The sequence below is a fragment of the Pseudomonas sp. MPR-R2A5 genome (assembly GCF_058793055.1).
Genome location: NZ_JBXAFK010000031.1, coordinates 1 through 90208 on the forward strand (window position 1 = coordinate 1; position 90208 = coordinate 90208).

General features: G+C 60.3%; 94 protein-coding genes, 1 tRNA gene and 5 pseudogenes. 57 read left to right on the forward strand and 43 right to left on the reverse strand.

The genetic code is table 11. The annotated features are described in order from the left end of the window. Positions 1-161 precede the first annotated feature (161 nt). Positions 162-242, forward strand: a pseudogene (locus AC1Q6I_RS21115) (hypothetical protein); the annotation flags it as partial. Next, positions 219-380 (forward strand): annotated as a pseudogene (locus AC1Q6I_RS21120) (amino acid permease); the annotation flags it as partial. The pseudogenes AC1Q6I_RS21115 and AC1Q6I_RS21120, both read left to right, overlap by 24 nt. On the opposite strand, the gene AC1Q6I_RS21125 reads toward AC1Q6I_RS21120, so the two are convergent. Continuing rightward, entirely contained in the window at positions 326-1225 is a 900-nt protein-coding gene (locus AC1Q6I_RS21125; protein WP_024077386.1) for a LysR substrate-binding domain-containing protein, read from the reverse strand. The pseudogene AC1Q6I_RS21120 and the gene AC1Q6I_RS21125 overlap by 55 nt on opposite strands. Before the next feature lie 196 nt (positions 1226-1421). Between AC1Q6I_RS21125 and AC1Q6I_RS21130 the strand changes: the two genes are divergently transcribed. The 5 genes from AC1Q6I_RS21130 to AC1Q6I_RS21150 all read left to right on the forward strand — a co-directional run bounded on the left by AC1Q6I_RS21130 (position 1422) and on the right by AC1Q6I_RS21150 (position 6479). Next, on the forward strand, positions 1422-2186 hold the full coding sequence (locus AC1Q6I_RS21130; protein ID WP_102624116.1) for a sulfite exporter TauE/SafE family protein: 765 nt from the start codon (positions 1422-1424) through the stop codon (positions 2184-2186). Between the two features lie 118 nt (positions 2187-2304). Continuing rightward, complete coding sequence (mdaB, locus tag AC1Q6I_RS21135; RefSeq protein ID WP_024077384.1) at positions 2305-2895, forward strand: NADPH:quinone oxidoreductase MdaB; 591 nt, start codon at positions 2305-2307, stop codon at positions 2893-2895. 30 nt (positions 2896-2925) lie between these two features. Then, on the forward strand, positions 2926-3822 hold the full coding sequence (locus AC1Q6I_RS21140; RefSeq protein ID WP_069077005.1) for a LysR family transcriptional regulator: 897 nt from the start codon (positions 2926-2928) through the stop codon (positions 3820-3822). A 103-nt stretch (positions 3823-3925) separates the two neighbouring features. Then, positions 3926-4819, forward strand: a complete 894-nt coding sequence (locus AC1Q6I_RS21145; protein ID WP_102624117.1) for an NAD-dependent epimerase/dehydratase family protein — start codon at positions 3926-3928, stop codon at positions 4817-4819. A gap of 214 nt (positions 4820-5033) precedes the next feature. After that, complete coding sequence (locus AC1Q6I_RS21150) at positions 5034-6479, forward strand: SulP family inorganic anion transporter (protein WP_024077381.1); 1446 nt, start codon at positions 5034-5036, stop codon at positions 6477-6479. A 126-nt stretch (positions 6480-6605) separates the two neighbouring features. On the opposite strand, the gene AC1Q6I_RS21155 is transcribed toward AC1Q6I_RS21150, so the two are convergent. After that, a complete protein-coding gene (locus AC1Q6I_RS21155; protein ID WP_024077380.1) occupies positions 6606-6986 on the reverse strand; it encodes a lysozyme inhibitor LprI family protein in 381 nt (126 codons plus the stop codon). 191 nt (positions 6987-7177) lie between these two features. On the opposite strand from AC1Q6I_RS21155, the gene AC1Q6I_RS21160 reads away from it, so the two are divergent. From AC1Q6I_RS21160 to AC1Q6I_RS21175, 4 genes are read left to right on the forward strand one after another with little or no spacing between them, the layout of a single operon-like run. Continuing rightward, the gene (locus tag AC1Q6I_RS21160; protein WP_024077379.1) at positions 7178-8581 is read left to right on the forward strand and encodes a GntT/GntP/DsdX family permease; all 1404 of its coding nucleotides are present in this window, start codon (positions 7178-7180) and stop codon (positions 8579-8581) included. Positions 8582-8593: 12 nt separating this feature from the next. Next, entirely contained in the window at positions 8594-9454 is an 861-nt protein-coding gene (locus AC1Q6I_RS21165; RefSeq protein WP_102624118.1) for a MurR/RpiR family transcriptional regulator, read from the forward strand. A gap of 1 nt (position 9455) precedes the next feature. Beyond that, positions 9456-10919, forward strand: coding sequence for an N-acyl-D-amino-acid deacylase family protein (locus AC1Q6I_RS21170; RefSeq protein ID WP_102624119.1), 1464 nt, complete (start codon positions 9456-9458; stop codon positions 10917-10919). Positions 10920-10948: 29 nt separating this feature from the next. After that, complete coding sequence (locus tag AC1Q6I_RS21175; protein WP_041161023.1) at positions 10949-11317, forward strand: glyoxalase superfamily protein; 369 nt, start codon at positions 10949-10951, stop codon at positions 11315-11317. A 604-nt stretch (positions 11318-11921) separates the two neighbouring features. Here the strand turns inward: AC1Q6I_RS21175 and AC1Q6I_RS21180 are convergent. Then, positions 11922-12785 carry a methyl-accepting chemotaxis protein gene (locus AC1Q6I_RS21180; protein WP_371128911.1) on the reverse strand — a complete coding sequence of 288 codons (864 nt, stop codon included), beginning with the start codon at positions 12783-12785 and terminating at the stop codon, positions 11922-11924. Further along, positions 12777-13841, reverse strand: a pseudogene (locus tag AC1Q6I_RS21185) (methyl-accepting chemotaxis protein); the annotation flags it as partial. The gene AC1Q6I_RS21180 and the pseudogene AC1Q6I_RS21185, both read right to left, overlap by 9 nt. A gap of 264 nt (positions 13842-14105) precedes the next feature. Here AC1Q6I_RS21185 and bamJ point away from each other — a divergent pair. Further along, complete coding sequence (gene bamJ, locus AC1Q6I_RS21190) at positions 14106-14723, forward strand: BamJ family beta-barrel-assembly machinery protein (RefSeq protein WP_003176055.1); 618 nt, start codon at positions 14106-14108, stop codon at positions 14721-14723. A gap of 135 nt (positions 14724-14858) precedes the next feature. On the opposite strand, the gene AC1Q6I_RS21195 is transcribed toward bamJ, so the two are convergent. From AC1Q6I_RS21195 to AC1Q6I_RS21205, 3 genes are all read right to left on the reverse strand, one after another. Next, positions 14859-15116: a PA4570 family protein gene (locus AC1Q6I_RS21195; RefSeq protein ID WP_024077374.1), complete on the reverse strand. Its 258-nt coding sequence runs from the start codon at positions 15114-15116 to the stop codon at positions 14859-14861. A 159-nt stretch (positions 15117-15275) separates the two neighbouring features. After that, positions 15276-15617 (reverse strand): zinc ribbon domain-containing protein YjdM, encoded by a 342-nt coding sequence (locus AC1Q6I_RS21200; protein ID WP_024077373.1) that lies wholly within the window; start codon positions 15615-15617, stop codon positions 15276-15278. 145 nt (positions 15618-15762) lie between these two features. After that, positions 15763-16731, reverse strand: coding sequence for a polyprenyl synthetase family protein (locus AC1Q6I_RS21205; RefSeq protein ID WP_024077372.1), 969 nt, complete (start codon positions 16729-16731; stop codon positions 15763-15765). A 239-nt stretch (positions 16732-16970) separates the two neighbouring features. Between AC1Q6I_RS21205 and rplU the strand changes: the two genes are divergently transcribed. The 7 genes from rplU (at position 16971) to AC1Q6I_RS21240 (ending at position 22568) form a co-directional block, all read left to right on the forward strand. Then, positions 16971-17285 carry a 50S ribosomal protein L21 gene (gene rplU / locus AC1Q6I_RS21210; RefSeq protein ID WP_017847748.1) on the forward strand — a complete coding sequence of 105 codons (315 nt, stop codon included), beginning with the start codon at positions 16971-16973 and terminating at the stop codon, positions 17283-17285. Positions 17286-17319: 34 nt separating this feature from the next. Beyond that, positions 17320-17595, forward strand: a complete 276-nt coding sequence (gene rpmA / locus AC1Q6I_RS21215) for a 50S ribosomal protein L27 (RefSeq protein WP_024077370.1) — start codon at positions 17320-17322, stop codon at positions 17593-17595. A 193-nt stretch (positions 17596-17788) separates the two neighbouring features. Beyond that, positions 17789-19012, forward strand: coding sequence for an Obg family GTPase CgtA (gene cgtA / locus AC1Q6I_RS21220; protein WP_024077369.1), 1224 nt, complete (start codon positions 17789-17791; stop codon positions 19010-19012). A 127-nt stretch (positions 19013-19139) separates the two neighbouring features. After that, entirely contained in the window at positions 19140-20258 is a 1119-nt protein-coding gene (proB, locus tag AC1Q6I_RS21225; RefSeq protein ID WP_041161022.1) for a glutamate 5-kinase, read from the forward strand. 16 nt (positions 20259-20274) lie between these two features. Next, the gene (locus AC1Q6I_RS21230; protein ID WP_015885841.1) at positions 20275-20739 is read left to right on the forward strand and encodes a CreA family protein; all 465 of its coding nucleotides are present in this window, start codon (positions 20275-20277) and stop codon (positions 20737-20739) included. A 101-nt stretch (positions 20740-20840) separates the two neighbouring features. Next, positions 20841-21323 (forward strand): glutathione peroxidase, encoded by a 483-nt coding sequence (locus tag AC1Q6I_RS21235; RefSeq protein WP_024077367.1) that lies wholly within the window; start codon positions 20841-20843, stop codon positions 21321-21323. A gap of 141 nt (positions 21324-21464) precedes the next feature. Next, entirely contained in the window at positions 21465-22568 is a 1104-nt protein-coding gene (locus AC1Q6I_RS21240; protein ID WP_024077366.1) for an NADH:flavin oxidoreductase, read from the forward strand. A 184-nt stretch (positions 22569-22752) separates the two neighbouring features. On the opposite strand, the gene AC1Q6I_RS21245 is transcribed toward AC1Q6I_RS21240, so the two are convergent. Together AC1Q6I_RS21245 and cysZ are read right to left on the reverse strand one after the other, a co-directional pair. Further along, entirely contained in the window at positions 22753-23931 is a 1179-nt protein-coding gene (locus AC1Q6I_RS21245; RefSeq protein ID WP_041161021.1) for a glycosyltransferase family 4 protein, read from the reverse strand. Between the two features lie 54 nt (positions 23932-23985). Further along, a complete protein-coding gene (gene cysZ / locus AC1Q6I_RS21250) occupies positions 23986-24750 on the reverse strand; it encodes a sulfate transporter CysZ (protein ID WP_024077364.1) in 765 nt (254 codons plus the stop codon). 294 nt (positions 24751-25044) lie between these two features. Between cysZ and trxB the strand changes: the two genes are divergently transcribed. Continuing rightward, the gene (gene trxB / locus AC1Q6I_RS21255; RefSeq protein ID WP_024077363.1) at positions 25045-26007 is read left to right on the forward strand and encodes a thioredoxin-disulfide reductase; all 963 of its coding nucleotides are present in this window, start codon (positions 25045-25047) and stop codon (positions 26005-26007) included. A 165-nt stretch (positions 26008-26172) separates the two neighbouring features. Here trxB and AC1Q6I_RS21260 read toward each other — a convergent pair whose 3' ends face one another. Genes AC1Q6I_RS21260 through AC1Q6I_RS21285 form a run of 6 tightly spaced genes read right to left on the reverse strand, consistent with a single transcriptional unit; the run spans position 26173 to position 29110 of the window. Beyond that, positions 26173-26514 (reverse strand): HopJ type III effector protein, encoded by a 342-nt coding sequence (locus AC1Q6I_RS21260; protein WP_024077362.1) that lies wholly within the window; start codon positions 26512-26514, stop codon positions 26173-26175. Further along, complete coding sequence (locus AC1Q6I_RS21265; protein WP_102624120.1) at positions 26507-26803, reverse strand: DUF1244 domain-containing protein; 297 nt, start codon at positions 26801-26803, stop codon at positions 26507-26509. Before AC1Q6I_RS21265 ends, AC1Q6I_RS21260 begins: the two co-directional genes overlap by 8 nt. Positions 26804-26826: 23 nt before the next feature. Then, the gene (folX, locus tag AC1Q6I_RS21270) at positions 26827-27198 is read right to left on the reverse strand and encodes a dihydroneopterin triphosphate 2'-epimerase (RefSeq protein ID WP_003194073.1); all 372 of its coding nucleotides are present in this window, start codon (positions 27196-27198) and stop codon (positions 26827-26829) included. A 2-nt stretch (positions 27199-27200) separates the two neighbouring features. Continuing rightward, on the reverse strand, positions 27201-27761 hold the full coding sequence (folE, locus tag AC1Q6I_RS21275) for a GTP cyclohydrolase I FolE (RefSeq protein ID WP_024077360.1): 561 nt from the start codon (positions 27759-27761) through the stop codon (positions 27201-27203). A 20-nt stretch (positions 27762-27781) separates the two neighbouring features. Further along, a complete protein-coding gene (gene folM / locus AC1Q6I_RS21280) occupies positions 27782-28492 on the reverse strand; it encodes a dihydromonapterin reductase (protein ID WP_069076988.1) in 711 nt (236 codons plus the stop codon). 57 nt (positions 28493-28549) lie between these two features. Further along, positions 28550-29110 (reverse strand): antibiotic biosynthesis monooxygenase, encoded by a 561-nt coding sequence (locus tag AC1Q6I_RS21285; protein WP_024077358.1) that lies wholly within the window; start codon positions 29108-29110, stop codon positions 28550-28552. 212 nt (positions 29111-29322) lie between these two features. On the opposite strand from AC1Q6I_RS21285, the gene AC1Q6I_RS21290 reads away from it, so the two are divergent. Beyond that, positions 29323-30282 carry a MerR family transcriptional regulator gene (locus AC1Q6I_RS21290; RefSeq protein WP_024077357.1) on the forward strand — a complete coding sequence of 320 codons (960 nt, stop codon included), beginning with the start codon at positions 29323-29325 and terminating at the stop codon, positions 30280-30282. Between the two features lie 2 nt (positions 30283-30284). Here AC1Q6I_RS21290 and AC1Q6I_RS21295 read toward each other — a convergent pair whose 3' ends face one another. Beyond that, positions 30285-30890 (reverse strand): hypothetical protein, encoded by a 606-nt coding sequence (locus AC1Q6I_RS21295; protein WP_024077356.1) that lies wholly within the window; start codon positions 30888-30890, stop codon positions 30285-30287. Positions 30891-30950: 60 nt separating this feature from the next. After that, positions 30951-31418, reverse strand: coding sequence for a PAS domain-containing protein (locus AC1Q6I_RS21300; protein WP_024077355.1), 468 nt, complete (start codon positions 31416-31418; stop codon positions 30951-30953). A gap of 129 nt (positions 31419-31547) precedes the next feature. Between AC1Q6I_RS21300 and AC1Q6I_RS21305 the strand changes: the two genes are divergently transcribed. Further along, positions 31548-32003 carry a flavodoxin gene (locus AC1Q6I_RS21305; RefSeq protein WP_069076990.1) on the forward strand — a complete coding sequence of 152 codons (456 nt, stop codon included), beginning with the start codon at positions 31548-31550 and terminating at the stop codon, positions 32001-32003. On the opposite strand, the gene AC1Q6I_RS21310 is transcribed toward AC1Q6I_RS21305, so the two are convergent. After that, positions 31984-32880 (reverse strand): LysR family transcriptional regulator, encoded by an 897-nt coding sequence (locus tag AC1Q6I_RS21310; protein WP_024077353.1) that lies wholly within the window; start codon positions 32878-32880, stop codon positions 31984-31986. The genes AC1Q6I_RS21305 and AC1Q6I_RS21310 overlap by 20 nt on opposite strands. 99 nt (positions 32881-32979) lie before the next feature. Between AC1Q6I_RS21310 and AC1Q6I_RS21315 the strand changes: the two genes are divergently transcribed. The 8 genes from AC1Q6I_RS21315 (at position 32980) to AC1Q6I_RS21350 (ending at position 43440) form a co-directional block, all read left to right on the forward strand. Then, the gene (locus AC1Q6I_RS21315; RefSeq protein WP_024077352.1) at positions 32980-33366 is read left to right on the forward strand and encodes a CidA/LrgA family protein; all 387 of its coding nucleotides are present in this window, start codon (positions 32980-32982) and stop codon (positions 33364-33366) included. Continuing rightward, complete coding sequence (locus tag AC1Q6I_RS21320) at positions 33356-34042, forward strand: LrgB family protein (RefSeq protein WP_024077351.1); 687 nt, start codon at positions 33356-33358, stop codon at positions 34040-34042. The genes AC1Q6I_RS21315 and AC1Q6I_RS21320 overlap by 11 nt, the downstream gene beginning before the upstream one ends. Positions 34043-34192: 150 nt before the next feature. Further along, on the forward strand, positions 34193-34975 hold the full coding sequence (locus AC1Q6I_RS21325) for a class II aldolase/adducin family protein (protein WP_024077350.1): 783 nt from the start codon (positions 34193-34195) through the stop codon (positions 34973-34975). Next, on the forward strand, positions 34975-35877 hold the full coding sequence (locus AC1Q6I_RS21330) for an alpha/beta fold hydrolase (RefSeq protein WP_069076991.1): 903 nt from the start codon (positions 34975-34977) through the stop codon (positions 35875-35877). Before AC1Q6I_RS21325 ends, AC1Q6I_RS21330 begins: the two co-directional genes overlap by 1 nt. Positions 35878-36013: 136 nt before the next feature. After that, a complete protein-coding gene (locus AC1Q6I_RS21335; RefSeq protein WP_102624121.1) occupies positions 36014-36925 on the forward strand; it encodes an SDR family oxidoreductase in 912 nt (303 codons plus the stop codon). A gap of 519 nt (positions 36926-37444) precedes the next feature. Continuing rightward, positions 37445-39211, forward strand: coding sequence for a DUF1302 domain-containing protein (locus tag AC1Q6I_RS21340; RefSeq protein WP_024077347.1), 1767 nt, complete (start codon positions 37445-37447; stop codon positions 39209-39211). Between the two features lie 24 nt (positions 39212-39235). Further along, the gene (locus AC1Q6I_RS21345; protein ID WP_024077346.1) at positions 39236-40603 is read left to right on the forward strand and encodes a DUF1329 domain-containing protein; all 1368 of its coding nucleotides are present in this window, start codon (positions 39236-39238) and stop codon (positions 40601-40603) included. Between the two features lie 329 nt (positions 40604-40932). Then, positions 40933-43440 carry a LuxR C-terminal-related transcriptional regulator gene (locus AC1Q6I_RS21350; protein ID WP_102624122.1) on the forward strand — a complete coding sequence of 836 codons (2508 nt, stop codon included), beginning with the start codon at positions 40933-40935 and terminating at the stop codon, positions 43438-43440. On the opposite strand, the gene AC1Q6I_RS21355 is transcribed toward AC1Q6I_RS21350, so the two are convergent. Continuing rightward, the gene (locus tag AC1Q6I_RS21355; protein ID WP_024077344.1) at positions 43437-44312 is read right to left on the reverse strand and encodes a helix-turn-helix domain-containing protein; all 876 of its coding nucleotides are present in this window, start codon (positions 44310-44312) and stop codon (positions 43437-43439) included. The genes AC1Q6I_RS21350 and AC1Q6I_RS21355 overlap by 4 nt on opposite strands. A gap of 138 nt (positions 44313-44450) precedes the next feature. Here AC1Q6I_RS21355 and AC1Q6I_RS21360 point away from each other — a divergent pair, with 138 nt between their 5' ends. Next, positions 44451-45353: a DMT family transporter gene (locus AC1Q6I_RS21360; RefSeq protein WP_102624123.1), complete on the forward strand. Its 903-nt coding sequence runs from the start codon at positions 44451-44453 to the stop codon at positions 45351-45353. Positions 45354-45666: 313 nt separating this feature from the next. Here AC1Q6I_RS21360 and norR read toward each other — a convergent pair whose 3' ends face one another. Next, the gene (norR, locus tag AC1Q6I_RS21365; protein WP_024077342.1) at positions 45667-47211 is read right to left on the reverse strand and encodes a nitric oxide reductase transcriptional regulator NorR; all 1545 of its coding nucleotides are present in this window, start codon (positions 47209-47211) and stop codon (positions 45667-45669) included. A 146-nt stretch (positions 47212-47357) separates the two neighbouring features. Here norR and hmpA point away from each other — a divergent pair, with 146 nt between their 5' ends. The 10 genes from hmpA to AC1Q6I_RS21415 all read left to right on the forward strand — a co-directional run bounded on the left by hmpA (position 47358) and on the right by AC1Q6I_RS21415 (position 56822). After that, entirely contained in the window at positions 47358-48539 is a 1182-nt protein-coding gene (gene hmpA, locus AC1Q6I_RS21370) for an NO-inducible flavohemoprotein (RefSeq protein ID WP_102624124.1), read from the forward strand. 170 nt (positions 48540-48709) lie between these two features. Then, entirely contained in the window at positions 48710-49216 is a 507-nt protein-coding gene (locus AC1Q6I_RS21375; RefSeq protein WP_024077340.1) for a disulfide bond formation protein B, read from the forward strand. A gap of 790 nt (positions 49217-50006) precedes the next feature. Beyond that, positions 50007-50948, forward strand: coding sequence for a ubiquinol oxidase subunit II (gene cyoA, locus AC1Q6I_RS21380; RefSeq protein ID WP_041161019.1), 942 nt, complete (start codon positions 50007-50009; stop codon positions 50946-50948). 3 nt (positions 50949-50951) lie between these two features. Continuing rightward, on the forward strand, positions 50952-52970 hold the full coding sequence (cyoB, locus tag AC1Q6I_RS21385) for a cytochrome o ubiquinol oxidase subunit I (protein WP_024077338.1): 2019 nt from the start codon (positions 50952-50954) through the stop codon (positions 52968-52970). 3 nt (positions 52971-52973) lie between these two features. Continuing rightward, entirely contained in the window at positions 52974-53600 is a 627-nt protein-coding gene (locus AC1Q6I_RS21390; RefSeq protein WP_024077337.1) for a cytochrome o ubiquinol oxidase subunit III, read from the forward strand. Beyond that, entirely contained in the window at positions 53600-53935 is a 336-nt protein-coding gene (gene cyoD, locus AC1Q6I_RS21395) for a cytochrome o ubiquinol oxidase subunit IV (protein ID WP_003176003.1), read from the forward strand. Before AC1Q6I_RS21390 ends, cyoD begins: the two co-directional genes overlap by 1 nt. A gap of 11 nt (positions 53936-53946) precedes the next feature. After that, positions 53947-54834, forward strand: coding sequence for a heme o synthase (gene cyoE / locus AC1Q6I_RS21400; RefSeq protein WP_024077336.1), 888 nt, complete (start codon positions 53947-53949; stop codon positions 54832-54834). Positions 54835-54981: 147 nt separating this feature from the next. Continuing rightward, positions 54982-56073, forward strand: a complete 1092-nt coding sequence (ptaA, locus tag AC1Q6I_RS21405) for a pyoverdine biosynthesis transaminase PtaA (RefSeq protein ID WP_102624125.1) — start codon at positions 54982-54984, stop codon at positions 56071-56073. 93 nt (positions 56074-56166) lie between these two features. Next, positions 56167-56511, forward strand: a complete 345-nt coding sequence (locus AC1Q6I_RS21410; protein WP_024077334.1) for a toxin HigB-2 — start codon at positions 56167-56169, stop codon at positions 56509-56511. Continuing rightward, entirely contained in the window at positions 56508-56822 is a 315-nt protein-coding gene (locus AC1Q6I_RS21415; protein ID WP_024077333.1) for a helix-turn-helix domain-containing protein, read from the forward strand. The genes AC1Q6I_RS21410 and AC1Q6I_RS21415 overlap by 4 nt, the downstream gene beginning before the upstream one ends. A gap of 59 nt (positions 56823-56881) precedes the next feature. On the opposite strand, the gene AC1Q6I_RS21420 is transcribed toward AC1Q6I_RS21415, so the two are convergent. After that, a complete protein-coding gene (locus tag AC1Q6I_RS21420; RefSeq protein WP_102624126.1) occupies positions 56882-57598 on the reverse strand; it encodes a hypothetical protein in 717 nt (238 codons plus the stop codon). Between the two features lie 341 nt (positions 57599-57939). Here AC1Q6I_RS21420 and AC1Q6I_RS21425 point away from each other — a divergent pair. Further along, positions 57940-58104: pseudogene (locus AC1Q6I_RS21425) on the forward strand (hypothetical protein); the annotation flags it as partial. On the opposite strand, the gene AC1Q6I_RS21430 reads toward AC1Q6I_RS21425, so the two are convergent. The 7 genes from AC1Q6I_RS21430 to AC1Q6I_RS21460 form a co-directional block, all read right to left on the reverse strand. Beyond that, positions 58101-59351 carry a 2-aminoadipate transaminase gene (locus AC1Q6I_RS21430; RefSeq protein ID WP_024077330.1) on the reverse strand — a complete coding sequence of 417 codons (1251 nt, stop codon included), beginning with the start codon at positions 59349-59351 and terminating at the stop codon, positions 58101-58103. The pseudogene AC1Q6I_RS21425 and the gene AC1Q6I_RS21430 overlap by 4 nt on opposite strands. Positions 59352-59568: 217 nt before the next feature. Then, positions 59569-60582 carry a sensor domain-containing diguanylate cyclase gene (locus tag AC1Q6I_RS21435; RefSeq protein WP_102624127.1) on the reverse strand — a complete coding sequence of 338 codons (1014 nt, stop codon included), beginning with the start codon at positions 60580-60582 and terminating at the stop codon, positions 59569-59571. A 138-nt stretch (positions 60583-60720) separates the two neighbouring features. Then, on the reverse strand, positions 60721-62616 hold the full coding sequence (locus tag AC1Q6I_RS21440) for an alkaline phosphatase D family protein (RefSeq protein WP_102624128.1): 1896 nt from the start codon (positions 62614-62616) through the stop codon (positions 60721-60723). Positions 62617-62736: 120 nt separating this feature from the next. Further along, a complete protein-coding gene (locus AC1Q6I_RS21445; protein WP_146015748.1) occupies positions 62737-62940 on the reverse strand; it encodes a hypothetical protein in 204 nt (67 codons plus the stop codon). A gap of 193 nt (positions 62941-63133) precedes the next feature. Continuing rightward, a complete protein-coding gene (locus AC1Q6I_RS21450) occupies positions 63134-65377 on the reverse strand; it encodes an ATP-binding protein (protein WP_102624129.1) in 2244 nt (747 codons plus the stop codon). Continuing rightward, a complete protein-coding gene (locus AC1Q6I_RS21455) occupies positions 65374-65988 on the reverse strand; it encodes a biliverdin-producing heme oxygenase (protein ID WP_024077326.1) in 615 nt (204 codons plus the stop codon). The genes AC1Q6I_RS21450 and AC1Q6I_RS21455 overlap by 4 nt, the downstream gene beginning before the upstream one ends. A 195-nt stretch (positions 65989-66183) precedes the next feature. After that, complete coding sequence (locus AC1Q6I_RS21460) at positions 66184-66564, reverse strand: response regulator (protein WP_024077325.1); 381 nt, start codon at positions 66562-66564, stop codon at positions 66184-66186. Positions 66565-66775: 211 nt separating this feature from the next. Here AC1Q6I_RS21460 and AC1Q6I_RS21465 point away from each other — a divergent pair, with 211 nt between their 5' ends. Both AC1Q6I_RS21465 and AC1Q6I_RS21470 read left to right on the forward strand, forming a co-directional pair. After that, a complete protein-coding gene (locus tag AC1Q6I_RS21465; RefSeq protein ID WP_256581228.1) occupies positions 66776-67318 on the forward strand; it encodes a demethoxyubiquinone hydroxylase family protein in 543 nt (180 codons plus the stop codon). A gap of 43 nt (positions 67319-67361) precedes the next feature. Next, positions 67362-67736, forward strand: coding sequence for a c-type cytochrome (locus AC1Q6I_RS21470; protein WP_024077322.1), 375 nt, complete (start codon positions 67362-67364; stop codon positions 67734-67736). Here the strand turns inward: AC1Q6I_RS21470 and AC1Q6I_RS21475 are convergent, their stop codons facing one another. The 5 genes from AC1Q6I_RS21475 to AC1Q6I_RS21495 all read right to left on the reverse strand — a co-directional run bounded on the left by AC1Q6I_RS21475 (position 67737) and on the right by AC1Q6I_RS21495 (position 72539). Further along, entirely contained in the window at positions 67737-69758 is a 2022-nt protein-coding gene (locus AC1Q6I_RS21475; protein WP_102624130.1) for an LTA synthase family protein, read from the reverse strand. Between the two features lie 67 nt (positions 69759-69825). Further along, on the reverse strand, positions 69826-70437 hold the full coding sequence (locus AC1Q6I_RS21480) for a hypothetical protein (RefSeq protein WP_069076976.1): 612 nt from the start codon (positions 70435-70437) through the stop codon (positions 69826-69828). Continuing rightward, positions 70437-71705, reverse strand: coding sequence for a sialidase family protein (locus AC1Q6I_RS21485; protein WP_024077319.1), 1269 nt, complete (start codon positions 71703-71705; stop codon positions 70437-70439). Before AC1Q6I_RS21485 ends, AC1Q6I_RS21480 begins: the two co-directional genes overlap by 1 nt. 22 nt (positions 71706-71727) lie before the next feature. Continuing rightward, positions 71728-72273, reverse strand: coding sequence for a cytochrome b/b6 domain-containing protein (locus AC1Q6I_RS21490; RefSeq protein ID WP_024077318.1), 546 nt, complete (start codon positions 72271-72273; stop codon positions 71728-71730). Continuing rightward, positions 72273-72539, reverse strand: a complete 267-nt coding sequence (locus AC1Q6I_RS21495) for a PepSY domain-containing protein (protein WP_041161018.1) — start codon at positions 72537-72539, stop codon at positions 72273-72275. Before AC1Q6I_RS21495 ends, AC1Q6I_RS21490 begins: the two co-directional genes overlap by 1 nt. A 147-nt stretch (positions 72540-72686) precedes the next feature. On the opposite strand from AC1Q6I_RS21495, the gene AC1Q6I_RS21500 reads away from it, so the two are divergent. The 3 genes from AC1Q6I_RS21500 (at position 72687) to AC1Q6I_RS21510 (ending at position 75470) form a co-directional block, all read left to right on the forward strand. Further along, positions 72687-73349, forward strand: a complete 663-nt coding sequence (locus tag AC1Q6I_RS21500) for a response regulator (protein ID WP_024077316.1) — start codon at positions 72687-72689, stop codon at positions 73347-73349. Continuing rightward, positions 73346-74698, forward strand: a complete 1353-nt coding sequence (locus tag AC1Q6I_RS21505) for a sensor histidine kinase (RefSeq protein WP_024077315.1) — start codon at positions 73346-73348, stop codon at positions 74696-74698. Before AC1Q6I_RS21500 ends, AC1Q6I_RS21505 begins: the two co-directional genes overlap by 4 nt. A gap of 199 nt (positions 74699-74897) precedes the next feature. Beyond that, the gene (locus AC1Q6I_RS21510) at positions 74898-75470 is read left to right on the forward strand and encodes a hypothetical protein (protein WP_024077314.1); all 573 of its coding nucleotides are present in this window, start codon (positions 74898-74900) and stop codon (positions 75468-75470) included. Here the strand turns inward: AC1Q6I_RS21510 and AC1Q6I_RS21515 are convergent. The 4 genes and pseudogenes from AC1Q6I_RS21515 to AC1Q6I_RS21530 all read right to left on the reverse strand — a co-directional run. Then, complete coding sequence (locus AC1Q6I_RS21515; RefSeq protein WP_306661581.1) at positions 75409-75981, reverse strand: hypothetical protein; 573 nt, start codon at positions 75979-75981, stop codon at positions 75409-75411. The two genes, AC1Q6I_RS21510 and AC1Q6I_RS21515, sit on opposite strands and share 62 nt — an antisense overlap. A gap of 4 nt (positions 75982-75985) precedes the next feature. Then, positions 75986-76270, reverse strand: a complete 285-nt coding sequence (locus AC1Q6I_RS21520; RefSeq protein WP_102624131.1) for a colicin E3-like toxin immunity protein — start codon at positions 76268-76270, stop codon at positions 75986-75988. Positions 76271-76284: 14 nt separating this feature from the next. After that, complete coding sequence (locus AC1Q6I_RS21525) at positions 76285-76497, reverse strand: colicin E3/pyocin S6 family cytotoxin (protein WP_102624132.1); 213 nt, start codon at positions 76495-76497, stop codon at positions 76285-76287. Next, a pseudogene (locus AC1Q6I_RS21530) lies at positions 76497-76763 on the reverse strand (detoxification); the annotation flags it as partial. The gene AC1Q6I_RS21525 and the pseudogene AC1Q6I_RS21530, both read right to left, overlap by 1 nt. Positions 76764-77007: 244 nt before the next feature. Here AC1Q6I_RS21530 and AC1Q6I_RS21535 point away from each other — a divergent pair. Next, positions 77008-77526: a hypothetical protein gene (locus AC1Q6I_RS21535; RefSeq protein WP_069076972.1), complete on the forward strand. Its 519-nt coding sequence runs from the start codon at positions 77008-77010 to the stop codon at positions 77524-77526. An 80-nt stretch (positions 77527-77606) separates the two neighbouring features. Here the strand turns inward: AC1Q6I_RS21535 and AC1Q6I_RS21540 are convergent, their stop codons facing one another. Further along, complete coding sequence (locus AC1Q6I_RS21540; protein ID WP_024077309.1) at positions 77607-77978, reverse strand: PH domain-containing protein; 372 nt, start codon at positions 77976-77978, stop codon at positions 77607-77609. A gap of 156 nt (positions 77979-78134) precedes the next feature. Between AC1Q6I_RS21540 and AC1Q6I_RS21545 the strand changes: the two genes are divergently transcribed. After that, positions 78135-78770: a LysE family translocator gene (locus tag AC1Q6I_RS21545; RefSeq protein ID WP_024077308.1), complete on the forward strand. Its 636-nt coding sequence runs from the start codon at positions 78135-78137 to the stop codon at positions 78768-78770. Positions 78771-78778: 8 nt separating this feature from the next. Here AC1Q6I_RS21545 and AC1Q6I_RS21550 read toward each other — a convergent pair whose 3' ends face one another. The 4 genes from AC1Q6I_RS21550 to AC1Q6I_RS21565 all read right to left on the reverse strand — a co-directional run bounded on the left by AC1Q6I_RS21550 (position 78779) and on the right by AC1Q6I_RS21565 (position 81278). Continuing rightward, positions 78779-79108, reverse strand: coding sequence for a hypothetical protein (locus tag AC1Q6I_RS21550; protein WP_102624133.1), 330 nt, complete (start codon positions 79106-79108; stop codon positions 78779-78781). Between the two features lie 36 nt (positions 79109-79144). Continuing rightward, entirely contained in the window at positions 79145-79819 is a 675-nt protein-coding gene (locus tag AC1Q6I_RS21555; RefSeq protein ID WP_024077306.1) for a DUF4276 family protein, read from the reverse strand. After that, positions 79816-80943 (reverse strand): AAA family ATPase, encoded by a 1128-nt coding sequence (locus AC1Q6I_RS21560; RefSeq protein WP_024077305.1) that lies wholly within the window; start codon positions 80941-80943, stop codon positions 79816-79818. The genes AC1Q6I_RS21555 and AC1Q6I_RS21560 overlap by 4 nt, the downstream gene beginning before the upstream one ends. 250 nt (positions 80944-81193) lie before the next feature. Further along, positions 81194-81278, reverse strand: a tRNA-Leu gene (locus AC1Q6I_RS21565). 108 nt (positions 81279-81386) lie between these two features. On the opposite strand from AC1Q6I_RS21565, the gene queA reads away from it, so the two are divergent. The 6 genes from queA to AC1Q6I_RS21595 all read left to right on the forward strand — a co-directional run bounded on the left by queA (position 81387) and on the right by AC1Q6I_RS21595 (position 87461). Further along, the gene (queA, locus tag AC1Q6I_RS21570) at positions 81387-82436 is read left to right on the forward strand and encodes a tRNA preQ1(34) S-adenosylmethionine ribosyltransferase-isomerase QueA (RefSeq protein WP_024077304.1); all 1050 of its coding nucleotides are present in this window, start codon (positions 81387-81389) and stop codon (positions 82434-82436) included. 5 nt (positions 82437-82441) lie between these two features. Beyond that, positions 82442-83557 carry a tRNA guanosine(34) transglycosylase Tgt gene (tgt, locus tag AC1Q6I_RS21575; RefSeq protein WP_003238437.1) on the forward strand — a complete coding sequence of 372 codons (1116 nt, stop codon included), beginning with the start codon at positions 82442-82444 and terminating at the stop codon, positions 83555-83557. Positions 83558-83600: 43 nt separating this feature from the next. After that, positions 83601-83939, forward strand: a complete 339-nt coding sequence (gene yajC / locus AC1Q6I_RS21580; RefSeq protein WP_003175975.1) for a preprotein translocase subunit YajC — start codon at positions 83601-83603, stop codon at positions 83937-83939. Positions 83940-84001: 62 nt separating this feature from the next. Beyond that, positions 84002-85870 (forward strand): protein translocase subunit SecD, encoded by a 1869-nt coding sequence (gene secD / locus AC1Q6I_RS21585; RefSeq protein WP_041161017.1) that lies wholly within the window; start codon positions 84002-84004, stop codon positions 85868-85870. A 9-nt stretch (positions 85871-85879) separates the two neighbouring features. Beyond that, positions 85880-86794, forward strand: a complete 915-nt coding sequence (secF, locus tag AC1Q6I_RS21590; protein ID WP_024077301.1) for a protein translocase subunit SecF — start codon at positions 85880-85882, stop codon at positions 86792-86794. A gap of 124 nt (positions 86795-86918) precedes the next feature. After that, a complete protein-coding gene (locus AC1Q6I_RS21595) occupies positions 86919-87461 on the forward strand; it encodes a glycine zipper 2TM domain-containing protein (RefSeq protein WP_024077300.1) in 543 nt (180 codons plus the stop codon). Positions 87462-87589: 128 nt separating this feature from the next. Here the strand turns inward: AC1Q6I_RS21595 and suhB are convergent, their stop codons facing one another. After that, on the reverse strand, positions 87590-88405 hold the full coding sequence (gene suhB, locus AC1Q6I_RS21600) for a type III secretion system regulator SuhB (protein ID WP_003175971.1): 816 nt from the start codon (positions 88403-88405) through the stop codon (positions 87590-87592). Positions 88406-88550: 145 nt separating this feature from the next. Between suhB and trmJ the strand changes: the two genes are divergently transcribed. Next, a complete protein-coding gene (trmJ, locus tag AC1Q6I_RS21605; protein ID WP_102624134.1) occupies positions 88551-89321 on the forward strand; it encodes a tRNA (cytosine(32)/uridine(32)-2'-O)-methyltransferase TrmJ in 771 nt (256 codons plus the stop codon). Positions 89322-89323: 2 nt separating this feature from the next. After that, positions 89324-90106: a serine O-acetyltransferase gene (gene cysE / locus AC1Q6I_RS21610; protein ID WP_024077298.1), complete on the forward strand. Its 783-nt coding sequence runs from the start codon at positions 89324-89326 to the stop codon at positions 90104-90106. Positions 90107-90208 lie beyond the last annotated feature (102 nt).

The following is a 90208-nucleotide window of genomic DNA, read 5'->3' on the forward strand; positions in this document are numbered from 1 at the left end:
TCAAATGTGTAAACGATGTCCCCGGTTTCAGATGTAAACGATGTCTACGGTTCTACACCCCGATAGCGGTGGATCAGCAAACATCTAAGTGACTGACACACCGTCATCGGGGGCAAGCCCCCTCCCACAGGGGATCTGTGACAACAGTTAGACCGTGCAACGCCGTTGGCTATGCCGGCCCCAGCGTACGGGTGAGCTACGCCATCGGTGCGTTGATCACCTTGCTGCTGATGGGCGCGGTGATGATCACCACCTATTTCACCGGGGCGTTCAAGATGACGTTGGTATTTGGCGTGCCGTTCCTGCTGATCCTGTCGGCGGTGTATTACGGGTTTTTCCGCAAGGGCAGGGCCAAGGCGTCGAACAAGGCCCTGGCGTAACCTGGCAGGTGGTCGAACGAGCGCGCGCATAACAGCAGTGTTCGACAGGCCCAATCTTCTCGCAACGGTTGGGCCTTGAAGCGCTGCTCCAACGGCCAACGGGCCAGCGCCGCCTGGGGCACGATCCCCAGGCCAGCGCCGCGTGCAACCATGCGCATCACCCCGTCAAAGCCCTCGGCACGGATGCGCGTTTGCAAGCGAAACCCCGCGTGCAACGCCTGTTCTTCCAGGTACACCGCCAGTGCGCTGTGGGCGGCCAGGCCCACATAGTCGTAATGCAGGCTGTCGATAAAACTCACCGTACTTGCTGCCGTCAACGGATGCTCCAGCGGCATGATCAGCACCAGTGGATCGTCGCGAAACGCGAGGGTCTGCAAGCCGTGGGCGTCCACGGCGTCGGAGATGATCCCCAGGTCCGCCGTGCCCTGGCGCAAGGCCTGGGTGATGCGCAGGCTTGGCAGTTCCTGCAGGTCGATATCGAGGTTGGGGTGTTCGCGCAGAAAGTCCGCGAGCAGTTCCGGCAGGTATTCGCTGAGCGCGGTGGTGTTGCACAGCAGGCGCACCTGGCCTTTGACGCCGTTGGCGTATTCCGCGAGGTCCTGTTGCAGGTGCTCGGCCTGTTGCAGCAGCAGGCGGGCGTGACGGGCCAAGGCTTTTCCCGCAGGCGTAGGGGTGACGCCTCGACGCCCACGGTCGAGAAACTCGATGCCCAACGAGGCCTCCATCGCCCGGATGCGCGCGCTGGCGGCGGCCAGGGATAAATGACTGCGGGCCGCGCCGGCGGTGATATTGCCGGTGTCGAGGACGTGCAGGTAGAGGCGCAGGTCGATCAGGTCAAAGTGCATGGCTGATTGCTCGGGTGATAGGACTGGCCTCATCGGGAGCAAGTCGACTCCTCGCACCGCCCCTCCCTCATTTGAAATGCAGCCCAAGTGTGGGAGGGAGCTTGCTCCCGATGAGGCCTCAGCCTCATGCAAAACAAGAGGCTGCTTCAGTATATGGCGAATTTCCGAGCTTATCGAAAAGTCGCACAATCGGCCTATGAATACCCTCCTCGCGTTTTACCAAAACCTCGGCCCCGCCCTTACCTTGCTGGTGATCGGCACCTTCCTGCTGGCTGGCACCGTCAAGGGCGTGATCGGCCTCGGCCTGCCCACCGTGGCCATGGGCATGCTCGGCCTGGCTATGTTGCCGGCGCAGGCTGCGGCGTTGCTGATCATCCCTTCGACCGTCACCAACCTGTGGCAATTGGCATTCGGCGGGCACCTGAGTGCTTTGCTCAAGCGCCTGTGGCCGATGTTGCTGCTGATTTTCCTCGGTACCGGGCTGGGCACGGTGTGGCTGGGAATGGACGGCGGGCAATGGGTGGTGCGCGCGTTGGGCGCGGCGTTGCTGGCGTATGCACTGAGCGGACTGTTCCTGCCCACGTTCAAGGTCAACGCCCCCACCGAGCGCTGGCTGGGCCCGCTGTGTGGGCTGATCACCGGCGTGATCACCTCGGCGACGGGCGTATTCGTGATCCCTGCGGTGCCGTACCTGCAAGCGTTGGGGTTGAATCGCGATCAGTTGGTGCAGGCGTTGGGGCTGTCGTTCAGCGTGTCGACCCTCGCGTTGGCCGCGGGATTGGCCTGGCGTGGCACCTTGGGCGGGGGAGAAGTCAGTGCCTCGTTGCTGGCGCTGGTGCCGGCGCTGCTGGGTATGTGGCTGGGCCAGGTGGTGCGCCAGCGCATCAGTGCGCTGTTGTTCAAGCGCGTGTTTTTTATCGGTATGGCCTTGTTGGGCGGGCATCTGCTGATCAGCGGTTAACAATGATTGAGGTATTCGTGATTTCTGGTCAAAAGTATTTTGCTCAGTGGTGGCTTATTCCAAGGGGCCGAGGCCGATAGTCTGCGTCCAGACATTTTCAACCTTCTGGACGCTTCCCATGAAAAAAGTACTCCTGCTCAATGGCGGCAAAAAGTTCGCCCACTCCGATGGCCGCTACAACACCACCCTGCATGACACCGCCTTGGCGGTGTTGGACCGAGGCGGTATCGACGTCAAAGTCACCCATATCGATGCCGGCTACGACGTGGCCGAAGAGGTCGCCAAATTCCTCTGGGCCGACGTGATCATTTACCAGATGCCTGGCTGGTGGATGGGCGCGCCGTGGATCGTCAAGAAGTACATCGACGAAGTCTTCACCGAAGGCCACGGTAGCCTGTACGCCAGCGATGGTCGCACCCGCTCCGACGCCTCGCAGAAATACGGCAGCGGTGGCCTCATCCAGGGCAAGCAATACATGCTGTCGCTGACCTGGAACGCCCCGCAGCAAGCCTTTGACGACCCGACTGACTTCTTCGAAGCCAAGGGCGTGGACGCGGTGTACTTCCCGTTCCACAAAGCCAACGAGTTCCTCGGCATGACCGGCCTGCCGACCTTCCTCTGCGTGGACGTGATGAAACGCCCGGCCATCGAAGCCGATGTGGCGCGCTACGAGCAGCATCTGGCGCAGGTGTTCAACCTCCCGGTGTAAGCTGCGCTGAACCGATAATGAGGACCGCCTGTGAAAGCCCGATCCGATGAGCTACAGATCTTCGTCAGCGTGATTGAGTGCGGCTCGATTTCCGCGGCGGCGGAACAGGTCGGGCAGACGCCGTCAGCGGTCAGCCGCACGCTGTCGCGCCTGGAAGCCAAGCTTGAGACCACGCTGATCAACCGCACCACGCGGCGCATGGACCTGACCGAGGAGGGCAAGTACTTCTTCGAGCAGGCCAAGCTGATCCTGGCGCAGATGGACGAGCTGGAGGAGCGCCTGTCGTCCCGCCAGAAAAATCCGGCCGGGCGCCTGCGTATCAACGCCGCCGTGCCGTTCATGCTGCATGGGATCGTGCCGTACATCGCTGAGTTTCGCAGCCTGTACCCGGACATCCAGCTGGAGCTGAACAGCGATGATTTGATCATCGATCTGCTGGAGCAAAGCACCGACATCGCCATTCGCATTGGCGCCCTGGCCGACTCCACCCTGCATGCGCGTTCCCTCGGCTGGTCGCCGCTGCATATCCTCGCCAGCCCCGCCTACCTCAAGCAGCATGGTGCGCCGACGACGGTTGCCGAACTGGCCGACCACACCTTGCTCGGCTTCACCCAGACCGAAACCCTCAACCATTGGCCCCTGCGCCATGTGGAAGGTGACCGCTGGCTGATCCAGCCCGGCATTGCTGCGTCCAGCGGTGAAACCTTGCGGCAGCTGGCGCTGGAAGGACAGGGCATTTGCTGCCTGTCCAACTTCATGACCGTCGACGACATCAATGCCGGGCGCCTGGTGCCGGTGCTGGAGGCGTTCAACAGTGGCTATCGCCAGCCGATCCATGCGGTGTTCTACCGCAATTCGCAGTTGGCCTTACGCATCCAGTGCTTCCTGGACTTCATCCAAGCCAAGCTGGCGCGGTATGCCTGCTGATTCGTGACCGTCACGCAAGAGTGAATTGGGCGCTGCGGGCTTATTCGGCAGGGATGAGTCCGTAACAATGGACCCATCACTTACCCCGTCAGGAGCACTCTCCATGAACGTATTCATTACCGGCGCAGCCGGTTTTATCGGCGGTTCCATCGCCACTGGCCTGGTCAAGGCCGGCCACACGGTTACCGGTCTGGTACGCAGCGCCGGGCAAGCGGCTGAAATGACCGCCCTGGGCATCAACCCGGTGATCGGTACCCTCGATGACGCCGCCGTATTGACCGCGCAGGCGCACAAAGCCGATGCGGTGATCAATGCCGCGAGCAGCGACCACCGTGCCGCGGTGGAAACCCTGCTGGCTGCGCTGAAACGCTCGAACAAGCCATTCCTGCATACCAGCGGTTCGAGCATTGTGGGCGATGCGTCGGGCGGCAAGGCCAGTGATGTCATCTATTTCGAAGACAACCTGCCGGAGCCGACTGTCGACAAGGCTGCACGCGTGGCCATCGACAACCTGGTCCTGGCGGCTGCCCGCGACGGCGTGAATTCGGCCGTGATCTGCAACACCCTGATCTACGGCCACAGCCTGGGCGTGAAGCGTGACAGCGTGCAATTGCCGCGCTTGCTCAAGCAGGCGCGCAAGAGTGGGGTGGTACGCCATGTGGGGACGGGGCAAAACATTTGGTCCAACGTGCACATTGAAGACGTGGTGGCGCTGTACCTGCTGGCGCTGACGAAGAATGTGCCGGGGACGTTCTACTTTGTGGAAAGCGGCGAGGCCTCGTTTATCGACATGACCACCGCGATCGCCCAAGCCCTGAACCTGGGGGAGCCGCAGGATTGGCCACTGGCCGAGGCTGAAGCCGAATGGGGCTATGAAATGGCCAACTATGGCCTGGGCTCCAACAGCCGCGTGCGCGGCAAGCATGCCCGCGAGTTGCTGGGCTGGGCACCGAAGCGCACGTCGGTGGTGGAGTGGATTCGCCACGAGATGGTCTAGGTTTTCTGCCATTCACTGATGGCAAGCGGATTTGTTGTGGCAGCAGGCTTACTGTGGCAAGCCCGCTCGCCACAGTGACAGTGTTGCTCGTTAACTGACTGGCATTGCAACAAGCCCACTTGCCGCAGGGGGTTGCCTGCCTTAAAAATCTGGTCCCGTCGCGCTCAATTCCGTACCATTCCCCGCCTTATCTCCCGCAATGCCCTGGTACCTCATGAACCTCACCCGACTGCGCGCCGATGCACTGGCCGGCCTCACCACGTCTTTCGCGTTGCTGCCCGAATGCATCGCCTTTGCCTTGGTGGCTCACCTCAACCCGCTGATGGGACTCTACGGCGCTTTCATCATCTGCACCCTCACCGCGTTGTTCGGCGGCCGGCCGGGCATGGTCTCCGGGGCGGCGGGGTCGATGGCGGTGGTGATCGTCGCGCTGGTGGTGCAACACGGCGTGGAGTATTTGCTGGCGACGGTGTTGTTGGGCGGGCTGATCATGGTTGCGTTCGGCCTGCTACGCCTGGGCAAACTGGTGCGCATGGTGCCCTACCCGGTGATGTTGGGGTTCGTCAACGGTTTGGCGATCATCATTGCCTTGGCGCAACTGGAGCATTTCAAGAGCGGTGAACGCTGGCTCAGCGGCACGCCGCTGTATGTGATGACCGGCCTGGTGCTGGTGACCATGGCCATCGTCTACCTGCTGCCGCGCGTCACCCGTGCCGTGCCGCCTGCGCTGGTGGCGATTCTTGGCGTGGGCCTGGCGGTGTACCTGCTGGGCTTGCCAACACGCACGCTGGGCGACATGGCCCACATCGCCGGTGGCCTGCCCACCTTCGCGCTGCCGCAGATACCCTGGTCGCTGGACACCCTCGGCATCATCGCGCCTTACGCGTTCCTGATGGCCATGGTCGGCCTGCTGGAAACCCTGCTGACCCTCAACCTTACCGACGAAATCACCGAGACCCGTGGCTACCCGGACCGCGAAAGCGTGGCCCTGGGCGCGGCGAATATGGTCTCGGGCCTGTTCGGCGGCATGGGCGGTTGCGCGATGATCGGGCAAACCGTGATCAACCTCAGTTCCGGCGGGCGCGGGCGTTTCTCCGGCGTGTTTGCCGGGGTAATGATCCTGTTGTTCATTCTGTTTCTGTCACCGCTGATTGAACGCATCCCGCTGGCGGCGCTGGTGGGCGTGATGTTCGTGGTGTCGCAGCAGACCTTTGCCTGGGCGTCGCTGCGGGTGATCAACAAGGTGCCGCTCAATGATGTGCTGGTGATTCTCGCGGTGACCGTGATCACCGTGTTCACCGACCTGGCCACGGCGGTGCTCTGCGGCATTCTGATCGCAGCGCTGAACTTCGCCTGGCAACAGGCGCGGGAGTTGTATGCGGATGAACACCTGGAAAACGACGGCAGCAAGCTCTACCGCCTGCATGGCACGTTGTTCTTTGCCTCGACCACGCCGTTCCTGAACCAGTTCGACCCCGCCAACGACCCGGCGCACGTGACCCTGGATTGCCGCCACCTGAGCGTTGTCGACTACTCGGCGATTGCCGCGCTGATGACCCTGCGCGAGCGCTACAGCAAGGCCGGCAAGCATCTGCGGGTGCTGCATTTGTCCGAGCGCTGCAAGAAGCTGCTCAAGCGTGCCAGGGTTCACCACGATTGATCACACACACCTGTAGGAGCGAGCTTGCTCGCGAAAAACGTCAACGATAACGCGTGTTTCCTGAATCAACGCGGCGCCTGTGAGTTTTTCGCGAGCAAGCTCGCTCCTACAGAGGTCGGGTGTGTATTACGGCCCGACCAGGTCTTCCAATTCCTGGGCGCGGGTCTGGGTCATGTCCAGCACACAGCCGGAGCCATTGACCTGGTCAATGGTGCCGCCAGTGGCGCTGCCCGCAAAGGCGCAATTGGCGTCGCGGTATTTGATCCACAGGCGCTGCACGTCCTGCAATTGTTGCTTACGCGCGCCTTCCTGGGCGGCGAGGGCGGTCTTGTAGGCGCGGTTCAGGCGCTCATCCTGCACCTTGGCTTCCTTGGCGTTGCAATTGACCATGTCTGCGGTCGTATTGGCGCTGTCCATGCATTTCTTCAGTGCGGCGTTGTCGGCGGCTGAAGCGCTGCCGCACAGGGCGAGAAGCACGGCGCTGGCGGCGAGTGAGGTGCGAATCATGGTCGGTTCCTGGGCATGAGTGAGTGCGCATTCTATGACTCGATGGCGCTTGGTGAGTTTCCGGCGTTGTCTGATCTTCATGTAAGAACACCCCCGAATTTTCATGCACTGGCGCTGGGCATGTCCCAATGCGACGGCGCTTATCCCTGCGCGAAAATTACTTTCATAAAAATTGAAAGTCAGTCCCGGTAATGATTTATGAGTTTCACAACCTATTCGACGTGACCCTTTCCGAGGAGTACCGCATGGCCGCATCACCGGGCTTCGGGCTATTGGCATACGCTGCCATCGCCATCATTGCTTTGATCGTGCTGATAGCACGCTACCGACTCAACCCGTTTATCGTCATCACCCTGGTGTCCATCGGCTTGGCACTGATGGCCGGGATGCCGGCGGATACCATCATGGGGTCCTACGAAGCGGGCGTCGGCAAGACCCTGGGGCATATCGCCCTGGTGGTGGCGCTGGGCACCATGCTCGGCAAGATGATGGCCGAGTCCGGCGGCGCCGAGCAGGTGGCGCGTACGCTGATCAACCGGTTCGGCGAGCGCAATGCGCACTGGGCGATGGTGTGCATTGCCTTCCTGGTGGGGCTGCCCTTGTTTTTCGAGGTCGGTTTTGTGTTGCTGGTGCCGATCGCCTTTACCGTGGCGCGGCGCGTCGGGGTGTCGATCCTGATGGTCGGCTTGCCCATGGTGGCCGGCTTGTCGGTGGTGCATGCGCTGGTGCCGCCGCACCCGGCGGCGATGATGGCGGTGCTGGCGTATAACGCATCGGTCGGGCAGACCGTGCTCTATGCGATCCTGATCGGTATCCCGACGGCGATCATCGCCGGCCCGCTGTACGCCAGGTTCATCGTGCCGCGCATCCACTTACCGGCGGAAAACCCGTTGGAACGCCAGTTTATCGACCGCGAACCGCGCACTCGCTTGCCGAGCTTCGCCCTGACCATGGGCACCATCCTGTTGCCGGTGGTGCTGATGATGATCGGCGGCTGGGCCAACCTGCTGTCCACGCCGGGCACTGCGTTCAACCAGTTCCTGTTGTTTATCGGCAACTCGGTGATCGCCCTGTTGGTGGCGACCCTGGTGAGTTTCTGGACCCTGGGCCTGGCGCAGGGCTTCAACCGCGAGTCGATTCTCAAGTTCACCAATGAATGCCTGGCGCCGACCGCCAGCATCACCTTGCTGGTGGGTGCCGGTGGTGGTTTGAACCGCATCCTGGTGGATGCCGGCGTCACCCATGAGATCCTCGGCCTGGCCAATGCCTTTAACTTGTCGCCGCTGCTGATGGGCTGGTTGTTCGCCGCGCTGATGCGGGTTGCCACGGGCTCGGCCACGGTGGCCATGACCACGGCGTCGGGTGTGGTGGCACCGGTCGCCCTGGGCCTGGGTTATCCACACCCGGAATTGCTGGTGCTGGCCACAGGTGCTGGCTCGGTGATCTTTTCCCACGTCAACGACGGCGGCTTCTGGCTGATCAAGGAATACTTCAATATGACGGTAATCCAGACCTTCAAGACCTGGACCGTGCTGGAGACCCTGATTTCAGTGGTCGCCTTCGGTCTGACGTACGGCCTGTCCTGTATTTTGTAACCCGGAGCCCCCATGGACATCCTCTATCAGATCCGCGCCCGCCAGGCCTCCTTCAGCGCCGGCGAAGGCCGTATCGCCAAGCTGATGCTGGATGACGTGGGCTTCGCTGCATCGGCCAGACTGGAAGCGTTGTCCCAACGGGCCGAGGTCAGCACCGCGACCCTGTCACGGTTTGCCCGCAGTGTCGGCTGTCGGGACTTGCGCGACCTGCGCTTGCAATTGGCCCAGGCCAGCGGTGTCGGCAGCCGCTTCCTGGACCCGGCGGGCTTGCCGGAACAGTCGGCGTTTCACCGCCAGATCCTCGGCGATATCGAGGCGACGTTGCGCCAGCACTTGTCGGGGTTCAATCAAGCCAGCTTTGTCGATGCGGTCAACCTGCTGGGCAAGGTGCGGATGATCCACGCCTTCGGCATGGGCGGCCCCTCAAGCCTGTGCAGCGAGGAGTTGCAGGTACGGTTGGTACGCCTGGGGTATCCGATTGCCACGTGCCATGACCCGGTGATGATGCGCGTCACGGCGGCAACATTGGGGGCCGAACATGCGCTGATCGTCTGTTCGCTCACTGGCCTGACCCCCGAATTGCTCGACGTGGTGACGCTGGCGCGCAGCTACGACGCGCGCATCATCGCCATCACCCTGGCGGATTCACCGTTGGCGCAGTTGGCCGATGTGTTGCTGCCGCTGCAACCGGCCGAAACCAGCTTCATCTACAAACCCACGGCGGCGCGCTACGGCATGCTGTTGGCCATCGACCTGCTCGCCACCGAGCTGGCACTGGCCATGCCGGACGACAACCAGGAGCGCCTGCGCCGCATCAAGCTGGCCCTGGACGATTACCGCGGCGGCCCTGACAGCCTGCCGCTTGGAGACTGATATGAAGTACGACACGCTGATTCGCCAGGCGTTGATCATCGATGGCAGCAACACCCCTGGCTACGTTGCGGATGTGGGGATGCGCGACGGGCGTATTGCGGCGATTGGCGATTTGTCAGCGGCCCATGGCGAGCATGAATTCGATGCCGCCGGCCGCGTATTGGCACCGGGCTTTATTGACGTACACACTCACGATGACACGGTGGTGATCCGTCATCCGCAGATGTTGCCCAAGCTGAGCCAGGGGGTGACCACGGTGATCGTCGGTAACTGTGGGATCAGTGCTTCTCCGGTCAGTTTGCGCGGTGATCCGCCGGACCCGATGAACCTGCTGGGGCAGCGCGAGGCGTTCGCCTATCCGCGTTTCAGCGATTACCGCCGCGCAGTGGAAAACGCCCATCCGGCGGTCAACGTGGCAGCGCTGATCGGTCATACGGCACTGCGCAGCAACCACATGGATGATCTGCATCGCACCGCCACTGCTGGTGAAATCGCCGCGATGCGTGTGCAGTTGAAGGACAGTCTCGACGCCGGTGCACTGGGGTTATCCACCGGCCTGGCCTATGCCAGCGCGTTCAATGCCGAGACCGATGAAGTGCTGCAACTGAGTGAAGAACTGACGGCCTACGGTGCGGTATACACCACCCATCTGCGCAGCGAATTCGAACCGGTGCTGGAGGCGATGGACGAGGCTTTTCTGATCGGCCGGCATGCACGGATACCGGTGATTATTTCCCACCTCAAATGTGCAGGAGCCGGGAACTGGGGACGTAGTCCACAGCTGTTGGCAGCGTTGGAGTCGGCGGCGAAAACCCACCCGGTGGCGTGTGATTGTTATCCCTATGCGGCGAGTTCATCGACCCTGGATCTCAAGCAGGTGACCGATGCGTTCCGTATCACGATTACCTGGTCGACGCCGCACCCTGGCATGGGCGGGCGTGACTTGCAGGACATTGCGGGTGAGTGGGGCGTCTCGCTGATGGACGCGGCGCGGCGCCTGCAACCGGCCGGCGCGGTGTATTACGGCATGGATGAGGCGGATGTGCGGCGGATCTTGGCGCACCCATTGTCGATGGTCGGCTCGGATGGTTTGCCTGAAGATCCGTTCCCGCATCCGCGTTTGTGGGGCGCATTCCCACGGGTGTTGGGACATTTCAGCCGCGATGTCGGCCTGTTCCCGCTGCACACGGCGGTACATAAAATGACCGGGTTGTCGGCGGCGCGATTTGGCTTGTCCGAACGGGGTGAAATACGTGAAGGGCATTGGGCCGACCTGGTGTTGTTCGACCCGCTGCGCATACGCGATATGGCGGACTTCAAGCAACCGCAACGCGCCGCCGAGGGCATTGACGGTGTGTGGGTCAATGGCGTGTTGAGCTACCGCGAGGGGCAGGCGAATGGTCAGCGACCGGGCCGCTTTTTGGCGCGCAGCGGGGATTTGCGGGGTGGGTTTTCGACTCTATAGTGGGCGCTCTTATACACGGAGCGGTTGCCATGCACTTAGGAAAAGTCATTCCCATCCTGCGGATTTTCGATGAGGCCAAGGCGTTAGGATTCTATGTCGATTTCCTCGGGTTCAAGGTCGACTGGCAGCATCGCTTCGAGGCGAATTTTCCGTTGTACCTGCAGGTGTCATTGGGCGAGTGTGTGCTGCATTTGTCCGAGCATCATGGCGATGCTTCGCCGGGCGCGGCGGTGCGGATTCAGGCGCAAGGGGTGGACGCGTACCAGCAGCAGTTGGTGGGCAAGGGCTACCGGTATGCCAAGCCTGGGGTGGAGCAAACGCCTTGGGGCTCGCGGGAGATGAGCATCAAGGATCCGTTTGGGAATCGGCTGGTGTTTGTTGAGGAAGGCGAGGGCTGAGAGGCAAATCGCAGGTAATAAAAAACCGCCTTGGTAGGCGGTTTTTTTTGCAATCCCAGTTTGCGGCTGGGGTTGCTGTCTCACAGGAGCACTGACGTGTTGGAGATACTACTGCTGCTTTAAGGTTTTATACAAGGGCTGACGATAACTGGTTTTGTTGGTTTTTAATTGCAAAGAACAGCAACAACTTTTGAGGGTGATCAACTGTTACTTGCAACACCTTGGCGTAGGTGGCTGAGCTAGCATCACCCCCGTTCTGCGTTCATCGTGAGGAAGGTTGGCTGGGTTCGCGCGCAAATTTTGGACCGACTGCCACGGGCTTGCAATCCGTGCCGGATTAATGCGGGAGGACCATCAACCCAGCCGCCTCACAGGAGCACTGACGTGCATCCAAAGGCTCACGTGTTCCGGTAAGTGTGCTGGAGGTAAGGCCCAACTCACGGAGGGCCGAGTATGTCTAGGTTTGCACGACGTACATGGAACCTCGTAGTGAATGCCGTACGTGTTTATCACGTGTGGACATTCCTGCGGGACAGCTTCGATGACCTGTAAGGTCTGAGAAGTGGAGCCGCTTCGGTTAATACCGAAGCGGCTTTTTGGTTTCTTACACCCGGAAGTGGCTGACCATCTGCTGCAACTGGCTACCCAGGCGCGCCAGTTCCACACTCGACTTGGCCGTTTCTTCGCTCGCGGTGGCGGTCTGTTCCGACACATCACGCACATTGACGATACTGCGGCTGATCTCTTCGGCCACGGCGCTTTGCTGTTCGGCGGCGGCGGCGATCTGCTGGTTCATCGACTGGATGTTCGACACCGTCCGGGTGATGTTTTCCAGCGACACACCGGCCTTGCGGGTCAGTTCGACGCTGCTGTCGGTGAGGCTGCGGCTGTTGTTCATCACGTTGGCCACTTGCTGGGTGCCGTTCTGCAAACCGGCCACCAGGCCTTCGATTTCCTCGGTGGATTTCTGTGTGCGCTGGGCCAGGCCACGTACTTCGTCGGCGACCACGGCAAACCCGCGACCGGCTTCACCGGCACGCGCCGCTTCAATCGCCGCGTTGAGGGCCAGCAGGTTGGTTTGCTCGGCCACGGCCTTGATCACGTCCATCACGCTGCCGATTTTGTTGCTCTCTTGTTGCAGGTGCGCCATGGCGTCGGTGGAGCGCGCCACTTCGGCGGCCAGGCGTTCGATCTGGGCGATGGCCTCGGCCACCACTTTGTCGCCTGCGCGGGCCTGGCCATCGGCATCGGCTGCGGCCAGGGAGGCTTGTTCGGCGTTGCGTGCAACTTCCTGCACGGTGGCGGTCATTTCGTGCATCGCCGTGGCGACCTGATCGGTTTCGATCTTCTGGCTGTTCACACCGGCACTGGTCTGCTCGGTGACGGCTGATAACTCTTCGGCGGCGCTGGCGATCTGGGTTACGCCGTCGCGAATGCCGCTGATCAGCTCACGCAGGGTCGTGCCCATGCGCTGGATGCCTTGTTGCAATACGCCCAGTTCATCGCGGCGGGTGACCTGGATATTGTGGCTCAGGTCGCCGGAAGCAATGCGTTCCACCACGGCCAGGGTTTCCTGGATCGGGCGGGTGATCTGGCGGGTGATAACCAGGGCGGCGATGATGCCCACCAGCAGGGCGAGCAAGGTGCTGATCAATTGCAGGCTGCGGGCCTGGGCGCTTTCAGCGTCACGACGAGCCAGCTGGATGTCGTAGAGCTTGTCGCTGATGGTGACGATATCGGCACCTTGGGTGGTCATTTCAGCGCGTGCCGAGACGATATTGGCATTGGCTGCCTTGTAGTTCTGCACGGCGCTGCGATAGGCACCGAGGGCGCTTTCCAGTGCGCTGAGCGCGCTCTGTTGGCTGGTACCGAACGCCGCGCCAAGGCCCTTGAGGCCGCTGATGGCTTTTTCGATTTGTGCCGCTGCGCGGGCTTCGGTATCGGCGTTGACGTTACCGGTATAGCCGCGCACTTCGTAGCGGGCCAACTGGAACTCTTGCTTGGCATGGGTCACGGCCTGGAACTGAGTGAAACGTTCCGGGCTTTCGGGCATCTGTTGCACGTTGGTGTCCAGTGCGTCGATCTGTGCGTTGGCTATATCGGCCTTATCGCCCATTACCTGGCGTGCGGCGTTGCCGTTGCGGTAGGCCTCGCGCATCTTGTTCAGGGACTGCTGATATGCCGTGATGATAGCCTTTTGCTCGTTGAGCAGCTTGACGTTCTCCGGGCTCTTGAAGCTGTCCAGGAGCTTTTGCTGCTGGGCGGCGAACGCGTCCAGGCTGGTCTGTACGTTTTGTGCAACGGCTTCATCGCCGTTGGCCAGCATGTATTGCAGGCGCACGATGCGCAGCTTGGTCAGGGAGGCGTTGAGCTGGGTGATATCGCTCATCCAGTTGCTACGGTCGATCAGGCTGCCCAGGCTGGTCCAGCCGGTCAGCGCCAGGATCGAGGTGAGGACAAGCACCAGGCCGAAGCCCAGGCCCAGTTTGAGGTTGACGCTGATGTTACCGAACCAGCTGTTCATCTAATGCTCCGCAAAGTTGATGTCTGTCTGCTGGACGGTGTTGTTGTTTGAGCCAGCCAAGGTGTTCAGGCCATATCGGCGGGGGAGCGGGAAACTGAAACGATTAATTTGCAAACCGACGCGTGGAGCCCGGTATAACCGAGCGCCGGCCCCAGGCAGGCATGACGGCGGCTCTCATCCCGCACTCATTTTCTGTGCTAGTCTGCTGGCCCTTTTAGTTCTGGGTAGTACGGGAAACCAGCTGCCCTACAGCGGAGCCTCTTCATGTCCGAAGTTAATCTGTCCACCGACGAAACCCGCGTCAGCTACGGCATCGGCCGTCAGTTGGGCGACCAACTGCGCGACAACCCACCACCCGGTGTAAGCCTTGACGCGATCCTGGCGGGCTTGACCGACGCGTTCGCCGGCAAACCGAGCCGTGTTGACCAAGAGCAAATGGCCGCCAGCTTCAAGGTCATCCGCGAAATCATGCAAGCCGAAGCCGCTGCCAAGGCTGAAGCCGCTGCTGGCGCTGGCCTGGCTTTCCTGGCTGAAAACGCCAAGCGTGATGGCATCACCACTCTGGCTTCCGGCCTGCAATTTGAAGTACTGACTGCCGGTGATGGCGCCAAGCCGACCCGTGAAGACCAGGTGCGTACGCACTACCACGGCACCCTGATCGACGGCACTGTGTTCGACAGCTCCTACGAGCGTGGTCAGCCAGCAGAATTCCCGGTTGGCGGCGTGATTGCCGGTTGGACCGAAGCGCTGCAACTGATGAATGCTGGCAGCAAATGGCGCCTGTACGTGCCGAGCGAGCTGGCTTACGGCGCTCAAGGCGTTGGCAGCATCCCGCCGCACAGCGTTCTGGTATTCGACGTCGAGCTGCTCGACGTTCTGTAAGACCTGCTTTTGATTACCTGTAGGAGCCAGCTTGCTCGCCAAACACGTCAACGATGACGCGGGCATCCTGGATGAACGCGTTGCTTGTGCGTTCTTCGCGAGCACGCTCGCTCCTACAGGATTTTGCAGGGTTGCTCATGGATGAAACTTGCCATTGAGCTCTGTCGTCGGGCGCAATGCCCGGGCGTAGCAGAATAGAAACAGGTTACGCACCACTTCCTTCAGTACACCGGGTTCACTGGAACTCAGGCCATTCACGTCCAGGTCGCCTTGGTCCTGCAGTTCGTTCAACGCTTCCTCCTCCAGCACGGCACAGACTTCTCCGGTTTCCCGATGAAGGATTCGCAGGTAAGGGTGGGGACGGTCCAGCCAGGCATCTATCAAATAAGTCATGGTCGTTCTCCTTGATGGGTTTCAATGAGAATAATTCTTATTCGTGGAATAGCAAGTGCCTATTGGCGGTTTGTGGATTTTTCTGTGTGGGTATTGCGTTCGATCAACGCGGAGGGCGAAACGCCATCCCGCGGCGGGCGCGGGATGGAGGCAACAGGATCAGACTTTGCGAACGAACTCGGACTTGAGTTTCATCGGGCCGATACCGTCGATCTTGCAGTCGATATCGTGGTCGCCGTCGCACAGGCGAATATTCTTGACCTTGGTGCCGACCTTGACCACCAGGGAGGTGCCCTTGACCTTGAGGTCCTTGATCACGGTGATGGTGTCGCCGTCCTGCAGGACGTTGCCCACAGAGTCTTTCTTCACGGTTTCATCGCCGGCCGCTTCGGCCTCGCCTGTGGCGGACCACTCATGGGCGCATTCCGGGCAGATCAGTTGTGCGCCGTCTTCGTAGGTGTATTCGGAATTGCATTTCGGGCAGGGTGGCAACGTGCTCACTAAAGCTCCTTAAAGGTCAGGATGGCTAAAAGTCGCACATTATATAGGGAATTGCAGCGAGGCAGGGCGCGCTCTTGGATGGGGAGTACAAACTAAGTGTGGGAGGGAGCAAGCCTCCTCCCACATTGGCCCGCGTCTGCAGGTGTCAGTGCGTGCGCGCGACCGCAAACTCACTCAGCTCCACCAGGGCGTCCCGGTATTCGCTGGCTGGAAGGGCTTCCAGGCACTTGATCGCACGGGCCACGTAGTCGCGTGCCAGTTGTGCGGTGTATTCCAGCGAGCCCGAGGCTTCCACGGCTGCGCGGATGCTTTCCAGGTCTTCGATCCCGCCTTTCTGGATCGCCTTGCGCACCAGGGCCGCCTGTTCCGGCGTACCTTCGCGCATGGTGTAGATCAGCGGCAAGGTCGGTTTGCCCTCGGCCAGGTCGTCACCGACGTTCTTGCCCAGGGTTTCGGCGTCACCACGGTAGTCGAGCAAGTCGTCCACCAGTTGGAACGCCACGCCCAGGTGGTCGCCAAAGGTACGCAGGGCTTCGGCCTGTTCGGCAGTCGCTTCGCACAGGGCTGCGGCGCTGTGGGTCGATGCTTCGAAGAGCATCGCGGTCTTGCCGCGAATCACTTCCATGTAGGTTTCTTCGGTGGTGCTGGCGTCGCGAACCTTCGACAGCTGCAGCACTTCGCCTTCGGCGATGATGCGCGTGGCCTGTGAAAGAATCTTCATCACCGGCATCGAGCCCAGTTCGACCATCATTTCGAATGAGCGCGAGTACAGGAAGTCGCCGACCAGCACGCTGGGCGCATTGCCCCACATGGCATTGGCAGTTTCACGGCCACGGCGCATGCCGGACATGTCGACCACGTCGTCATGCAGCAGGGTGGCGGTGTGCAGGAATTCGATGGTGGCGGCCAGCAGGCGCAGGTCATCGCCTTCGCGGCCCAGGGCCTTGCCACACAGCAACACTAATAAAGGACGCAGGCGTTTGCCGCCCGCCGACGTAATATAGTCGCCAATTTTGGAGACCAGCGGCACTTTAGAAGTCAGCTGCTGCTTGATGATGCCGTCGACGGCGCTAAAATCGTCCGCGACCGCGCGGTAGAAAGCTTGGGGTTGCATCAGCGACAGTCGCTCCAGAAGGGTTGCGCGGCATGCTAGGACCCTGACCCCCGAGTGTCAAGGCGCGATAGACGGCCACTTGCAAGGCGTCAAAGGCTTGCGTACAATCGCGCACCCTGAACTTCCTGGGCAGCACCTGCCTTACGCAATTGCATTCGGGACGTCCATCCCATGCAGCCATGCCAGCCAATACCTCTTCTTATAAAGCGCTGGGTGAGCAGGATTATCGGAGAAATACCATGTCGTACGCAGTAATTGTTACTGGTGGCAAGCAATACAAGGTCGCCCCAGGTGAATACCTGAAGATCGAAAAACTGGAACTCGCTACCGGCGACTCCGTTACCTTTGATCGCGTTCTGTTGGTCGCCAATGGCGATGACGTGAACATCGGCGCTCCAGTTGTTGCTGGCGCTACCGTTGTGGCTGAAGTGATCTCCCAAGGTCGTCACGATAAAGTCCGCATCATCAAGTTCCGTCGTCGTAAGCACCACATGAAGCGTATGGGCCACCGCCAGTGGTACACCGAGATCAAAATCACCGGTATTCAGGCTTAATTTCAGCCTAATTCCTCACTAGGAGAATTGACTCATGGCACACAAAAAAGCTGGTGGTAGTACCCGTAACGGTCGCGACTCAGAAGCCAAACGCCTTGGCGTGAAGATGTATGGCGGCCAGGTAATCATCCCGGGCAACATCATCGTGCGTCAGCGCGGCACCCAATTCCACGCCGGTTACGGTGTTGGCATGGGTAAAGATCACACTCTCTTCGCTAAAGTCGAAGGCGTGATCAAGTTCGAAGTAAAAGGCGCCTTCGGTCGTCGTTACGTGAGCATTGTCCCGAAGACTGACGTCGTCGCGGCATAATTACGTAGTTGCTGGAAAAGCCCTGTCTCGCGACGGGGCTTTTTCGTTTGTGGGGTGAGTCTCTTGCAAAGCTGTTTGTAATGGGCTCAAGCGCTGGATTTGCGGTCGTTGATTGAGGTCGCTGCGCTCATTTTTGCAAGAGTCTTATGTCTTGGTTTCTTAAGCTCGTCCGTGCGGCGAGAGGCGTTTTGTTATGAAGTTCGTTGATGAAGTTTCCATCCGAGTAAAAGCAGGCGACGGCGGTAACGGTTGCATGAGTTTCCGTCGCGAAAAATTCATCGAAAACGGTGGCCCCAACGGCGGTGACGGCGGTGACGGCGGTTCCATCTACATGATGGCCGACGAAAACCTCAACACCCTGGTGGACTACCGTTACACCCGGCACTTCGATGCCGAGCGTGGCTCCAACGGTGGCAGCACCGATTGCACCGGTAAAAAAGGCGAAGACCTGGTACTGCGCGTACCGGTCGGCACCACGATCATCGACTCCGCCACCCAGGAAGTAATTGGGGACCTGACCAAGGCCGGCCAGAAGCTGATGGTTGTGCAGGGCGGCTGGCACGGTCTGGGTAACACCCGATTCAAGTCCAGTACCAACCGTGCGCCACGCCAGACCACGCCGGGCAAGCCGGGCGAACAGCGTGACCTCAAGCTGGAAATGAAAGTCCTCGCCGACGTGGGCCTGCTGGGCCTGCCAAACGCCGGCAAAAGTACCTTCATCCGCTCGGTCTCTGCCGCCAAGCCGAAAGTCGCCGACTACCCGTTCACCACCTTGGTGCCGAACCTGGGTGTGGTCAGTGTCGATCGTTGGAAAAGCTTCGTGATCGCTGACATCCCCGGCCTGATCGAAGGTGCTTCCGATGGTGCTGGTCTGGGTATTCGCTTCCTCAAGCATTTGTCGCGTACCCGTTTGCTGCTGCACCTCGTCGACATGGCGCCGCTGGATGACACCAGTGCACCGGACGCCGCCGAAGTGATTGTCAGCGAGCTGACCAAGTTCAGCCCGTCCCTGGCTGAGCGGGATCGCTGGCTGGTGCTGAACAAATGCGACCAGATCCTCGAAGAAGAGCACGAGGAGCGCGTCAAGGAAATCGTCGATCGCCTGGAATGGACAGGTCCGGTCTACGTGATCTCGGCCATCGCCAAAGAAGGCACCGAGCGCCTGACCCGCGACATCATGCGCTACCTGGAAGACCGCGCCGACCGCCTGGCGGCCGACCCGGTGTTCAAGGCCGAACTCGCCGAGCTCGACCAGCGCATCGAAGACGAAGCCCGTGCCCAGCTGCAGGCTCTGGATGACCAGCGTGCCCTGCGTCGCAGCGGCGTGAAGTCGGTCCATGACATCGGCGACGATGATTGGGACGAGGAAGACGTGGATGATGAAGACGGTCCGGAAATCATTTACGTGCGCGACTGATCCGTTGCGATAAACTTGAACGCCGCTCCCAGGAGCGGCGTTTTGGTATCTGGGTATACCTGTAGTCACTAATAACGTTATGGGCGGCGCTGGGTCGCGTGCAGCCCTCTATCTAAGGTTGAAGATGATGCGGAGCAAAGTGACAGGTGCGCAGCGCTGGGTCGTAAAGATCGGAAGTGCGCTGTTGACGGCGGATGGCAAGGGGCTCGATCGCGCAGCCATGAGCGTCTGGGTCGAGCAGATGGTGGCCTTGCATGAGGCGGGTGTCGAGTTGGTACTGGTCTCGTCCGGGGCGGTTGCCGCCGGAATGAGCCGCCTCGGCTGGACCGCGCGACCCAGCGCGATGCACGAACTGCAAGCCGCCGCCGCTATCGGCCAGATGGGCCTGGTGCAAGCCTGGGAGTCCAGTTTTGCCGAGCACGGTCGCCATACGGCGCAGATCCTGCTGACCCACGACGACCTGTCAGACCGCAAGCGTTACCTCAACGCCCGCAGTACCTTGCGCGCCCTGGTGGAGCTCAAGGTCATCCCGGTGATCAACGAGAACGACACGGTGGTCACCGACGAAATCCGTTTCGGCGACAACGACACCCTGGCTGCCCTGGTGGCCAACCTGGTGGAAGCCGACTTGCTGGTCATCCTTACCGACCGCGACGGCATGTTCGACGCCGACCCCCGCAACAACCCTGATGCCCAACTGATCTACGAAGCCCGCGCCGATGACCCGGCGCTGGACGCCGTGGCTGGCAGCGTTGGCGGCGCCCTGGGGCGTGGTGGCATGCAGACCAAGCTGCGCGCCGCGCGCCTGGCTGCACGTTCCGGCGCCCATACCATCATCGTCGGTGGGCGCCTGGAACGTGTGCTGGATCGCCTCAAGGCCGGTGAACGCATCGGCACGCTGTTGTCGCCCGAGCGTGGCATGCTGGCGGCGCGCAAGCAGTGGCTGGCCGGGCATCTGCAAACCCGTGGCACCCTGGTGCTGGATGATGGCGCCGTATCGGCACTGTCCCAAGGCAACAAGAGCCTGCTACCGGTGGGCGTCAAATTGGTGCAGGGCAGCTTCCGCCGCGGCGAGATGGTGGTGTGCGTGGCTTCGGACGGACGCGAAATCGCCCGTGGCCTGGCCAATTACAGTGCCCTGGAAGCGCAGAAAATCATTGGGCAGTCGTCTGATGCGATTGTCGGTCTATTGGGTTACATGGCGGAACCGGAACTGGTGCACCGCGACAACCTGATCCTGGTTTAAACGAAAGGAATACACGATGCGCGTGATGAAGGGATTGCTCGGCCTGCTGTTGGCCATGCCATTGCTGGCCTCGGCCGAAGAGATTGGCCAGGTTTCGACGGTGTTCAAATTTGTCGGCCCCAACGACCGGATCGTGGTCGAAGCGTTCGATGACCCCAAGGTCGACGGGGTGACCTGCTACCTGTCGCGCGCCAAGACCGGCGGCGTGAAAGGCGGGCTGGGCTTGGCCGAAGACCGTGCCGAGGCATCGATCGCCTGCCGTCAGGTCGGGCCGATCCGCTTCAAGGGTGAACTCAAGGATGGCGACGAAGTATTCAAGGAACGTACCTCGCTGGTGTTCAAGACCATGCAGGTGGTGCGTTTCCTCGACAAGAAGCGCAATACCCTGGTGTACCTGGTCTACAGCGACCGCCTGATCGAAGGCAGCCCACAGAACGCAGTCACCGCGATACCGATTTTGCCGTGGCCGACCGCTCAGTAGTTCGCAGGCGAGTTTTGTAATCGGCGTCTATGATTGCAGACTTGCGGGTTGTAATCTCGAACAGCCGCAATGCTAAGAACATGGGATATCTGGAGTTCGTCATGAGTGCTTTCCACGATCTGAAACTCAAAGCTTTGGACGGACAAGAGCTGGCGCTGGCGCCCTTCAAGGGGCAAGTTGTGCTGGTGGTCAACGTGGCTTCCAAATGTGGCTTGACCCCGCAATATGCGGCGTTGGAAAACCTCTACCAGCAATACAAGAACCAGGGTTTTACCGTGCTTGGCCTGCCGTGCAACCAGTTTGCAAGCCAGGAACCGGGCACCGAAGAGGAAATCCGCGAGTTCTGCGACCTGAACTACGGCGTGACCTTCCCCCTGGGCAGCAAACTCGATGTAAACGGCCCTGAGCGTCATCAGTTGTACCGTTTGCTGGCGGGCGAGGGGGCCGAGTTTCCAGGGGATATCACTTGGAACTTCGAGAAATTCCTATTGGGCAAGGATGGTCGGGTGCTTGCGCGCTTTTCGCCGCGTACCGCGCCGGAAGATCCGACGGTCGTCCAGGCCATCGAAAAAGCCCTGGCTTGAACAGCACGCTCGCCACAGGTTGGTGACAACCGGCGGGCTTCTACTTTTATCCCTTAATCACCCAGATCAATAGTGCTACTCAGCCCTTCGCACTCCTCATATTATCCGCATCATAAACCCCGTCTCCCGTGGAGTGCTCCCATGCCTGTCCAAGCCTTGTTCAAACCGTTCCAGCTCGGTGCACTGCAGCTGTCGACCCGTGTGGTCATGGCGCCGATGACCCGTTCTTTTTCCCCAGGTGGCGTGCCTAACGCCAAGGTCATCGAGTACTACCGCCGCCGTGCCGCCGCAGGTGTGGGCTTGATCATCACCGAAGGCACCGTGGTCGGTCACCTGGCCTCCAACGGCTACCCGAATGTTCCGCATTTCTATGGCGAAGCGGCGCTGGCCGGCTGGAAGAAGGTGGTCGACGCCGTGCACGCCGAAGGCGGCAAGATCGTCCCGCAGTTGTGGCATGTGGGCAGCGTGCGCCGTATCGGTACTGAGCCTGATGCCAGCGTGCCGGCGTATGGCCCGATGGAAAAACTCAAGGATGGCAACGTGGTCGTTCACGGCATGACCACCCAAGACATCAAAGACGTGATCAACGCCTTCGCCCAGGCGGCCAAGGATGCCCAACGCATCGGCATGGACGGCGTGGAAATCCACGGTGCCCACGGCTATCTGGTCGACCAGTTCTTTTGGGAAGGCAGCAACCAGCGTACCGACGAATACGGTGGCAGCCTGGCCAACCGCTCGCGCTTTGCCATCGAGCTGATCCAGGCAACCCGCGCCGCAGTTGGCCCGGACTTTCCGATCATCTTCCGTTTCTCCCAGTGGAAACAGCAGGACTACAGCGCACGTCTGGTGCAAACCCCCGAGGCGCTGGGCGAATTTCTCAAGCCGTTGTCTGACGCCGGCGTGGACATATTCCACTGCTCCACGCGTCGTTTCTGGGAGCCTGAATTTGAAGGTTCCGACCTCAACCTCGCCGGCTGGACTCGCCAGCTCACCGGTAAACCGACCATCACGGTCGGCAGTGTCGGTCTGGATGGCGAGTTCCTGCAATTTATGGTCAACACCGACAAGGTTGCGCAACCGGCCAGTCTGGAAAAACTGCTGGAGCGTTTGAACAATGATGAGTTCGATCTGGTCGCCGTGGGCCGCGCCTTGCTGGTGGACCCGGATTGGGCAGTGAAGGTGCGCGAAGGCCGCGAGGGCGACATCCTGCCGTTCAGTCGTGAGGCGTTGATGAGCCTGGTGTAAAAGGCTGGGCGCCCGCTGATTGCCAGCGGGCTCTCTATTGTTTGTCGATCATGAATGACCTGCCTCTTTTTTGAGCGCGCTCCATGGGTACTCCCCTCATCTGGTAGGTGTCATGTCGTGCAAGCCATTATTCAAGGGCTAGGCTGGCAGGAGGGCGAACCGACTGACGTCATTCGCCGATCGTTCAACGAACGTAAGGCAGGGTGGGAACAGCAAAAGGTTCTCCGCACACACCGCGTAGCTGGTTCTCGAACTGCTCGATAATTGCCGGCCAGCCCTGGTGACTGGCATGCCGACGGGCATTGAGACGTGCCCTGCGTAAATGCTCACGATCTTCCAGCAGCCAATTGGCCGCATCGCAGAACGCTTCCTCATCGCCGGGCATCGCCAGCACACCGTTGTAACCATGACGGATGTGCTGGGTCGCGGCCGCTTGGTCGTATGCCACCACCGCGAGCCCGGAGGCCATGGCTTCCAGCACCACATTGCCGAAGGTTTCCGTCAGGCTGGGAAACAGGAACAGATCCCCCGAGGCGTAGTGGCGCGCCAGTTCTTCGCCGCGCCGGGTACCGCAGAATATGGCTTGCGGCAGATCGTGCTCCAGCAGCGCACGTTGCGGCCCGTCACCGACCACGATCAGTTGCAGGCGACGCTGTGGATAAGTATCGCGCAGGGTATCGAAGCAACGCTTGAGCATGCCCAGATTCTTTTCCTGCGCCAGGCGCCCGACATGCAGCACCGCAATATCGTCATTGCCCAGGCCCCAGCTCTCGCGCAATGCGTTATCGCGCTTGGCCGGGTTGAACAGTTGGCTGTCCACCCCACGCGACAACATCCCCAGGCGCTCGAAGTGCCGGCGTTCCAGTTCCAGGCGTTGGCTGGCGCTGGGTACCAGGGTCAAGGTCGAGCGGTTATGAAACCAGCGCAGGTAGTGCGTGACCACGCGGCTCAACAGGCTCATGCCGTACTGGTTCGAGTACTGTTGGAAATTGGTGTGAAAGCCGCTGACCACGCTGATCCCCAGGCGACGCGCGGCGCGTAGCGCCGATAACCCGAGCGGGCCTTCTGTGGCGATGTACAGCACGTCCGGGCGTTGGCGTGTCCAGCGTCGTAGCAGCTTGTGCATTGACGACTGCCCCCACTGCAGGCCTGGATAGCCAGGCAACGGCCAGCCGCGGCACAGCAACAACTGGTCGTCGCTGGTCCGGCTCTGATCGGTGCCTTGGCGTGGGCGCACCAGCTCGACCTGATGGCCGCGTGCGCGCAAACCGTCACACAGGCGGCCAAGGGTATTGGCCACCCCGTTGATCTCTGGCGGGAAGGTTTCGGTGATCAGGGTGATGTGAAGCGAAGCTGTCGTCATGACCCACAGTGTCGCCGTGGGCCATGTCGTCATTGTGTCATTGAGATGATGGATTTATGACTTGATTGCCTTTGGCGTGGCCATCGCCTCGGCGCCCTGCTCGCGCACCCAGAACAACGTGGCCCCGGCCACTGCCGCCGGCATCATCAACAGGTTGACCACCGGCACCAGCAACACCAGGTAGACGATGCCGCCGAAACTCATGCTCTGCCAGCGTTTCTGGCGCAGCCAGGCGAGCATTTCGTTCCAGCCCAGCTTGTGGTTGTCGGCCGGGTAGTCGATGTACTGGATTGCCATCATCCACACGCCGAACAACAGCCACAGCGGCGCGGCGATCAGGTTCACCACCGGAATGAATGACAGGATAAACAGGCCAATGGCCCGTGGCAGGAAGTAGCCCAGCTTGCGCATTTCCCGGGCCAGTGTGCGAGGGACCATGGCCACCAGTTCGCCCCAACTGAACGGCGGGAAGTCATCGGTGCCCCGCACCACGACCTCGACCTTCTCGGCGAGAAAACCGTTGAACGGTGCCGCGATGATATTGGCGAGCATGGTGAAGGTGAAAAACACCATCAGCACCACCAGCACCACGAACAAGGGCCACAGGATATAGCTGAGGAAACTCAACCAGCCGGGCAGGGTCGGCATCAAGGTGTCGACCCACAGGCTGAACTGATGGCCGGCGAAATAGATCAAGCCGACGAACAGCACCAGGTTGATCGCCAGCGGCAGCAGCACAAACAGGCGCAGGCCAGGGCTGAGGACCAGTTTGAGGCCTTCGCGCAAATATTGCGGACCGGAAAGAGCGGGGGCGGGCATGGAGGACTCCGAACAGGATGACGAACGCGCCGACCTTACCGGCTTTGCCGGCAGGGCGAAAGCGCGGCTGGTATGACGACATCAACGGTAACAAAGGCGTCGATTAATCGGGTCGACAGCATAGAGACCACCTATGAGCTGGATTGTTATTCCGTATTTCCTTAATCTTGCCTCCCTCGATACGCTGCACCCATTATTTTTCAGGGTCTGCGAGTGAAAGCCTTCCCCAAGTGCTTCGTGGTCCCTTTTTTATTCCAGCCGTCTTGTGGTCCGGGCGGTCGATAGGAGTGATTCATGTCTGATACCCGTCATTCGCGAGTGATTATTCTCGGTTCCGGCCCTGCCGGTTACAGTGCTGCTGTCTACGCTGCCCGGGCCAACCTCAAGCCGCTGCTGATCACCGGCATGCAGGCGGGCGGTCAGTTGACCACCACCACTGAAGTCGACAACTGGCCGGGCGATGTCCACGGCCTGACCGGTCCGGTGCTGATGGAGCGTATGAAAGAGCACGCCGAGCGCTTTGAAACCGAGATCGTGTTTGATCACATCAACAGCGTCGACTTCTCGAAAAAGCCGTACAGCCTGACCGGCGACAGCGGTGTCTACACCTGTGATGCGCTGATCATCGCCACCGGCGCCAGCGCCCGCTACCTGGGCCTGCCTTCGGAGGAAGCGTTCATGGGCAAGGGCGTGTCCGCCTGCGCGACCTGCGACGGTTTCTTCTACCGCAACAAGCCGGTCGCCGTGGTCGGTGGTGGCAACACCGCGGTGGAAGAAGCGCTGTACCTGGCCAACATCGCCAGCACCGTGACCCTGGTTCACCGCCGCGAAACCTTCCGCGCCGAGAAGATCCTGATCGACAAACTGCATGCCCGTGTCGCTGAAGGCAAGATCATCCTCAAGCTCAATGCCACCCTGGACGAGGTCCTGGGCGACAACATGGGCGTGACCGGTGCCCGCCTGAAAAACAACGACGGCAGCTTCGACGAGCTGAAAGTCGACGGCGTGTTCATCGCCATCGGCCACACCCCGAACACCTCGCTGTTCGAAGGCGTGCTGGACGCCAAGGACGGTTACCTGGTGGTACAGGGCGGCCGTGAGGGCAATGCCACCGCGACCAACATCGAAGGTATCTTCGCTGCCGGTGACGTGGCCGACCACGTCTATCGCCAGGCTATCACCTCGGCCGGCGCCGGCTGCATGGCGGCGCTGGATGCCGAGCGTTACCTCGACGGTTTGGGCAACGCTTCGCTCTAAATCCGTTGAGCAAAAAAAACCGGCTGCGAGGCCGGTTTTTTTGTGAGTGCGATTTAAATGTGGGAGGGGGCTTGCCCCCGCTAGCAGTCTTTCAGCCAAGTATTCGTTAGCTGAGACACCGCTATCGGGGGCAAGCCCCCTCCCACATGTTGATCGACATCTGACTCAGGATTTGCGGGTCAGTGGCTGGGCGGCGAACTTCACGCCTGCCAACCCATGGGCAATCAACGCCCGAATATTGCCATGGTCGCTGCCCTCGGGCGTCGCCACCACCGAGCGATAATGCTCGCCGAAGGCCAGCAGTGCTTCCTGATCGCTCAAGCCTTCCAGCAGCGCCAGGCCCAGGGTCTTGCATGAACCTTCGTTCTGCCCGGCGGCGTTTTCCACGGTGCCATTGGTAAAGGCCTGCGGCTGGTAGTCATAACCGGCAGTGACGAACGCCAGGGTATCGGCAAAGGCATGTTCGCCGCTGTTGAGGCTGGCGCGCAGGGTATTCAAATCAGTCATGGGTTTTTCCTTGGGCAAACGCCGCCTGTTGCTCGGCGCTGGCTTCTTTCTGGTATTGGGCTTTCCACTCGGCGTACGGCATGCCGTACACCACTTCGCGGGCGTCATCGAGGCTCAGCTCGATCCGGCGCTCGTCGGCCTCGGCCTTGTACCACTTCGATAGGCAGTTACGGCAGAAACCGGCGAGGTTCATCAGGTCGATGTTCTGCACATCCTTGCGGCTGTCCAGGTGCGCCACCAACCGGCGAAAGGCGGCGGCTTCAAGTTCGAGGCGTTGTTGGTCGTTCATAGGGCTCACGCAGATTCAAGAGGTTAGCGGCTGGCCGCCAGGGTAATCGACACCGACTCGGCAAAGCGCAGCGCATGGGGCTTGTCCACTTCGACTTCGGCGTACAGCACCGATTCGTTGCTCATCACCAGGTCCAGCAGTTCCTGGGTCAGGCGTTCGAGCAAGGCAAAGCGGTTGCCTTCGACATGGGCGATGATCGCCTTGGTGATGGTGCGGTAGTTCAGCGCGTGGTCGATATCGTTGTCACGCACGGCTTCCTGGGCGGCATACAGGATGGTCAGGTTGATCAGCACATCCTGCTTGTTGAGGATTTCGTCCTCGTTGATGCCGATAAAGGTGCGCAGGCACAGGTCCTTGACCCGGATGCGCGCCATGCCTGGTTGAAGTTGTGGCATTGCTACTTGCTCCGTCCAATCAGTTGCAGGAACTCCATGCGCGTGGTGTTCGACTCGCGAAAGGCGCCGAGCATCACCGAGGTGTTCATGGTTGAATTCTGTTTCTCCACGCCGCGCATCATCATGCACATGTGCTTGGCTTCGATCACCACGGCCACGCCGGCGGCCTGGGTCACTTCCTGGATGGCGTCGGCGATCTGCCGAGTGAGGTTTTCCTGGATCTGCAGGCGCCGCGCGAACATGTCGACGATGCGCGCCAGCTTTGACAGGCCCAGCACCTTGCCGGTCGGAATATAGGCCACATGGGCCTTGCCAATGAAGGGCAGCAGGTGGTGCTCGCACAGCGAGTACAACTCGATGTCCTTGAGGATCACCATCTCGTCATTGTCGGAGGCGAACAGCGCGCCGTTGACGATTTCTTCGAGGTTCTGCTCGTAGCCATGACACAGGTACTGCATGGCCTTGGCGGCGCGCTTGGGGGTGTCGAGCAAGCCTTCGCGTTCCGGGTCTTCGCCCAGGCCCTTGAGGATCTCGCGGTAATGGTGGGGCAGGGATAAGGTCATACAACATCCTCACAAACGGCTTACTTGATATGCCGCCCGCCGTTGACGGTCAGGGTGGTACCGGTGACATAGGGGTTGTCCAGCAGGTAACGCACGCTCTGGTAGATCACCTCGGGCCCGGGCTCGATGCCCAGCGCCGACTTGGCGAGGACCTTGGCGCGGTAGGCCGCGTCATCGCCCTCGTTGAACATCACCATCGCCGGGGCGATGCCGTTGACCTTGATCCGCGGCGCAAATTGCGCGGCAAACGAAAGCGTGAGGCTATCGAGCCCGGCCTTGGTGGCGCAGTAGGCGATGTGCTGGCGGCTACCTTTGCGCACGACATCATCGCTGATATGCACGATGTCGGCGGGTGAAGAACGTTGCAGCAAGGGTGAACAATGCAGGTTGATCAGGTACGGCGCAAGCATGTGCACACTGAACATGTCGGTCAAGGCACGGCTTTCGTCGCCAGGGGGTTCTGCGACCCAGGCCGAGGCGTTGTGGATGATGGCCCGCAGGCTATCAGTTTGGCTCTTGAGTTCAGCGATAAAGGCCAGGATGCCGGCCTCGCTGGAGAAATCGGCAAACAGGCCGATCGCACCACGCTCGCGCAGGGCGTGTACACCGGGGCGTTCACTGCGGTAACTGAAAATGACCGGTTGCCCTTCATCCAGCAAGCGCTGGGCGCAATGCAGGCCGACGCGCTGGCCGGCACCGGTGATCAGGATGGGGGCGTTTGGTGCGGTCATGGGAGGCTCGAATCGCTGGCAGGTTGGAACTATACCAGCGACCGGCCGCCCCTGTATTCACGCTGCGGCTTCGGTGGCCTTGCGCGGTGGCGGTGTGGGATGCAACCAGTTCGCCAGCAGGTGTGTCGACAGCGGGATGAACCAGTACACCATCAGCGGCGTAAGGGCCAGGGTGCTGACCAGCACGCGCGGAGCCAGCTCCAGCTCGCTGAGCAGCGGGTTCAGGACGAAATTGAACAGCAGCGACACCGGGAAAAACGCCAGCCAGATCGCTACCGCCTGTTTCCAACGTGGCGGTCGCGCACCTGCGGCGCCAAACCAACCGTCGATGCCACGCACGCGATGCTCGGACGGGTCGGCAAACAGCTCGCTGCCGCGGCCCAACCACGCGCTGCGTGAAGCGGAGAACTCCCAGGCATGCAAGGTGGTTTCATCGGCGAAACGGAAAATGATCTGGAATTCATCGTCATCGGGCGGTGGGGCCAGCACGCCGGAGCCCAGGTAACCGGGGAAATCGGTGGCCAATTGCTCGCCTTCGCGCAGCCAGGCCATCAGTTCTTCATAGCGCCCTTTGGCCACGCGGCGCGCAACCATCAGGGTGACGGGTGAGGTAGACATTGTGTATCTCCAATATTCGGGTGTGCGGAACCGGGTAGGTGGCACACAGGCGTAGTCGCGGGGTGTTGCGGCTGCGCAAAAAAACAGGCAAGGATTATTCCCGTTTTACCCAAATACACCAGCGACATTGGTCCGAAAATCGGAGAACTTGAAAAAGACAGGTGTAAAGGCGTTAAATGAGCGCCCAGTTAACGTTGGTTTTTTGGTCAAAAATGCCCGTGATTACTGCTCCGCATGATAGTGCTTCGCATCTGGATTCAACGGTTTCCGATAAGCTGTTTCCGATCCGTGAAGTCTCGAGACTGACAGGCATCAATCCGGTCACCTTGCGTGCCTGGGAGCGTCGTTACGGCTTGATCCAGCCCACGCGCACTGAAAGTGGGCATCGCCTCTATTCCAAGGGCGATATAGAGACAGTCCATCGTATTCTCGATTGGATCGAGCGCGGCGTAGCCGTGAGCAAAGTGGGCAAGATTCTCGCTCGCGACGATCAGCAGGCCAAGGCCGTTCGTGCGGAGCGCGATGTCGTCGAAGAGGGCGAATGGCCGCAGTGGCAGGCGCGGCTGATACAGGCCATCAGCGACTTTGACGACCGTCAACTGGAACGTTTGTATGGGCAGGTTCTGGCTACCTACCCACTCGACGTGGTGTTCCAGGACATTCTGATGCCTCTGTGGAATGAGCTGTTGCGTCATGAGGGGCGTTTCGGCCAGGCGAGCGAATGGTTGTTCTTCGACAACTTCCTGCGCGTACGTGCCTTGGAGCGCCTGCAATTGGCGTGTGCTTCACCCGTGCCGCGGGTATTGCTGGCGGCCATGGCTGGCGAGTGCCGTAAGTTGGAGTTGCTGGTGGCGGCGCTCTTGATGAGTCGAGATGACCTGGCCGTGAAAGTGCTGGGCATGGGGCAGCCGTTTGACGAGTTGACACTGGTCTGCGAGAAGACTCGCCCACAGGCGCTGATCCTCTTCTCCAATTACTCGCATAACCATGACTTTGCCGGGCGCTTGAACCGCTTGGCGTTGACCCTGGATTGCCCGCTGTTTCTTGCCGGTGCGGCTTCGGATCTTGCCCAGGACAACCTGGCCGGCACGTCCGTTGGCTGTCTTGGCAATGAAGGTCGCCTGATGCGGCGCCGCTTGCAACAGTTTCTCAGCGGCGGGCTGGATACCTGATATCAGGCGTGCATTTGTGGGTGGACCAGGCGGTGCTGGTGCAGGATGAATTGGCGCAGGCGCTCAGTTTCATCCACGTCACCTTGGCTCAGGCGATAGGCAAACAGGCCTCGTGCGGTTTCCCGCTCGAAGGTGCCGCGCAGGGCAATGCGTTCATAGCCCGAGGGGCTGAACCACAGGGAAAAGGTTTTCGGCGGCCTGAGCCGGCCACGAATCTCCACCAACACGCCTTTGAAAGACACCTCATGCACCCAGAGTGCGCTGGGTGTTCCCCTGATGTTTTCCAGTGCTACCGGTGTTTCCAGGGCCAGGCGCCATGGGCGGATCATCGGCCCGTCTTCGAAAATGCTGGGTACGCCCAGGCGCAAATGCACCGCATGAAACTCATCTTCCACCAGGTGCAGGGGAAAGGTGAGTTGCTGGTTATCGAATTGCGCCTGGAGAGTGACGTGGTCGTGAGCGGCCAGTCGCGTGAGCAAGTCGCGAAGCTGCGCACCGCCGTTGACAGTCAGGCTCGACGACGGATCCCGCAGGTTGAGCTGCGGGTTGTGCTGCATGTTCTGGATGAAATCCAGTTCGTCCTGAGTCAGAAGCGTGTCGCGTTGCATCGGTCATGCCCACGGGGGGAAGTATTAAAATGCCATTATCCGCTTTAATGACCGTATTTTCTAAATTTTGTTAGATCCGCTCGTCGCCTTGAGCGCCGCCAGCTCGGCCTTGACGCTGGCCAGTTCGGCTTCCAATTGCGCGACGCGCTGCTGGGCCTTGACCTGGAGGGTCACGTCCTTTTGCACACCGACGAAATACGTCTGCTTGTCGGCCTCGTTGTACACCGTCGACAACGACAGTTCGTTCCAGAAGTGGCTGCCGTCCTTGCGGTAGTTGCGCAGGATTTCGCGGCAGGTACCGCCCTGTTCCAGGGCATCGCGGATGGCTATCAGGGCCGGTTGGTCGCGGTCGCCCGATTGCAGGAAGCGGCAGTCCTGATAGAGGATTTCATCCAGGGTGTAGCCGGTCAGGCGTTCGAATGCCGGGTTGACGTAGATAAGTGGCTTGTCCTTGCCTTCACGCTCCGCGACAACGATGCCGTCGTTGGAAGCGTTGATCACCATTTGCATCAGTCGGGCGTTAATCATTGAGCGGTCCATGGCTTGTGGGTGGACCTGGCAGTTTATGACATGCCTTGAATGTTGCACGGTGTGCGCCGAAAATTTTGCGCCAGCTGCTAATATCCCAGGCTTTCGCTCAACCACAGGATCAGATTGATGAAAGTCGCCATCCTTTCCGGCTCGGTGTACGGCACGGCTGAAGAAGTCGCCCGCCACGCCGCCGGCATCCTCAACGCGGCCGGTTTCGACGCCTGGCACAACCCGCGCGCCACCCTGGCGGACGTGCAGGCATTTGCCCCTGAGGCGTTTCTGGCGGTGACCTCCACCACCGGCATGGGCGAGCTGCCTGACAACCTGCAACCGCTGTACTCGACTATTCGCGACCAGTTGCCCGCTGCCTGGCGTGGCTTACCCGGTGCGGTGATCGGCCTGGGTGACGCCAGCTACGGCGACACCTTCTGTGGTGGCGGCGAGCAAATGCGCGAATTGTTCGCCGAACTGGGCCTGCGTGAGGTGCTGCCGATGTTGCGCCTGGACGCCAGCGAAAGCGTCACCCCCGAAACCGACGCCGAGCCGTGGCTGGCCGAGCTGGTCACTGCACTGCGCGGTTGACCGGGAATTCGCGCAGCAATGCCAGCCAGGCCTGCGCGGCTCTCGAAAGATAGGCGCCCTCGCGCCAGATAAAGGCAATGTCCCAGCGTAGGTAGTCCGGCGCTTTGAGCGTCAGGCGTACCACCCCCGGTCGCACCAGCCCACGGGCGACCACGCTGGGCAACAACACCACTCCTTGGCCAGCGGCGACCAGCGCCGCGAGAAAATCTGCCTGGCCGCTGCGGCCGATTTCCTTCGGGGTAAAACCCAGTTGCCGGCACGCCTGCATCAGTCGGTCGTTGAGCACAAAGCTGCGCTGGTACATCAGGAACGGCGTGTCGGCCAGTTCCTCCAGGCGTACCTGGGCGTTTTCCGCCAGGGGATGATCAATCGGCAGCAACGCGTCCAGCGGTTCATCGCAGAAAGCCTGCCAGGCGAATGCCGGGTCATTGGGCTTCAAGCTACCACCGACTTCCAGTTCACCATTGAGGATCGCCTGCTCGATATTGCGACTGCCGCCCTCCAGCAACTGGATCGTCACGTTCGGATAACGCCGCCGGTACTCGGCAAACAGTCCGGCGAACAGCGTATCGCCGCCCAGCAGCGGCAGGCCCAGGCGCAGTTCGCCACGGGTCAGTTGGTGCATGTCGTCCAGCTCGCTGAGCAGCTCGGTTTGCAGGCGCAGCATCGCTTCGGCACGTTGCAGCACCACCTGGCCGGCGGCGGTCAGGCGGATCTGCGAGCCGATGCGGTCCAGCAGCGGCGTGCCGAGGCTTTGCTCCAATTGCGCGACCTGCTTGCTGACGGCCGACTGGCTGATATGCAGGGTTTTCCCGGCCTGGGTAAAACCACCCCGGTGGATCACTTCGACAAAGCTGCGCAGCTGTTTGAATTCCATGGTTCATGATTCCAGTTTGGAATGGCCGGCAGTCTAACAATTCGCTGTGGGGATGGGGGAAGCTTCTCTAAAATGGAGGCCTGCGAGGATCCAAAGCCCATGAAACGTTTCCGCTTCAAACATTTCAGCCGTTTACTCACCGAACTGGTCGTGCTGCTGGCCATTTACCTGCTGGGCACCCAGTTGGCCGTCTGGCTGGCGTGGCCAGTCCCCGGCGGCGTGGTTGGCCTGGGCCTGTTGCTGGCGACCTTCGCCACGGGCCTGGTCAAGCCGGCAGCCTTGCAATTGGGTGCCGGCGTGTTGATGGCCGAGATGCTGCTGTTCTTTATTCCGGCCTTGATGAGCCTGCTGGACTACGGTGGTCTGCTGCGCAACGAAGGCTGGCGCATCTTGTTGGTCATTGGCCTGAGCACCTTGGCGGTGATGCTGGTCACGGCGTTCACCGTGGAATGGGTGTGCCGTTGGAGGCTGCGCCATGAAGCTTGAACTGATGCCGGTGTTCTGGCTGGCCTTGACCCTGGGCACCTATGTTTTCAGTCGCTGGATTTACCGGCGAACCGGTCGCTACCTGTTGTCGCCGCTGATTCTGGTGCCAGTGCTGCTGCTGGCGGTGGCCGTACCGCTGAAAACCGCCTACGCCGAATACGCGACCGACACCCACTGGCTGATGGCGGTGCTGGGCCCGGTTACCGTGGCGTTCGCCGTGCCGATCTGGCAGCAGCGGCGCTTGCTGGCGCGGCATTGGCCGGCGCTGTTGCTGGGTATGGTCGCGGGCAGCGCGGCGTCGATCGGCACCTCGTTCGGCCTGGCCAAAGCGCTGGCGCTGGACAGCGCCGTGACAATGTCCCTGGTGCCGCGCTCCATCACCACACCGTTTGCCATGCCCGTGTCGTCCGACCTGGGCGGCGTACCGGAACTGACGGCGGTGTTCGTGATGCTCACCGGCGTGTTCGGCGCCATGCTCGGCGGCGTGTTGCTCAAGTGGCTGCCGCTGCGTACACCGCTGGCGCGCGGCGCGTTATTTGGCGTGGGCGCCCATGGTGCGGGCGTCAGCCGGGCCCATGAAGTAGGCGGCGAAGAGGGCTCTGTCGCGGGGCTGGTGATGGTGTTGACAGGGTTGCTCAACCTGTTCGCCGCGCCTTTATTGGCGGCGCTTCTCTGACGCGAATTAAACAAAGTTCAACTATTCTCTGTGCTGACTCGTTCGGTCATCAAGCTGGCTGCCAAGGCAACTACGGCAGCCATGAGGTCTGACTAGACTGGCCCTTCACTCAAGAAAAATAATAAAAAACGTGTCAAGGAGGTCATTGCCGTGAGCCTAGCCCCTGCACCATTGCCACAGAACGTCAAAGACCAGGTCAGTGCCGTCGAATGGCAAACCCGTGTCGACCTGGCCGCCTGCTACCGCCTGGTGGCGATGCATGGTTGGGATGACCTGGTCTTCACCCATATCTCGGCCAAGGTGCCGGGTACCGACGATTTCCTGATCAACCCGTACGGGCTGATGTTCCATGAGATCACTGCTTCGAGCCTGGTCAAGGTCGATCAGGCCGGTAACAAACGGATGGACAGTCCCTACGAGATCAACCCGGCGGGCTACACCATCCACAGCGCGATCCACGAAGTGCGCCATGACGTGGTCTGCGTGCTGCATACCCACACGGCCGCCGGTGTCGCGGTGGCCGCGCAAAAGCAGGGCGTATTGCCAATCAGCCAGCAGTCACTGTTCGTGCTGTCGAGCCTGGCCTATCACGCCTACGAAGGCGTGGCGCTGAACCATGAGGAAAAGGCCCGCTTGCAGGCCGACCTCGGTGAAAACAACTTCCTGATGCTGCACAACCACGGTCTGTTGACGTGTGGCGGCACCATCGCCGATACCTTCCTGATGATGTTCATCTTCCAGCGCGCCTGCGATATCCAGGTGCTGGCGCAAAATGGCGGGGCTGAACTGATTACCATCGCGCCGCAGATCCTTGCCGGTGCCAAGGCAATGGCGGCGGCGGTCACAAAGAGTGCCCAAGGCATGGGAGGCGCGCTGGCCTGGCCGGCGCTGCTGCGCAAACTCGAGCTTCAAGACCCCGGGTATAAAAGCTGATGCCACTCGCCGAAATCCCGCTCAGAGCCTGGCGCAAGCGTGGCCAGGATTTCGTCTTTCGCGGCCGTACCCTTCGTTACTGGGTGGCCGGACAGGGCGAGCCGTTGCTATTGATCCATGGCTTCCCGACCGCCAGTTGGGACTGGCATTACCTGTGGCAGCCCCTGGCCCAGCGTAACCTGGTGATCGCCTGCGACATGCTCGGGTTTGGCGATTCAGCCAAGCCGCTGGACCACACCTATTGCCTGTTGGAACAGGCGGATGTGCAACAGGCGCTGCTCGAGCACCTGGGCGTGCAGCAGCCGGTGCACGTGTTGGCCCATGACTACGGTGACAGCGTCGCCCAGGAGTTGCTGGCGCGGCACTACGAAGGCCGGTTTCAGATGGCCAGTTGTGTGTTTCTCAACGGCGGGTTGTTCCCCGAAACCCATCGCGCGGCGTTGGTACAGAAACTGTTGCTCAGCCCCGTGGGCTGGATGATCGGCCGCGCGTTCGGGCGCAGCGCCTTGTCCGACAGCTTCAACCAGATTTTCGGCCCCGACACCCTCCCCAGCGAAAGCGCCCTCGATGATTTCTGGAGCTTGATCAACTGCAACGACGGCCCGCGCATCCTGCACAAGTTGATCGCCTACATTCCCCAGCGTCGGCGCCTGCGCGAGCGGTGGGTGGAGGCGATGCAGCGCGGCGAGGTGCCGTTGCGCGTGATCGATGGGGAAATCGATCCGATCTCCGGTGCCCACATGGTCGAGCGCTACCAGCAATTGGTGCCCCACGCCGACACGGTATTGTTGGCCAATATCGGCCACTACCCGCAGATCGAGGCGCCGGTGCAGGTGCTCAAGCATTATCTGGCCTTTCGCGAGCGGATTGGGCAAGCGGCGCCGCGCAGGGCTTATTCCTGAGAGGCGCTCCTACAGGAAAGCGGGTGATCATCCTGCTGCCTTATCGCGCACCATTCAGCCGTGGCTGTATTTATTGTGACTGCAAGCGCGGTGCCTGACACTCGACCCATTCCCATTGTCCCCATTGGAGTTTGGTATGAGTCAGTCAGTGCAGTTCCAGGATAAGGTCGTGATCGTCACCGGCGCCGGCGGCGGGTTGGGCCGTGCCCATGCACTGCTGTTCGCGCGGCACGGAGCCAGGGTGCTGGTCAACGACCTCGGCGGTTCCACCCAGGGCGAGGGGGCGAACGCATCAGCGGCCGACCGCGTGGTGGCCGAGATTCGCGACGCTGGCGGCATTGCCGAAGCCAACCATGATTCCGTCACCGACGGCGAGAAAATCGTCCAGAACGCCTTGGACGTCTTCGGCCGTGTCGACGTGGTGGTCAATAACGCGGGCATCCTGCGCGACAAAACCTTCCACAAGATGGACGACAGCGACTGGGACCTGGTTTACCGCGTGCATGTCGAAGGCGCCTATAAAGTCACTCGCGCCGCCTGGGCTCATCTGCGTGAGCAAAGCTATGGCCGGGTGATCTTTACGGCGTCCACCTCGGGCATCTACGGCAATTTCGGGCAGTCCAACTACGGCATGGCCAAGCTTGGCCTGTATGGCCTGACCCGTACCCTGGCCCTGGAAGGCCGCAAGAACAACATCCTGGTCAATGCCATTGCGCCCACCGGCGGCACGCGCATGACCGAAGGCTTGATCCCGCCGCAGGTATTCGAGCGCCTCAAGCCGGAACTGGTCAGCCCACTGGTGGTGTACCTGGGCAGCGAGGCATGCCAGGAAACCGCCGGGCTGTTCGAAGTCGGCGGCGGCTGGATCGGCAAGACCCGCTGGGAGCGCAGCCTGGGTGTGGGCTTCGACCCGGAGGCCGGGTTCTCGCCGGACGATGTGGCCGCGCACTGGCAGCAGATCTGTGACTTCGAAGGCGCCGCTCACCCCAAGGACAATATCGAGGCGTTGAAGGAGATGATGGCCAATTTGCAGAAATTCAGCCTTTGATCATTACGTGATCGTTATTAAATACTACGGGGCGCTGAGGGCGCCTCGTTTTATTGCGGGCATAAAAAAGGCCGCTGCAAAGCAGCGGCCGAAGTAAGACGTTGGATCAAGGAGCGATAAATCAACGTCAGTGAACAGCGGTAACAGATTGAAAACAGGCACCAATCTATCGAAGTCTGGCTTGTCTCCCGGTTGCGGGAGTGGGCTGTTTGCCCTGAAAGCCAGGTAAGAATAGTCGCTTGTAACAAAATGAGTAATCCCGCTTCGTGACAAGGACTGTTACTGAATCAGCAACAGTACCTTCGCGGTGCCCGTCCTGCCGCCAAGCCGCCCATCCATTCCCCTGATAACCCGCCATCCACCCAATCCATGGCCCCGCCCAAACCCCGGCCAGAGCGCCCATTCATCCTTTCGAGCGACAACACGAATACCTCCTTGGTGCGCTTATCGCTCCCGTTGGGCGGCAGTAGGGTGAGGCCTTCTGTCACTCACCGGGGAAGACGCATGACAAAAACAACAATGCGCGCCATCTTCACGCCACAGGCGCTGGCTGCAGCGGTTGCACTGGGCTGCTGCGCCCAGGCACAGGCTGTTTCGTTCAATATTGGCGAGATCGAAGGGCAATTCGATTCCTCACTGTCGGTTGGCGCCAGCTGGGGCATGCGCGATGCCGACAAGAAGCTGGTGGGCGTGGCCAACGGCGGTACCGGCCAGGCGTCGACCGGGGATGACGGACGGTTGAACTTCAAGAAGGGCGAGACCTTCTCGAAAATCTTCAAGGGCATTCATGACCTGGAGCTCAAGTACGGCGACAGCGGTGTGTTCGTGCGCGGCAAGTACTGGTACGACTTCGAGCTGCAGGATGAAGACCGTGAGTTCAAGCAGATCAGTAACCACCATCGCGACGAAGGCGCACGTTCTTCCGGCTACGAGCTGCTGGACGCGTTCGTCTATCACAACTATTCCATCGGCGACCTGCCGGGCAACGTGCGCGTGGGCAAGCAGGTGGTCAGCTGGGGTGAGAGCACCTTTATCGGCAACTCCATCAACAGCATCAACCCCATCGACGTCTCGGCCTTCCGCCGCCCCGGTGCGGAGATCAAGGAAGGGCTGATCCCGGTGAACATGCTGTTCGCCTCCCAAAGCCTGACCAACCAATTGACGGTGGAAGGTTTCTACCAGTTGAACTGGGAAAACACCGTGGTGGATAACTGCGGCACCTTCTTTGGCAACGATGTGGTGGCCCACGGCTGCAACAACAACTACACCGTCGGCAGCGCGGCGGCGGCGGGCTTCCAGCCGCTGGCCAATGCGTTCGGGCAAGGCTACCAGGTGACGCAGGAAGGCATCGTGGTGCAACGCGGCAAGGACCGCGATGCCCGGGACAGCGGCCAATGGGGCGCAGCATTGCGTTGGCTGGGGGACGACACCGAGTACGCGGTGTACTTCATGAACTACCACAGCCGTACGCCGACCGTCGGCACCACCAGTGCAGGGCAGAGCACGCTTACTGCTTTGGGCGGCATGCTGCCTCTGGTGCCGGGCGCGCTGCGTCCTTCGCTGGCTTCAAGCGTGATGCTCGGCCGTGGCCAGTACTACCTCGAATACCCGGAAGACATTCGGCTCTACGGCGCCAGCTTCTCGACCACCTTGCCCACCGGCACCGCCTGGAGTGGTGAGATCAGCTACCGGCCGAATGCACCGGTGCAGTTGAACACCACTGACCTGACCCTGGCCCTGGTCAACCCGGCCGCTCCCGGCACCTCAGTGATCAGTTCCTCGGCGGGTGCAGACAACACCGGTTACCGCCGCAAGCAAGTCACCCAGGCGCAAACCACATTGACGCAGTTCTTCGACCAAGTGATGGGCGCCGATCGCCTGACGCTGGTGGGCGAAGCCGGCGTCACCTACGTGGCGGGCCTGGAAGCCAAGAGCAAGCTGCGTTATGGCCGTGACTCGGTCTACGGCGTCTACGGCTACCAGGGCGATCATGATGGCTTTGTCACCGCGACCTCATGGGGCTACCGCGCCCGCGCGATCCTTGACTACAGCAACGTATTCGCCGGGGTCAACCTCAAGCCCAACCTGTCGTGGTCCCATGACGTCAAGGGTTATGGCCCCAACGGCTTGTTCAACGAAGGGGCCAAGGCGGTCAGCATTGGGGTCGATGCCGACTACCGCAACACCTACACCGCCAGCCTGAGCTACACCGACTTTTTCGGTGGCCACTACAACACCCTGACCGACCGCGACTTCCTCGCCCTCAGCGTCGGCGCGAACTTCTGATCACGGTTTGATAAGGACGACTTTATGCGCAAGATGATTCTGCAATGTGGCGTATTGGCCCTCAGCCTGCTGGCCGCCAACGTGATGGCCGCGGTATCGCCCGAGGAAGCCGCCAAGCTCGGCACCACGCTTACCCCCGTCGGCGCGGAAAAAGCCGGTAATGCCGACGGCTCGATCCCGGCCTGGACCGGCGGTATCCCGAAAAACGCCGGTGCCGTGGACAGCAAAGGCTTCCTCGCCGACCCGTTCGCCAACGAAAAACCGCTGTTCGTGATCACCGCCGCGACGGTGGACAAGTACAAGGACAAACTCTCCGATGGCCAGGTGGCGATGTTCAAGCGCTACCCCGAGACTTACAAGATCCCGGTGTACCCCAGCCACCGCACGGTGAACCTGCCGCCGGACATCTACGAGTCGATCAAGCGCAGCGCGCTGAACGTGCATGCGATCAACGACGGCAACGGCCTGGAAAACTTCACCGGTAACCGTTACTACGCCTTCCCGATTCCGAAGAATGGCGTGGAGGTGCTGTGGAACCACATCACCCGTTACCACGGCGGCAACCTGCGACGCATCATCACCCAGGCCACCCCGCAGACCAACGGCAGCTACACGCCAATCCGCTTCGAGGAAGAAGTGGCGGTGCCCCAGGCGATCCCGGATATCGACGCGGCCAAGGCGGCCAACGTACTGAGTTTCTTCAAGCAATCGGTGACGGCGCCGGCGCGGTTGGCGGGCAACGTGCTGCTGGTGCACGAGACCCTCGACCAAGTGAAGGAGCCGCGCCTGGCCTGGATCTACAACGCCGGCCAGCGCCGTGTGCGGCGTGCTCCGCAAGTGTCCTATGACGGTCCGGGCACGGCGTCGGACGGCCTGCGCACCACCGACAACTTCGATATGTTCTCCGGCGCCCCCGACCGCTATGACTGGAAACTGGTGGGCAAGAAAGAGATGTATATCCCCTACAACAGCTACAAGCTCGATTCGCCGACCCTCAAGTACGACGACATCATCAAGGCCGGGCATATCAACCAGGACCTGACCCGCTATGAGCTGCACCGTGTGTGGGAAGTGGTCGGCACCGTCAAGCCGAGCGAGCGGCACATCTATGCCAAGCGCCACATGTACATCGACGAAGACAGCTGGCAGGTGGCGCTGGTGGATCACTACGACGGCCGTGGCCAGTTGTGGCGCGTCGCCGAGGGGCATGCGCAGTTCTACTACGACCATCAGGTGCCGGCGTACACCGTGGAAACCCTGTACGACATCATCGCCGGGCGCTACATCGCCCTGGGCATGAAGAACGAGGAGAAGAGCAGCTTCGTGTTCGGCTTCGCGGCGAAGGCGGCGGATTACACACCGGCGGCCTTGAGGTCTGAAGGCGTGCGCTGATCCTGGATCGAAGCGGGGCCAGCAAACAGTCACCTGTGGCGAGCGGGCTTGCCCCGCGTTGGGCTGCGAAGCAGCCCCAAAACCAGGCGCTGCGGTGTGTCAGTTAAAAACACATCGTCTGTGATGGGGCCGCTTCGCGCCCAACGCGGGGCAAGCCCGCTCGCCACAGGTGACTGTTTGCTCGTTCTATCTATTAACTGACCGGGCCCTCCACATTGGGTTTTGTGCATGGCTATTAATCAGTGTGCTGAATACTTCTTCAACAACCGCCGCCCACAGGACTAGGGTAGGGATCAAGTTGCATAACAATAAAAACGCAGGATGCAGCAATGACCGCCATGACACGCTGCCTGGACCGTCCTGGATTCATGCCACGGCTGTCCGCCCACCATCTGTTGCGTCCACGCCTGGCCGAGCCGTTGCTGGCGGCGCAGGTTCGGGTCAAGTTGTTGTGTGCGCCGGGTGGCAGTGGCAAGAGCGCGCTGTTCGCCGAGTGCGCGTTGCAGGCGCCGGCGGGGTGCCAGGTTTACTGGATGGCGCTCAATGGTGTCGTGCTCAGCCCCATCGAACTCTGCCAGCGCCTGGCGCAAAACCTTGGCCTGGGGTTTACCGACGAAGCCACGCTACTGCTGGACCTCAGCCGTTGGCAGACGCCCGCGTGGCTGTTCCTGGATGATTTCTGCCGCCTGCCCGCCCCCGAACTGGACGCCTTGCTCGACCGCCTGCTCAGTGCCAGTAGCCCGGCGCTGACCTGGTGGCTGGGCGCGCGGCGGCGTCCGGCGTGCAACTGGCCACGTCTGCTACTCGATGATGAACTGTTGGAATGCAACGGCGCCGAGTTGGGGTTCAACGCCGAGGAGATCCAGCAACTGCTCAGCCAGGCGCCCGGCCAGACGCTCGAGAACGTGCTGCACTTCAGCGCCGGCTGGTGCGCCGGGGTGCGTATCGCGCTGCTGGGCGACGGTCATCCCGACAAGACCTTGCTCGATTACCTGCAACACGAACTGTTCAGCACCTTGCCGGCGGAACTGGCCGAAGCCTGGCGCGTGCTGGCCCATCTGCCGCGCTTCAATGTGAGTTTGTGTGAGCATTTGTTCGGCTTTGGTGATGGCGCGCACTACCTGCGCGAATTGCAGGCCCTCGGCGCGTTTATCCAGCCCTGTGAAGATACCTCCGACTGGTTGCAGGTGTTTGCGCCGCTGGCGCGATTGCTGCGTGATGAGCCCTGGCCGGCCAAGCGTTCCTGGCACCGGCGCGCCTGTCAGTGGTTCAGCGCCCAGAGCGACTGGCAAGCTGCCTTCGAACAGGCGCTGTTGGCCGAAGAGTACGAAGTGGCGGTCAGCCTGTTGCAGCACTTCAGTTTCGAAGACCTGTTCCGCCAACAGAACGCCGTGCTGCTGTTGCGCCTGCATGAGCAGCATGGCGATGAACTGATGCTGTGTTCCGCGCAATTGGTGGGGCTGGTCACGGCGGCGTTGCTGTTTGCCGGGCGTTTCGACCAGGCGGCGTTATGCATCGATCAACTGGCGCGTTTCGCCCCGCAACCCACGGCGGCGGCGCAGCGGCACTTGCTGGCGCGCTGGCAGGCGCAATGGGGTTGGCTGTTGCACCTGGGGGGCGATGCCGAACGCTCCCGCGAACATTTCCTCGAGGCGCTGCAAGCCTTGCCTGACAGTGCATGGACATCGCGCCTGATGTGCCTGTCGGGGTTGACCCAGCAAGCCTTGCTGCGCGGCGAGCTGGACGTGGCCCAGGCCCTGAATCGCGAAGCGTTGTGCCTGGCCCGCGCCCACGGCTCGTTGTTGCTGGAGGCGCTGTTGGAGTTGGATCACGCCCAGTTGCTGGAACAGCGCGGTGCACCGTACCGGGCGCAGAGCCTGTTGGAGAGCGTGCAGGCAATGTTGCTGCAGCAACACCTCAAGGCTGGGCCGTTGGTGGGGCGCATCGCGCTGCGCCGTGGGCACCTGGCGTTGCGCCAGGGGCAGGACGCGTTGGCGGCCGAGTGCTTCGAGACAGGCTTGACGATGTGCCTGCACAGCCAGGACAAGCGCGTGTTGTACGGCTTCCTCGGCCTGGCGCTGCTGGCGGCTAACCGCGGCGATTACGCCCAGGCCTTTATCCAGCTGCGCGAGGCTGAGCGCCTGATGCAACAACGCCAGGTACCGGACACGGTGTATCGCGCGGTGTTGCTATTGGTCAGCGGGCATTTCTGGTTGCAGCAGGGCCGCGCCGAGTTGACGGCGCAAGCGGTGCGCCGGGTGCTGCGCCACTTCCGCGGGCCGAATGCCAAGCAGGCACCGCCGGCCACCCTGGAATTGATCCCGCGCCTGGAATACCTGTTGGTGCTGGCGGAAGTGAAACTGGGCGGTGCCGACCAACCGGTCGCGCGGCTCAATGCGTTGCTGGAGACCACCCGACAACGCGGCATGCTGTGCCTGGAAACCGAATTGCAGCTGGTGTTGGGGGAGGTGGCCTGGCAACTCGGTGACGGAGCGTTGGCCCGTCGCTCGTTGCAGGCGGGCCTGGAGCTGGCGGCGCGCTGCCAGGTGCAGCAGGCGATCCGTGAACTGCGTTTGCGTTCGCCCGGCCTGCTCAGTGAACTGGGCCTGGAGCCACAGGCATCTGCGACAAGCGCGACGGACAACCCCCTGAGCCAGCGCGAACTGGAAGTACTGCAACTGATCGCCCTGGGCAATTCCAACCTGGAAATTGCCGATCGGCTGTTTATCTCCCTGCATACCGTCAAGACCCACGCGCGGCGTATCCACAGCAAGCTGGGGGTGGAGCGGCGCACCCAGGCGGTGGCCAAGGCCAAGACGTTGGGCTTGATGGCCTAGGCGCAGAACGCCTGGCGATATTCCCCGGGTGTCGCGCCCAGGGCCTGGCGAAAGCGGTGGGTGAAGTGGCTGGCGCTGGAGAACCCGCACGCCAAGGCAATTTCGCCCAGGGGCAGGCTGGCGCCGCGCAACAGGGTTTGCGCACGGGCCAGGCGGCGTGCCAGCAGGTATTGATGGGGCGGCAAGCCGAAGCTTTGGCGAAACATCCGCGCGAAGTGATATTCCGACAGGGCGCACATCCCGGCCAATTGGCCGAGACTGATCGGGTCTTCCAGGTGGTGCTCGATGTATTCCACCAGGCGTCGGCGCAGGTGGGCCGCCAGGCCGCCCTTCAAGTGCAGCCCATCGCGCACGCCGACCTGGCTGAGCAGGGTGTGGCTGAGCATTTCATGGGCCAGGCTGCTGGTCAGCAGGCGCTCGGCAGGCTCTTGCCAGTTGAGGGCAATCAACTGGTGAAAGCGCCGGGCCTGGCTGGGGTCTTCGAGAAAGGTGCTTTCCCGCAATTGCAATGTGCGCGGTTCGCGGTCAAGCAGGGTGACGCAGCCGAGGGCAAATTGCTCCGGGCTGAAGTACACATGGGCCAGGCGAATTTCACCATTGATCACCCAGGCCGACTGGTGCTCAGCCGGCAGGATGCACAACTTGTCCGGCCCACCCTTGGTGCCCGGCTGCTCGCGGCGAAAGGTGCCAGTGCCGCCGCCGATGTAGCAGGACAGTGTGTGATGACTGGGCGCCTGGTAGTCCTGGGCGTCGTGATGGTTGCTCCACAGGGCCGCAGACACGCCGTCACCCAGCTCGGCGCAGGCTTCGAGGCGTGCGTTGGGCGAGCGGTTGAGGGCTTGAAAGACGTGCAGGGATTCCAGTGCTGGCATGGTGTGTACTCTCCGACGCCTTGCATCCTACTCCGCCGGGCTGGCGCTGTGATCACTCGGGCCGACAAAAGCGCAAGATTGTGCAAGTGCCCGTGCGTGGTTGAAGGTGACACTGTGGTTCAACCACCGGAGCCCGCCATGAACCTTTTCCTGTATTTACTCACCGTGCTGATCTGGGGTACCACCTGGATCGCCCTCAAGTGGCAATTGGGCGTTGTCGCGATCCCCGTGTCGATCGTCTATCGCTTCGGCCTGGCGGCGCTGGTGCTGTTTGCCCTGTTGCTGCTCAGCCGTAAGTTGCAGGTGATGAACCGGCGCGGGCACCTGATCTGCCTGGCCCAGGGGCTGTGCCTTTTTTGCGTCAACTTCATGTGTTTCCTGACCGCCAGCCAATGGATCCCCAGCGGGTTGGTGGCGGTGGTGTTTTCCACGGCTACGCTGTGGAACGCCCTGAATGCCCGGGTGTTCTTTGGCCAGCGCGTGGCGCGCAATGTCTTGATGGGCGGTGCCCTTGGCTTGCTGGGGCTGGGCCTGTTGTTCTGGTCGGAACTGGTGGGGCATACCGCCAGCCCACAGACATTGCTTGGCCTGGGCCTGGCACTGCTCGGCACGATGTGTTTCTCGGCCGGCAATATGCTGTCGAGCCTGCAACAGAAGGCCGGGCTCAGGCCGTTGACCACCAATGCCTGGGGCATGTTGTATGGTTCTTTGATGCTGGCGACCTACTGCCTGGTGCGCGGCATTCCGTTCGAAATGGACTGGAGTGCGCGGTATATCGGCGCGTTGTGGTACCTGGTGATCCCAGGGTCGGTGATCGGCTTTACCGCCTATCTCACGTTGGTGGGGCGCATGGGGCCGGAGCGTGCGGCGTATTGCACGGTGTTGTTCCCGGTGGTGGCGCTGAATGTGTCGGCCTTTGCCGAGGGGTATCAGTGGACCTTGCCGGCGTTGGCGGGGTTGGTGCTGGTGATGCTGGGGAATGTGCTGGTGTTCCGTAAGCCCAGGCCTGTGAGCCCTGCCCTCAAGGCGAACGCCGTCTAACAATGTAGGCGGTCCCGCTAACGTGGCGAGCGGGCTTGCCCGAATGCCAGTCAGTGAAGGCTTTTTTTTGTAGGAGCGAGCTTGCTCGCGAAGAACTCACAGGCGCCGCGTTCATTCAGGAAGCACGCATTATCGTTGACGTTTTTCGCGAGCAAGCTCGCTCCTACAAAAGGCGATGCACGCTTAACTGACTGGCATTGTGGCAAGCCCGCTCGCCACAGCAGCTTGCTTGCCACACAGTTCGGTCGTTTGATAAAGATTTTAATCCTTATTAATCAATAAGTTATTTTGCATTTGATAAACGTTGACCTGGCTATTTTATTCCAAGGCGCTTGGCCATTCGCCCGAGGTTGGCGCGGTCCAGCCCCAGTTCACGGGCGGCGCTGGCCCAATTGTGCTGGTGGCGTTCCAGGCAGGCGTTGATGACTTGACGCTGGTAGTGCTCGGTGGCCTGGCGCAGGTCGCCGCTGACGAGGGGGGCGGCATCGGCTGGCGCTTCGACCTGGGGCGCGCTGACGCCTGGCAAGTCCAGGTCCTGGGCGCTCAGGCTCAAAATCTTCGGACGCTCGCGACAGTTACCCAGGGCCTTCAGCGCGCTGCGCCCGATCAAGTGTTCCAGCTCCCGGACATTGCCCGGCCAGTTATAAGCCAGCAACGCCGCCTGGGCGTCGCTGGTCAGGCGCAAGCTGCCCAGGCCCATGCGTGAGCGGTTCTGCTCCAGGAAGAAGCCGGCCAGCAGTAACACATCACGCCCGCGCTCGCGCAGGGCTGGCACTTGCAGTGGGTACACACTCAGGCGGTGGTAGAAGTCGGCGCGGTAGCGGCCGTTGCGGACCTCTTCGGCCAGGTCGCGGTTGGTGGCGGCGATCAGGCGCACATCCACTTGATGTTCCTTGTCCGAGCCCAGCCGCTGCAACTGGCCGCTTTGCAGCACGCGCAGCAACTTGGCCTGCACGCTCAGCGACAACTCGCCGACTTCATCCAGGAACAAGGTGCCGCCGTTGGCCAGTTCGAACTTGCCCCGGCGCTCGTTCAATGCGCCGGTAAAGGCGCCGCGTACATGGCCGAACAGCTCGCTCTCCACCAGGGTTTCCGGCAGTGCTGCGCAGTTGAGGCTGATCAGTGGTTTGTCGGCGCGGGACGATGCCGCGTGGATCGCCTGGGCCACCAGCTCCTTGCCGACCCCGGTTTCGCCGGTGATCAGCACCGTCAGGTCACTGCCGCCCACCAGGTTGATCTCTTCCACCAGGCGCTTGTGGGTCTTGCTCTGACCGATCATTTCCTTGTGCTGCTGGCCGCTGGCCTGGCGGTAGATTTCGGCGCGCTGCTGTTCGTCTTCCACGCGCAGGGCCAGGCGTTCGATGCGCTCGGCAACGTTGACCGTGGCGGCGGCGAGGCTGGCAAAGGCTTGCAGGGCGTCGAGCTCGACCCGCTCGAAGCGCTCCGTGTCGAGGGCGTCCAGGGTCAGCAGGCCCCAAGGGCGATCATCGACAAACAGCGGGCAGCCCATGCAGTCGTGAACTTCGAGGTGCCCGTGCAGGCCGTCCACCAGGCCATCGTAGGGGTCGGGCAATTCGCTGTCGCTGTCGAAACGCGTCGGGCCGGGGCTGCCGAGCAGCACGGCGAAACGCGGGTGTTCGCTGACCTTGAAACGTCGGCCCAGGGTATCGGCGCTCAAGCCGTCTACCGCCAGCGGTACCAGCGACTCACCGTCCAGGCGCAACAGCGCGGCGGCGTCGCAGGGCAGCAAGGCGCGCATGGCTTGCAACAGGCGACGGTAACGCTCGCCTTCGGGGAGTTCGCGGGACAGGTCGGCGACGAGGGGGAGCAGGGTGGTGAGCAGCGATTGCGCAGTCATAATGACTCCTTGTAGTCCTTATGACTATAAGGTGTAGGAGGTCATACTGACTACGTGTAATTTAAGCTATTGAATTTAAACGTTTTATTAGTTGGCACGAATACTGAGTACTCCATGGCAATCAGTAAAGAAGCCCAGGAGGCTCCATGCTTAGTGCCCAAGACCGTGCCATCGTCAAATCTACCGTGCCCTTGCTGGAAAGCGGCGGCGAAGCGCTGATCACCCATTTTTACCGCATGATGCTCTCCGAGTACCCGCAGGTTCGCCCGCTGTTCAACCAGGCCCACCAGGCCAGCGGCGACCAGCCTCGCGCTCTGGCCAACGGCGTATTGATGTACGCGCGGCATATCGACCAGTTGGATCAGTTGGGCGACCTGGTTGCCAAGATCATCAACAAGCACGTGGCTTTGCAGATCCTGCCGGAACACTACCCGATTGTTGGCGCGTGCCTGCTGCGTGCCATTTCCGAAGTACTGGGCAGCGAAATTGCCACCCCTGAGGTCATGAGTGCCTGGGGCGCTGCGTACGGCCAGTTGGCGGATATCCTGATTGGCGCCGAAGCGGCCATTTACGAAGAGAAAGCCCAGGCGCCGGGCGGCTGGCGCGGTGCGCGGCCGTTCAAGCTGGTCAAGCGCGTGGACGAGAGCGCCGAGATCACGTCGTTCTATTTTGCCCCGCTGGACAACGCCCCGATTCTCGCGGCCGCGCCAGGCCAATACATCGGCATGACGTTACACCTGGATGGCGAGGAAGTGCGCCGCAATTACTCCCTGTCGGCCTTGAGCGATGCCGGCCAGTACCGTATCAGCGTCAAGCGCGAAGCCGGTGGCCGGGTGTCCAACTACCTGCACGACCAGTTGCAGGTGGGGGCGACCCTTGACCTGTTCCCGCCATCCGGTGAGTTCACCCTGGCCGCCAGCGATAAACCACTGGTGCTTATCAGTGGCGGGGTGGGCATCACGCCAACGCTGCCCATGCTCGAGGCCGCCCTGGCCACCGAGCGCCCGGTGCACTTTATCCACTGCGCGCGTAACGGCGGGGTGCATGCGTTTCGTGAGTGGGTGGACGCCTTGGCGGTCAAGCACCCGCAGCTCAAGCGCTTCTATTGCTATGACGAAGATGATGGCGTGAGCCCGGCGGCGGACAAGGTCGGCCTGCTCAGCCAGGAGCAACTGGCGGCGTGGTTGCCCGAGCAGCGCGACCTGGATGCCTACTTCCTCGGCCCTAAAGGCTTCATGGCGGCGATCAAGCGCCACCTCAAGGCATTGGGTGTGCCTGAGCAACAAAGCCGCTATGAATTCTTCGGCCCGGCGGCGGCCCTGGAATAACATCTCCAGCGCAACACTGCTCAAGATGTGGGAGGGGGCTTGCCCCCTCCCACATTCAGTTCTCCATTCCTCCCGATTAATCCCCCGTTAACCCCTCTCTGTTTAAACCACTCTCTGTGTGTAAACTTGCGGCCATCAGGCCAACCACAATCAGGCAAAGGGATACGGAGATGAGTGACGAAATGCGTTTGGGCAGGGAGCGGCGCTTTCTGGTGTTGCTGGGCATCATCTGCCTGGCGCTGATCGGCGGCGCGTTATACATGCAAGTGGTGTTGGGCGAGGCGCCTTGCCCGCTGTGTATCCTGCAACGCTACGCCTTGCTGTTGATTGCGATTTTTGCGTTTATCGGCGCGGCGATGCGCACCAAGGGCGCGATCACGCTGTTTGAAGGCCTGGTGGTACTCAGCGCCCTCGGTGGGGTGGCGGCGGCTGGCCATCATGTGTACACCCAATTTTTCCCGCAAGTCAGCTGTGGCGTCGATGTGCTGCAACCGATCGTCGACGACCTGCCCCTGGCCAAGGTCTTCCCCCTGGGCTTCCAGGTCGACGGCTTCTGCAGCACGCCTTACCCGCCGATCCTTGGCCTGTCCCTGGCGCAATGGGCGCTGGTGGCGTTCGTGCTGACGGTAATCCTGGTGCCCCTGGGCATATACCGGAACCGCAAGCGCGCAGCCTGAGCCTATCGACCAAAACGCCCCGGTCCTTTTGAAAGAAGGCCGGGGCGTTTTTGTGTGTAGGGATTTGTGAAAGGACAGTGACGCCGGACAATTTTGACGGCGGGCAGCGTGCGACATGTTGTCACACAGAAGCTGTCGCAGGACATTTCTGACGCGTTGAACCGTCGCATAAATTTGCGCCAGGCGGTCAATTTATGCTGTCAGTTCGTCGTCTGGGCGACCCCACGAATGTCGCGCCGTCCAAGCCTTTGAGGGCTCTGTGAATGCCTTGTTTTATGGGGACTTGGATGCGATTTGCAGGCCTTTGTGGAGGCGGAGGGGTGTGGCGCTTTGCCCAATAACACGGCAATTTTTGTGGTTTTTGTTGAGAATCGAACGCGATAAGATCGCGAACCTTTGCGATATTGGTGAAGGATTGTTGCTGGAATCAATAAAAATTATTTCTTTATAAGACATGGTTTATACATCGCTAGCTAACTACAATCGCCCGCACTGAATGTCCGGTGCTGTTCAAACTTTGAGCATTGGAGCGGTCGAGGGGCAGATGGATGGCTCTGTGCGACCCCAGGTTCCGGCAGCCTTTCAACTATCCGCACCAAATGGAATTGGTCTGTAACAAGGCCTTTAACCACGAAATCGAATAAGAACTCACCGCAGGTCCGTGACACGTCCGATTAGGGCGCGCGGGCAGGCTCTTATTCAATCGAAGAGAAATGCCAACCCTTGGCAGGGTGAAGTGTTGGCGATCAAAACCCAACTGCATTGCGCAAGCTGCTTTAGAGGTCGTGAGATGAGTAAAAACAGGTACCCCCGATTACTAGGCTTTTTGCCGCTGCTTGGCATGATGTTAATGCTGGGAGGCTGCAAGTGGACCTTGCTCGACCCAAAAGGACAGGTCGGTCTGGATGAACGAAACCTGATCATCACCGCCACCCTGCTGATGCTGCTGGTCGTGGTCCCCGTGATCATCATGACCTTCGCCTTCGCCTGGAAATACCGCGCGTCGAACACCAGCGCCACCTACGCGCCGAAGTGGTCGCACTCCACCAAGATCGAAATCGCGGTGTGGTTGGTCCCGATCCTCATCATCATTGCCCTGGGTTATGTGACCTACAAGTCCACCCATGCGCTGGACCCATACCGTCCGCTGGAATCGGACGCCAAGCCGATCAATATCGAAGTGGTCGCGCTGGATTGGAAGTGGCTGTTCATCTACCCGGACCTGGGTATCGCCACCGTCAACCAGATCCGGTTCCCGGAGCACACCCCGCTGAACTTCAAGATCACCTCCGACGCCGTGATGAACTCGTTCTTCATCCCAGCCCTGGGCGGCCAGATCTACGCGATGGCAGGTATGCAGACCAAGCTGCACCTGATCGCCAACCAGAAAGCTGAAATGGAAGGCATCTCCGCCAACTACAGCGGCGCTGGCTTCACCGGCATGAAATTCAAAGCGATCTCGACGAGCCAGGAAGATTTCGACGCCTGGGTAGCCGAAGTCAAGGCCGCACCTAAACAGCTTGATCAAGCTGAATACGAAGCCCTTGCCAAACCAAGCCAGAACAACCCTGTCGCGCTGTACTCCGCTTACACGCCTGACCTGTTTCAGAAGATCGTCGACAAGTACGAAGGCATGAAACCAGGCAAGCCGGTCAAGCACGAGAAGAAAGAAGTGGCTGCGGTTGAAGGTTCTGACACGGGCTCGCATTCAACTGCTGGGGCAGAGGAGTAAACGATGTTTGGTAAATTAAGTTGGGATGCGGTCCCGTTCCACGAGCCGATTGTGATGATTACCATCGCCATGATCGCGCTGGGTGGTCTGGCACTGTTTGCAGCAATCACTTATTTCAAGAAGTGGACCTACCTGTGGACCGAGTGGCTGACGTCGGTCGACCACAAGAAAATCGGCGTGATGTACATCATCGTTGCCATGGTCATGCTGCTGCGTGGTTTTGCCGACGCCATCATGATGCGTACCCAGTTGGCCATGGCCACCGAGGGTTCGCCTGGCTACCTGCCACCTGAACACTATGACCAGATCTTCACCGCTCACGGTGTGATCATGATCATCTTCATGGCGATGCCATTCTTCACCGGCCTGATGAACCTTGCAGTGCCGCTGCAGATCGGCGCGCGTGACGTTGCCTACCCGTTCCTGAACTCCCTGAGCTTCTGGCTGCTGGTTTCCGGCGTGGTGCTGATCAACGTTTCCCTGGGCGTTGGCGAATTCGCCAAGACCGGTTGGGTTGCGTATCCGCCATTGTCGGGCATTCAGTACAGTCCGGGCGTGGGTGTGGACTACTACATCTGGGCGCTACAGTTATCAGGACTGGGGACGACGCTGACGGGGGTCAACTTCCTGGCCACCGTCCTGAAAATGCGCGCCCCTGGCATGAAACTGATGGACATGCCGATCTTCACCTGGACCTGCACCTGGGCAAACGTACTGATCGTGGCTTCGTTCCCGATCCTGGCCGCTACCATGGCGCTGCTGTCGCTTGACCGTTACCTGGATTTCCACATTTTCACCAATGAACTTGGTGGCAATCCAATGATGTACGTGAACCTGTTCTGGGCATGGGGTCACCCTGAGGTGTACATCCTGATCCTGCCAGCGTTCGGTATCTTCTCCGAAGTGATCTCGACCTTTACCGGCAAGCGCCTGTTCGGTCACCACTCGATGGTCTACGCCTCTGGCGCGATCTCGGTACTGGGCTTCATGGTGTGGCTGCACCACTTCTTCACCATGGGTTCGGGGGCCAGCGTCAACGCCTTCTTCGGCCTGGCGACGATGCTGATTTCCATCCCGACGGGGGTGAAGCTATTCAACTGGCTGTTCACCATCTACCACGGCCGTCTGCGTATCACCAGCCAGGTTCTGTGGACCCTGGGCTTCATGGTGACCTTCGCCATCGGCGGCATGACCGGCGTACTGCTGGCCATCCCGGGTGCTGACTTCGTGCTGCACAACAGCCTGTTCGTGATCGCGCACTTCCACAACGTGATCATCGGCGGTGCGGTATTCGGTTACATCGCTGGCTTCAGCTTCTACTTCCCGAAAGCGTTCGGCTTCAAGCTGCACGAAGGCTGGGGCAAGGCTGCATTCTGGTTCTGGATCTCGGGCTTCTTCGTCGCGTTCATGCCGCTCTATGCACTGGGCTTCATGGGCATGACCCGTCGTCTGAACGCCACCACCAACCCTGAGTGGGTGCCGTACCTGTACGTCGCCATGTTCGGTGCGCTGATGATCGCGGTCGGTATCGCCTGCCAGCTGATCCAGCTGTATGTCAGCGTGCGTGATCGCAAGCAGAACATGTGCGAGTCGGGCGATCCATGGAACGGCCACACCCTGGAATGGTCGACCTCGTCGCCACCACCGTTCTACAACTTCGCTGTGATTCCTACTGCGACCACCATCGATGCGTTCACCGAAGCCAAGGAAGACGGTACTGCGTACCAGCAACCTAAGCACTACGAACCGATCCACATGCCAAGCAACACCGCCACTGGCGTGGTGATGGGCGCGCTGTTGACCGTGTTCGGTTTCGCGATGATCTGGCACATCTGGTGGCTGGCAATCGTGAGCCTGGTGGGCACCATCGGCTACTTCATTGTCCACGCTGCACGTGATGATCAAGGCTACATGGTGCCGGTCGAAACGATCGAGCGCATCGAAGCCGAGCAGCACGCTCGTCTGGTCGCCGAGAAGAAAATCCCGGCCAACCGTGTCGAAACCTCGTTGGAACAGGCTTAAACCATGTCGAACTTAGTGACCAATGCTGGACACGCCCATGTCGATGACCATGGGCACGATGACCATCACCACGACTCGGGGCCAATGACCGTCTTCGGTTTCTGGCTCTACCTGATGACCGACTGCATCTTGTTTGCGTCGATCTTCGCGGTGTACGCGGTACTGGTAAACAACGTAGCGGGTGGCCCGTCGGGCCACGACATCTTCGAACTGCCTTACGTGCTCGGCGAAACCGCCTTGCTGTTGTTCAGTTCGATCACCTACGGCTTCGCCATGTTGGCCTTCTACAAGGGCAACAAGAAGGGCGTACTGAGCTGGTTGGCACTGACCTTCCTGTTCGGCCTGGGCTTCATCGGCATGGAGATCAACGAGTTCCACCTGCTGATCTCCGAAGGCTACGGCCCGCACCGCAGTGGTTTCCTGTCGGCGTTCTTCACGCTGGTAGGCACCCACGGCCTGCACGTTTCGGCTGGCCTGCTGTGGATGGCGGTGATGATGTATCAGGTCAATAAGCACGGCCTGACCAACACCAACAAGACTCGCCTGAGCTGCCTGAGCCTGTTCTGGCACTTCCTGGACGTAGTCTGGATCTGCGTATTCACCGTCGTCTACTTGATGGGGACTCTGTAATGGCTAATGCACACTCCCATGACAGCCATGATGCGAGCCACGGCAGCGTAAAGTCTTACGCTATCGGCTTCATCCTGTCGGTCATCCTGACCCTGATCCCGTTCGGCCTGGTGATGTACCCAACCCTGCCGAAGTCGATCACGTTGATGATCGTCCTGGCGTTCGCGGTCATTCAGGTCCTGGTTCACCTGGTGTACTTCCTGCACCTGGACCGCTCCGAGGCCCAGCGTGAGAACGTGATTGCGTTCGTGTTCGCAGGCCTGGTGATCGTTCTGCTGGTTGGTCTGTCGCTGTGGATCATGTTCAGCATCCACACCTACATGATGGCGAAGTGAGGTAAGACCCGATGTCGCTTAAGCACTTTATCCAAATCACCAAACCGGGGATCATTTTCGGTAACGTGCTTTCTGTGGCAGGCGGTTTCTTCCTGGCCTCCAAGGGACATGTCGATCTGGCCATCTTCCTGGCTGCAATGATCGGTACGTCCCTGGTGGTAGCTTCCGGTTGTGTGTTCAACAACTGCATCGACCGCGACATCGATATCAAGATGGAACGCACCAAGAATCGCGTGCTGGTCCAGGGGCTTATCTCCCTGAAACTGGCACTGATCTTCGCGACCGTCCTGGGTGTTGCCGGCGTGGTGTTGTTGTACAAGGTGGCCAACCCGCTGGCGGCGCTGTTTGCCGTGATCGGCTTCGTCATCTACGTCGGCCTCTACAGCCTGTACCTCAAGCGCAAGTCGGTTCACGGCACGCTGGTGGGCAGTCTGTCGGGAGCGATGCCGCCGGTGATTGGTTATGTAGCTGTGACCAATAGCTTCGACATGGCCGCGCTGGTGCTGCTGGTGATGTTCAGCCTGTGGCAGATGCCGCATTCCTATGCCATCGCGATCTTCCGTTTCAACGACTACCTGGCTGCGTCGATTCCGGTTCTTCCGGTCAAGCGCGGCATCCAGGTGGCCAAGAAACACATCCTGCTCTACATCCTGGCCTTCCTCGTGGCGACCTTGATGTTGACCTTCAGTGGCTACGCCGGCATGAGCTACCTCGCTGTCGCCGCCGCCATGGGCATGTACTGGTTGTACATGGCCTGGACCGGCTACAAGGCGGTGGACGACACCGTTTGGGCACGCAAGCTGTTCGTGTTCTCGATCTTCACCATCACCGCGCTCAGCGTGATGATGTCCCTGGATTTCCAGGTGCCGAGAGAGTTGTTGCTGACCTACGCGCCCTGAGTGGTTCCAAGCAGTGAACAAGCCCCGCCTTCGTGAGAAGCGCGGGGCTTTTTCTTGGGCGCGGGTTAAATCGGCTGGCGGCTTTCTCGTCATACCTCACTGTATGAGCCGTGCGAATCCATTACCCGCGTACAAGGAGTTGTCACCATGGTCAGCGTCAGTCGTCGCTCCCTTCTCGCCCTGGGCGCGGCCCTGCCCTTGTTGGGGCGCCTGGATTGGGCGGTTGCCAGCCCGCCGCCGGCCAAGGCGGACAAGGTGCGGCTCAACTACAACGAAAGCCCCTACGGCCCTTCAGGTGCTGCCCGCGAAGCGATGCGAGAGGCGATTGCCACTGCCGGACGCTATCCCTACGGCCACATGTACGGCCTGGCCGCGCTGTTCGCCCAGCAGCAGGGGATTGCCGAAGAACAGGTCGCGGTGTTCTCCGGCTCCATGGCGGCGCTACGCTATGCCGTCCTGGCGTTTACCGGTGAAACCCGCGGCCTGGTGATGGCCACGCCGTCCTACGAGGTGCCGCGCCAGGCGGCCGAGTCGCGCAAGGCACCGGTGCGCGAGGTGGACCTCAATACCGAGCACGCCCACGATATCCCCGCCATGCTCGCCGCCGATCCCCAGGCCGGTATGCTCTACGTATGTAATCCCAACAACCCGACCGGCACCATGACCCCGACCGACGCCATCCGCCAGGCGCTGGCGGACAAGCCCAAAGGCAGTGTGTTGGTGGTGGATGAGGCCTACATCGATTTCTCCGACGCACCCAGCTGCGTGAGTTGGGTCAAGGAACACGACGACCTGCTGGTGTTGCGCACCTTCTCGAAAATCTACGGCATGGCCGGTGCCCGCGTTGGCCTGGCAATCGGTGCCCCGGCGCTGCTGGAGCGCCTCGCGGTGTTCGGCGGCGACAACGTACCGGCAGGCACCGGCTTGCTCGGCGCGCGCGCCAGCCTGGAAGACGTCAAGCTGTTGCCGCAACGCAAGGCGCTCAATGCTCAACTGCGTGAGGAGACCATTACCTGGCTCAAGGTCCGTGGGTTCACCTGCACGGCGTCCCAGAGCAACTGCTTCATGATCGATGTGAAGCAACCGGCCGAGCAGGTGATCGAGAAGCTGGCCGGGCAAGGTGTGCTGATTGGACGGGTGTGGAAGAACTGGCCGCAGTGGGTACGCGTCACGGTGGGGAGCAAGCGCGAGATGGCGCGGTTTCGTGAGGTGTTTGCGGCGCAGATGTCGTCTGTTTAAACAGGCGTACCCTCTTGGCTGACATTTGGGCAGTTCGTCAGAAAGCTGAATTTCGATTTGTAAAACTATAGGCAAGTTGCCTATAGTTTTCCCATGCGTTCTATTTTCTTCGAGACTTCATCGTTTACCGCCACCGTAGGTCATTACCTGACGGATGATGAATATCGATTGCTGCAAAACGAGATGCAGTGGAACCCTTTGGCTGGCGATGTGATGCCCCGTACAGGAGGGTTTCGCAAGCTACGGTGGTCAGATGGCAAGCGTGGTAAAGGAAAGCGTAGTGGCTTACGGGTTATTTACTACTGGCTCACCACTGATGGTCACTTTTGGATGTTTGCTATCTACAACAAAGACGAATTGGAAAATTTGACTGCCGATCAAGAGAAGGCACTTAAAAAGGCCATAGAGGCCGAACTGAAAAAACGAGGTACCCCATGAAAAAGCGCGATCTGTTTGCAGAGTTGATGCAGGGCGTTAGCGACATGACTGCTCACCGAGAAGGCAAAATCACTCTTCGGCAAAGCACTGTGGAGGACAAGCCCGTTCCTGAGGTGTCAGCCCAAGAGATCGTGGCACTGCGGGATAAATTGCATATGTCACAGTCGGTGTTTGCCCGGAGCATACGGACGAGCCCCGGCACGCTGAGAAACTGGGAACAGGACAAATCCAAACCCAATGCTCAGGCCGCACTCCTGATCAGGCTGGTTGAAAAGTTTCCGGATATGGTGGATCGATTGGCGACCGTCTGAATCATCGGCAACAAAAAGCCCCGCATTGGCAACACCGTGCGGGGCTTTTTGGCTTCAGGTTACTGCTGCGCGATGCTGTACCCATCAAACGCTGTCTGCTGCTGCAATGCGGTGATCACGCTCTTGCGGCTCAGCGGCTGTTCGGCGCCGGAGTTATCCACAAAGCTCTCAACCTCCAGTTCGGCCTCATCGCCTTCACCCACAAAGCTGAAGCCCAGGAACTCGAACGCGGCCCGATCGACATTCAGTTTGGAGCGTGGCGTGCGCAGTGGCAGGGTGACGCTGATGCCGTCCTTGCTGATCACAAACACTTCGGCTTCTTTCTTGGGCCGTGCGGCCTTGCCCTTGCCGGCGCTTGGGTTACTGATGGCCTGGTGGGACTGGTTCAGCACCTTGAGGGCCAGTCCGTAGACCAGCTCCTGGAACTCCGGGTCGTCCTTGAAGCTGGACAGGATGCGGCTGATCGAGAACTGGCTGCTCAGGTTTTCCAGGGCGGCGTTATCGGCGGCCTCGGCGTCCTTGAGTTGCTTGAGCTGGCCCATCAGGTCGTAGGCTTTGTCGTCGTCGAAGGTATCGTGAGCCTGGCGGATCGCCACGCGCAGTTCGCGGATCTGGTCGCTTTCCTTGGAGGTGTGGAACGCGTCCAGCACCATCTCGCTGATGATCTTGGCCGCAGGCAGGTGCTGTGAAAGATTGATGGCGTTTTCGTATTCAGCTTTGGATTGCAAGGCGACTACGGATTCTTCGGCGGATTCTGCGGTGTAGGAATCGGACATTGAAATTTCACTACTTCAGTAAGCGGAACAAAAAAGCGTCGCGCATTTTCAGGGGGGCAGGGGATCAGGTCAAGGCAGGTTCCGGCTGATGCGCAGGTATCTACACAACTTTGACTCAACGCTGAACGTCCGGCAGATAGGGCTGTCGTGGCGAGCGGTGTTGTGGCAAGCGGGCTTGTGGCGAGCGGGCTTGTCCCGCGTTGGGCTGCGTAGCAGCCCCAGTAAAGAAGAACGCGGTGTATCAGACACTCTGTAGAGGCTGGTTTTGGGACTGCTTCGCAGCCCAACGCGGGACAAGCCCGCTCGCCACAGGGAGATTTGTCAGGGGCTGAAAAGTGGTTATGCCGATTGGCCTCCATGAGAACTTCCCGCTCGGGCAGGGCGGGTTGTCGGACCAGGCCGCTGTGGACGTGGCCGCATACTGCTCGGGCCAACCGCGTCCGGGCTTCCCGGACAAGGTCAAGGACTGGCCCAACGGTGGCAATCCGGCGGATGCCCCCGACTAGTCCAGTTGCTTGAGGCAGGCCTGGAGGATATCCAGGCCTTCCTCCAGCACTGCCGGCTCAATGGTCAACGGTGCGAGCAGGCGGATGATGTGTCGCGATTTGCCGCTGGGCATCAGCAGTAAGCCGGCGGCGCGTGCCAGGCCCAGCAGCTGTGTCAGTTGCTGGGGCGCAGGCGTGCCGTCGGCTTGCGCCAGTTCGATGCCGCGCATCGCGCCGACGCCGGTCAGACGGCCCAGGTAGGGTGACAGGCGCTGCGCGCGCCAGCGCTCATAGCGGCTGATGATCGCGGCTTCCTGCTGTGCACCCCACACCTGTAAATGTGCGTCCGTCATGACTTCAAGGGTGGCCAGCGCCGCGGCACAGGCGATCGGGTTGCCGGAGTAGGTGCCGCCGAGGCCGCCCTTGGGCAGGTTGTCCATCAGCGCCTGGCGCCCGACCACTGCCCCCAGCGGCACGCCGCCGGCGATGCTTTTGCCGAGCAGGATCAGGTCCGGTTCGATACCCAGGCGCGAGAAGGCGAAGCGCTGGCCGGTGCGACCGAAGCCGGACTGGATCTCATCGGCAATCAGCAGGATATTTTTCTCATCGCAAAAACGCCGAAGGGCCTGGGCGAACTCGATATCCAGGGCCAGGAAACCGCCTTCGCCCTGCACCGGTTCGATAATGAAACAGGCCACGTCGTTGACGTCGATTTCCACGCTGAACAGACGGTCCATGGCCTTGAGTGCTTCGGCGCAAGTCACACCGTTGTCGGCGCTGGGGTAGGGCAGGTGATACACCGGGCCGGGCAAGACACCGACCTTTTGTTTGTAAGGCGCGACCTTGCCGTTGAGGTTCAAGGTGGCCAGGGTGCGCCCGTGGAAGGCGCCGTCAAAAGCGATGACGGCGCTGCGGCCGGTGGCGCCCCTGACGATCTTCAAGGCATTCTCCGCCGCTTCTGCGCCGCTGTTGGTCAGCATGCCGCTGACCGGGTAGTCCACCGGAATGAAGGCCGTCAGTCGATCCATCAATTCAATGTAGGGCCTATGGGGCGCGGCGTTGAAGGCGTAGTGGGTCAGTTGCGTTGCCTGGTCGCGAATGGCCTCTACCACCGCCGGATGGCAATGGCCGAGGTTGAGCACGCCGATGCCGCCGACGAAGTCGATATAGCGCTTGCCCGTGGTGTCCCAGACCTCGGCGTTCCTGCCGTGGCTGAGGCTGATGGGGTGAACGACGGAAATCGATTGGCTGATGGTTTCGCGGCTCATGAATCTCGGACTCGGCAATGTTGGGCGTGTTTTTATCTAAGCCGTGAGCCCGGCCCTGGGGCAAACGAAATAAAGTCGCCGGGTCATTCCAAATCGGAAGGAGCTGTTGCCAAAAGGTCGTTTGTGGCAACGCCGCAAAGCCCTTGGTACTGCCGGGCAACATAGAGATCGGTGCGATGTGCTCAGCACCGAGCAGCCGGTTCGTTGCCCTCGGGCGTTATTCCGACACGATATCCTTGCCTGCCGCCTTGGATCGGTACAGCGCCTGGTCGGCGCGAGCCATCAGGGCGGTCGGCGGTTCCCCGGTGCGCCGCTCCACCACGCCGAGGCTCAGGGTGACGTTGAAATCGCCCACGGCGGGCAGTTGCGCGATCCTTTGGCGGATGCGCTCGGCCAACGCTTTCGCCGCCTCCAGCGGGCTTTTGGGCAGTACCACGATAAATTCGTCGCCGCCCCAGCGCGCCAGCAAATCGCCCTGGCGCATGCAGGTTTCCAACCCTTCCACCACCCGCACGAGGGTCTGGTCGCCCACGCCATGGCCGTGTCGATCATTGATCAGCTTGAAGTCATCGATGTCCATGGCGACCAAGGCCAGCGGCAAACGAAAGCGTTCTGCCCGCTCGCATTCCTCCAGCAGCACTTTCTCCAGGCGATAACGGTTTGCGACGCGGGTCAGGGCGTCACGCTCGGCCAGGGAGCGGTTTTCCTCCAATTGCAATTGCAGTTGCTGATTGACCCGTGACAGCTCGCGGGTGCGCTCGGCCACCAGGGCCTCAAGGGATTGATTGCGCCGTTCGAGCTGCTCGATGGAGCTTTTGCGCGTTTGGATATTGCGGTGGGAGCCCACCATCCGCGCTACCGAGTCATCGAGGTTGCGCGCAATGATGTAGCCACGGTCTTCGATCCACAGGTAAGTGCCGTCTTTTTTGCGGCAACGGTACTCGATTTGGTAATGGGGGGACCGACGCTGGAGGTAGTCATCAAACACTGCCATGACGCGAGGGTAATCGTCCGGGTGGATGATGTTCTCCCAGGTGAACACGCTGTTCTCCAGGGAGTGGGGGGGGTAGCCGAGCATTTCATACCAACCCGGGTTGCGGTAGACGAACCCCGTATTGGCGTTCCAGTCCCAAATGCCATCGCTGACCAGTTCCATGACGGCATGCAACATATCGGCGTTGAGGTCAGAAAAGTCATTCCTCAACGAATTGCTGCCAGGTGTATCGTCCATCTGTGCGCTCCCTGCGTTGGCTGGCACTTGGGACCAGCGATATTGACACCGATACTCCGTGGCTGACGCTACTGTACAACGGGCCTTGCACGCTTTGAATAGGGCGGATGCACGGCTCCAGGGTGTGGCTATGGGCCATTATTTGGGCGCCACCATCCTCGTCCGAGGCTTCCCGTCGGCGTTGTGCTGGTAGATCGCTTCAGGCTGGCCTTGTTCGTTGAAAAACACCTGGCCGATGCCTGCTGAGTTCCATAAACGTTCGCCGGCCTGGGCATGTTCCGGGATATGCGGCTCCACTTGCATGGTGCGACGGCGGGTGAACCCGTTGAGGGGGGAACGAGGGGAGTAGAGCCAGCGGTTAAGGCGGTCGAACCATTCCAGCAAGCGTGGCGGGAATTCGTTCTTGATGCCGCTGCTGGTGATCTGCCAGATGTTCGGGCCGGCGTTGCGGTGGCGGATCAGCACTTCGTACACGAACGAGTAATGCACGTCGCCCGAGAGGATCACGTAGTTACCCGGCGTACGGGAGTGACGGAAAATATTGAGAATGACTTGGGCGGCGCCGCGATGGGCCATCCAGTTTTCGGCATCCACCAGCAGCGGGTGGCCGCACCAACTGAACACCTTCTGCACGGTCTCGATCAGCTTGACGCCAAAAATCGGCGCGGGCGAGACGATGATGGCCGAGGGGTGGTCCAGCAGTTGCTGTTGCAGTTCGCTCAAGGCCTCCCAGTCCAGCAGGCCGGAGGGTTGTTTGAGGTTGAATTCGCTGCGCCAGCGACGGGTGCGGGTGTCTAGCACCACCAGGGCGGGAGTGGTGGGCAGCCTGTAATGCCATTGCTGGAATTTCAGCAGGGCTTCGAGTAGCGCATCCTGGGCGGCGCCGTCCAGGTGGTTGCCGCGCGCCTGGGCGGCCAACGTCTGGGTTTGCGCTACCAGCGCGCCAAACACCTCGGGCTGGTTACCCCAGCCCTGGCACAGCAGGTAAGCGAGCAGGGCATTGCCGATGATGCGTTTGGAGAAGGGGTGGCCATAGGCGGTTTCTTCCCACTGGGCGCTGAGGTTCCAGTCGTCGGTGATGTCGTGATCGTCAAAGATCATCAATGTGGACAGATGGGCAAATACCCGTGCCACACCCGGCAGGCCATCGCGAAATCGATCGAGTTGCACCTGCTCTCGGGCATACCGGTGCTGTTCATCGGCACTCAGTTGCGGTGGCTGCGGTGTGATCAGGCGCCAGGGCGTGGGCGACCAGGCCAGCAAATACATCGCCATCACTTCGGCGAAGGTCACCAGGTGGTTGTCGGCAGTGCTGCTGGTGAAGATCGGTTTCTTCACGCCGCCAAAAAAGCGTTCGCGCAGGGTCTCGTTGCTGTCCAGGGCGGGCAAAAGGTCCGCTCGGTGGTAATAGCTCGCGCGATGCCCATAGAGGCTGGCGCTGTCGTCCACCACCGCGCCTTCCAGGTATTCATCGAACAGGCCCAGGCATGTGATCAAGGCGTGAATCGCCCGCAGCATCGGCCCGGCCACATCGTCGGCGTACACCTGGTCGCCGCTCATCATCAACAGCGCGGGGCGCTCCGCCGGCGTGGGCGCGCTGGCCAGCAGGCGATCGACGCAGAGCAAGCCTTCGTCGGCAGGGTGGTGCGGTTTGCGGCAGGAGCCGTGCACCAATTGGCGAATGCGGCTATGCAGGACAAAACCCGGGGTGTCGGCGTTGCCATACAGCAAGTGTGGCGCCCACTCGGCAATGCCGGTGCCATCGACCAGCAGGTCGTAGCCGATCATCACATCCTGGGGCAGGGCATCGGCCAGTGGGAGGTCGATCAAATGGATAAACGCATGGCGCCCTACGGGCACGACTTGGCATTGCGCTTGAGCCAATGGGAACGCCAGTGTCTGCCCGGCAACCTGCAGCTTGAGGGTCAATGCCAGTTCACGGCTGCCCATCAGCCACATCACCAGGCGCTGGGGCTCGAGACGTCGCAGCATAGGGCCGGCGAGGACGGCGGGCAGGGTGCCAGCTTGAAGCATAGGAATAGCGGCTCGGTGGTAAAGGGCCTCAAGGGTAAACCAGCGGATGTCGCTTTTTTGTCAAGGCGGGATGTCGAGCAAAGGAAAGGGGCCGGTAAAAGTGGCCCCTCTCTTTACTGCTTAAAGCACGTTACCGTTACCCAGGCTCTCCAGGTTGCCAGAGCGAGTGTTTCGCCGGGGCGTGCCCTGGTTGTGGGTATCAGTGGTCGATTCCTGCTCCGGCGTTTGTTGCTGCGTCGGTCGGCTTTGTGGTTCAGGCGCGGCTTCGACTTGCCGGTGGGGGTTGAAGTAGTTAGCGGTAGAGCCAAAAAAGATATCGATCATGAAAACCTCTGCTCTGTCGGGGCGTTGAATCAGCGTGATCAACGCACATCGAACCTACAGAGAGGGAAAGGGCTGGCCTATAAACGCCTTGCGTCAAGACATGACCCGGTGATCGTTATCGAGCCATGGCCATGCAGCGCAATGGCTCGGTCATGCAGGTTCGAATATCCGTCCGGGCCCCGATCTTCAAGCATCAGGTGTGAGTGCCTTCAATCACCTTGGGCACGGTAAAACGGAACTCACTGCCACGCCCCACCTCACTTTCGGCAACGATTTTTCCTCCGTGGGCCTGGACAATGCCCTGCGTGATATACAGCCCCAGCCCGCTGCCGGTGGGATTGTTTTCGGTCTGGGTCCAATAGCGGTCGAACACATAGGGCAACTGCTCCGGTGCAATGCCATCACCGGAGTCGCGTACCGAGACCACAATTTCTTCACCGTTGCTCATGGCGCTGATGCCGATATTGCCCTGGCGCGGGGTGAACTTGATGGCGTTGCCGATCAGGTTCGACAGCACCTGGAACAGACGCTCCGGGTCGCCATTGATCTGCAGGCCGGGCTCGGCGTTGAAGGACAGGTCGATGCCTTTTTCCAGCGCCAGCGGCGCGAGAAGGGAGTAGGCCTCCTCGAACATCTGGCCAACGTCCAGCGCCACCGGCTTGACCACGTAGCGTCCCGCCTCGATTTTCGAGGTGTCGAGCAAGTCTTCCAGCAGCACATTCATGCGCGCGGCGGCTTGCTGCATGGTGTCGATCGCCGAGGAAATTCGTCGCGAGGTGTGGGGGCCTTCGGAGCTGAACGTCTTTTGCATCATGCCGCAGAGCATCGAGATGACCGTCATCGGGTTGCGCAGATCGTGGGAGACCACCGCCACCAGTTCATCACGGGCCCGCACCGCCTGTTGCTCGCGCAGTACCTGTCGCGCCAGGTCATTTTCCAGTGCGGAGCGGCGCAGGTCGTTGGCCGCAAAGCGGTCGCCATGGCTCCACTTGGTGGAGATGCCGGCCATTTCCACTTTCCAGATTTCAAACGAGGTGCGTGGGCGCAGGCGCAGGCCGGCGTCGGAGTTTTCCAGGTCCAGCGGTTTGCTCGGGTCGCCGCTCCAGTTGATGTTTTCTTTCACTTCCGGGCGGAACCACAGCACACCGTTGTCCACCGGCTTAGGCAGGCTCATGGCCAATACCCCGCTGGCGACCTTTTGAAACGCCGCCGCCGGTGGGTAGACCGAGGCCAGGTGATGGCTGGCGAATACCGGCTCGCCGCTTTCCTTCAACCACTGATGCAGCGCACGGATCTGCGCCGGCTCCGGGCAGTTACCGTAGCGGTGCAGTTGTTTGTCTTCGATGATCGCCACGCCGCCGGACAGGGTCAGGTCCATGAGCCATTGGCCGTGCTGGGCCAGGCCATCGAACACGGTGTTCTCAGAGGCTTTCATGGCGGCATCGAGCAGCGCCAGCGTTTCGACTTTTTCTTCGCGTTGACGGCTCAGGTCGAGGGCCTCCATGGCACTGATCTGCAGCGACAGCACCTGGCCGATGGTCTGGCAGGCGATGCGCAATTCATTGGGCACCAGCAGCGGTTCGCGATTGCCGCAACTGATCAGGCCCCAGAGTGTGTCACCCTTCATCAGCGAGATGCTCATGGACGACAGCACGCCCATGTTCTGCATGTACTGGCAGTGAATCGGCGACACGCTGCGCAGAGTGGCAAAGCTCAGGTCCAGGGGCTCGCCGTTGTCCGGGCGCAGCTTGGGCAGCAGTGGCACCGGCTCGTAGGCGGCGTTCGGGATGATGCGTAGCCAGTTGGTGCGGTACAGCTCGCGGGCCTGCTCCGGGATATCGGACGCGGGGAAGAACAGCCCGTTGAACCGTTCCATGGACGGTGCCGATGCTTCGGCGATCACCTGGCCATGGCCTTCTTCTTCGAAGCGATAGATCAGCACGCGGTCATAGCCGGTCATGGCCTGGATTTCAGTCACGCTGATTTCGTACAGCGCTTGCAGGGTTTTCGCTGATTGCAGGCGTTGCAGCATCTTGCCCAAGTCACTGGTGCGGCCATTCAGCGCCCGTGGGTGGAAATCCTTGAGGTGCGGTTCGAACTCCAGTACCAGCACACCCTGGTGACGGTGCAGCAGGCCTTCGAACACTGCGCCGTTCAGGCTGACGTGCAGCGGCGGCGCGTCGAAAAAGCTGTTGTGCTCAGCCATGGCCTGTACGGCTTGGCCGTGCTCGGCACCGATCAGCATATGCAAGGGTTGGCCCAGCAGTGTCTCGGGTGCGTGGCCGAACAAGGTGCCCACGTTGGCGCTGACCTGGATGATATTCAGCTCAGGTTCTGACAGCGTCAGTAGCACGCCGTGAGGTTGAATCGCCCCCGGAAAACGGATCGGCTCGTTGGCACAGTTGGTAAGCAGCTTTTCAAAATCTTCGGGTTTCATAGCAGTACCTCCTGGCTGTCGAGCCATTGCTCAAAGCAGCTGAATGTTGAACGGGCCGCGTCTACCGCGCGCTGTCTGGCGGGCGTGTCCAATGGCTGGCGGCCTAGAAAGTCGAGAAAATCCGTCCAGCGCCGACCGGTCTCGGCGCCGTACACATCGAGAAACGCAGCGCCGTTATCCGCGTCCAGGCCCAGGCGCTGAGCCATTTCCCGGCGCAGCACCTGGCCGCCCAGGGTCGCGCCTTCCAGTACATACAGGGCACCGAGGCAGGCAGCGGGAGTGTCGAGGCGGGGCAGGTCTGTACAAGGCGGCAGGGTATGAATGGTAGCGTCACTCAAGCCCAGGGCGTGAAGATCGCTGACCAGGGTGGGCGTTTTCACACGCATGGCCTGGTCGAATCCGTCGGGGATCAAGTCACTGTCGTACAACGCGGCTTCCATCGGGCGATAAAACCCGTAGTACGCCCGGAGCAGGCGCTCGTACCAGTGGGCATCCAGGCGCTCGGAGAAAAATGGCAGACGCTTTTCGAGGACGACATGCAGCAGGGCAGTGCCCGCCCGCAGCGCTTCGAGTAAGGAGGGCGCATCTACGTCATGGGCCTGTGAGTGCATTCGGTGAGCTCGGACTGTGGGTCTTGCGACCATGAATGACGCGTGGAAATGGGCGGCGATTCTACACAACCGATGGCCGTCAACTGAACGAGAAAGGCGAATGTGCTGACCAGCGGATCAGAAAAGTCGCTCCCTGCCTCATTAATGACCCCGATGCCGGTGCCGAAGTTCGGCACAAGTGATGTCGCGACGCTATTAGTGCATGGAAGATTCCTGTTGGGTCAAGGCCGTTTGCACGCATTCGAGCAGGTGCTCCGTGCTCCACGGCTTGGGCAAAAACCTCACGCTGGCGCCCAATTGCGAAGCCATGGCCCGGTTGCCTGAGGTCAATACCACCGGAACGGATGGCCAACGGTGCGCCACCACGCGGCTCAAGTCATAGCCGTTCAACAGGCCAGGCATCTGGATATCGCTGACAATCAGGTCCACCCGGTCATCGGCCCGCTCCAGGAAAATCATGCCTTCATCCGCCGAAGGAAACGAGGTCACGAGCGCCCCGAATTCCTCCAGTACATCCACCATCAACGATCGAATGATCTCGTCGTCTTCCAATACCAAAATCGATGGCTGAGCCATGATCCTTACTCCACCATCAGGGTTCAGTAGGGTGGAGTGGACGCTGGTCGAATAGGTTCGATTGGAAGTTTTATATGCGATGGATGGTCAATCGAAGCCTGGCAGGCCAGGTTCGCTCGTTTGCCTGGCGCAGAGTGCCTGCGCCAGGATACCCTGCGCGAAAATCAGGGACAGGCCCGATATCCGAGCCATTTGAACAAGGTCGTCAACCGTGAATGCCCCCGCCCCGCCCTTACTGGACAACACCCTCGGCAACCGCATGATCAAGGTCGACCACGCGGGTGAGCACGGTGCGATCTGCATCTATAGTGGTCAACGGTTCATGGCGCGGTTGTTCAACCCGGCCCTGGTGGCCGAACTCACGCAGTTTCTCGACGACGAACGCCGCCACCGGGCGGTATTCAAGGCTGAACTACAGCGCCGCGGCTATCCGCGTTGCCGCAGCTATTGGCTGTGCGGGCTTGGTGGCCTGGTGCTGGGGCTGATCACCGGCCTGTGCGGCCGCAAAGCCATCATGACCACCACCGTCGCGGTCGAAAGCGTCGTGCTCAAGCACCTGGCTCATCAGTTGCACACCCTACGTGACATCGACCCGCAGGCGGTCAGTGCCATTGCGTCCATCGTGGCTGAAGAGCAGCACCACCATGACCAATCGGCGGCGCAGATTGATGTGAGTGACCCATGGTTCAGGCTGTTGACGCCCGTGGTCACCGCCTGGACCGAAGCGGTGATCTGGATGGGCATGCGTTCCTGACAAGCAGGCATAATGACCGGTACCGTCCGATGTGGAGTCACTCATGAAGTACGCCTTCCTTTCCCTCGCCCTGGTCCTCAGTACGGGCTCGGCGTATGCCGCCGGTGATGCCGAGGCGGGCGGCAAGCTGTTCGCCAAGACCTGCGGCGGTTGCCACAGCATCGGCGAAGGGGCCCGCGGTGGGTTTGGCCCCGAACTCAACGGCATCATCGGCCGCCCCGCCGGCACCACCACCGACTACCAGTATTCAGACGCGATGAAGAACTCCGGCGTGGTCTGGACCCGAGACAAGCTTGCGGCCTATATCGAGGCGCCGAAGAAGGTGGTGAGCGGCACGCGCATGATTTTCTGGGGCATCAGTGACCCGGAAAAGATCGACAATATCCTGGCCTACCTCGAGACATTCCAACCCCAGTGATCATTCCCGCACATTCCTGAACAGCATCAACCGCGCACTCTCATGCAGCCCCCGGGTCAGCGCCTGCAGGCGTTGAAAGGCCTCGGGGTGCTGGTTGGCGACGTCGTCGCGGGGCGTCGCTGATGCCAGGTCATGCAGGGTGGGTGAACTGCCGTCGTGCTGCATCTGCAACAGGAAGTCCTGGGTTACGCCACCGATGATCGGGAATGTGCCTTCGCGCAACACCAACGGCACCATGCGCTCGCCCTCCGGTGCGGGTTGCTGGATATCCCTGCCCAGTGTGCCGTTGCGAAAAGGAATGCCCGCCATGCCGGCCACCGTGGGCAGCAGATCCGCCAGGCCGACGGCCTCTTCGATGACCCGTGGTGACAGGCCGGGCGCGTGGATCAGCAGCGGCACGTTATTGCTTTCCAAGCCTAACTGCTCGAAAGCCGGCGCCATATGCGGGATCTGGCTGATGCGGGTGTTGTGGTCGCCGAAGAACACAAAAATGCTGTTGTCGTAATAGCCGCCCGCCTTGGCCATCTCCATCAACCGCCCGATGTTGTAGTCCAGCAGGCGCACGGCGTTGTACTGCTCGACACTGCGCGAGCCGGCGGCCTGGACTTGCTCCAGCGACAGGTGTTTGACCTCGAAGCCGTCGTTGAACTTGGGGATCGTAAAGGGCCGATGGTTACCCGAGGTTTGCAGGTAGGCGAAGAACGGTTGGCCCTTGGGCACGGCACGTAACAGCGCGTCACCTTCCTTGAACAGGTCCAGGTCGGATATGCCCCATACGTCGACCCGGGGCGAGCGCCAGTGGCTTTCTTCAAACAGCTGCACGCCGTCGATGCTCTGGCGGATCAGTGCATTGATGTTCGCCCAGCCGGCATTGCCACCGATCATGTAGAACTTCTGGTAACCCTCGAACGCATTGATCAGCGTGTGTTGCCGGGTGATCAGCGGGTTACGCGTGGCCGTCTCCTGGCGGGTGACATCCGGCACACCGGTGATGCTGGCCCACACGGTTTTGGCAGTGCCGGTGACGGGGACGTAGAAGTGTTTGAAAAACCAGCTTTGTGTGGCCAGCTGGTCCAGGTTCGGTGTGGGGTTGAGCGGGTTGCCATAGGCGCCCACGGCGCTGGTGCCGAGGGATTCGAGCATCACGAAGATGACGTTGGGCGGTTGCTCGCCGCCCAGCCGATAGGGTTGCACGCCTTGTTCGCGGATGAAACTCAGGGACTGGGCATCGGGCTGGGCCACGCCCAGGTACTGGGCGACTTGCGGGTAATACTGGCGGACCTGGGCTTCATCGAACTGCGATTGGCCGACCTTGAGTGTGTCGTACAAAAACAGCACCGGGTTCAGGCCCACGGCGGCCAGTTGGCTGTTGCCGGAAAAGAATGCATCGCTCCAGCGCAGGGGGACCGGGTTTTCCAGGTTGAGATGGGCGACACGCCCGAGCAGGGCGAGCAGCACCGCGACGACACCCATCACACTCACCACCGCCAGTGCCGGCTTGCCGATGGCGGTGGGCGCTCGATCCAGGGTCAACCGCTCCAGGCGGACCAACGCCCAGACCCAAAGCGCCACCGCCGCGAGCCAGCAGGCGGTTATCCATAGCACCGGGTAGGTTTCCCACACCATCTGCTGGGAAATTTGCGCGTCTTGCAGGTAACGCAGCACCGTCGCATTGATACGTACGCCGAGGTAGGCGTAGTGGCCGAAATCGATGATGTAGACCAGCCCCACCACCGCCAGTGCGATGGCCAGATAACCGCGCGCCAGCCAGCGCAGGGCCGGCAGGGTGGTGAGGTTCCAGCGCGGCAACCACGCCAGCACGGCCAGCGGCAGCAGGATCAATACCGCCAGGCGCAGGTCGAAACGCAGGCCGATACCCAGGGTTTCCAACAGCGCCGGGGTGTTCAAATCCAGGCCGGAAAAACCCAGCACAAACACCAGCCGCAATGCCGCCAGCAACACAAACATCAACCCGATCGCGCCCACGCCATAGCGCAGGCGGCGTGATTGCAACGCACTCATCTATTTTCCCATTGTTTAAAACAACACAAGTCCAATGTGGGAGCGGCTTGCTCCCGATGGGGGGCGTTCAGTGCCGGATGTACTGACTGACACGCCGCCATCGGCAGCAAGCGCCCTCCCACAGTTTTAGTTGCATGAGTCCAGCGACCACGCAGTAGCCCGCCAAGAGCGGGTCGACCAGATAATCCCAATAGTTTTCCGACGCCTTGAGCCGTAACGCAAAAGCCAACGTGCCCATCGCCAACATCCACACCGCCAGCGTATTCCGCAGCCACAGCATCAACAGGGCGGTGGCCGCCACCAGTACGATCATCGGCCGCGGGTTGAAGCCCCAACGGTACGGGTCGACATAGGTCAGGCCCAACGTGGCCGGATACAGCACCAGGCTCAGCAGGCCAAACAGCAGCAACATCTGCACCTGATGGGGGCGCCTGAGCGGCTGCACTACCCCCAATCGACACAGCCCCACCCACGCCAGCAACACCAACGTGCTGATCGCCAGGTCATCGGTAAAACTGCGTACATACGCTGCCAGTGGCAGCTCGTTGACTGGGATAAAACTCACCGCCACCAGCACCGGCAGCAACCACGGTCGCCAAGGTGCGGTGACGCGCAGGGCGCACAGCGCCACAAACCCCAGCAGCACAAAACTCAAGTGGGCTTGCCACAGAGAAACCATCAGAGACGCTCCTCCAGCCAGGCTTCGTTGAAGCTGACATGTTTGATGAAGGTGTTATTCCATGAGTACACCAGGTGGTACATGCCGTCCGGGCTGCGGCTGAAATAGGGGTACTCGTACTCGAAATCGCAGCCACGGGGTTTGCATACGCGGTAATCCAGGCTGCTGAGAAAGCGCTCTTCCAAGGGCAGGCGCTTGGCGCCGCTGGAGGCGCGGAAGCCTTCGCCAATGATCGCTTTGTAAGCTTCGGGAGAGAACGGTTGGCCGAGCGGGTCCGGGGACTGGTCCAACTGTGCCACCGTGCGCCATTGGCTGAGCTGGGCGTCGGTGCCGTAGAGGCTGAGCTTGAAGCGGCCGTCTTGCAGGTCATTGAGGGCCACCAGCAAACCATCGTCCACCGTGCCGACTGCCGCCAGCGACGAGTTGGGGTTGGCCGGCTCCAGCGGATAGGGCTCGCTCCAAGTCTGCCCGGCATCTTCGGTGCGGCTGGCCAGGACGCGGTGATGGGTGTCGCCGGCGTAGCGCAGCATTGCGATGGCGCGCTTGCCGTCCAGCGGCACGATGGTCGGTTGCAGGGAGTTCTTGCCGCGGCTGATGCGGAATTTATCGATCACTGCGCCATCGGCGCTCAAGTACAGGTACTCGGCAAACTTGCCCATGAACTCGTGGTACACCGGCAGGCCGATGGAGCCGTCAGCGTGGAACACCGGCGCGGCGCGCACCAGGGTGCTGATGTTAAAGAACGGCGAGGTCACCAGTTGCCTCGGCGCCGACCAGTTCGCACCGAGGTCGTCCGACACCATCACGTTGATCGCACTGGTGGCCCAGCCGCCGACCGACACCGACACATAAAACATCCACAGGCGTTTGTCCGGCGCCATGGCGATCACCGGGTTGCCCAGTTTGCGGATATAACGCTGGGTGCCGTCGCGGGTGCTTTCCCGGGTGGCCAGCACCTGCTCGGCGCCCCATTCCCCGGTGCGTGCATCGAAGCGTGCGGTGCGCACCTGCACATCGGCGGCGCCTTCGCGCGAGCCGGCGAACCACACGGCCATCAGGTCGCCGCCAGGCAGGGCAGTGACGGAAGAGGAATGCACAAAGTCGGTGAGCTGGGAGGACACGAACCGGCTGCTGTACTGCGCGGGCGCCGCAACTTTGGCGGTGTTCGGGCTGGCCTCGGCAAACGGTGCCAGTACATGGGGCGGATGGCTCTGCCAGGCGGCGAAAAACACCGCGAGCAGGCTGCAAATCAATAGAGCGGAGCGCATAGAGCACCTGTCGGGAAAAGGATTACTGCGCACGCTCATCCGGCAGGCGCTTCCTGCGACCGGTGAGCATGGATAACGGCAGGTTGTCCCGTACCTGGATGCTTTCGAATACCGCCGCCAGCACATGCACACTCACCAAGCCCAGCAGTAGATTGGCTGCGGTCTCGTGGGTCTGCAGCGGCCAGTCGGCGCCCCACAAGGCGTCGACTTCCTGCATCAGGAAGCCGCTGATGCCGATAGTCAGCAGGGCCAGCAACATCAGCAGCATCACCAGCGCACCCAGCGGCGAATGGCCCAGGCGGTGGTGCGGTCGGCCATTGAACAGCGAGCGTACATGGGCATTGAGCCGCTTTGGCGTCGGCCAGAAATCTGCCCAACGCGCACTGCGCGGCCCGATGAATCCCCACACTGTTCGAACCAGCAGCCAGGCCATGGCGTAGTAGCCCAGCCAGACGTGCCAGTCGTCGCCCGCTTCGTTAAAGAAGTAATTGGCAACGAAGACCCCGGCGATGGACAGATGAAACAGCCTCACCAGCGGGTCCCACAGGCGCAGGGATTCGCCTGGCATCAGCCTTTGATCTCAGTCTTCACGGCTTTGCCGGTGACCGGGTCGTGGTAGATCTCGACCTTGCGTTTGTCTTTGTCGAAGCCATAGATCTCATAGCAGTTGCCGTCGGTGACCTTGAATTTGCTGATCTCGTAGCCTTCGGCCTTGAGCTTGTCCTGGAAGACCTTTTCGTCTTGCCATTGCGAACGCTCGGCGGTGGTGCACTGCGGGCCGGCGAGGGCCAGGGGGCTGGCGATGACCAGGGACAGCAGGAGAATTTTGCGCATGGAAAAGCTCTCAGCAGTTGTGGGAGATTTCACAGTGCAAAACCAACCTTAGTGCAAGCTTAGTTGGCAACGAGTCGTAACATCTTTCCCGAAATAGCCCCGCCCAGAACCCGGCATGATGCCGCCGTTTCCTACAGAGAATTCGTTATGCGCCTGCTGCTTGTCGAAGATGACCGTGCCCTCGGCCAAGGGATTCGGGTGGCCTTGGGCGCTGAGGGCTACACCCTCGACTGGCTGCAGGATGGCGTCGCGGCCTTGCATGCCTTGCGCACGGAAAGCTTCGATCTGTTGCTGCTCGACCTCGGCCTGCCGCGCCTCGATGGCCTGGATCTGTTGCAGCAACTGCGCGCCGAGCAGCACGACCTGCCGGTGCTGATCCTCACTGCCCGCGACGGCACCGCCGAGCGCATCGCCGGTTTGGACGCCGGTGCCGATGATTACCTGGTCAAGCCGTTCGACGTGGAGGAGCTCAAGGCCCGTGTGCGCGCCTTGTTGCGCCGCAGCCAGGGCCGTGCGCAACCGATGCTGGAACACGCTGGCATCAGCCTCGACCCGGCCACCCAGCAAGTGCGCTATCAGGATGAGGACATCATCGTCACCCCCATGGAATACCAACTGCTGCACCAACTGATGGTGCGCCCCGGCAAAGTCGTGACCCGCGAGCGGCTGTCGCGCGCGTTGTATGGCTGGCAGGACCGTGTCGAGAGCAACACCCTGGAAGTATTGATCCATAACCTGCGCAAGAAGTTATCCACCGAGCTGATTCGCACCGTGCGCGGCGTGGGCTATGTGCTGGTGCTCAAACCATGACTTCCGTTCGCGCGCGCATCCTCGTTCCCGTCCTGGTACTGATCCTGCTCGGCGACGCCCTGATCAGCTGGTTGGTGCTGCGCGACAGTCACCACGAAATCGAAGAAGTCTACGACGCGCAACTCGCCCAGAGCGCACGCTTGTTGCAAGGCGTCCTGCGCCAACGCGACCCCGGCGAAGCGGACTGGAACCGCTTGTATGAGGCGTTTGACCAGGCCATGAGCCGCGTGGGTGAGGAGGGCGTTGCCCATCCCTATGAAACCCGCCTGACCTTCCAGGTGTGGCGCACCGATGGTGAGTTGCTGGTGCGTTCCACCGAGGCGCCCGTGCTGGCGGCCCCACCGGCTACCCTCGGCGCCCATGACATTGTGGACAACGGCAACGACTGGTGCGCGTTCCTCCTCGCCGACCCGCAACAGGGCCTGCTGATCTGGGTGGGCGAGCGCGACGACATTCGCCAGGACCTGATCCAGCGCATCGTGCGCCACACCCTCTGGCCGACCCTGATCGGCGTGCCGCTGCTGGCGCTGTTGATCTGGCTGGTGATCGGCTGGGGCCTCAAGCCCTTGCGTGCCATGGCCCGCAAGATTCGCGGGCGCAACACCGACACCTTGCAGCCGCTGCACCTCAAGCCCTTGCCCAGCGACTTGGAGCCCATGCAAACCGCGCTCAATCGGTTGTTGGTCCAAGTCGACGAGCTGCTCGAACGCGAACGCCGTTTTATCGCTGACGCGGCCCATGAGCTGCGCACACCGCTGGCGATCCTGCGGATCCATGCGCAAAACGCCCAAATCGCCGGCACTGAAGAACAACGGCGTGAGGCGTTGGATTTTCTGGTCAATGGGGTCGATCGTGCGACGCGCATTGGCAGCCAGTTGCTGACAATGGCGCGCATCGAACCGCAACTGAACAACCCTACGCGCAGCCGTGTGCACTTGACCGAGTTGGTGCGCGAAGAGCTCGCCGAGTTGACCCCGCTGGCCATGGAAAAAGACGTGGAATTGGTGCTGGAAGGGAACGAGGAGTGCTGGGTCGAGACCGACCCCGTGGCGCTGGCCATTGCGCTGCAGAATCTGGTGACCAACGCCCTCAACTTCTCCCCGCTGGGGGGCGAGGTGAAAGTGGTGATTGGCGTCCATTGCTTGAGCGTGGAAGACCAGGGCCCGGGGATTGATGAGGCGCAAATCGGGCGCTTGTTCGAGCGCTTTTACAGCCAGGGCAACGCCAATGGCGCAGGGCTGGGACTGGCGATTGTGCAGATGATCGTCGGCAAGATCGGCTGTCGGTTGGCGCTGCATAATCGTGAGCGAGGCGGGTTGTGCGCGCGGTTGGTGTTTGACGAGAGCTGACGCGAAATGTGTGAACGCAATGTCAGTCGCGACGAAGATCAAATGTGGGAGCTGTCGAGCCCCGGCGAGGCCGCGATGGGATCACCTCGGTAAGCCTGTCAGGCCGCAGCCCTGCATCGCGGACTTTCCACTGCGGAACATTCTGTTTAATCACCGGTCCAGTTATCATCGTCTTTCACCCTGATAAGGACATCCTCCCGTGAAGCGAATCGCGCTGCTCTCCCTCGCCCTGGCCCTGTGCGCCTGCCAATCGAACCAACGTGACTCATCGCCCAGCCTGCTCAAGGACGGTATCCAGTTCCGTCAGAAAACCGTGGCCGTCGACGCGGACCACGCCAAAGTCATCATGAAGGCCAGCGGCGGCACCAACCCCGTCGAATTCGCCATCCGCCGCGAAGGCGACCCCGACCAACGCCCGGAAACGCTTGGCACCGTGATGGACACCGGCGAAGGCAAGGTCTTCAACTGGATCGCCAAGCTCAACCAGACTGTCGCCAGCGCCGGGTTCAAGCGTTTTCCACAGTTGGAGATCCAGGCGGATCCTGGCAAGAAACTTACCGTGTCCAGCTCGGCGCGCAGCCAGGGCACTGGGGCTTACTACAGCTGCGGGCCGGTGATGAGCACGTTCAGCCCGGAGAAGGCCAAGGTGTATCTGGTGGAGTTCCAGTTCAAGTTTGACCGTTCTGGGTGTGCGCAGCAGGTGTTTGATATTACGGATCCGGCGAATCGGGTGTTGATTGGGGGGGAGGGGAGTGAGGCGAAAGAGGGGTAAGCGGAGTTGATTGAACGGTGGGCGTTGCCCGCCGTTTGCGTGGTGAAGGCTGGGCGAATACCACACCGTTGAAGGTGTGGGTGTAGCCGTCGCAAAATGGTGTCATTTGCTCGGGCGTCAGCTGAGGATTGACCTTTTGCAGTAGGCCATCTTCGTCGACCCACAAGCCGCTGTAGTAGCTGTTTTCATCCGTTCTCACGTACTCCTGCTTGTCACTTTCGTGTAGCGCAACCATCCAGAACACCGGCTCCGGACGATCCAGGCGGGCGTTGGCTTCGCTGAAAACCTGATCCCATGGGTGACCGACTTTGGATAGGAGAAAGCGGAATAGCGGGGTGTAATCAAAACCGTGTCGTTGATGGCTGTGCATCGAACTGCGGTTTGATCGTTTGTTTTTTTCTCTTTTGGTGTGCCGCTCATACCGGTAGGCAAGGCAACTTCCGTGGCGCACGTCATGGGTTCGGGTGTTGACTGAGCGGTAGAGGAGGGGCTTTTGCAGTGTAGGTCTCATTGCATCAAGGTTCCTTCTTGGGTTGTGTTGGTGGTGGCCAGGCGCCTTGGTAGCGGAAGGAAATTTGGTAGTCGAGGCGGTCGGGTTCAATGATGTGCTGGAAGTACGGCTGAATGATCGTTATCCAGCTCGGCAGCACATTGAATACGTCGGCATATATCGCGGTTTCTTCGCCTAAACCCAATGCTTCAAAAACACTGTCTGGATCTGCGATATCCGCTGAATACTCATCTGCCTTCAAGTCATTGCTGTGCTTTTCGTACCATCGCAATCTGATTTTCATCACCATTTCCGAGTTCCTCTTTATCTGTAAATTCGACGTTTCGGGTCCGCCGGTCCTCGACGCTCTGCCGTATAAGGATCAAATGCGCCGAGGTGTTCCAAATCACTGTTTCGATAGACCTCCAGCTCTCCTTTCTTGGAATCCCATTCAAATAGCTTTCTCCTTTTTGCATCTATCCAACGCTCACGTAAGCCAGCCCCGCTTTTTCTTGGTGTTACCGGTTTTTGGGGAATCCGCCCAACAGGCTGAAATGGCCGTAGTCCTTGATCAGCTCAAGCGGGACGTAGCCGGTGGGGTTTGCATAGCGAATGACGCCGTCGGGCAGCTTGCAGGGTTTGGTGAAAACGCAACCGGCTGGCTTGGCGGGTGCCGAGGTTGGCGCTGGGGGAGGGGCGAATATGTCGATTGCCGGAAAATAGGGTGCTGGCGTCGGCTGTCGGCTCAGGATGCGCCGCTTGAGTTGTTCTTCTTCGGTGATGGGATACGCGCGTTCTGACATGACGGGCTCACTTCCTTGTGCGAGGGAGTGAGCCTATTAACGATAACGGAAACCTGACACTCGCAATGTTCGATGAAGTACGTGAGAAAAGTCAGCTGAAACGCGACGAGTCTTGACGAGTATTTTTCTACCTTTGAGGCGACTCTTCATGTTTTCCAGCCTCATGACGATAAAGCAATGCGTGGGGTAGCCGCGTAAATCAGTTGTTGAGGCACCCTCTATCACTACTCCCAAGGAAGACCTTATGACCCTGCAGGACTTTTGCCAGATTCTCTCTGATCACTTCGCCCCGAAAGCCAAACAAGTCACCCGCTTTGCACATACCGGCTACTCATTTGAAGAGTGGGTCAATTGGGAGATTTTTACTGCTTTTGTTGACCGGGGTTACGAAGCCTTTCCCAAGCCTGCTTACAAGCAGTCTTTTGCGGACAACACATCAAAGTTTCTCGGGGATCTGCGCGTCTGCGGAAACGAGGGGACGCAGGTATTCCTTGAGGTTGCGACAGCGCATGCGTGGACCCAAAGCAAATGGAGAGACAAGATCCTCAATGACCGGCTGAAGTTGGCGAAGTGGGTACCCAAGGCTGAAAAAGCGCTGAAAATCCAGGTCGTCATCTCTTGTTCCAGTGAGCAGAAAGACCTGGAGAGCAACTGGCTGTATTGGTACCAGCGGATTAGTTTCTGGGGGGACAAGAGCGAAACGCTCATCCTGGATGATGGCGGTAATGGAGAAGTGGTCATCAAGGTCTGGGAAGTGGCGTGATGTTTGAGCGCCGCCCGCGTCACTCATAGCGTCTCGGCAGCGATAGACCTTGGGGGCCAAGGTCTTTTTTTGTGTGGTGATCAAGTCAACAGGTGTTTGGAAATCAGCCGGGAGATTTCAACGATCGAGGTCTTGCCGGTGAACTCGAATTTCACTTTCCCCAGCGACGAGAAGTAAATCTCCAACTCCGAATCCAGGTCAAACGTCCCGGACGTCTCCACCGAATACGCCACGATGTTTTTATACGGCAGTGAGGTGAAGTCCTTCTTGCTGCCGGTAATCCCCTGCACATTCACCGCGATGATGCGTTTGGTGGTGAAGACCACGCCGTCGCGCATGGCTTTGTAGGCGTCGATCACTTCTTCGCCGTCCAGCAGCAGGGCCGATACGCGTTCGGCGTATTCGTTGTTCTGTTTGAGTTTGAAAAAGCCTTTGTTGTTGAAGTCGATCATGGGCCTGGCCTTGGGTGAGTGGTGCGGTGGTGTATGCCGTTTTGCTCGCGGATCTGTATCTAACGCGCGCATTTTGAACGCCCTACCATTGGGTCCAAGCCTATAACCTTGGCCAAATGTTTCACGTCGACAAAATAACACCCCAGGAGCCCAACAATGCCCGAACTGTCCAGCTGGCTGGCCTATGCGCTTATTTCACTCGGCATGGTGCTCACGCCCGGCCCGAACATGATTTACCTCATCTCCCGCTCGATCTGCCAGGGCCGCACGGCCGGGTTGATTTCCCTGGGCGGCGTGGCGTTGGGTTTTCTGGTTTACATGGTGTGCGCGGCCTTGGGGATCACGGCCTTGGTCATGGCGGTGCCATTTGCCTATGACGCACTGCGCTTCGGCGGTGCGTTGTACCTGGCCTATATGGCCTGGCAGGCAATTCGGCCGGGTGGGCGATCGCCGTTCCAGGTGCGGGATTTGCCCAAGGACAGCCCACGCAAACTGTTCACCATGGGCCTGGTGACGAACCTGCTGAACCCCAAGGTGGCGGTGATGTATTTGTCGTTACTGCCCCAGTTCATCGACCCGAACGGTCATGGCAGTGTGCTGACCCAATCTCTGGTGCTGGGGTTTACGCAGATTTTCATCAGCGTGAGCGTCAACGCAGTGATTGCCACCATGGCCGGCTCCATCGCGGTGTTTTTCGTCACCCGACCGGGTTGGCAGGTGGTGCAGCGCTGGCTGATGGGGTCGGTGCTGATGGGGCTGGCGGTGCGGATGGCGGTGGAAGGGCGTCGCTGAACCGGACGTTACAGGATCGCCTTCAGGTAATCCTTGAGTGCGTTGAGTGGGGCATTGAGTTCGTGCAGTGTCGATGCTTGGCGCACATCCAACGTCAGCCGTTGCAGCTCGCGACCCATCACGGTATTCACGCCGCCCAAGGAGCTGAGTGCCACTGCCAGGCATTCGTCCAGTTTTTGCTGGATGATATTGATCTCGCCGTTGCGGACCAACAGCCCGAATACCTCGCGCTCGTATTCGCTCATGATCGGGTCATCACGCAGTATCGGACTCTCACCTTCTGTTTCATAGGCCAGTTTGTGCGAGAACAAGGCGACTGCTTCCAGTTGCAATTCCATGGTGCTGTTTACCTTAATGTGTCGCCAGCAGGCGCCTCAGGCAACCGGCTGCAAAGCTTCCATTTCACTTAGCCAGGTATCGAAGCGACTGCACTGTTCGCGTATCGCTGGCAGGCCGATTTCAATGGCCGCCAACGAGCCGTGCAGCGGCTTGTCGTAACCCGCATAAAGCGTCTTAAGCCTTTTGCTCGGCGCCGTCATCGGGCTGTTATTGATGGTTTCCGGCGTTTCAAACTCATTCCGTATGTGCATAAACCGATCTTCAAGGTTGGGCTGGTTGATGCCCGTGGCAAGTCGCCGTGGACAACTGAAAAGCAAACCTTCGAATTCGTACATCTGCACATAGGGAATGAATCGGCGCATGGCGTCATCACCTAATTCGATCGCTAGCCTTTCCACCATGGCTTCTAGCAGGCAATCGGCTTTTTCATCCATGGAGTTTTTGCCGGCGGCATTCGCTTTTCCAGGAAACTCTTCGGGCAGACCATAAAAATCAAAGAACGTGGTGCAATAGGCTTGGCGGTCGCCGAGCAGGCGTTTTTCAACATCGCTGAGCAGGCGCTCAAAGCGAAAGTTGCCGCCTTTGTGGCCTGGTTTACCGATCAGCGCTGGCATCAGGTAAATACCCAAGTGGTGAAAGGCTTGAGCCAACACTTCGTTGATGAACATCTCCTCTGTCTGGCCCTCGCAAATGACGTGCACTCGAATCATTTACGCGGCCTCCCGCCCAAGATGTTTTTCTCCCACAACTCGCCTACTGAGTAGTCGTCTAACCACGTTTCGAAAGCTTTTTCGTCCAGACGCTTGAAGACAGTTGCTCCCTTTTCCCGCTCAACGATGATCAAGTCATCGATAGAGAACTCGTTTACCAGTGGGACTGATTGCGTTGAAACAATCACCTGCATTCGCGTAGAGGCAGACCGTAACAGCGAACCCAGCAAAGTGATTGCATAAGGGTGCAGGCCTAACTCCGGCTCATCGATGATGATCGTCGATGGTGGGTCGGGCTGAAGGAGGGCGGTTACCAGGCACATGAAACGAATCGAGCCGTCCGAGAGTTGACTGGGCCAGAAGGTGTAATCGCTGTCCTTTTGTCGCCATTGCAAATTGATCAGTTCTTCTTGTGTGTCTAAGCGCACCGGACGGAGTACAAAATCGTCGAAGAACGGGATCGCCAGTTGGATGGTCTTGCGGATCTGGTCGTAGACTTCAGGCGTCTCAGTGGATAGGCGATGCAGATAAGCCGCCAGGTTCGAGGCGTCGGGCCTTAGGTAGTCGTTGATGTGAACAGGGCCGTAGCGTTTGACACTTGCTGTTTCGCTGGTGTCATGGAAGTGAAAAACCTTCCAGCTGGAAATCGATTCATAGCAGTACGCTACGACGTTATTTTTGTAAGGGGCTTGGAATTGTTTTACGTCGAACGCTTTTTTGAGTTTGGCCTCTTGGTGTCCTGAGCCGAGGGGAATCCATTCAGACCCATACATGGGGCCTTCAAAAAAAAGTCGTTCATTGGCAAAAACAAACCCTCCATCAACGGTCGACTCCAGCTCGAACTCATAACCGTTAAGGCCAAAGTGAACGTAGGAGAAGATCCTCGTCGTTTCCTTCACCCCGAAGCTGACAATTCGATCTGCCTTGCCTTGTTGGGTGGTCCATGTCTGTAGGCGCGACTCCATCATTTCGCTGAGCATACGAAAGTAAGCAACGAAGCTGCTCTTGCCTGCGCCATTGGCACCCAGCAGTACGTTCAAGCTTTCCAGGCGGAAGTCTTCAAGGTTCTTGATTGACTTAAATCCCTTGATCGTCAGCCGACTGATGGGGTTCTTTGTGCTCATTGCTGCTTGATTCCTTTAGCGCCGCTATTCGTCGAGACCAGGCTGCTGTCATTGATAGCTGTCGCGGAGTTTGCCATTGATTTTAGAGACTGGCTCGTCACTTGATAGCTTCATCCTAACGCTAATCTTTTCTACCTAATACCAACGCTTTGAGTGGTGGTCATTGCGGCTAAGACAGCTGAGGCAAGCCAGCAACCACTTTTCTTCAGGCGAAAAAAAAGACCTTGAATTTCAAGGTCTTTTTTTAAGATGGTGCCCCGAGGGAGACTCGAACTCCCACTCCTTTCGAAAACGGATTTTGAATCCGCCGCGTCTACCAATTCCGCCATCAGGGCTCAATGGCGGCGAAGTATAGAGATGAGATTACCGTTGGTCAATCACGTTTCATGGTCAATTTTGACTATTTCCGCTAGACTTCCCGGCCCTGCTAGACGAACCCCATCATGCGCGTTGCTGACTTTACTTTTGAGCTCCCTGATTCGCTGATCGCTCGCCACCCTTTGGCCGAGCGTCGCGCCAGTCGACTGCTGACCCTGGACGGGGTGAGCGGTGCCCTCGCACACCGTCAATTCACTGATTTGCTTGAGCATTTGCGCCCAGGAGATCTGATGGTGTTCAACAATACCCGGGTGATTCCGGCGCGGCTGTTTGGCCAGAAAGCCTCCGGCGGCAAGCTGGAAATTCTGGTGGAACGGGTGCTGGACAACCATCGCGTGCTGGCCCATGTGCGTTCCAGCAAATCGCCCAAGCCGGGTTCGACGATCTTGATCGATGGCGGTGGCGAAGCCGAGATGGTTGCGCGCCATGATGCGTTGTTCGAACTCAAGTTTGCCGAGGAAGTGTTGCCGCTGCTGGAGCGCGTCGGTCATATGCCGTTGCCTCCTTATATAGATCGCCCCGACGAAGACTCGGACCGCGAGCGCTATCAAACGGTGTACTCGCAACGCCTGGGGGCGGTTGCCGCGCCGACTGCCGGGCTGCATTTCGACCAGCCGCTGCTGGATGCAATCGCCGCCAAGGGCGTCGAGAGCGCCTATGTGACCCTGCACGTGGGGGCCGGCACGTTTCAGCCGGTGCGTGTGGATAAGATCGAAGACCACCATATGCACAGCGAATGGCTGGAGGTCAGCCAGGACGTCGTGGACGCGGTGAATGCGTGCAAGGCGCGTGGCGGGCGCGTCGTTGCAGTGGGCACTACCAGTGTGCGTTCCCTGGAGAGCGCGGCGCGCGATGGCGTACTCAAGCCGTTCAGTGGCGACACCGATATCTTTATTTACCCAGGCCGGCCGTTTCACGTGGTCGACGCCCTGGTGACCAACTTCCATTTGCCGGAATCCACGCTGTTGATGCTGGTGTCGGCATTTGCCGGTTATCCGCAGACCATGGCCGCTTATCAGGCCGCCATCGACAATGGGTACCGTTTTTTCAGCTACGGTGATGCGATGTTTATCACCCGTAATCCGGCGCCGCGCGGCCCAGAGGAACAACTATGAGTCGTATGTCGTTTGAATTGCTCGCCACCGACGGCAAAGCCCGTCGTGGTCGCCTGACTTTCCCGCGCGGTACGGTAGAGACCCCGGCCTTCATGCCCGTGGGCACCTATGGCACCGTCAAAGGCATGCTGCCGCGCGACATCGTCGCCACCGGCGCCGAGATTATTCTGGGCAACACCTTTCACTTGTGGCTGCGTCCGGGCACGGAAGTGATCAAGAAGCACGGCGACCTGCATGACTTCATGAAGTGGCAAGGCCCGATCCTCACCGACTCCGGTGGTTTCCAAGTGTTCAGCCTGGGGGCCATGCGCAAGATCAAGGAGGAGGGCGTGACCTTCGCCTCGCCGGTGGACGGTGCCAAAGTGTTCATGGGGCCGGAAGAGTCGATGCAGGTCCAGCGCGACCTGGGCTCCGACATCGTGATGATTTTTGACGAATGCACGCCGTACCCGGCTGACGAAGACGTCGCGCGGATTTCCATGGAGCTGTCGCTGCGTTGGGCCCAGCGCTCGAAAAACGCCCACGGTGACAATACCGCGGCGCTGTTCGGTATCGTCCAGGGCGGCATGCATGAAAGCCTGCGCAAGCGCTCGCTGGAAGGCCTCGACAAGATCGGCTTTGATGGTCTTGCCATTGGCGGCCTGTCGGTGGGCGAACCCAAGCACGAAATGATCAAGGTGCTGGATTATCTGCCGGGCCTGATGCCCGCTGAAAAACCTCGTTACCTTATGGGCGTTGGCAAACCGGAGGATCTCGTAGAGGGTGTGCGCCGCGGTGTGGACATGTTCGATTGCGTGATGCCAACCCGTAATGCCCGCAATGGGCATCTGTTCATCGATACAGGCGTGCTGAAGATCCGTAACGCGTTCCATCGCCATGATGAATCGCCGCTGGATCCCACCTGTGACTGCTACACCTGCCAGAACTTCTCCCGTGCTTATCTGCACCATCTGGACAAGTGCGGGGAAATGCTGGGTAGCATGTTGAATACCATCCACAATTTGCGTCACTACCAAGTCCTGATGGCTGGTTTGCGCGAGGCTATTCAACAGGGTACATTGGCCGCCTTCGTCGATGCCTTCTATGCCAAGCGCGGGCTCCCTGTGCCGCCCTTGGACTGAGTTTTCCGACCCTAAGATTCACTATTTGCAACTGGAGTGCTAAATGAGCTTTTTTATCTCTAACGCCATGGCTGACGCCGCTGCGCCTGCTGCTGCCGGCCCTATGGGCGGTGGTTTCGAGTGGATTTTCCTGGTCGGTTTCCTGGTCATCTTCTACCTGATGATCTGGCGTCCACAGGCCAAGCGCGCCAAAGAGCAGAAAAACCTGCTGGGCAGCTTGCAGAAAGGTGACGAAGTCGTGACCACTGGCGGTATCGCCGGCAAGATCACCAAGGTTTCCGACGCTTTCGTGGTCCTGGAAGTCTCCGACACCGTAGAAATGAAGTTCCAGAAGGGCGCTATCGCCGCCACGCTGCCTAAAGGCACGCTCAAAGCGATCTAAGCAACAACCTTTACCAATCGACGGGGCGCGCAAGGCGCCCCGCGTTATAAGCGGGCGGCGTGATGCTGAACAAATACCCTCTGTGGAAATACGTACTGATCCTGGCGGTGCTGGCGATCGGTTTTATTTATTCCGCTCCCAATCTCTATCCTGATGACCCTGCGATCCAGATCTCTGGCGCCAGCACTTCGCTGAAGGTCAATCAGGCTGACCTGGAACGCGCGAGCAAGGCGCTCACCGATGCGGGCATCCAGGTCAAGGCGGCAACGTTGGCAGCTGATGCGAAAGGCGGCTTGTTGCGCCTGACCAAGCAAGAAGACCAATTGCCGGCCAAGGATGTTGTGCGCAAGGCCATGGGCGACGACTACGTTGTCGCGCTCAACCTGGCACAGACCACGCCAAAATGGCTGCGCAGCATTGGCGCGCACCCGATGAAGCTGGGTCTGGACTTGTCCGGTGGTGTGCACTTCCTGCTGGAGGTGGACATGGACAAGGCCCTCGACGCACGCCTCAAAGTCTACGAAGGCGACGTGAAGAGCCTGCTGCGTAAAGAGAAGTTGCGTTATCGCAGCCTCCCGCAGCTCAACGGTGCCATCCAGCTGGGCTTCTCTGACGAAGCGTCCCGCGAACAGGCCCGTGCGCTGATCCGCAAGAACTTCAACGATTTCGACATCGTACCGGCCGACCTCAATGGTCAACCGGTGCTGCGTCTGGCGATGACCCCGGCCAAGCTGGCGGAAATCCGCGAATACTCGATCAAGCAGAACTTGACCACGGTACGTAACCGCGTCAACGAGCTGGGTGTGGCCGAGCCGATCGTTCAGCGTCAGGGCGCCAACCGCATTGTGGTTGAGCTGCCGGGCGTGCAGGACACCGCAGAAGCCAAGCGTATCCTGGGTAAAACCGCCAACCTGGAATTCCGCCTGGCCGCCGAGCCGGGTGCTTCCAAGGCCACTTCCGAGACTTTCGAGTTCCGTGAAGGCAACCGCCCTCCGGCGCAGATCGAGCGTGGCTTGATCATTACCGGTGACCAGGTCACCGACGCGAAGGCCGGTTTCGGCGAGCACGGTACCCCTGAAGTGAACATCCGCCTGGATGGCCACGGCGGCGAACTGATGAGCCGCGCCACGCGCAGTAACGTCGGTCGCAGTATGGCGGTGATCTTCATCGAGCAACGTCCGATCACTACCTACACCAAGCAAATGGTCAACGGCGTCGAGAAAGACGTGCCGGTACAGACCTTCAAGGAAGAGAAGAAGATCATCAGCCTGGCGACCATCCAGTCGCCGCTGGGTGCTCAATTCCGCATCACTGGCCTGAACGGCCAGGGCGAATCCTCGGAGCTGGCCCTGCTGCTGCGTGCCGGTGGCTTGGCTGCACCGATGTACTTCGCTGAAGAACGCACCATTGGCCCGAGCCTGGGCGCCGACAACATCACCAAGGGCGTCGACGCAGCCTTGTGGGGCATGCTGTTCGTTTCGCTGTTCATCATCGCCATCTACCGCTTCTTCGGCATCATCGCCACCGTGGCCCTGGCGGGCAACATGGTGATGCTGCTGGCCCTGATGTCGCTGCTGGGCGCTACGCTGACCCTGCCAGGTATCGCCGGTATCGTACTCACCATGGGTATGGCGGTGGACGCCAACGTGCTGATCTTCTCGCGGATTCGTGAAGAGATCGCCGCCGGCATGACCGTTCAGCGTGCAATCAACGAAGGCTTCGGCCGGGCATTTACCGCGATTCTCGACTCCAACCTGACCACATTGCTGGTCGGCGGGATTCTCTTTGCCATGGGCACCGGCCCCGTCAAAGGTTTTGCGGTAACCATGTCCCTCGGTATCTTTACCTCGATGTTCACGGCCATCATGGTGACCCGCGCAATGGTCAATCTGATCTTTGGCGGGCGTGACTTCAAGAAGTTGTGGATTTAAGGGGCTGCCATGTTACGTACAATCAACTTCATGGGCGTTCGCAATATTGCGTTCGGCGTCACCGTGCTCCTTACCGTTCTGGCGTTGTTCAGCTGGTTCCATAAGGGCCTGAACTACGGTCTGGACTTCACCGGCGGTACGCTCATCGAGCTGACCTACGAGAAGCCGGCCGACGTTACCCTGGTGCGCAGTGAGCTGGTCAAGGCCGGCTATCACGAAGCCATCGTGCAGAGCTTTGGTGCAACCACTGACCTGCTGGTGCGTATGCCTGGCGAAGACCCACAATTGGGTCATCAGGTCGCCGAAGCCTTGCAGAAGGTCGGCGGCGATAACCCGGCGTCGGTCAAGCGTGTCGAGTTCGTCGGCCCTCAAGTGGGTGAAGAGCTTCGCGACCAGGGCGGTCTCGGCATGCTGATGGCGCTGGTCGGCATCATGATCTACCTGGCCTTTCGCTTTCAGTGGAAGTTCGGCGTCGGCGCCATTGTGTCGCTGATCCACGACGTGGTCGTGACCGTGGGTATCCTGGCGTACTTCCAGATCACCTTCGACCTGACCGTGCTGGCCGCGGTGCTGGCGATCATTGGTTACTCGCTCAACGACACCATCGTGGTATTCGACCGAGTTCGTGAGAACTTCCGGGTGCTGCGCAAGGCGACGCTGATCGAGAACATCAACATCTCCACCACCCAGACCCTGCTGCGGACCATGGCGACGTCGATCTCCACCTTGCTGGCGATCGCGGCCCTGATGATCTTTGGTGGCGACAATCTGTGGGGCTTCTCCCTGGCATTGTTTATTGGCGTCCTGGCGGGTACCTACTCGTCGATCTACATCGCCAACGTGGTACTGATCTGGCTGAACCTCAACAGCGAAGACCTGATCCCTCCGGCCAGCACTGGCAAGGAGGTCGACGACCGTCCTTGATGGGCGTTTGTTGATCAGCTGTTACAAAAAAGGCACGAGTATTGAACTCGTGCCTTTTTTTTTGCTCCAAGGCTGGGTATAGCGCGGATCTTTCGGTCCGTTTGTGATGGTCAGGAGGTTCAACGTGAACAAGTCGTTACTGGTTGGTGCGGTATTGGGTGCTGTCGGTGTAACTGCCGGGGGTGCTGTTGCCACCTACAGCCTGGTAAAAAGCGGCCCTGAGTATGCGCAAGTGCTGGCAGTGCAGCCGGTGAAAACCCAGATTAAAACGCCTCGCGAGGTCTGCAAGGACGTCGCAGTGACCCGGCAGAAGCCGGTGCAGGATCAACACCAGATCGTCGGTACGGTGGTCGGTGCGCTGGCTGGTGGCTTGTTGGGTAACCAGATCGGCGGCGGTAATGGTAAGAAACTGGCCACCGTGGCCGGTGCTGTCGGTGGTGGTTACGCCGGTAACAAGGTTCAGGAAGGCATGCAGAACCGCGATACCTACACCACCACGCAAACGCGCTGTAACACCGTTAACGACATCAGTGACAAGGTAGTCGGGTACGACGTGCGTTACACCTTGGATGGCAAGGAAGGCTCGGTACGTATGGACCGTGATCCAGGCGGCCAAATTCCGGTCGACAAGGAAGGGCGTCTCGTCCTGGGCCAGAACCAGCAGTAATCCCAAAGCCTGGTTCAGTTCAAAGTATGGGAGGGGCCCCCTCCCATATTTGTTGTGTGTTGCTACTGGTCTTCAAATCCCAGGCATAAAAAAAGCACCCCGAGGGGTGCTTTTTTGTGCTCGCTCGCTTAGCGCTTCAGCGAGGCTGGCAGGTGCGGCTGGATCGCCGTCAGGACCGCCTTGAAGCATTTGGTGTTGCCGGCAACGACGTGGCCTTTTTCAAGGAAGTCATGGCCGCCGGTGAAGTCGCTCACCAGGCCGCCTGCTTCCTGAATCAGCAGGGCGCCTGCAGCCATGTCCCACTCGGACAGGCCTGATTCCCAGAACGCATCGAAACGGCCGGCAGCCACGTAGGCCAGGTCCAGGCTGGCTGCACCGGCGCGGCGGATGCCGGCGGTCTGGCCAACCAGGGCGCGGAACATGCCCAGGTAGTTTTCCAGGTTGTCCATCTGGTCATCGCGGAACGGGAAGCCGGTGCCCAGCAGGGCGCCGTCCAGGCTGGTGCGACCGCTGACGCGCAGGCGGCGGCCATTGAGCTGGGCGCCACGGCCACGGCTGGCGGTGAATTCTTCCTGGCGAACCGGGTCGAGGACAACGGCGTGTTCCAGGCGGCCGCGGTATTTGCACGCGATGCTTACGGCAAAGTGCGGGATGCCGCGCAGGAAGTTGGTGGTGCCATCCAGTGGATCGATGATCCACAGGTAGTCTTCGCCTTCGCCGCTACCTTTGTGCAGGCCGGTTTCTTCGCCGAGGATGCCGTGGGTCGGGTAGGCCTTGCGCAGGGCGTCGATGATTTTCTGTTCGGCGGCGCGATCCACCTCGGATACATAATCCTTGGCGTCTTTTTCGTCGACCTTGATGGTATCCAGGCGCTCGATGGAGCGGAAGATCAATTCACTGGCGCTGCGGGCGGCGCGCAGCGCGATATTCAGCATGGGCTGCATGGATGTGTCACCTAAGGTTGTTAAAGAAAGCCGAGCATTCTAGCAGAAACTTTCTTCAGGTGAAGGACGACGTGAGCTTTCATGGCATAACCTTAGGCTGTTCTGTAAGATTTGCTCCCCTTTCCTGTGTCCGAGAGCGCCTCCCTTGCTGCAAAACATTCGTGTCGTCCTGGTCAATACCAGTCACCCCGGCAATATCGGCGGGGTGGCGCGAGCCATGAAAAACATGGGGCTGACGCGCCTGGTGCTGGTCGAACCACGCGTGTTCCCGCACCACGAGGCCGATGCTCGTGCATCTGGCGCCAATGACATCCTTGAAAGTGCCCAGATCGTCGCCACCTTGGAAGACGCCCTGGTCGGCTGCAATCTGGTGCTTGGCACCAGCGCTCGCGACCGGCGCATTCCGTGGCCACTGCTGGATCCGCGTGAATGCGGGACCAAAGTGGTGGAAGAGGCGGCCGGTGGCGCTGAAATCGCCCTGGTCTTCGGTCGCGAAGACTCCGGCCTGACCAATGAAGAGCTGCAGCGATGTCATTATCACGTGCACATCCCAGCAGACCCTGAGTTCAGCTCGCTGAACCTCGGGGCAGCGGTGCAGGTGCTGAGTTACGAGGTGCGCATGGCCTGGCTGGCTGCTGAAGGCCAGCCGAGCAAGGTCGAGAAGGATGAAGTTGCGTCGACCAAAAGTGGCGAACTGGCCACCATGGACGAGCTGGAGCGGTTCTATGAACACCTGGAGCAAACCCTGGTGGCCATCGAATTTCTCGATCCGGAAAAACCACGGCACTTGATGGCGCGCCTGCGTCGGTTGTACGGGCGCAGCTCGGTCAGTCGAGCGGAAATGAATATATTGCGTGGCATCCTCACGGAAACCCAGAAAGCGGCCCGTGGCGAGCTTCTTAAGCGGAAGGATTAAAAATGTTCGAGCGTTTGCGAGAAGATATCCAGAGTGTTTTCCATCGTGACCCGGCAGCACGCAATGCCTTTGAAGTGCTGACCTGCTATCCGGGCATGCACGCTATCTGGATCCACCGCCTGTCCGGTGCGTTGTGGAATATGGGCTGGAAATGGCTGGCGCGACTGGTGTCGAACTTCGGTCGCTGGTTGACCGGGATCGAGATCCATCCGGGGGCCAAGGTGGGGCGTCGCTTCTTTATCGATCACGGTATGGGCATCGTGATTGGCGAGACTGCCGAGATTGGTGATGACGTGACCCTGTACCAGGGAGTGACCTTGGGCGGCACCAGTTGGAACAAGGGTAAGCGCCACCCGACGCTGGGGAACGGCGTGGTGGTGGGCGCGGGCGCCAAGGTGCTTGGCCCGTTCACGGTAGGGGCTGGTGCCAAGGTCGGTTCCAACGCCGTGGTGACCAAGGCCGTGCCGGCCGGCGCCACCGTGGTGGGTATTCCCGGGCGGATCATCGTCAAGCCGGAAGTGGGCGATGAGCAGGAAGCCAAGCGCAAGGCCATGGCCGAGAAGATCGGCTTCGATGCCTACGGTGTCAGCGAAGACATGCCCGACCCGGTGGCGCGCGCCATCGGCCAGTTGCTTGACCACCTGCAGGCGGTGGACGGCAAGTTGGACGGCATGTGTGGCGCGCTGAAGGAACTGGGCAGCAGCTACTGTGCGAAAGACTTGCCCGAGCTGCGCGAAGAGGACTTCGCCGAGATCAAGGACGAAGCTGCAAGCAAGGCCGGCTGAAGTCTCATCGTCACCACAAAACCCCTGTGGGAGGGGGCTTGCCCCGGTACAAACCGGGGACATCGTTTACATTTCTAACCGGGGACATGGTTTACAGGTTAA

What these genes read in the sequence shown, in the direction of transcription:
- AC1Q6I_RS21125 (WP_024077386.1), bottom strand. Translation starts at nt 1,225, where the DNA reads ATGCACTTTGACCTGATCGACCTGCGCCTCTACCTGCACGTCCTCGAC.
- AC1Q6I_RS21130 (WP_102624116.1), top strand. Translation starts at nt 1,422, where the DNA reads ATGAATACCCTCCTCGCGTTTTACCAAAACCTCGGCCCCGCCCTTACC.
- mdaB (WP_024077384.1), top strand. Translation starts at nt 2,305, where the DNA reads ATGAAAAAAGTACTCCTGCTCAATGGCGGCAAAAAGTTCGCCCACTCC.
- AC1Q6I_RS21145 (WP_102624117.1), top strand. Translation starts at nt 3,926, where the DNA reads ATGAACGTATTCATTACCGGCGCAGCCGGTTTTATCGGCGGTTCCATC.
- AC1Q6I_RS21150 (WP_024077381.1), top strand. Translation starts at nt 5,034, where the DNA reads ATGAACCTCACCCGACTGCGCGCCGATGCACTGGCCGGCCTCACCACG.
- AC1Q6I_RS21155 (WP_024077380.1), bottom strand. Translation starts at nt 6,986, where the DNA reads ATGATTCGCACCTCACTCGCCGCCAGCGCCGTGCTTCTCGCCCTGTGC.
- AC1Q6I_RS21160 (WP_024077379.1), top strand. Translation starts at nt 7,178, where the DNA reads ATGATTTATGAGTTTCACAACCTATTCGACGTGACCCTTTCCGAGGAG.
- AC1Q6I_RS21165 (WP_102624118.1), top strand. Translation starts at nt 8,594, where the DNA reads ATGGACATCCTCTATCAGATCCGCGCCCGCCAGGCCTCCTTCAGCGCC.
- AC1Q6I_RS21170 (WP_102624119.1), top strand. Translation starts at nt 9,456, where the DNA reads ATGAAGTACGACACGCTGATTCGCCAGGCGTTGATCATCGATGGCAGC.
- AC1Q6I_RS21175 (WP_041161023.1), top strand. Translation starts at nt 10,949, where the DNA reads ATGCACTTAGGAAAAGTCATTCCCATCCTGCGGATTTTCGATGAGGCC.
- AC1Q6I_RS21180 (WP_371128911.1), bottom strand. Translation starts at nt 12,785, where the DNA reads ATGGGCACGACCCTGCGTGAGCTGATCAGCGGCATTCGCGACGGCGTA.
- bamJ (WP_003176055.1), top strand. Translation starts at nt 14,106, where the DNA reads ATGTCCGAAGTTAATCTGTCCACCGACGAAACCCGCGTCAGCTACGGC.
- AC1Q6I_RS21195 (WP_024077374.1), bottom strand. Translation starts at nt 15,116, where the DNA reads ATGACTTATTTGATAGATGCCTGGCTGGACCGTCCCCACCCTTACCTG.
- AC1Q6I_RS21205 (WP_024077372.1), bottom strand. Translation starts at nt 16,731, where the DNA reads ATGCAACCCCAAGCTTTCTACCGCGCGGTCGCGGACGATTTTAGCGCC.
- rplU (WP_017847748.1), top strand. Translation starts at nt 16,971, where the DNA reads ATGTCGTACGCAGTAATTGTTACTGGTGGCAAGCAATACAAGGTCGCC.
- rpmA (WP_024077370.1), top strand. Translation starts at nt 17,320, where the DNA reads ATGGCACACAAAAAAGCTGGTGGTAGTACCCGTAACGGTCGCGACTCA.
- cgtA (WP_024077369.1), top strand. Translation starts at nt 17,789, where the DNA reads ATGAAGTTCGTTGATGAAGTTTCCATCCGAGTAAAAGCAGGCGACGGC.
- proB (WP_041161022.1), top strand. Translation starts at nt 19,140, where the DNA reads ATGCGGAGCAAAGTGACAGGTGCGCAGCGCTGGGTCGTAAAGATCGGA.
- AC1Q6I_RS21230 (WP_015885841.1), top strand. Translation starts at nt 20,275, where the DNA reads ATGCGCGTGATGAAGGGATTGCTCGGCCTGCTGTTGGCCATGCCATTG.
- AC1Q6I_RS21235 (WP_024077367.1), top strand. Translation starts at nt 20,841, where the DNA reads ATGAGTGCTTTCCACGATCTGAAACTCAAAGCTTTGGACGGACAAGAG.
- AC1Q6I_RS21240 (WP_024077366.1), top strand. Translation starts at nt 21,465, where the DNA reads ATGCCTGTCCAAGCCTTGTTCAAACCGTTCCAGCTCGGTGCACTGCAG.
- AC1Q6I_RS21245 (WP_041161021.1), bottom strand. Translation starts at nt 23,931, where the DNA reads ATGACGACAGCTTCGCTTCACATCACCCTGATCACCGAAACCTTCCCG.
- cysZ (WP_024077364.1), bottom strand. Translation starts at nt 24,750, where the DNA reads ATGCCCGCCCCCGCTCTTTCCGGTCCGCAATATTTGCGCGAAGGCCTC.
- trxB (WP_024077363.1), top strand. Translation starts at nt 25,045, where the DNA reads ATGTCTGATACCCGTCATTCGCGAGTGATTATTCTCGGTTCCGGCCCT.
- AC1Q6I_RS21260 (WP_024077362.1), bottom strand. Translation starts at nt 26,514, where the DNA reads ATGACTGATTTGAATACCCTGCGCGCCAGCCTCAACAGCGGCGAACAT.
- AC1Q6I_RS21265 (WP_102624120.1), bottom strand. Translation starts at nt 26,803, where the DNA reads ATGAACGACCAACAACGCCTCGAACTTGAAGCCGCCGCCTTTCGCCGG.
- folX (WP_003194073.1), bottom strand. Translation starts at nt 27,198, where the DNA reads ATGCCACAACTTCAACCAGGCATGGCGCGCATCCGGGTCAAGGACCTG.
- folE (WP_024077360.1), bottom strand. Translation starts at nt 27,761, where the DNA reads ATGACCTTATCCCTGCCCCACCATTACCGCGAGATCCTCAAGGGCCTG.
- folM (WP_069076988.1), bottom strand. Translation starts at nt 28,492, where the DNA reads ATGACCGCACCAAACGCCCCCATCCTGATCACCGGTGCCGGCCAGCGC.
- AC1Q6I_RS21285 (WP_024077358.1), bottom strand. Translation starts at nt 29,110, where the DNA reads ATGTCTACCTCACCCGTCACCCTGATGGTTGCGCGCCGCGTGGCCAAA.
- AC1Q6I_RS21290 (WP_024077357.1), top strand. Translation starts at nt 29,323, where the DNA reads ATGCCCGTGATTACTGCTCCGCATGATAGTGCTTCGCATCTGGATTCA.
- AC1Q6I_RS21295 (WP_024077356.1), bottom strand. Translation starts at nt 30,890, where the DNA reads ATGCAACGCGACACGCTTCTGACTCAGGACGAACTGGATTTCATCCAG.
- AC1Q6I_RS21300 (WP_024077355.1), bottom strand. Translation starts at nt 31,418, where the DNA reads ATGATTAACGCCCGACTGATGCAAATGGTGATCAACGCTTCCAACGAC.
- AC1Q6I_RS21305 (WP_069076990.1), top strand. Translation starts at nt 31,548, where the DNA reads ATGAAAGTCGCCATCCTTTCCGGCTCGGTGTACGGCACGGCTGAAGAA.
- AC1Q6I_RS21310 (WP_024077353.1), bottom strand. Translation starts at nt 32,880, where the DNA reads ATGGAATTCAAACAGCTGCGCAGCTTTGTCGAAGTGATCCACCGGGGT.
- AC1Q6I_RS21315 (WP_024077352.1), top strand. Translation starts at nt 32,980, where the DNA reads ATGAAACGTTTCCGCTTCAAACATTTCAGCCGTTTACTCACCGAACTG.
- AC1Q6I_RS21320 (WP_024077351.1), top strand. Translation starts at nt 33,356, where the DNA reads ATGAAGCTTGAACTGATGCCGGTGTTCTGGCTGGCCTTGACCCTGGGC.
- AC1Q6I_RS21330 (WP_069076991.1), top strand. Translation starts at nt 34,975, where the DNA reads ATGCCACTCGCCGAAATCCCGCTCAGAGCCTGGCGCAAGCGTGGCCAG.
- AC1Q6I_RS21335 (WP_102624121.1), top strand. Translation starts at nt 36,014, where the DNA reads ATGAGTCAGTCAGTGCAGTTCCAGGATAAGGTCGTGATCGTCACCGGC.
- AC1Q6I_RS21340 (WP_024077347.1), top strand. Translation starts at nt 37,445, where the DNA reads ATGCGCGCCATCTTCACGCCACAGGCGCTGGCTGCAGCGGTTGCACTG.
- AC1Q6I_RS21345 (WP_024077346.1), top strand. Translation starts at nt 39,236, where the DNA reads ATGCGCAAGATGATTCTGCAATGTGGCGTATTGGCCCTCAGCCTGCTG.
- AC1Q6I_RS21350 (WP_102624122.1), top strand. Translation starts at nt 40,933, where the DNA reads ATGACCGCCATGACACGCTGCCTGGACCGTCCTGGATTCATGCCACGG.
- AC1Q6I_RS21355 (WP_024077344.1), bottom strand. Translation starts at nt 44,312, where the DNA reads ATGCCAGCACTGGAATCCCTGCACGTCTTTCAAGCCCTCAACCGCTCG.
- AC1Q6I_RS21360 (WP_102624123.1), top strand. Translation starts at nt 44,451, where the DNA reads ATGAACCTTTTCCTGTATTTACTCACCGTGCTGATCTGGGGTACCACC.
- norR (WP_024077342.1), bottom strand. Translation starts at nt 47,211, where the DNA reads ATGACTGCGCAATCGCTGCTCACCACCCTGCTCCCCCTCGTCGCCGAC.
- hmpA (WP_102624124.1), top strand. Translation starts at nt 47,358, where the DNA reads ATGCTTAGTGCCCAAGACCGTGCCATCGTCAAATCTACCGTGCCCTTG.
- AC1Q6I_RS21375 (WP_024077340.1), top strand. Translation starts at nt 48,710, where the DNA reads ATGAGTGACGAAATGCGTTTGGGCAGGGAGCGGCGCTTTCTGGTGTTG.
- cyoA (WP_041161019.1), top strand. Translation starts at nt 50,007, where the DNA reads ATGAGTAAAAACAGGTACCCCCGATTACTAGGCTTTTTGCCGCTGCTT.
- cyoB (WP_024077338.1), top strand. Translation starts at nt 50,952, where the DNA reads ATGTTTGGTAAATTAAGTTGGGATGCGGTCCCGTTCCACGAGCCGATT.
- AC1Q6I_RS21390 (WP_024077337.1), top strand. Translation starts at nt 52,974, where the DNA reads ATGTCGAACTTAGTGACCAATGCTGGACACGCCCATGTCGATGACCAT.
- cyoD (WP_003176003.1), top strand. Translation starts at nt 53,600, where the DNA reads ATGGCTAATGCACACTCCCATGACAGCCATGATGCGAGCCACGGCAGC.
- cyoE (WP_024077336.1), top strand. Translation starts at nt 53,947, where the DNA reads ATGTCGCTTAAGCACTTTATCCAAATCACCAAACCGGGGATCATTTTC.
- ptaA (WP_102624125.1), top strand. Translation starts at nt 54,982, where the DNA reads ATGGTCAGCGTCAGTCGTCGCTCCCTTCTCGCCCTGGGCGCGGCCCTG.
- AC1Q6I_RS21410 (WP_024077334.1), top strand. Translation starts at nt 56,167, where the DNA reads ATGCGTTCTATTTTCTTCGAGACTTCATCGTTTACCGCCACCGTAGGT.
- AC1Q6I_RS21415 (WP_024077333.1), top strand. Translation starts at nt 56,508, where the DNA reads ATGAAAAAGCGCGATCTGTTTGCAGAGTTGATGCAGGGCGTTAGCGAC.
- AC1Q6I_RS21420 (WP_102624126.1), bottom strand. Translation starts at nt 57,598, where the DNA reads ATGTCCGATTCCTACACCGCAGAATCCGCCGAAGAATCCGTAGTCGCC.
- AC1Q6I_RS21430 (WP_024077330.1), bottom strand. Translation starts at nt 59,351, where the DNA reads ATGAGCCGCGAAACCATCAGCCAATCGATTTCCGTCGTTCACCCCATC.
- AC1Q6I_RS21435 (WP_102624127.1), bottom strand. Translation starts at nt 60,582, where the DNA reads ATGGACGATACACCTGGCAGCAATTCGTTGAGGAATGACTTTTCTGAC.
- AC1Q6I_RS21440 (WP_102624128.1), bottom strand. Translation starts at nt 62,616, where the DNA reads ATGCTTCAAGCTGGCACCCTGCCCGCCGTCCTCGCCGGCCCTATGCTG.
- AC1Q6I_RS21445 (WP_146015748.1), bottom strand. Translation starts at nt 62,940, where the DNA reads ATGATCGATATCTTTTTTGGCTCTACCGCTAACTACTTCAACCCCCAC.
- AC1Q6I_RS21450 (WP_102624129.1), bottom strand. Translation starts at nt 65,377, where the DNA reads ATGAAACCCGAAGATTTTGAAAAGCTGCTTACCAACTGTGCCAACGAG.
- AC1Q6I_RS21455 (WP_024077326.1), bottom strand. Translation starts at nt 65,988, where the DNA reads ATGCACTCACAGGCCCATGACGTAGATGCGCCCTCCTTACTCGAAGCG.
- AC1Q6I_RS21460 (WP_024077325.1), bottom strand. Translation starts at nt 66,564, where the DNA reads ATGGCTCAGCCATCGATTTTGGTATTGGAAGACGACGAGATCATTCGA.
- AC1Q6I_RS21470 (WP_024077322.1), top strand. Translation starts at nt 67,362, where the DNA reads ATGAAGTACGCCTTCCTTTCCCTCGCCCTGGTCCTCAGTACGGGCTCG.
- AC1Q6I_RS21475 (WP_102624130.1), bottom strand. Translation starts at nt 69,758, where the DNA reads ATGAGTGCGTTGCAATCACGCCGCCTGCGCTATGGCGTGGGCGCGATC.
- AC1Q6I_RS21480 (WP_069076976.1), bottom strand. Translation starts at nt 70,437, where the DNA reads ATGGTTTCTCTGTGGCAAGCCCACTTGAGTTTTGTGCTGCTGGGGTTT.
- AC1Q6I_RS21485 (WP_024077319.1), bottom strand. Translation starts at nt 71,705, where the DNA reads ATGCGCTCCGCTCTATTGATTTGCAGCCTGCTCGCGGTGTTTTTCGCC.
- AC1Q6I_RS21490 (WP_024077318.1), bottom strand. Translation starts at nt 72,273, where the DNA reads ATGCCAGGCGAATCCCTGCGCCTGTGGGACCCGCTGGTGAGGCTGTTT.
- AC1Q6I_RS21495 (WP_041161018.1), bottom strand. Translation starts at nt 72,539, where the DNA reads ATGCGCAAAATTCTCCTGCTGTCCCTGGTCATCGCCAGCCCCCTGGCC.
- AC1Q6I_RS21500 (WP_024077316.1), top strand. Translation starts at nt 72,687, where the DNA reads ATGCGCCTGCTGCTTGTCGAAGATGACCGTGCCCTCGGCCAAGGGATT.
- AC1Q6I_RS21505 (WP_024077315.1), top strand. Translation starts at nt 73,346, where the DNA reads ATGACTTCCGTTCGCGCGCGCATCCTCGTTCCCGTCCTGGTACTGATC.
- AC1Q6I_RS21515 (WP_306661581.1), bottom strand. Translation starts at nt 75,981, where the DNA reads ATGAGACCTACACTGCAAAAGCCCCTCCTCTACCGCTCAGTCAACACC.
- AC1Q6I_RS21520 (WP_102624131.1), bottom strand. Translation starts at nt 76,270, where the DNA reads ATGGTGATGAAAATCAGATTGCGATGGTACGAAAAGCACAGCAATGAC.
- AC1Q6I_RS21535 (WP_069076972.1), top strand. Translation starts at nt 77,008, where the DNA reads ATGACCCTGCAGGACTTTTGCCAGATTCTCTCTGATCACTTCGCCCCG.
- AC1Q6I_RS21540 (WP_024077309.1), bottom strand. Translation starts at nt 77,978, where the DNA reads ATGATCGACTTCAACAACAAAGGCTTTTTCAAACTCAAACAGAACAAC.
- AC1Q6I_RS21545 (WP_024077308.1), top strand. Translation starts at nt 78,135, where the DNA reads ATGCCCGAACTGTCCAGCTGGCTGGCCTATGCGCTTATTTCACTCGGC.
- AC1Q6I_RS21550 (WP_102624133.1), bottom strand. Translation starts at nt 79,108, where the DNA reads ATGGAATTGCAACTGGAAGCAGTCGCCTTGTTCTCGCACAAACTGGCC.
- AC1Q6I_RS21555 (WP_024077306.1), bottom strand. Translation starts at nt 79,819, where the DNA reads ATGATTCGAGTGCACGTCATTTGCGAGGGCCAGACAGAGGAGATGTTC.
- AC1Q6I_RS21560 (WP_024077305.1), bottom strand. Translation starts at nt 80,943, where the DNA reads ATGAGCACAAAGAACCCCATCAGTCGGCTGACGATCAAGGGATTTAAG.
- queA (WP_024077304.1), top strand. Translation starts at nt 81,387, where the DNA reads ATGCGCGTTGCTGACTTTACTTTTGAGCTCCCTGATTCGCTGATCGCT.
- tgt (WP_003238437.1), top strand. Translation starts at nt 82,442, where the DNA reads ATGTCGTTTGAATTGCTCGCCACCGACGGCAAAGCCCGTCGTGGTCGC.
- yajC (WP_003175975.1), top strand. Translation starts at nt 83,601, where the DNA reads ATGAGCTTTTTTATCTCTAACGCCATGGCTGACGCCGCTGCGCCTGCT.
- secD (WP_041161017.1), top strand. Translation starts at nt 84,002, where the DNA reads ATGCTGAACAAATACCCTCTGTGGAAATACGTACTGATCCTGGCGGTG.
- secF (WP_024077301.1), top strand. Translation starts at nt 85,880, where the DNA reads ATGTTACGTACAATCAACTTCATGGGCGTTCGCAATATTGCGTTCGGC.
- suhB (WP_003175971.1), bottom strand. Translation starts at nt 88,405, where the DNA reads ATGCAGCCCATGCTGAATATCGCGCTGCGCGCCGCCCGCAGCGCCAGT.
- cysE (WP_024077298.1), top strand. Translation starts at nt 89,324, where the DNA reads ATGTTCGAGCGTTTGCGAGAAGATATCCAGAGTGTTTTCCATCGTGAC.